The organism is Mycobacterium lepromatosis, from assembly GCF_000975265.2.
GTDB classification, from domain to species: Bacteria; Actinomycetota; Actinomycetes; order Mycobacteriales; family Mycobacteriaceae; genus Mycobacterium; species Mycobacterium lepromatosis.
Window position 1 is genome coordinate 518,716 of sequence record NZ_CP083405.1, and the last position, 115,343, is coordinate 634,058.

87 protein-coding genes, 2 tRNA genes and 40 pseudogenes (2 of these 129 only partly in view) are annotated in these 115,343 nt (G+C 57.9%); 69 read left to right on the plus strand and 60 right to left on the minus strand.

All coding sequences use genetic code 11. The features are described from left to right. A protein-coding gene (locus MLPF_RS02345; protein ID WP_175266318.1) for a metal ABC transporter ATP-binding protein crosses the window boundary here: on the minus strand, nucleotides 1-140 show its 5' portion. It extends 682 nt beyond the left edge of the window; only the first 140 of its 822 coding nucleotides appear in the window; its start codon is at nucleotides 138-140; its stop codon lies off the left edge, out of view. A gap of 14 nt (nucleotides 141-154) precedes the next feature. Next, nucleotides 155-1,063: a metal ABC transporter solute-binding protein gene (locus tag MLPF_RS02350; protein ID WP_045842416.1), complete on the minus strand. Its 909-nt coding sequence runs from the start codon at nucleotides 1,061-1,063 to the stop codon at nucleotides 155-157. A gap of 892 nt (nucleotides 1,064-1,955) precedes the next feature. On the opposite strand from MLPF_RS02350, the gene MLPF_RS16860 reads away from it, so the two are divergent. Next, on the plus strand, nucleotides 1,956-2,234 hold the full coding sequence (locus tag MLPF_RS16860; protein ID WP_156146937.1) for a type 1 periplasmic-binding domain-containing protein: 279 nt from the start codon (nucleotides 1,956-1,958) through the stop codon (nucleotides 2,232-2,234). Between the two features lie 70 nt (nucleotides 2,235-2,304). Here MLPF_RS16860 and MLPF_RS02360 read toward each other — a convergent pair. Next, nucleotides 2,305-2,825 (minus strand): annotated as a pseudogene (locus MLPF_RS02360) (TetR/AcrR family transcriptional regulator); the annotation flags it as partial. Between the two features lie 430 nt (nucleotides 2,826-3,255). Between MLPF_RS02360 and MLPF_RS02365 the strand changes: the two are divergent. Continuing rightward, nucleotides 3,256-4,410, plus strand: a pseudogene (locus MLPF_RS02365) (acyl-CoA dehydrogenase family protein); the annotation flags it as partial. 1,476 nt (nucleotides 4,411-5,886) lie between these two features. Here the strand turns inward: MLPF_RS02365 and MLPF_RS02370 are convergent. Next, the gene (locus tag MLPF_RS02370) at nucleotides 5,887-6,060 is read right to left on the minus strand and encodes a hypothetical protein (protein WP_156146938.1); all 174 of its coding nucleotides are present in this window, start codon (nucleotides 6,058-6,060) and stop codon (nucleotides 5,887-5,889) included. A 190-nt stretch (nucleotides 6,061-6,250) separates the two neighbouring features. Between MLPF_RS02370 and MLPF_RS16865 the strand changes: the two are divergent. Beyond that, a pseudogene (locus MLPF_RS16865) lies at nucleotides 6,251-7,360 on the plus strand (acyl-CoA dehydrogenase family protein). Next, nucleotides 7,347-7,881, plus strand: a pseudogene (locus tag MLPF_RS02380) (alpha/beta fold hydrolase); the annotation flags it as partial. The pseudogenes MLPF_RS16865 and MLPF_RS02380, both read left to right, overlap by 14 nt. 149 nt (nucleotides 7,882-8,030) lie before the next feature. On the opposite strand, the pseudogene MLPF_RS02385 reads toward MLPF_RS02380, so the two are convergent. Beyond that, nucleotides 8,031-9,293 (minus strand): annotated as a pseudogene (locus MLPF_RS02385) (thiolase domain-containing protein). Between the two features lie 3 nt (nucleotides 9,294-9,296). Next, a pseudogene (locus MLPF_RS02390) lies at nucleotides 9,297-9,502 on the minus strand (lipid-transfer protein); the annotation flags it as partial. A 1,073-nt stretch (nucleotides 9,503-10,575) separates the two neighbouring features. Between MLPF_RS02390 and MLPF_RS02395 the strand changes: the two are divergent. Next, nucleotides 10,576-11,607 (plus strand): LLM class F420-dependent oxidoreductase, encoded by a 1,032-nt coding sequence (locus MLPF_RS02395; RefSeq protein WP_045842419.1) that lies wholly within the window; start codon nucleotides 10,576-10,578, stop codon nucleotides 11,605-11,607. 896 nt (nucleotides 11,608-12,503) lie between these two features. Beyond that, nucleotides 12,504-12,680, plus strand: a complete 177-nt coding sequence (locus MLPF_RS16870) for a MerR family DNA-binding transcriptional regulator (protein ID WP_082082293.1) — start codon at nucleotides 12,504-12,506, stop codon at nucleotides 12,678-12,680. 2,358 nt (nucleotides 12,681-15,038) lie between these two features. Here the strand turns inward: MLPF_RS16870 and MLPF_RS02400 are convergent. The 3 genes and pseudogenes from MLPF_RS02400 to MLPF_RS02410 all read right to left on the minus strand — a co-directional run bounded on the left by MLPF_RS02400 (nucleotide 15,039) and on the right by MLPF_RS02410 (nucleotide 16,941). Further along, on the minus strand, nucleotides 15,039-15,485 hold the full coding sequence (locus MLPF_RS02400) for a hypothetical protein (protein WP_052696417.1): 447 nt from the start codon (nucleotides 15,483-15,485) through the stop codon (nucleotides 15,039-15,041). A gap of 148 nt (nucleotides 15,486-15,633) precedes the next feature. Further along, a complete protein-coding gene (locus MLPF_RS02405) occupies nucleotides 15,634-15,864 on the minus strand; it encodes a hypothetical protein (protein WP_045842420.1) in 231 nt (76 codons plus the stop codon). A gap of 405 nt (nucleotides 15,865-16,269) precedes the next feature. Continuing rightward, a pseudogene (locus tag MLPF_RS02410) lies at nucleotides 16,270-16,941 on the minus strand (enoyl-CoA hydratase-related protein). Between the two features lie 91 nt (nucleotides 16,942-17,032). On the opposite strand from MLPF_RS02410, the pseudogene MLPF_RS02415 reads away from it, so the two are divergent. From MLPF_RS02415 to MLPF_RS02430, 4 pseudogenes are all read left to right on the plus strand, one after another. Beyond that, nucleotides 17,033-17,419: pseudogene (locus MLPF_RS02415) on the plus strand (AMP-binding protein); the annotation flags it as partial. 18 nt (nucleotides 17,420-17,437) lie between these two features. After that, nucleotides 17,438-18,171: pseudogene (locus MLPF_RS02420) on the plus strand (fructosamine kinase family protein). Between the two features lie 22 nt (nucleotides 18,172-18,193). Continuing rightward, a pseudogene (locus tag MLPF_RS02425) lies at nucleotides 18,194-18,999 on the plus strand (amidohydrolase family protein). Beyond that, nucleotides 18,996-20,544 (plus strand): annotated as a pseudogene (locus tag MLPF_RS02430) (acetolactate synthase large subunit). Before MLPF_RS02425 ends, MLPF_RS02430 begins: the two co-directional pseudogenes overlap by 4 nt. A gap of 14 nt (nucleotides 20,545-20,558) precedes the next feature. Here MLPF_RS02430 and MLPF_RS02435 read toward each other — a convergent pair. From MLPF_RS02435 to MLPF_RS02450, 3 pseudogenes are all read right to left on the minus strand, one after another. Beyond that, nucleotides 20,559-21,476: pseudogene (locus MLPF_RS02435) on the minus strand (AMP-binding protein); the annotation flags it as partial. A 43-nt stretch (nucleotides 21,477-21,519) separates the two neighbouring features. Continuing rightward, nucleotides 21,520-22,617, minus strand: a pseudogene (locus MLPF_RS16875) (acyl-CoA dehydrogenase family protein); the annotation flags it as partial. A 22-nt stretch (nucleotides 22,618-22,639) separates the two neighbouring features. Further along, nucleotides 22,640-23,723, minus strand: a pseudogene (locus tag MLPF_RS02450) (acyl-CoA dehydrogenase family protein). Between the two features lie 246 nt (nucleotides 23,724-23,969). On the opposite strand from MLPF_RS02450, the pseudogene MLPF_RS02455 reads away from it, so the two are divergent. The 5 genes and pseudogenes from MLPF_RS02455 to MLPF_RS02470 form a co-directional block, all read left to right on the plus strand. Beyond that, nucleotides 23,970-24,161: pseudogene (locus MLPF_RS02455) on the plus strand (ferredoxin); the annotation flags it as partial. 110 nt (nucleotides 24,162-24,271) lie between these two features. Next, nucleotides 24,272-25,004: pseudogene (locus tag MLPF_RS16880) on the plus strand (SDR family oxidoreductase); the annotation flags it as partial. Between the two features lie 502 nt (nucleotides 25,005-25,506). Beyond that, the gene (locus MLPF_RS16885) at nucleotides 25,507-25,728 is read left to right on the plus strand and encodes an ABC transporter permease (protein WP_052696418.1); all 222 of its coding nucleotides are present in this window, start codon (nucleotides 25,507-25,509) and stop codon (nucleotides 25,726-25,728) included. A gap of 202 nt (nucleotides 25,729-25,930) precedes the next feature. Beyond that, nucleotides 25,931-26,640 (plus strand): annotated as a pseudogene (locus tag MLPF_RS02465) (ABC transporter permease); the annotation flags it as partial. A gap of 56 nt (nucleotides 26,641-26,696) precedes the next feature. Continuing rightward, nucleotides 26,697-27,826 (plus strand): annotated as a pseudogene (locus tag MLPF_RS02470) (MCE family protein). 168 nt (nucleotides 27,827-27,994) lie between these two features. Here the strand turns inward: MLPF_RS02470 and MLPF_RS02475 are convergent. Further along, nucleotides 27,995-28,453, minus strand: coding sequence for a hypothetical protein (locus MLPF_RS02475; protein ID WP_045842423.1), 459 nt, complete (start codon nucleotides 28,451-28,453; stop codon nucleotides 27,995-27,997). Between the two features lie 254 nt (nucleotides 28,454-28,707). On the opposite strand from MLPF_RS02475, the pseudogene MLPF_RS02480 reads away from it, so the two are divergent. The 6 genes and pseudogenes from MLPF_RS02480 to MLPF_RS02505 all read left to right on the plus strand — a co-directional run bounded on the left by MLPF_RS02480 (nucleotide 28,708) and on the right by MLPF_RS02505 (nucleotide 33,392). Beyond that, nucleotides 28,708-28,988: pseudogene (locus MLPF_RS02480) on the plus strand (hypothetical protein). Nucleotides 28,989-29,004: 16 nt separating this feature from the next. Beyond that, nucleotides 29,005-29,291: pseudogene (locus tag MLPF_RS02485) on the plus strand (WXG100 family type VII secretion target). A 255-nt stretch (nucleotides 29,292-29,546) separates the two neighbouring features. Continuing rightward, the gene (gene rplM / locus MLPF_RS02490) at nucleotides 29,547-29,990 is read left to right on the plus strand and encodes a 50S ribosomal protein L13 (protein WP_045842425.1); all 444 of its coding nucleotides are present in this window, start codon (nucleotides 29,547-29,549) and stop codon (nucleotides 29,988-29,990) included. Then, entirely contained in the window at nucleotides 29,987-30,436 is a 450-nt protein-coding gene (gene rpsI / locus MLPF_RS02495; RefSeq protein WP_050038881.1) for a 30S ribosomal protein S9, read from the plus strand. The genes rplM and rpsI overlap by 4 nt, the downstream gene beginning before the upstream one ends. A gap of 104 nt (nucleotides 30,437-30,540) precedes the next feature. Then, nucleotides 30,541-31,893, plus strand: a complete 1,353-nt coding sequence (gene glmM, locus MLPF_RS02500; protein ID WP_045842426.1) for a phosphoglucosamine mutase — start codon at nucleotides 30,541-30,543, stop codon at nucleotides 31,891-31,893. A gap of 1,259 nt (nucleotides 31,894-33,152) precedes the next feature. Beyond that, entirely contained in the window at nucleotides 33,153-33,392 is a 240-nt protein-coding gene (locus tag MLPF_RS02505; RefSeq protein ID WP_237817237.1) for a hypothetical protein, read from the plus strand. Between the two features lie 41 nt (nucleotides 33,393-33,433). On the opposite strand, the pseudogene MLPF_RS02510 reads toward MLPF_RS02505, so the two are convergent. Next, nucleotides 33,434-34,460, minus strand: a pseudogene (locus MLPF_RS02510) (LLM class flavin-dependent oxidoreductase). Between the two features lie 47 nt (nucleotides 34,461-34,507). After that, nucleotides 34,508-35,359 (minus strand): dienelactone hydrolase family protein, encoded by an 852-nt coding sequence (locus MLPF_RS02515; protein ID WP_045842462.1) that lies wholly within the window; start codon nucleotides 35,357-35,359, stop codon nucleotides 34,508-34,510. A gap of 171 nt (nucleotides 35,360-35,530) precedes the next feature. Between MLPF_RS02515 and glmS the strand changes: the two genes are divergently transcribed. Beyond that, nucleotides 35,531-37,408, plus strand: coding sequence for a glutamine--fructose-6-phosphate transaminase (isomerizing) (glmS, locus tag MLPF_RS02520; protein ID WP_045842428.1), 1,878 nt, complete (start codon nucleotides 35,531-35,533; stop codon nucleotides 37,406-37,408). Between the two features lie 73 nt (nucleotides 37,409-37,481). Here glmS and MLPF_RS02525 read toward each other — a convergent pair. Then, nucleotides 37,482-37,589, minus strand: a pseudogene (locus MLPF_RS02525) (SAM-dependent methyltransferase); the annotation flags it as partial. Between the two features lie 161 nt (nucleotides 37,590-37,750). Between MLPF_RS02525 and MLPF_RS02530 the strand changes: the two are divergent. From MLPF_RS02530 to MLPF_RS02580, 11 genes and pseudogenes are all read left to right on the plus strand, one after another. Continuing rightward, nucleotides 37,751-39,172 (plus strand): bifunctional ADP-dependent NAD(P)H-hydrate dehydratase/NAD(P)H-hydrate epimerase, encoded by a 1,422-nt coding sequence (locus MLPF_RS02530; RefSeq protein WP_045842463.1) that lies wholly within the window; start codon nucleotides 37,751-37,753, stop codon nucleotides 39,170-39,172. A 28-nt stretch (nucleotides 39,173-39,200) separates the two neighbouring features. Next, nucleotides 39,201-40,494 (plus strand): annotated as a pseudogene (gene gad / locus MLPF_RS16890) (glutamate decarboxylase); the annotation flags it as partial. A 170-nt stretch (nucleotides 40,495-40,664) separates the two neighbouring features. Further along, nucleotides 40,665-41,831 carry an alanine racemase gene (gene alr, locus MLPF_RS02540; RefSeq protein WP_045842429.1) on the plus strand — a complete coding sequence of 389 codons (1,167 nt, stop codon included), beginning with the start codon at nucleotides 40,665-40,667 and terminating at the stop codon, nucleotides 41,829-41,831. Beyond that, the gene (locus MLPF_RS02545) at nucleotides 41,828-42,808 is read left to right on the plus strand and encodes an alpha/beta fold hydrolase (protein WP_050038885.1); all 981 of its coding nucleotides are present in this window, start codon (nucleotides 41,828-41,830) and stop codon (nucleotides 42,806-42,808) included. Before alr ends, MLPF_RS02545 begins: the two co-directional genes overlap by 4 nt. After that, nucleotides 42,801-43,286, plus strand: a complete 486-nt coding sequence (gene tsaE / locus MLPF_RS02550; protein ID WP_045842431.1) for a tRNA (adenosine(37)-N6)-threonylcarbamoyltransferase complex ATPase subunit type 1 TsaE — start codon at nucleotides 42,801-42,803, stop codon at nucleotides 43,284-43,286. The genes MLPF_RS02545 and tsaE overlap by 8 nt, the downstream gene beginning before the upstream one ends. Next, nucleotides 43,283-43,900, plus strand: a pseudogene (gene tsaB, locus MLPF_RS02555) (tRNA (adenosine(37)-N6)-threonylcarbamoyltransferase complex dimerization subunit type 1 TsaB); the annotation flags it as partial. The gene tsaE and the pseudogene tsaB, both read left to right, overlap by 4 nt. Further along, nucleotides 43,895-44,362 carry a ribosomal protein S18-alanine N-acetyltransferase gene (gene rimI / locus MLPF_RS02560; protein WP_236684844.1) on the plus strand — a complete coding sequence of 156 codons (468 nt, stop codon included), beginning with the start codon at nucleotides 43,895-43,897 and terminating at the stop codon, nucleotides 44,360-44,362. The pseudogene tsaB and the gene rimI, both read left to right, overlap by 6 nt. Then, on the plus strand, nucleotides 44,359-45,414 hold the full coding sequence (gene tsaD / locus MLPF_RS02565) for a tRNA (adenosine(37)-N6)-threonylcarbamoyltransferase complex transferase subunit TsaD (RefSeq protein WP_045842433.1): 1,056 nt from the start codon (nucleotides 44,359-44,361) through the stop codon (nucleotides 45,412-45,414). Before rimI ends, tsaD begins: the two co-directional genes overlap by 4 nt. Nucleotides 45,415-45,693: 279 nt before the next feature. Then, nucleotides 45,694-45,996 (plus strand): co-chaperone GroES, encoded by a 303-nt coding sequence (gene groES, locus MLPF_RS02570; RefSeq protein WP_045842434.1) that lies wholly within the window; start codon nucleotides 45,694-45,696, stop codon nucleotides 45,994-45,996. 78 nt (nucleotides 45,997-46,074) lie between these two features. Continuing rightward, complete coding sequence (gene groL, locus MLPF_RS02575) at nucleotides 46,075-47,688, plus strand: chaperonin GroEL (protein WP_045842435.1); 1,614 nt, start codon at nucleotides 46,075-46,077, stop codon at nucleotides 47,686-47,688. A gap of 279 nt (nucleotides 47,689-47,967) precedes the next feature. Next, nucleotides 47,968-48,213 (plus strand): ABATE domain-containing protein, encoded by a 246-nt coding sequence (locus MLPF_RS02580; protein ID WP_045842436.1) that lies wholly within the window; start codon nucleotides 47,968-47,970, stop codon nucleotides 48,211-48,213. 302 nt (nucleotides 48,214-48,515) lie between these two features. Here the strand turns inward: MLPF_RS02580 and MLPF_RS02585 are convergent. After that, nucleotides 48,516-48,863: pseudogene (locus MLPF_RS02585) on the minus strand (WhiB family transcriptional regulator). A gap of 377 nt (nucleotides 48,864-49,240) precedes the next feature. Between MLPF_RS02585 and MLPF_RS02590 the strand changes: the two are divergent. Continuing rightward, the gene (locus MLPF_RS02590; protein WP_420329570.1) at nucleotides 49,241-50,068 is read left to right on the plus strand and encodes a hypothetical protein; all 828 of its coding nucleotides are present in this window, start codon (nucleotides 49,241-49,243) and stop codon (nucleotides 50,066-50,068) included. Between the two features lie 80 nt (nucleotides 50,069-50,148). After that, nucleotides 50,149-50,611, plus strand: a pseudogene (locus MLPF_RS02595) (sigma factor). A 472-nt stretch (nucleotides 50,612-51,083) separates the two neighbouring features. Here MLPF_RS02595 and MLPF_RS02600 read toward each other — a convergent pair. Beyond that, a complete protein-coding gene (locus tag MLPF_RS02600) occupies nucleotides 51,084-51,284 on the minus strand; it encodes a hypothetical protein (protein ID WP_045842440.1) in 201 nt (66 codons plus the stop codon). Nucleotides 51,285-51,990: 706 nt separating this feature from the next. Between MLPF_RS02600 and MLPF_RS16895 the strand changes: the two genes are divergently transcribed. After that, entirely contained in the window at nucleotides 51,991-52,200 is a 210-nt protein-coding gene (locus MLPF_RS16895) for a pentapeptide repeat-containing protein (protein WP_420329571.1), read from the plus strand. A 647-nt stretch (nucleotides 52,201-52,847) separates the two neighbouring features. Here MLPF_RS16895 and MLPF_RS02605 read toward each other — a convergent pair. After that, nucleotides 52,848-53,261 (minus strand): DUF5319 domain-containing protein, encoded by a 414-nt coding sequence (locus MLPF_RS02605; RefSeq protein ID WP_045842441.1) that lies wholly within the window; start codon nucleotides 53,259-53,261, stop codon nucleotides 52,848-52,850. A gap of 155 nt (nucleotides 53,262-53,416) precedes the next feature. Between MLPF_RS02605 and guaB the strand changes: the two genes are divergently transcribed. The 3 genes from guaB to MLPF_RS02620 all read left to right on the plus strand — a co-directional run bounded on the left by guaB (nucleotide 53,417) and on the right by MLPF_RS02620 (nucleotide 57,930). Continuing rightward, entirely contained in the window at nucleotides 53,417-55,000 is a 1,584-nt protein-coding gene (guaB, locus tag MLPF_RS02610) for an IMP dehydrogenase (RefSeq protein WP_045842464.1), read from the plus strand. An 8-nt stretch (nucleotides 55,001-55,008) separates the two neighbouring features. After that, complete coding sequence (locus MLPF_RS02615; protein WP_045842442.1) at nucleotides 55,009-56,136, plus strand: GuaB3 family IMP dehydrogenase-related protein; 1,128 nt, start codon at nucleotides 55,009-55,011, stop codon at nucleotides 56,134-56,136. A gap of 66 nt (nucleotides 56,137-56,202) precedes the next feature. Then, nucleotides 56,203-57,930, plus strand: a complete 1,728-nt coding sequence (locus MLPF_RS02620) for a GMC family oxidoreductase (RefSeq protein ID WP_045842443.1) — start codon at nucleotides 56,203-56,205, stop codon at nucleotides 57,928-57,930. A 20-nt stretch (nucleotides 57,931-57,950) separates the two neighbouring features. Here MLPF_RS02620 and MLPF_RS02625 read toward each other — a convergent pair. Next, nucleotides 57,951-58,317, minus strand: a pseudogene (locus tag MLPF_RS02625) (TauD/TfdA dioxygenase family protein); the annotation flags it as partial. Nucleotides 58,318-58,487: 170 nt separating this feature from the next. Here MLPF_RS02625 and MLPF_RS02630 point away from each other — a divergent pair. Beyond that, nucleotides 58,488-58,999, plus strand: a pseudogene (locus MLPF_RS02630) (TetR/AcrR family transcriptional regulator); the annotation flags it as partial. 34 nt (nucleotides 59,000-59,033) lie between these two features. Here the strand turns inward: MLPF_RS02630 and MLPF_RS02635 are convergent. Together MLPF_RS02635 and MLPF_RS02640 are read right to left on the minus strand one after the other, a co-directional pair. Further along, on the minus strand, nucleotides 59,034-61,394 hold the full coding sequence (locus MLPF_RS02635; protein WP_045842445.1) for a glycoside hydrolase family 65 protein: 2,361 nt from the start codon (nucleotides 61,392-61,394) through the stop codon (nucleotides 59,034-59,036). A gap of 13 nt (nucleotides 61,395-61,407) precedes the next feature. Further along, a pseudogene (locus tag MLPF_RS02640) lies at nucleotides 61,408-62,198 on the minus strand (beta-phosphoglucomutase family hydrolase). Between MLPF_RS02640 and MLPF_RS15485 the strand changes: the two are divergent. Further along, nucleotides 62,197-62,331 carry a hypothetical protein gene (locus MLPF_RS15485; protein WP_272946063.1) on the plus strand — a complete coding sequence of 45 codons (135 nt, stop codon included), beginning with the start codon at nucleotides 62,197-62,199 and terminating at the stop codon, nucleotides 62,329-62,331. The pseudogene MLPF_RS02640 and the gene MLPF_RS15485 sit on opposite strands and share 2 nt — an antisense overlap. 484 nt (nucleotides 62,332-62,815) lie before the next feature. Here MLPF_RS15485 and MLPF_RS02645 read toward each other — a convergent pair whose 3' ends face one another. After that, the gene (locus MLPF_RS02645; protein ID WP_236684836.1) at nucleotides 62,816-63,178 is read right to left on the minus strand and encodes a class I SAM-dependent methyltransferase; all 363 of its coding nucleotides are present in this window, start codon (nucleotides 63,176-63,178) and stop codon (nucleotides 62,816-62,818) included. A gap of 425 nt (nucleotides 63,179-63,603) precedes the next feature. Here MLPF_RS02645 and MLPF_RS02650 point away from each other — a divergent pair, with 425 nt between their 5' ends. Both MLPF_RS02650 and guaA read left to right on the plus strand, forming a co-directional pair. Then, on the plus strand, nucleotides 63,604-63,747 hold the full coding sequence (locus MLPF_RS02650) for a hypothetical protein (protein WP_193386712.1): 144 nt from the start codon (nucleotides 63,604-63,606) through the stop codon (nucleotides 63,745-63,747). A 110-nt stretch (nucleotides 63,748-63,857) separates the two neighbouring features. Next, complete coding sequence (gene guaA, locus MLPF_RS02655) at nucleotides 63,858-65,447, plus strand: glutamine-hydrolyzing GMP synthase (RefSeq protein WP_045842447.1); 1,590 nt, start codon at nucleotides 63,858-63,860, stop codon at nucleotides 65,445-65,447. 79 nt (nucleotides 65,448-65,526) lie between these two features. On the opposite strand, the gene MLPF_RS02660 is transcribed toward guaA, so the two are convergent. From MLPF_RS02660 to MLPF_RS02675, 4 genes are all read right to left on the minus strand, one after another. Next, the gene (locus tag MLPF_RS02660; RefSeq protein WP_050038888.1) at nucleotides 65,527-66,636 is read right to left on the minus strand and encodes an inositol-3-phosphate synthase; all 1,110 of its coding nucleotides are present in this window, start codon (nucleotides 66,634-66,636) and stop codon (nucleotides 65,527-65,529) included. Nucleotides 66,637-66,718: 82 nt separating this feature from the next. Further along, on the minus strand, nucleotides 66,719-68,536 hold the full coding sequence (locus MLPF_RS02665) for a diguanylate cyclase domain-containing protein (RefSeq protein ID WP_045842465.1): 1,818 nt from the start codon (nucleotides 68,534-68,536) through the stop codon (nucleotides 66,719-66,721). 255 nt (nucleotides 68,537-68,791) lie between these two features. Beyond that, a complete protein-coding gene (locus MLPF_RS02670; RefSeq protein WP_236684838.1) occupies nucleotides 68,792-68,995 on the minus strand; it encodes a hypothetical protein in 204 nt (67 codons plus the stop codon). A gap of 617 nt (nucleotides 68,996-69,612) precedes the next feature. After that, nucleotides 69,613-69,867 carry a hypothetical protein gene (locus MLPF_RS02675; RefSeq protein ID WP_236684839.1) on the minus strand — a complete coding sequence of 85 codons (255 nt, stop codon included), beginning with the start codon at nucleotides 69,865-69,867 and terminating at the stop codon, nucleotides 69,613-69,615. Between the two features lie 294 nt (nucleotides 69,868-70,161). On the opposite strand from MLPF_RS02675, the pseudogene MLPF_RS02680 reads away from it, so the two are divergent. Further along, nucleotides 70,162-71,470: pseudogene (locus MLPF_RS02680) on the plus strand (Y-family DNA polymerase). A 293-nt stretch (nucleotides 71,471-71,763) separates the two neighbouring features. Here the strand turns inward: MLPF_RS02680 and MLPF_RS02685 are convergent. Both MLPF_RS02685 and MLPF_RS16900 read right to left on the minus strand, forming a co-directional pair. Further along, nucleotides 71,764-71,964, minus strand: coding sequence for a hypothetical protein (locus MLPF_RS02685; RefSeq protein ID WP_045842449.1), 201 nt, complete (start codon nucleotides 71,962-71,964; stop codon nucleotides 71,764-71,766). 206 nt (nucleotides 71,965-72,170) lie between these two features. Continuing rightward, a pseudogene (locus MLPF_RS16900) lies at nucleotides 72,171-72,754 on the minus strand (cutinase family protein); the annotation flags it as partial. A 1,397-nt stretch (nucleotides 72,755-74,151) separates the two neighbouring features. On the opposite strand from MLPF_RS16900, the pseudogene MLPF_RS16905 reads away from it, so the two are divergent. The 5 genes and pseudogenes from MLPF_RS16905 to MLPF_RS16910 form a co-directional block, all read left to right on the plus strand. Next, a pseudogene (locus MLPF_RS16905) lies at nucleotides 74,152-74,510 on the plus strand (class I SAM-dependent methyltransferase); the annotation flags it as partial. Nucleotides 74,511-75,449: 939 nt separating this feature from the next. Beyond that, on the plus strand, nucleotides 75,450-76,643 hold the full coding sequence (locus MLPF_RS02705) for an EspA/EspE family type VII secretion system effector (RefSeq protein ID WP_045842452.1): 1,194 nt from the start codon (nucleotides 75,450-75,452) through the stop codon (nucleotides 76,641-76,643). Nucleotides 76,644-76,700: 57 nt separating this feature from the next. Next, the gene (locus tag MLPF_RS02710) at nucleotides 76,701-77,021 is read left to right on the plus strand and encodes an ESX-1 secretion-associated protein (protein ID WP_045842453.1); all 321 of its coding nucleotides are present in this window, start codon (nucleotides 76,701-76,703) and stop codon (nucleotides 77,019-77,021) included. Between the two features lie 99 nt (nucleotides 77,022-77,120). Continuing rightward, complete coding sequence (locus MLPF_RS02715) at nucleotides 77,121-77,684, plus strand: hypothetical protein (RefSeq protein WP_045842454.1); 564 nt, start codon at nucleotides 77,121-77,123, stop codon at nucleotides 77,682-77,684. 215 nt (nucleotides 77,685-77,899) lie between these two features. Further along, a pseudogene (locus MLPF_RS16910) lies at nucleotides 77,900-78,462 on the plus strand (transposase); the annotation flags it as partial. A gap of 294 nt (nucleotides 78,463-78,756) precedes the next feature. Here the strand turns inward: MLPF_RS16910 and MLPF_RS02725 are convergent. Then, nucleotides 78,757-78,969: a hypothetical protein gene (locus MLPF_RS02725; RefSeq protein ID WP_156146945.1), complete on the minus strand. Its 213-nt coding sequence runs from the start codon at nucleotides 78,967-78,969 to the stop codon at nucleotides 78,757-78,759. Between the two features lie 418 nt (nucleotides 78,970-79,387). Beyond that, nucleotides 79,388-79,519 carry a hypothetical protein gene (locus MLPF_RS15490; RefSeq protein WP_272946064.1) on the minus strand — a complete coding sequence of 44 codons (132 nt, stop codon included), beginning with the start codon at nucleotides 79,517-79,519 and terminating at the stop codon, nucleotides 79,388-79,390. Nucleotides 79,520-80,096: 577 nt separating this feature from the next. Between MLPF_RS15490 and MLPF_RS02730 the strand changes: the two genes are divergently transcribed. The 3 genes from MLPF_RS02730 (at nucleotide 80,097) to MLPF_RS15495 (ending at nucleotide 83,335) form a co-directional block, all read left to right on the plus strand. Next, entirely contained in the window at nucleotides 80,097-80,384 is a 288-nt protein-coding gene (locus tag MLPF_RS02730; protein ID WP_045842456.1) for a PE family protein, read from the plus strand. A gap of 146 nt (nucleotides 80,385-80,530) precedes the next feature. Further along, nucleotides 80,531-81,889 carry a PPE family protein gene (locus MLPF_RS02735; RefSeq protein ID WP_237817238.1) on the plus strand — a complete coding sequence of 453 codons (1,359 nt, stop codon included), beginning with the start codon at nucleotides 80,531-80,533 and terminating at the stop codon, nucleotides 81,887-81,889. Between the two features lie 1,311 nt (nucleotides 81,890-83,200). Then, complete coding sequence (locus MLPF_RS15495; RefSeq protein ID WP_272946065.1) at nucleotides 83,201-83,335, plus strand: hypothetical protein; 135 nt, start codon at nucleotides 83,201-83,203, stop codon at nucleotides 83,333-83,335. Between the two features lie 164 nt (nucleotides 83,336-83,499). Here MLPF_RS15495 and otsB read toward each other — a convergent pair whose 3' ends face one another. From otsB to MLPF_RS15500, 3 genes are all read right to left on the minus strand, one after another. Beyond that, nucleotides 83,500-84,789, minus strand: a complete 1,290-nt coding sequence (otsB, locus tag MLPF_RS02740; protein WP_045842458.1) for a trehalose-phosphatase — start codon at nucleotides 84,787-84,789, stop codon at nucleotides 83,500-83,502. Between the two features lie 128 nt (nucleotides 84,790-84,917). Then, the gene (locus tag MLPF_RS02745; protein ID WP_162196862.1) at nucleotides 84,918-85,082 is read right to left on the minus strand and encodes a WS/DGAT domain-containing protein; all 165 of its coding nucleotides are present in this window, start codon (nucleotides 85,080-85,082) and stop codon (nucleotides 84,918-84,920) included. A 312-nt stretch (nucleotides 85,083-85,394) separates the two neighbouring features. Continuing rightward, on the minus strand, nucleotides 85,395-85,520 hold the full coding sequence (locus tag MLPF_RS15500) for a hypothetical protein (protein WP_272946066.1): 126 nt from the start codon (nucleotides 85,518-85,520) through the stop codon (nucleotides 85,395-85,397). Between the two features lie 1,444 nt (nucleotides 85,521-86,964). Between MLPF_RS15500 and MLPF_RS02750 the strand changes: the two are divergent. Further along, nucleotides 86,965-87,156: pseudogene (locus tag MLPF_RS02750) on the plus strand (hypothetical protein); the annotation flags it as partial. 59 nt (nucleotides 87,157-87,215) lie between these two features. On the opposite strand, the gene MLPF_RS02755 reads toward MLPF_RS02750, so the two are convergent. Next, nucleotides 87,216-87,395 (minus strand): hypothetical protein, encoded by a 180-nt coding sequence (locus MLPF_RS02755; RefSeq protein WP_236684851.1) that lies wholly within the window; start codon nucleotides 87,393-87,395, stop codon nucleotides 87,216-87,218. Between the two features lie 177 nt (nucleotides 87,396-87,572). Here MLPF_RS02755 and MLPF_RS02760 point away from each other — a divergent pair. Beyond that, nucleotides 87,573-88,221 (plus strand): annotated as a pseudogene (locus MLPF_RS02760) (nitroreductase family protein). A 139-nt stretch (nucleotides 88,222-88,360) separates the two neighbouring features. On the opposite strand, the gene MLPF_RS02765 reads toward MLPF_RS02760, so the two are convergent. Together MLPF_RS02765 and MLPF_RS02770 are read right to left on the minus strand one after the other, a co-directional pair. After that, a complete protein-coding gene (locus MLPF_RS02765; RefSeq protein ID WP_045842466.1) occupies nucleotides 88,361-88,825 on the minus strand; it encodes a tRNA (cytidine(34)-2'-O)-methyltransferase in 465 nt (154 codons plus the stop codon). A 666-nt stretch (nucleotides 88,826-89,491) separates the two neighbouring features. After that, entirely contained in the window at nucleotides 89,492-89,710 is a 219-nt protein-coding gene (locus MLPF_RS02770) for a hypothetical protein (protein WP_237755936.1), read from the minus strand. A gap of 50 nt (nucleotides 89,711-89,760) precedes the next feature. Between MLPF_RS02770 and MLPF_RS15505 the strand changes: the two genes are divergently transcribed. The 3 genes from MLPF_RS15505 (at nucleotide 89,761) to MLPF_RS02780 (ending at nucleotide 90,824) form a co-directional block, all read left to right on the plus strand. Next, the gene (locus MLPF_RS15505) at nucleotides 89,761-89,892 is read left to right on the plus strand and encodes a hypothetical protein (RefSeq protein WP_282435825.1); all 132 of its coding nucleotides are present in this window, start codon (nucleotides 89,761-89,763) and stop codon (nucleotides 89,890-89,892) included. A gap of 315 nt (nucleotides 89,893-90,207) precedes the next feature. Beyond that, the gene (locus MLPF_RS02775) at nucleotides 90,208-90,387 is read left to right on the plus strand and encodes a hypothetical protein (protein ID WP_236684847.1); all 180 of its coding nucleotides are present in this window, start codon (nucleotides 90,208-90,210) and stop codon (nucleotides 90,385-90,387) included. Nucleotides 90,388-90,620: 233 nt separating this feature from the next. Further along, complete coding sequence (locus tag MLPF_RS02780) at nucleotides 90,621-90,824, plus strand: hypothetical protein (protein ID WP_237755937.1); 204 nt, start codon at nucleotides 90,621-90,623, stop codon at nucleotides 90,822-90,824. A gap of 85 nt (nucleotides 90,825-90,909) precedes the next feature. Here MLPF_RS02780 and MLPF_RS02785 read toward each other — a convergent pair whose 3' ends face one another. After that, nucleotides 90,910-91,152 (minus strand): hypothetical protein, encoded by a 243-nt coding sequence (locus MLPF_RS02785; protein ID WP_237755938.1) that lies wholly within the window; start codon nucleotides 91,150-91,152, stop codon nucleotides 90,910-90,912. Between the two features lie 523 nt (nucleotides 91,153-91,675). On the opposite strand from MLPF_RS02785, the pseudogene MLPF_RS02790 reads away from it, so the two are divergent. From MLPF_RS02790 to MLPF_RS02805, 4 genes and pseudogenes are all read left to right on the plus strand, one after another. Beyond that, nucleotides 91,676-92,096: pseudogene (locus tag MLPF_RS02790) on the plus strand (roadblock/LC7 domain-containing protein). Between the two features lie 78 nt (nucleotides 92,097-92,174). Beyond that, nucleotides 92,175-92,771, plus strand: a pseudogene (locus MLPF_RS02795) (GTP-binding protein). Between the two features lie 5 nt (nucleotides 92,772-92,776). Continuing rightward, nucleotides 92,777-93,168: pseudogene (locus MLPF_RS02800) on the plus strand (pentapeptide repeat-containing protein); the annotation flags it as partial. Between the two features lie 136 nt (nucleotides 93,169-93,304). Continuing rightward, nucleotides 93,305-93,475: a hypothetical protein gene (locus MLPF_RS02805; RefSeq protein WP_237817104.1), complete on the plus strand. Its 171-nt coding sequence runs from the start codon at nucleotides 93,305-93,307 to the stop codon at nucleotides 93,473-93,475. Here the strand turns inward: MLPF_RS02805 and MLPF_RS02810 are convergent. Continuing rightward, a complete protein-coding gene (locus MLPF_RS02810; RefSeq protein WP_237817102.1) occupies nucleotides 93,472-93,702 on the minus strand; it encodes a hypothetical protein in 231 nt (76 codons plus the stop codon). The two genes, MLPF_RS02805 and MLPF_RS02810, sit on opposite strands and share 4 nt — an antisense overlap. An 89-nt stretch (nucleotides 93,703-93,791) precedes the next feature. Beyond that, complete coding sequence (bcp, locus tag MLPF_RS02815) at nucleotides 93,792-94,277, minus strand: thioredoxin-dependent thiol peroxidase (protein WP_045842467.1); 486 nt, start codon at nucleotides 94,275-94,277, stop codon at nucleotides 93,792-93,794. A 129-nt stretch (nucleotides 94,278-94,406) separates the two neighbouring features. On the opposite strand from bcp, the gene MLPF_RS02820 reads away from it, so the two are divergent. Then, a complete protein-coding gene (locus MLPF_RS02820; RefSeq protein ID WP_045842470.1) occupies nucleotides 94,407-94,634 on the plus strand; it encodes a DUF3618 domain-containing protein in 228 nt (75 codons plus the stop codon). Nucleotides 94,635-94,682: 48 nt separating this feature from the next. Here MLPF_RS02820 and MLPF_RS02825 read toward each other — a convergent pair. Beyond that, a tRNA-Lys gene (locus MLPF_RS02825) sits at nucleotides 94,683-94,755 on the minus strand. Between the two features lie 170 nt (nucleotides 94,756-94,925). On the opposite strand from MLPF_RS02825, the gene MLPF_RS02830 reads away from it, so the two are divergent. Beyond that, complete coding sequence (locus MLPF_RS02830; protein WP_156146947.1) at nucleotides 94,926-96,149, plus strand: L,D-transpeptidase; 1,224 nt, start codon at nucleotides 94,926-94,928, stop codon at nucleotides 96,147-96,149. A 24-nt stretch (nucleotides 96,150-96,173) separates the two neighbouring features. Here MLPF_RS02830 and MLPF_RS02835 read toward each other — a convergent pair. Both MLPF_RS02835 and orn read right to left on the minus strand, forming a co-directional pair. Continuing rightward, nucleotides 96,174-96,249: transfer RNA gene (locus MLPF_RS02835), tRNA-His, on the minus strand. A gap of 53 nt (nucleotides 96,250-96,302) precedes the next feature. Continuing rightward, a complete protein-coding gene (gene orn / locus MLPF_RS02840) occupies nucleotides 96,303-96,950 on the minus strand; it encodes an oligoribonuclease (protein ID WP_045842468.1) in 648 nt (215 codons plus the stop codon). A gap of 453 nt (nucleotides 96,951-97,403) precedes the next feature. On the opposite strand from orn, the gene MLPF_RS16915 reads away from it, so the two are divergent. The 3 genes from MLPF_RS16915 (at nucleotide 97,404) to MLPF_RS16925 (ending at nucleotide 98,260) form a co-directional block, all read left to right on the plus strand. After that, nucleotides 97,404-97,541, plus strand: coding sequence for a helicase HerA-like domain-containing protein (locus MLPF_RS16915; RefSeq protein ID WP_427901953.1), 138 nt, complete (start codon nucleotides 97,404-97,406; stop codon nucleotides 97,539-97,541). A 115-nt stretch (nucleotides 97,542-97,656) separates the two neighbouring features. Continuing rightward, nucleotides 97,657-97,836 (plus strand): helicase HerA-like domain-containing protein, encoded by a 180-nt coding sequence (locus MLPF_RS16920; protein WP_052696419.1) that lies wholly within the window; start codon nucleotides 97,657-97,659, stop codon nucleotides 97,834-97,836. 16 nt (nucleotides 97,837-97,852) lie between these two features. Beyond that, nucleotides 97,853-98,260, plus strand: coding sequence for a helicase HerA-like domain-containing protein (locus MLPF_RS16925; protein WP_427901947.1), 408 nt, complete (start codon nucleotides 97,853-97,855; stop codon nucleotides 98,258-98,260). A gap of 330 nt (nucleotides 98,261-98,590) precedes the next feature. Here MLPF_RS16925 and cmrA read toward each other — a convergent pair whose 3' ends face one another. Further along, nucleotides 98,591-99,397 (minus strand): mycolate reductase, encoded by an 807-nt coding sequence (gene cmrA, locus MLPF_RS02850; protein ID WP_045842469.1) that lies wholly within the window; start codon nucleotides 99,395-99,397, stop codon nucleotides 98,591-98,593. Between the two features lie 91 nt (nucleotides 99,398-99,488). Here cmrA and MLPF_RS02855 point away from each other — a divergent pair, with 91 nt between their 5' ends. Continuing rightward, complete coding sequence (locus MLPF_RS02855) at nucleotides 99,489-100,877, plus strand: MFS transporter (protein WP_156146948.1); 1,389 nt, start codon at nucleotides 99,489-99,491, stop codon at nucleotides 100,875-100,877. Between the two features lie 6 nt (nucleotides 100,878-100,883). Here MLPF_RS02855 and MLPF_RS02860 read toward each other — a convergent pair whose 3' ends face one another. Further along, nucleotides 100,884-101,660 carry an MmpS family transport accessory protein gene (locus MLPF_RS02860; RefSeq protein ID WP_045842472.1) on the minus strand — a complete coding sequence of 259 codons (777 nt, stop codon included), beginning with the start codon at nucleotides 101,658-101,660 and terminating at the stop codon, nucleotides 100,884-100,886. Nucleotides 101,661-101,674: 14 nt separating this feature from the next. Here MLPF_RS02860 and MLPF_RS16930 point away from each other — a divergent pair, with 14 nt between their 5' ends. Then, nucleotides 101,675-102,046, plus strand: a complete 372-nt coding sequence (locus MLPF_RS16930; protein ID WP_162196863.1) for a hypothetical protein — start codon at nucleotides 101,675-101,677, stop codon at nucleotides 102,044-102,046. A 346-nt stretch (nucleotides 102,047-102,392) separates the two neighbouring features. On the opposite strand, the pseudogene MLPF_RS02870 reads toward MLPF_RS16930, so the two are convergent. From MLPF_RS02870 to MLPF_RS02895, 7 genes and pseudogenes are all read right to left on the minus strand, one after another. Further along, nucleotides 102,393-102,837: pseudogene (locus MLPF_RS02870) on the minus strand (reverse transcriptase domain-containing protein); the annotation flags it as partial. 729 nt (nucleotides 102,838-103,566) lie between these two features. Beyond that, nucleotides 103,567-103,752 carry a hypothetical protein gene (locus MLPF_RS02875; RefSeq protein ID WP_045843303.1) on the minus strand — a complete coding sequence of 62 codons (186 nt, stop codon included), beginning with the start codon at nucleotides 103,750-103,752 and terminating at the stop codon, nucleotides 103,567-103,569. Nucleotides 103,753-103,904: 152 nt separating this feature from the next. Beyond that, the gene (locus MLPF_RS02880; RefSeq protein WP_237817239.1) at nucleotides 103,905-104,132 is read right to left on the minus strand and encodes a hypothetical protein; all 228 of its coding nucleotides are present in this window, start codon (nucleotides 104,130-104,132) and stop codon (nucleotides 103,905-103,907) included. Between the two features lie 182 nt (nucleotides 104,133-104,314). Beyond that, nucleotides 104,315-104,872 carry a Clp protease/crotonase-like domain-containing protein gene (locus MLPF_RS02885; protein ID WP_156146950.1) on the minus strand — a complete coding sequence of 186 codons (558 nt, stop codon included), beginning with the start codon at nucleotides 104,870-104,872 and terminating at the stop codon, nucleotides 104,315-104,317. A gap of 442 nt (nucleotides 104,873-105,314) precedes the next feature. Beyond that, complete coding sequence (locus MLPF_RS16935) at nucleotides 105,315-105,518, minus strand: cutinase family protein (RefSeq protein WP_420329572.1); 204 nt, start codon at nucleotides 105,516-105,518, stop codon at nucleotides 105,315-105,317. Nucleotides 105,519-106,327: 809 nt separating this feature from the next. Then, a complete protein-coding gene (locus tag MLPF_RS02890) occupies nucleotides 106,328-106,528 on the minus strand; it encodes a PIN domain-containing protein (RefSeq protein ID WP_045842474.1) in 201 nt (66 codons plus the stop codon). Nucleotides 106,529-107,032: 504 nt separating this feature from the next. Then, complete coding sequence (locus tag MLPF_RS02895) at nucleotides 107,033-107,188, minus strand: hypothetical protein (RefSeq protein WP_156146951.1); 156 nt, start codon at nucleotides 107,186-107,188, stop codon at nucleotides 107,033-107,035. A gap of 628 nt (nucleotides 107,189-107,816) precedes the next feature. Between MLPF_RS02895 and MLPF_RS02900 the strand changes: the two genes are divergently transcribed. After that, nucleotides 107,817-108,044, plus strand: coding sequence for a cytochrome P450 (locus MLPF_RS02900; RefSeq protein ID WP_237756023.1), 228 nt, complete (start codon nucleotides 107,817-107,819; stop codon nucleotides 108,042-108,044). A gap of 10 nt (nucleotides 108,045-108,054) precedes the next feature. On the opposite strand, the gene MLPF_RS02905 is transcribed toward MLPF_RS02900, so the two are convergent. The 8 genes and pseudogenes from MLPF_RS02905 to pgsA form a co-directional block, all read right to left on the minus strand. Next, nucleotides 108,055-108,192: a hypothetical protein gene (locus MLPF_RS02905; RefSeq protein WP_237756022.1), complete on the minus strand. Its 138-nt coding sequence runs from the start codon at nucleotides 108,190-108,192 to the stop codon at nucleotides 108,055-108,057. A 1,612-nt stretch (nucleotides 108,193-109,804) separates the two neighbouring features. Next, nucleotides 109,805-109,999: a hypothetical protein gene (locus MLPF_RS15510; RefSeq protein WP_337588809.1), complete on the minus strand. Its 195-nt coding sequence runs from the start codon at nucleotides 109,997-109,999 to the stop codon at nucleotides 109,805-109,807. Between the two features lie 61 nt (nucleotides 110,000-110,060). Continuing rightward, nucleotides 110,061-110,111 (minus strand): annotated as a pseudogene (locus MLPF_RS16080) (hypothetical protein); the annotation flags it as partial. A gap of 566 nt (nucleotides 110,112-110,677) precedes the next feature. Beyond that, nucleotides 110,678-111,601 carry a pyridoxal 5'-phosphate synthase lyase subunit PdxS gene (gene pdxS, locus MLPF_RS02920; protein ID WP_045842475.1) on the minus strand — a complete coding sequence of 308 codons (924 nt, stop codon included), beginning with the start codon at nucleotides 111,599-111,601 and terminating at the stop codon, nucleotides 110,678-110,680. A gap of 69 nt (nucleotides 111,602-111,670) precedes the next feature. Then, a complete protein-coding gene (locus MLPF_RS02925) occupies nucleotides 111,671-112,732 on the minus strand; it encodes an NUDIX hydrolase (protein ID WP_045842476.1) in 1,062 nt (353 codons plus the stop codon). After that, on the minus strand, nucleotides 112,732-113,856 hold the full coding sequence (locus MLPF_RS02930) for a glycosyltransferase family 4 protein (protein ID WP_045842477.1): 1,125 nt from the start codon (nucleotides 113,854-113,856) through the stop codon (nucleotides 112,732-112,734). The genes MLPF_RS02925 and MLPF_RS02930 overlap by 1 nt, the downstream gene beginning before the upstream one ends. A 10-nt stretch (nucleotides 113,857-113,866) precedes the next feature. Then, nucleotides 113,867-114,802: a phosphatidylinositol mannoside acyltransferase gene (locus tag MLPF_RS02935; RefSeq protein ID WP_420329573.1), complete on the minus strand. Its 936-nt coding sequence runs from the start codon at nucleotides 114,800-114,802 to the stop codon at nucleotides 113,867-113,869. Between the two features lie 23 nt (nucleotides 114,803-114,825). Next, nucleotides 114,826-115,343, minus strand: partial view of a phosphatidylinositol phosphate synthase gene (gene pgsA, locus MLPF_RS02940; RefSeq protein WP_045842479.1) — the 3' portion only. 196 nt of this gene lie beyond the right edge of the window; 518 of the gene's 714 nt are visible here — the last part of the coding sequence; its start codon lies off the right edge, out of view; the stop codon is at nucleotides 114,826-114,828.

Consider the following 115,343-nt stretch of genomic DNA (forward strand, 5'->3'; position numbering starts at 1 on the left):
TCGCCCATCGAAACCGATAGGTCGAGTTGATCCCACAACGTTCGATCGCCGAACGCCAGCCGTGCGCCGCTAAGTGAGATCGTGTAGGCATCGTTGTCCGCGTACCGTGGTCTTCGCGAGACTGCGTTGAGATTGTCAATTGCCACGGCAAAGATTATCCGGGTGATCGGTTCGATCTCAGCGCAGCGCGCAGCTGATCGATCGTGTTACGTTGCCAGGTAAGGTAATCGGTGCCGCTCGGCAACGCCTCGGTCACTTCGGTCACTGGCACACCTGACCTTCGGGCCGCAGCCTGCAGGCCGGTGGTAGCGGCGCTCGACTTCTGCGGGTTTACCAGCAGCGCTGAGACTTGACGGTGGTTGATCAGGTTGAGGGCGGCCGCCATGTCGGCTGGCGACGGATCGCTCTCGTTCTCATGGGTTGCGGTAAAGGCCGGCGGCGTGCGATCGACCAGGCCGGATGCCTGCAGCAGGTAGTGCACCACAGGTTCGGTCACGATTACCTCGGAGGCTGGGTAGTCGCTGGCAATGGTGTGTTCAGATATGGCGATCGCGTCGGCGCCACGGCAGAACTCGGTGACGTTGGCCTGGTAGTCCGCGGCATTGTCCGGATCGATGGTCACCAGCCGGTCGGCGATCAGGGCGGCGACCGACTTGGCGATGCTCAGGTCGTAGAAGACGTGTTCGTCGGGCGGCCTTTCGGTGGTGGTAGCCCTGCTAGCGAGAAGCGAGTAAGCATCCACCGATTTGATGGCCGGACGGTCGGCCAGCATCTTGTCGACCCATGGATCGTAACCGCCACCGTTGTAGACCACTAGTGCGGCGTCGATTATCGCGGCAGTGTCGGCGGGACTGGCGTGATACGCGTGCGGATCGGTGTGGGCACCGGTTACAATGGAAGTGACGGTGACATGTCCGCCTGCAACAGTGCGCGCCACACTGCCCCACACGTCAGTGGATGCCACCACGGCTGCCGCTCGCGGGTGCCCGGAACTAATTTTGCCGCAGCCGGTTGCCACGGTCGAACTGATCAAGCAAAGGATGACAGCCATCAACCAACGCATCGGATTAACTAATGCCATTTGGTGTCCCATTGGGGCTATATCGCACGCTCGCCTTTCCTCTCGCCGGCCGGTCAGCCGCCAAATAATACTAAATGAAAATTGTTTCCAACAACTTTTAGTGATTGATTAGACACGCGTAGGCACTGGTGCTAAATCTATGCTCGCGTCACCAACCGCTAGCATCACACCACTTCCAAGTTGGTGTGCTGCTTTTGTGAAATTTGGTGGCGGAATTCAAGGTTTCGACGTACTCGTGGTTTCGAGTGCGTTCAACCACACCACAACCGTACCAATCGGTTCTTGGCTCACCTGTGCGAGTCGGTGTTAGCTACGGCTGGGCAGCTCGGTTACGCAGAGTGCGATCCGGTCGCCCCACCGTTGGGGATTCGTAAGGACAGCGCGGTTGACTTGGTACATGGCCGAACCAGATCTTAATTTCTATTCAATGACCCGGCAGCACGCGATTTCGTTGCTTTAATAATGCAATACTGCGAAGAGTCGGAGCAGGGGGCTATTGCTGATGGTAGTCGGACCCGGCCGCAGTTTGCAGGACGGAACAGCCGGTGTGCTTGCCCCCGGGGCGGATGGCTTCGTGATGTATTCGGTTTGCGATGGTGATTCCTACGTGCAGGTCTTTCTTCATCGGCGTTTGTCCGTTGTTGTGGTTGACTAGCTCAAAGGCCTGTCGGTTGTGTTCTTGGGTGGGTATTGATGACCGTGCCGCGATGCGCGAACTCGCTGACCATGTGCTCGGGTTGGGGCATCGTGAGATCGGGTTGCTGACTATGAGGCTGGACCGAGACCGCCGATAAGACCCTAGTGGACGCTGACCGGCTACCGTCACCAAATTTTTGATGTGCAACCCGAGCGTATGATCGGTGTCTGGGAAGCAATGACAGCCACAGATGTCGCGCCGAATTCTCTGACTGTTGTGGAGAGATACGAACACCGGCCGATGTCGGGTGGCACCGCCGCCAAGGTGGGCCTACAGGTCAATCTGCGGATTACCGCGCTGATGTGCATAGCGGACATGTTGGTCCTGTCACCCGCGGATTACTTTCGGATACAAGACATTTACAAGCCCGGTCGGATGAGCGTGATCGATTTCGACGGTGTGCCCAAGGCGATCAGTCATGGCCTGGTCTATGGTATCCCAGTCGAGCCTGCATAAGGGCCGCCGGGGAGGCGAACTTCTGCTGAAGCCACCGCGGTCGGGCCTTCCGGTCGTCGAGCTACTGGCCAGCGAGCTGATATCGGGGGCGCACCGCCGGCTCGCCGTCGGCCATCGCGCTTGGGAACATGCTGTCGATGAGTTTCTCGGTGTGGTCTACCTTGCTGGCTGCGGAGGCGTCGGCGAAGACATAGGTGCGCATCATCGCCTAGGTTAGCAGCGGATTGCGCTGCATCGCATGGTTGAGTTTGCTAACCATGAAGCTTAGCCCCTGATAGGGGCTGTTGCCGGATGCCAAGGATCGGTCGGTCTTGGCGTCGATTCGGTTAAATTCTCGGCCCAACTTCGACACCAACAGGTACACTTTCGATGGGAAGTAGCGATACAGCGTCCCAACGGCCACATCGACTCGGTTCGCCACGACGCGCATTCAATCGCCTCGTAGCCACCTTTCGACGCTATCGCTATGGTGGTGTCCAAGCTAAGCTTGTGTCGTTCCCGCCGCGCCTCCGCACCAAGTTCGGACTCCGCCACACCGCCCACGTTCGTGCCCTCGCGCGGTTGTGAATCAACAACGTGGGCCGGGCTCATGTTCGTTGGCGACATTTGATCGGCTGCTCCCCTTCCAGATGGTTCGTGTGCAAACTATACGCATGCCCAGCAGGAAGTTCCCACCTCGGTACCGCCGGACTGCGATCTTTTGGGGACGTGTCCTGCTGTAATGGAAGTCGACCTGACGATCGATCACTGGCATTGTTAGAACCCATTCTAGTTAACGAAAGCACTCCATATTTTTTATTGTTTAATTGTTTACTTTGAATCAAAATCAAAGGACGCGCGCGTGATAGCGACCATCATCAACGATTTCGTGATTAGTCCGCTCCATGTAAGTTGATACATGGCTGGACCAGTAAAATGTTACTTTTGGTCAGAAAGAGAACCCGGTGGTCCTCGACATAGAAGCAAACGTCCATCGATGGACAGCATTTCGGCTACCCGTAGTAGTACTGCTAGTCGCTGCAAAGGCCAATGTCAAGACTGCATCCAGGTGTTCGGCGGGATAGGATGCACCTGGTGGAACCACGTGCATTTCTACCTGCTTAGGGACCATGGTATTTTGTAGTTCGTGGGCGACGCTGAGAGTTGATTGCGTAGTAATTTTGTTTTAGACGCCGGCGTCCTTCTTTGCGTGGGGTTGGACGTTCGCTGGCTTGAAAGCGGTGCGGGCATGTGAGCCGGCACCGCTTTCAAGCCAGGCCGCTACGCCGCCTGGGCGGCAGCCTATGTAATAAGTGGGGTATCGCCGGCCGAGCAGCTGCTGATCGATCGGGAGATGTTGGCGGCCGGCGTCGTGTGGCCGGACTTGGTGATCGGTTGGTGGATGGCTCCTACCATTCTTGCGCACGGCACGCCCGAACAGGACCAGCGGTTTGTGCCGGCCACTATGCTCGGTGAATTCCTTTAGTGCCAGCTGTTTTCCCGATTCTGAGGCCGGCTCTGACTTGGTGTTGTTGCGCACTAAGGCGGTATTATGTACCGATGCCGGCTGGCTACTGACCGACCCGAAGGAGTGGACGTCCAAGGTGTACCTGGCGAAGTGGGGTATGTGCCTAGCACGCCCTAATCCAGCTTCCCCGAAGCACAAGGGCGTCATACTGACTTTCTTGTCGACATGGCCTCCGTCAGAATTGCGATCAAAACGCTGCGCGATATCGCCGGCGATGCGTTGTTAAATGAAATTTTCTTGGACAACGTGTTTGTCTCCGACAATATGATCGTTGGTGCAGTGAACGATGGCTGGCGGTTGGCTCGCGCCACGTTGCCGAACGAACGGGTCGCAATGGTCACCGGTATCGCGCTGGGCAATCCGATAGAAGAGCTATTTGAGGTGCTGTCGGAACCGATACGATGTAGCCCAGCAAGATCGGTTGGGGAGGTTGATAGTCGGTGTTGCGACCGGAACGCTGCTGGACCAGCGGATCGCCCAGCTAGCTGGCGGCGGGCAGGACAGGGGGCGAAATCTAGCGTACGCAAACTCATCGAGGTCCATTACCAGCAGGCGCTGGCTGAATACATGATGGACATTTCCGAGGGTGGTTTTCTCATGGAAAATCGCGTTGTGTACTACTTTTTCCTGGATACTCAGTGTTTGACCATTGTCAGAGGTACTGAGTAGATTTTGCTCACGGTGGCGGTCGAGCCGACTGTTTGGCATGCCCCGGTAGTCTGTGGTGGTGAGATTACCGTCGTAGCTGTGGATTTGCGAATAGCGTGATCGTAGGTGCAATCTCGGCGACAATCTAAGGGCGAGTAGTTGTCCTTCAGCTGCAGGAACAAAATTTGCCTGCGAGCTATAATCCTGAACTATTGGAATAATTACCAGTTAGCATTGGCACCCATTGCCGAAGGAATGTTGTAGCCGACATCAGCTAGCCGAGAATACTGCTAAGAAAAAGTCGTCTGGGTATAGGTTCAGGGGTAAGGCTAGATTGGTCCTAGAGGGGATTACTCCGATGTGGGCGTAGACGATGATGTATGAGTTTGTCTTCGGTTGGCCGGTCGATTAATAGATCGAGTCGATTATGTTGGTGATCTGGTACTTAACCCGGCGAACCTCCAACCAAAATAGACGATGATAATCATATTAGACCCACCTGTGTTCATGATTCTATCGAACTGTTTAATGGTATGGATGTCCAAATAAACCAACCGGTTTCATGACCGGATCTCGGTGGTTTGGTGGGCCCACAGGACCGGAGGAAATCCGATTGCACCGTCGAGTGTATGCAGCTTTGTTTTTGTAATGAAGTCGCACTTTTCAGTTGCTTTGTGGCAAGTAAGCACAGCGTGCGTTTCCAGTTGAATCACGTCGTCAACTGGGAGCACCGTGGTGACGGTGTTGTTGGTCGCCGCGGAGACTCTGGTGTGTGCGCCAACATCAGCATCGGTTCGACGACCGCGCCGCTCCTGAGCAGATGGTGCATGCCGTTTCTCTTTGGTTCTCGTCGCACTAGCTCCTCGGGAGAATACAGCGGGTGGTCTCTCCGGTGGTGTCTCGATTTTCACCGCTGCGAACGGGTCTGAATCCAGAGACTTGACTACATTTTTTTGACGTACACTCGCTGGGAAGGTACTTTTCAACATTGCCAAGGTGTCTCGGGCTGCCTGCATGTATGGACCGAGCCCACAAATGAGTGCTGGTCGGTGTTAGGAAGCGGCTAGTTGTTTCGTCAGCGTTCGGTAGTCCTTGCAGTGACTCCAGCCAATGCATGACCGTCAGCCGATCGGGGTAATTGTCGACTAAAATCGCGCAACGCATCATCAAAGATCACCGAGCGCTCCATAACGGTTGGCGTAAAGTAAAGCCATTTGCTCGCTGTCCTCGACAAGCGCCGACTGACAGATTGACATGACCGGGATGATCTCACTGTCGGTGGCCATCAAGAGTAAAGTCGTTGTCTAGTGCTTTGGACACAAAATTGCTTGACGGAGCCGGCACGTGAGTAGGCATACCCTAGTGGGGGTGGTCGTACAACCAGTTGGACGCGTATCCGTTCGTGGTATGTTCTACCGTGTCAGTGAGCGCGTCGTCGGTGACCGGTGAGCTACTCAACGAGTAACCAGCCGGTGGTGCTGTTGAGCATTTGTAGCATCAGAGGCTGGCTGACGTGTAACGCAGCCGGCTCGGCGAGATGACTTGGCTGTCTTCCTCCTCCGGCACCGTGAACACCAGCGACTGTCCGTCGTCGGCCTCGGTGACGACCTCGGCGATCCGTAGTTCAAGTACATGGCTGCCGAGCGGTTCATCCGGAATGGTCTCGATCAATACCCGCTTCCCTTTACTAATTATAACTAAAGCATGTTAGAGAAAACAGGATTCATGTCGCTACTGGTCGCAGAAAAACTTTGCTCGATACGAATCGGGACGTTTTCCTAGCCTTTCTCTAGGTTTTCATCAGGTTTCATTTGATGATCTGCTTCCGCAGATTCATGAGTGTGCCTAGGCGACCGAGGAGCTGCAGAGGCTGCTGGACGACACCGTCAAAGCCCGTGACACTGTCGGCTTTTCACCTTCTTGTAGCCCGAGCAGCGGGGAGATCCGCAGTGCGATCCGACACTATAATAATCTACTAGGCGACGCGCCGGTTTGCTAGCGCATGTTGGTTCTACCGGCTGGGTGAGCTCGATACTAGGCATGCAAACCGGCATCTGGCGCCGTTTGACCAGCGGGCTCGGGAGGAGGTCTGGGTCGAGGACCCGAAACATGGATCTCGTCATCTTACGCACCATGGGTTCCGGTGTCGTGGTCGAGAGCGGTTATCTGGTTAGCAGCTTGTGGAATTGGTCGTCGGGCTGTGATTATGTCAGTTATATACTTATGGGTGGACCGGTCACTAAGGATGGCCGGTCGGTGGATTTCGGAAGCTTTTTGATCCCGCACACCGAATACGAAATTGACGACACATAGTATGCGGTCGGTTGTTGCGGCACCAATAGTAATACACTGGTGGTCAAAGACGTTTTCGTGTCCTGGTACCGGTTCTTGTACTACAAAGTGATCAACGACCACACCGGCGGAAGGTTGCAGACTAACACCGCTATTTTGTACTAAATCCCTTGGGGTACAGTACAATATCCATAATATTAGCGCTTATCGTGGGCATGGCTTATGGTGCGTATGTCGCGCATGTGGAGTATCAGGGCAGTCGGGTGTTTGCGGCTTTCGTGGGAGAGAAGTCCAAAGATGCCTCGTTTGCCAAGGTCCGTATTGCCGAGGCGACTAGCGATATCGATGCCGCGGTGGCGTCAGCTGACCGGCAATTTCTGTTACGAGTTAAGTGTTATTGCTCGTCGGCAAGGAGATTGCCTTCGAGTTGTGTGCCCGTATACACGTTACCAGGTACATGGTACTGGCCTGGCGACCGTCTCGATCGACAGGCCGTTCGAGGACTCCGGGGCTTCCCTACTGTTCAATAATGCCTAAAATCAACGGTTCTGACCGCGATGCGCACGCCGGCTAGGTGCATGTTACCACCGATCCGAACGTTCCTACGTGATTTTCTGGACCAACGAGTTCTAAGTGGCCACCCGGCGATACGGTGGTCATACGCTATGACCGCCACTGAGGAATTGACCTTCGAATCCACCTCATACTTTGCAAGGGACAGGGTCCGAGTAGAAGGAAGACTGCTAAAGCAGCATGACCACGAAGCCGGCGTCGGCCACAACCAGACAGTGGTGTTGCTGCGCGGCGGTGGTTTCAGCGCATTAAGCTGGACGAACTTCTCGCGCAACATTGTTGTGCTGGCTGTCGACCAGCTCGACTATGGCTACTCTAGCAGGCATGTGGAGCATGGACAGTTCAACCGCTTTGCCGCGACCGCACTCAACGGTCTTTTTGACCAGCTGAGTCTGGGGGTGTTCCGCTGGTGGGCAATTCGCTGGGTGGGGAGACCGCGGTGTGGTTAGTGCTGAGCTACCCCGACCGGGTTAGGCGACTGGTGCTGATGGGTTCCGGTGGGCCAAACATTAACCTGTTTGCTCCCGACCCGACAGAGGGTGTCAAACGCTCGCGAAGTTCTTTGCTAAGCCTACCCGAGAGAATTTCGAGGCGTTTCTGCGTGTCATGGTGTACGACAAGAACCTGACCGCTGTTCCGGCGCCCGCCGCTGCATACGGTCACTTCAACGCCTCGCGGGCTCCGGAACGACGACGAACTGATGGGAGTTCCGACGACGGCGTCGTCGGCGAACATCGCCAGCCAGACTTTTTATCTTTGGCTTGTAACGTTTTGTGTTATCGGCGGCCGGCATCGTGCGTGGAGTGCTCATGTGCTGTCACGTGTCTGTTCTCTCGAGAATTCTTTTCCTGCTTGTTGGCGTTGACCACCCACATAGAGTAATACTGTGAACGGCTATCGTCGCTATGCGCTAAATCTTTTCTTCCTCAGGAAATTTAGTGATATCTAACCTTGCCCATCATTGGGTAGCCGATTCGGTGAAACGGATCAAGCCAGAGGTACCTATTGGGTTCGACTACAGCACACTGCTAAACGTTTTCACTGGAATCCATCTGCCTATCGCAGTCTCTCTGGCTTTAGTTAGTTTTCCAGCCTTCGCTCTAGCTAGCAAAGCCGATTTTTCCAAGAACATCGGTTCAAACCATGAGAAGGGTACTTAGATTCCAGCGACGTCGATCTAGTCGATGAGATTGGTAATGCCAGCGGCACTTACGTAATGTGGTGGCAACGGTAGCGTCCAGCTCGCGAGATGACTTGATCGAGCCCGGAGAATGCCAGCAGGTCGGTGCGCAACGCGGTGTCATGGATCCAGACAACCTTATGTCCTTGCGCCAAGGTTGCATCAGCGATCTGTTCATAGCCGATAATTACAGCGCCTGCGCTATCAGACGATGGGCAAGGTCTTGTCGTAGTGGATCTGATCCCAAAGCATCAGGGGAATGACATCACCTTCTCGGCAGTGATGTCGGGTTGCTGCAGGGTCGCCAGTGGGTTGCGGTTGCCGTTGAGTCGGTCCTTGATTGCTACCACCGGCCCGGTGCTTGTTGGTCGCCCAAGCGTTGGATGTAGGTTCGCACGTGCGGAGCGAAGTATCTGCTCTCGTCGGTGCCCACAGGTTTGATGAATTGAATAGGAATCGACAACATCCACATGGCATTTGATTCCGATTGCTTCTTTTAGGCCATCGCCAGCACATGCGGAAATTGTCTGGACTTCATGCTACTCGTAGCCACCGCCCTTGTTGAGCCGCCGACTCAACCTGCGTTATGCGCCCCGTATCAACAGCTTGCTGTTTACCCCCCCCCATGGTGTTGGCCATACACAACTCCGGCATCATGACGCCCTCTAAGAAGTTGGGCGTCTTGCTGACGATGACAGTGTCGATGTAGTTGAAGGTGGAACCGGAGTTGGTAAATACCAGGTTGATGGCTTCGTAGACCAGACCGTTCATTGGAATGTAAGTGTATTTGGTGCTTCATGACGTACATGGTCTGTCCGGTGCTAAGTACTTCTGCCAGGTTTGCACCTGCTCCGGCCATTGACACCGAGTCGATTGCACATATAAACAAAAATTTTTTCGGCAAGGTAATCCGACGAACCAGGGCACCAGAAGCCAATACCGATCTTGGTGATGACCAGCTCATCGTAAAGCCGGGTGAAGCACGACCTTAACATCTCGGCGTCGTTGGTGCGGGCCATCATGCGGGGTGTGGGCGGAGCCGACCACCGCAACGTTGCGAGCAGTCATTACAAGTTAAGCCCTTAACATGATGATACTTATAGCTGTCCTTAGTCGGCATCGGATTTCCTGGTAAGCTGAAAGTACTAAATGTTATTGATGTTAAACGCTGTGCGGGGTTTCCATATCGCCTTGACACGCATAACCATCCGCACCTCGTGTGCATCGATGCCAGAGGCCAGGTGTAGGAACAGGATGTAGGCGTCGTCAGCACATAGGCGGCTGTGTAAGGTTGTTCGATGCGCTGGGCTATTAACCTATTAACGGGATGTTGACGATCGCAAACGTCTTCACCGTACCCTTACCAGTAGTTCGACGAATTCGGTGGCCTGCAGGCTAGTGTCCGGGTCCGAGGCCTGAGCACTGCGTTCGGGCACCGAGCAAATTTCCCTCAGCGCTGGCTTGTAGGTATGCGCTTTCTTCGTGCGAGGAGGTGTACTGAATTGTAAGCTCCACGGTGTGATCGGTAATGGTGACCAGGTTCTACTCGCTGGTATCTCGCTCTGTTAATCGGCTCGAACTCTCCGCCCAGCGCGAAGTGCGCGATGTTATGGTGATGGTCCGTTGGCTTCTTGGCCCAATGCACATGTACTCCGGGCTCCGGTGAGGATCGTCGAAGGGGCGGTAGTTTTCAAACTTCTGTGGCGTGCACCATCGTGGTGTTGGCTCCGTCGATCTTGGTCAGCGCCCATGTGAACGCGGTCGGTCCAGTGGCTGGTTTTCCAGCGGTTCAGCCTGCTAAGTCCAGCATGCGACCGTGCCGACAGCTAACACTGGATTATTATCTTGCCCAGTGGTTCATGAGGTAACTGGGCTCCTATTCTGCTAGCAGCACCTGCACTCGGCTATCCGATCCGCGGGCCCCAGGATGTCACACTTAACATTTAGTGTGGTGAAAAGCGTTCTCAGCTTATGACCTACCGAATGGGTGTAGTCGAAAGGCGACGTTAGTGGCTCGGGAATTGGTTCGGAGTGGTTGATCAAATCAAGGGTGGACGCCTTGAACTTCCTGTCAAGCCTTTCTTAGAATTAGGATCTAAGAAAAGTTTCAATATTGAATTGAGAGGACAGTGGGGAACGTCATGAAGTTCGGGTTGCAGCTGGGATATTGGGGAGCTCAACCGCCAGGAAACGCTGACGAACTCGTGGTCGCTGCGGAGGGCGCCGGATTTGACGCAGTGTTCACTGCGGAGGCGTGGGGATCCGATGCTTACACGCCGCTGGCGTGGTGGGGCTCGTCCACGCAGCGGATGCGGCTGGGCACATCGGTGGTCCAACTGTCGGCGCGAACCCCGACGGCATGCGCGATGGCTGCGCTGACACTGGACCATCTGTCCGGTGGTCGCCATATTCTGGGGCTTGGCGTATCCGGCCCGCAGGTGGTCGAGGGTTGGTATGGTCAGCCGTTTCCGAAACCGTTGGCCCGCACCCGTGAATACATTGACATTGTTCGCCAAGTGTGGGCCAGGGAAGCGCCAGTTGCCAGCGACGGCCCGCACTACCCGTTGCCGCTGACCGGTGTTGGTGCGACGGGTTTGGGCAAAGCGTTGAAACCTATCACCCATCCGCTGCGTGCTGACATCCCTATTATGCTAGGTGCCGAGGGGCCGAAGAACGTGGCGCTGGCCGCCGAGATCTGTGATGGCTGGCTGCCGATTTTCTTTTCGCCCCGGATGGCCGGCGTGTACAACGAATGGCTTGACGAAGGGTTCGCCCGGGCGGGTGCGCGGCGCAGCCGTGAGGACTTCGAGATCTGTGCGGCCGTGGAGATTGTCGTTACTGAAGACCGTGCTGCTGTGTTTGCCGGAATTAAGCCGATCGTGGCACTGTACATAGGCGGTATGGGTGCTGAGGACACCAACTTTCACGCCGATGTCTATCGTCGGATGGGCTATGTTGAGGTGGTCGACGAGGTGACCACGCTGTTCCGGTCCAACCAAAAGGACAAGGCAGCCGAGATCATCCCCGATGAGCTCGTCGACGAAACCATGATCATCGGTGACTTGGACTACGTGCGTAAGCAGATAGCGGCCTGGTCAGCCGCAGGCGTTACCATGATTGTGGTCTCTGCCCGTAGCGTAGAGCAGGTTCGAGACTTGGCTGAGCTGTTCTGACTGCATTCTTGCTAGGCGATAGAACGCTTTCACAAATTTATTGGACGGCGTTTGCTTCAGAGTACGTGAGCGTCGCTGAAGACCATCTCCACGTCGACCACCGACTACGATATCAGCGTTCCTGGGCAGTCCCCGCGAGACAAGTTCCCTGGCATGCGGATGGCCGCTCAGCCGCACACTTGCCTCGCCGAATCAGTTTTTGTAGATCCGATACCTTCTGCCCCCCAAGGGATTTCCCGGGTGACGTCGTCTAGGTGGGAGTACGTCTTCAACATCTGCGGCACTTTTATCGCCCATCCAGTCGGCACGGGTAGACCGGGCTTTAATTCGATCCGGCGATCAGCTGGCAGTCGGCGCTGACTTCGAAGTCGGATGTGTTTCCCTCTCGGACGTTGAAGTCCGCCATGATCTTTATCTTTGGGAAATCCCAGATAGTGCGTTCGTCGCTCCGGCAGAGGGCATCGCGGCGGACGAGATCGACCTGGCTGCTAAGACAGTGACCAGCCAACACGACGAGCCCGCTATGGTGGGGCGGCTGATAGAGTCGATCGAAGAGCAGGGCTATGCTGTTGCCGCCTGCTGATAGTGGTGGTGACACGAAGGTAAGAAATGTTGACCAAGGTGAACGTGGTACGCAACCCTGGGTTCACGAGTGCTTCTGGACTTTGTCGGTGAGCTTGCAGGCACGTCAACCCCAAGGGGTGGTAAGTCGTGTTCGCCACGGCGGTGTCAGTCTAGTCTCGTGGCCGGATGGCCGCTTCTCAACGCAGCCGCCCGGAGGGCACGGGTGGCCTTGAGCGAGGCATGAACACGCTGGGCACCTTAACAGTCTAAATGAGCAGGGGACGCGCCTCTCGAGGAGAACGTTCTAGCCCAATGGAATTTTGGAGGTATATATGCGCATTAGTGAGTTTGCTAACCAGCTGGGAATCAGCGCCATGACGATAAGGCGCTGTGTGTTAATAGGGCTGATGTCCACACCGCAGCGCACATACTCTGGTTACCGCTACTACAGTAGCGCCGAAGTTGACCAGGCCACCATATCATCAAAACAACTCAGCGACTCGGACTGATTTTAGACGAGATGCTTGCGTTACGTGATTGTGACCAACCCTTTGCAGCTACCTGGTCCTCGATCACAAGTTCGCCGAGATCGGCCAACGGTCGCCGAAATGATCCGGCCGCGTGAACACCTGGTCATCGTGCAATCATTAATCGAGTAGCGGTCCACCGAAGAAACCAGTTGCTATTGCAAAATTATCGAGCACACCCCGTTTCCTAAGCAACAAACTGCCTTACAGCCGAAGTGGCAATCTGTCTCAGTTGGGCAGGCCGACCCGGAGTCCCCGCTAGAGCCGTTGTCCTATGCCCGCAACTGCGAGTTTGTCGGTCCGGCGCACGGCCCTGGCAGCATGCGGCGAGGGTGCTGCTCACGACCATCGTGGTCACTGACGCAATCCCGGACCGTGTCACCGCGTTGGTACCAACCTCTCACAGAATGTGTACGATTACCTCGCAGTCCCGACGGCCTAGTTCTTGCATCAAGCAAACAGTTGGTTCGCACACCGGGTATCCTGCCACGAACACTTCAACGTGGCGTTTCGCTATCATTATCACCCCGAAGCACGACTCTATGGCTTCCACCCAAATGGAAAGTCCAATCCGCCCCAGGTCAAGCGTGACGTTTTGCGTCACCGAATCCCTCGCGCCGTAAATCTGGCACGCTAGCCGTATTGCGGCGTTCGTCCCAAATTCGGAAATATAGTAAATATAGTCGAGGTGAGCAGGTGAGCAACGGCTTTCAACCGCCGCTGGTACGTCGAACTGCTATGTATCGGTTGACACGGTCGGGTGTCCAATATTACTTATTGCTATTATCACCTGGTAGACACAATATTCTGTGTGGGTGAAGAGCAAAGGACAGGTAACGATTCCACTGCGGGTGCGGCACACGCTCGGATCGAGCTGGTTTCCGAGGTCGAGTTCGAAATCGACGGGCGAGGCTTCTTGAAGGTGTGTGCGAAAACCATACGAGGCAAGGCTATTACACGTTAGATGTGCAGCCGCGTACCAGGCACAATGAGCATTGACGAAATCATTATGACGCTGACTCGCGACGCCGAATAGCTTGACAGTGGCAGGTAAGTTCGTCGATTCAAATGTGCTGTTGGACTTTTCATCGACGACCCCCGGTGGTGCGACTAGTCTGAGACCGAGCTTGCCGATGCCTTCGACCTTGGGGCAAAGCTAATCAACCCGATCATATATGCTAAGAATATCAATGAGTTTTTGAACCGATTGAGAACCAAGAGCATTCATTGCCGAGGAATTTGAGTGTGAGGCTTTGTCATAGGGAGCCGTCTTCCTTTTTATCCGGAAAATGTTTCATCGACTACCGGCGACGGGGAGACTAGAAGCATTCTTTGTTGCCGGATTTGTACATCGGCATCCGCACTGCAGTGACTGGCTTTACATTGTTGGCATGCGGTCCTCGGCGTTATCGCTAGTATTTCCAGCGGTTTGAGCCGATCTGTCCATGAAAGTCGGGCATCTTCGGTAGTTGGCTGGGTTTTTCATGTTGGATTAGCTTTAATGTATTACAATTTAAGGAATTTTGATTTCATCGCAACGATGATCAGTGGAGGAGTGCAACGCAAGGACAGTGAGCACTTCCGTACTCGATTCGGTATGAGATTGCTGATCTAACCTACTAGGCTCCAAGTTAGCGGATCGGTCACCCCGAATAAAGTCATCGACCCGATGTTACCGATCAGCGTGAAAAGGGTGGCGGTCAGTGTGGCGACGAATGGCCCAGATCGCCAGCCGAGATTGTATGCTAGCACGAGAATTTAGTCTTATACTGATGCCGGCGATGTATCCGGTGAGCGCGCCGCGACCAATCAACGGCGCCCATGACGTCACGAACTTTAGTCAGTGGGGAGCTGCGCTCGGGATGGTTACTTGCGCAATCGGGGGTTGGCTAAACGTATCCAGGTAGGCGATAACCCTGAGGGTCCTGGGGTTCTCAGCGCCGATTAGCAATCCCGTCCAGAACCAGGGACATTTATCTTGTTTCTTATCGACAATGCGTCTTTAAGTGTCATGTTTTCTTAGCGATGATGAGGGTATTCTGATGCGTCCGGTTTTGCCCACTCCAGTCACTAGCCGCTGTATGTTGACACGGCTGCGCGTGCCAGGCTGTTGTCGGTAAGGATCTTTGGCGCTACAACGCGCAGCGGTTATCCAGGCATCGACACGGTCGATCATTTCCAACAAGCTCCTGTCAAGGTATTCGTTGTGTTGTAACTGAAGTCCTGATTGGGTGAGAATGCCGGTGTAGTTGGTTATCGTCCTGGGGTAACCAATGCAGGCAACACAGTCGGTAAGTGAGGTCAGTTCGACCGGTAGGTCGTCCTCTGTTATGGTGAGAACTATTGGGTTGTCGGGACGACGGATCCGGGTGCACTTCCGTGAGATGATGTTTTGTGCTGAGTAAGGTGCACAGCGCGCATTCGCGCACTAGTGCGTCGACTGTGTTGTCGAGCAACAGAAATTCTTTGGCAATAGCCGTGGTGGAAGCACAACCGCACATCCTGTCTGGCCTCCACAGTGGTGGCTTGTGCGTTGTTGACGTTGACCTTGACGAGATCGACGCCGTCGACAGTTACATCGTATTCGCGAGTGAGTAGCCAGGTCGTTGCGCCAATACCGGAGACGATACAGGTTAACCCTAGCGCTCGCAGTCCAAGATGATTGACCAGCCTGCGCGTCAGCGCCGTACCGCCGGGATGATTTGAGTCACTCAACAGCAAGGCACTGCCGTCTCGGGAGTAAGCTTCGGTGCAACCGGTCTTGATCCACTGTGACGGCATGATCATCGGTGCATCGCCGGGCATCCGGTATAGGTGGTGTTACGCGAAATGCATTGTCTATCATTGCTGGCGTAGATAGGATCTTGTCGTCGCGGATGTTGCCACCGCGGCTCATCGCCGAAGCCGTGTTGGTTTGGAAGGTGTTCGGCGCACCCTAGATGTGGGCCACAACGACGCCGCGGCTAACCAACTTGCAATACGTCAGGGAGCGTATACGGAGCCGAACGAGATGTCCGTGTGCGGCATAGGGGCTGTCATTGTCGAGCATTTCGGTGATATGCGCGATAGCGTTTTCGTTGAGTTGTCTAACGGTTAGCATTGTTTCGGCGATCACGGTAAGTATCGGCAGTATCCGCCCTATCGGCAGGTTGTCGGCTTGTGTCATCCCAGTGGCCTCGATATTATTTTATAGACGCTATCGTTGCATAGCCAGGCATCAAGCAGTCGAAAGGGCTATGTCTGTTGGTGGCAATAGCGCCGAAGATAGGGTAAGCAGATGGGTTTCGGGATCCTCGGTGATCCGGTCATCGGTGTCCCAGCGTGGACCGTTCCATCGCTGTCTTAGTTGCTGTGCCCGACTTAAACGTCGGCCTGCGCGTTTTGACCAGTAAAGCGATGAAGCTGTAGCCTGAAACTCGCTATTATGCAACCATAGTGGCGAATTGATCGAAGTCGAGTCACTCAGATCGATGTCTCGTGAGTTCCTACTTCGGGGAAGCATTGGAACTTTCGGGGTGATATGGGCTTCTACTATGAGACCACAGTAGAGTTCACTTTCGGCTAATAGGGTTTAGCGGTTTTGGAACGTGGCCTTGTGCTTCTCGTTGAACACCTTCGTGTTTTCCTTAGCGTTTTCGGATAGGAACACCTTGATATTGATTTGAACGTCAATCTTGAGTACCTGGTTTTCGCTCATTCCTTTTGGTCTTGCGGATCGACTGTAGGATTTTCTCCACAGTCAGCGGTCCGTTATTCGAGATTATCTCCGCGATTTCAAGTGCCTTGGATAGTGCTTGCCCCTCGGGGACGACGTAGCCGATCAGTTCTATTTCCTTGGCCTCTGTGGCGGCGATGCGCTGCCCGGTCAGCGACAGTTCACAGGCCACGGTGTAGCGGATCTGCCGGAACAAACGTATGGCTGAGCCGTCCATGGGATAGGGGCTTCCACTTGGCTTCGGAGATGACGAACTTGGCGCTTTCGCCGGCGATCCGGATATCGGTGCCGTGCGAATCACTGCCGAGATCAGCGGTTTGGTTTAGTCGGCCGCGGGCCCCGGTCAAGAGTTGGCACTGGACGTCGGGGATAGTGGTCGACGTATTCCCTGACTCGACCCTAATTGTCATTATTTTGCTGTTCAACGGGTTGCGTGCGGCCGGTCTGTTCATTGTCACGATAAGGGGTGTGCCTGTGCCGTTCCACCAGCGCTTCCTGTACGAATTCGTTTGCTGGAGCCTCAGCCATGGTTACCGCCTCTCGCTTGCCATTGGGCATTCGCTTGTCAATAAATGTATAAGTTTTAGTTCAGGGATTCGCGGCAGCCTGTCGACCCCCGATGCTCACGCCATCGACGCTATGCACATACCGTGCTGTCTTCCTCTGTGGCGACGAGCAGCTGACCTATGCCCAACTAGAAGAGGAGGCTAACCGCTTCGTGCACTACCTGATTGAGTCAGGTAGTGAATAAGGACGACAAGACAAGGTGGTCCTCTACTGCCGCAGTCGCATCGAGATTGCAATCGCGATGTTCGGCATCGTGGAGGTGGGTACAATGATAGTCAACGTTGATGTCCGCTACGTCGAGGGTGAACTTCGATATCTTTTCGACCACTCTGACATGGTTGCACTGGTGCACGAGCGCTAGTACTCCGGCTGGATTGCCAAGATGCTGCCGGACACCCCAAACATCGAGACCGTTGTCCTCGACGAGGACGGCAACGAGTTCAAGCACGACTCGGGCGTGCCCACCGGCTTCTTCGCCTGGGAAGCCGGTCGGTTGCGTTGGCTTTCCAGCGTTGACGGCAGCATGCCCTGTGGTGTACCAAGCATCTTTAGATAACGTCAGTCTGACCCGGCTGAGGCTTGATTTGGTGAATCCGAGCTCCGAAGCAGCATACACTTTTCGGTAGTCGATTGGCTGCCACACACGATGCGGGTGCTGCGGTGTTTGACGTTGGACCCGACGGATGAAACGGGTTCGAGTTCTTAGGGTAGCTGTTACAGCCATTGCCGATGTCGTTGTGGCGGCACTCGCGGTGGGGCAAATTTTTATGCTTACGAGCGGATGGCCCCGATGGCCGAGCTTGCTACGCCACGCCTGGAGATTACGGTCCGTGCCATCATTGACTCCGTCGTGGCATGTTGCTGGTGAAGGTGACTTAGACGACTATGATTAGCCTCCGGCTACACGGCGATTTGTTGAGCAGCAACGTGATGTGGATACCGCACGGTAGTGCTGATCGACCTGGCTGTGCACGCTGGTCACCGCGGTCACGACCTGGCGATGCTTGCGCTGATTGGCTGACCGCATGATGTGTTATCTTCGCCAGCTACCAGCGGGCGCAGGCGCTGAAACCCGGCTAGCGTAACCGCACCGGGGTAAATTTTTTCCGCTGTTAGCACATGTCGTGTTGTTCGGTGGCTGGTACGCATGGGCAGATACATGCCGCTGTCCGTGCCACGCTGGCCGGATAATCGTGTCTAGATTTGAAGCTCTATGACGATCGACGTGTGTATGCGGCACTTGACTGCGCGATTCCTGCTAAGCGACATGCTAGCCTCGCTGCCGGCGCTGGACTGGGAGAAGTCCAGCAACCGACGTCGCGATCGAAGTGACCATCATGTCCGTGTACGTCATCGACCTCGACCTGCTGAACGCGTGGCGCGGCCCGGAAGGTTAGGATCTGATCTGCAATGATTGGGGTTGCCGGGTTGCACTCGAACCGGTTTTCCGGCCTGGACATGGTTGATCTGGACTGCCCGAGGACGTGGTCCGTGAGCTGCGGCGGCGAGTGCATGATGGCGTATTGATGGGGCTGTGGGTGTTGCCCTGGTTGTGGAATGCGCCGCCCACCGACCGCCGCTATTATCCGTTGTGTACCGAATGCCTCCAGGCCGCGGTGCCGTTTTGTACCCTGGTTGGTCACACCGGGCCGCCTGTGGTGCAGTGGACGCCCGATTCCCTACATCGACCAGGTGGCCCTCGACTTTCCGGAGTTGATGATCGTGTGCAGTTACGTTGGGTATCCGTGGACTGAGGAAATGTTCGCTGTCGCCCGCACGTACGAGAACGTCTACATCGACGCCTCGGCCCACGTCATCAACCGGCTTCCGCAAGAACTCATCCGCTTTATGAAGACCGTTACCGGACAACGCAAAGTCTTGTTCGGTGCCAATTATCCAATGAGGACTCACACGCAAGCTCTGGCAGGGTTGGACGAACTCTTGCTTAGCGATGAGGCTCACCGGGACTTCCTGCACGGCAGTGCAGAAAATGTTTTTGGATTGGAGGAAAACAGGTGAACGGCGCTCAGGCCATGATCAATACCCTGGTCGACGGCGGTGTCGATGTGTGCTTCGCCAACCCTGGCACCTCGGAGATGCACTTCGTGGCCGCACTGGACACCGTTGCCCGCATGCGTGGCGTGCTAGCCCTTTTCGAAGGCGTGGCCACTGGTGCAGCCGACGGCTACGCTCGCATCGCCGGTCGCCCGGCAGCGGTGCTACTACACTTGGGTCCCGGATTAGGTAACGGCCTGGCTAAACCTGCATAACGCGCGCCGCGCCCGGGTACCCATGGTGGTGGTCGTCGGCGACCATGCCACTTCTCACAAGAAGTATGATGCTCCACTGGAATCCGACATCGAAGCTCTGGCCGGAACCGTTTCAGGATGGCTGCACCGGACAGTGGACCCCGCCGACGTTGGGATCGACACGGCGGAGGCGATCTCTGCCAGCCTAATGGGCTCGCAGATCTCGACGCTGATCCTGCCCGCGGACGTGTCTTGGTCTGACGGCGCCATTCCCGCCGCGTCGGTGTCAGACCAGCCAGCCAGTGCCGGTGTCGACGTGGGGTCGGTTCGCAAGGTCCTGGAATCGGGAGAACCCACGGTGATTTTGATCGGGGCAGACGCCACCGGCTGGTCGGGGTTGGCGGCGGTCGCGCGGATCGGTGCGGCGACCGGCGCCCGCTGGTTTTGCGAGACGTTCCCAGCCCGATTGGAGCGGGGCGCTGGCGTACCCGCTGTCGAACGACTCGCCTACTTCGCCGAGGTCGCCGCGGCTCAGCTGGACGGCGCCAAGCATCTGGTATTGGCCGGCGCCAAGTCGCCGGTGTCGTTCTTTGCCTACCCGGGCAGGCCTAGTGACCTGGTGCCAGCCGGCTGTGAGGTGCACGTGCTTGCCGAGCACGGCGGCGCTGCCTACGCGCTAACCGCGTTGGCTGACGAGGTGGCACCCGGGATTGCTGCTCCTGTGGTGGCTGCATCGCGCCCGCAGCTGCCGTTTGGTCCGCTGAACTCAGCGTTGGCAGCTGAGGTGATTGGCGCGCTGCTGCCCGAACGGGCGATTGTCGTCGACGAGTCGAATACCTCAGGGTTGCTGCTGGCCCCGGCTACCGCTGGAGCACCGGCCCATGATTGGCTGACCCTGACTGGCGGGGCGATCGGTCACGGCATCCCGGCTTCGGTGGGTGCCGCGGTAGCCGCCCCCGAACGTCCTGTGCTGTGCCTGGAATCCGACGGGTCGGCGATGTACACGATTTCGGGGTTGTGGACCCAAGCGCGGGAGAATCTCAACGTGACTACCATAATTTATAACAACGGTGCTTACAACATTTTGCGGATTGAGCTGCAACGGGTGGGTGCCGGTTCGGCACCTGGTCCCAAAGCGTTAAGTCTGCTCGATTTATCAAGCCCAACAATGGATTTCGTTAAGATCGCGGAGGGTATGGGAGTTTCTGCTCGTCGTGTAAGTACCACAGAGGGGTTGGCCGATGCCCTGCGCCTGGCCTTCACCGAACCCGGACCGCACCTGATAGACGCGGTAGTGCCGTCAATCGTGGGGTGAAGAAACCCAACTCGGTTGACCGGTGAAATCGGCCACACCGAATCAGCGCAGTCAAATGCCATCGGCCGACAATTGTCGTTTGAGCATATTGAAGGTAACGGTGGGTGGTGGCGAGGCGCCGACTCGGCCATACGCTGGCCACTGCTTAGGCCCCAGGTCCGGCTGTTTGGCCAGAAAGGTTCGGAATTTTCGGTATTGAATGTCGCGCCCGGCGCCATCACTAACGTAGCCATCATTTGGTTGCCGACCACCGGATCAGGCACTGGATAACCGCCACTTCTTTGCATCGGGGTATCGCAACCATATCCGCTAGATCGGGGAGGCGCCCAGGTTTTCATTGTCGAAACGCATCCAACCAGCACCAAGTTGGAGTTAAACAACGGCCATAGATGCCTAGTAGACACTGTCATGGCACAGATCGCAGTGCTGCGTAATCTCCGCGCCGGTAATTACGACCTTGCTGTGGCTGCACTTCACCGCCTTTGGTTTGCCACCGGTTCCCGACGTGAAGATCATTAGAAAGAGTCATCGACTGGAAGCGCGCTGCGTTATTCTGTTGTGCAACAACCGCGTAGGCTTATTCAGTGGAGTCGATGTTCAGATGTTCGATATCATTCAGTTTCGCAGCTGATTTCGATTCACTCACCACGAGCTGGAAGTCGGTCTGGATTATTTAACTGGCCAGATCTTCGCCGCGGCGCACCGGGCTGCGGCCTACTGGAACAATCCTCTACAGTTACGCCGCCATCAGCACCGCCGAGAAGAACGGCGTATTTTCCAGCAGCACGCCGACATGTGGCGGCTGCTACGGATCACAGGCGTTTACGCAGCTTCATCGCGATCGCCGCACTCTGCCGGACGTGGTCACTCCAACTAGTGAATGAATCCTCGAAGTAGACACTCCGGTCGTCGCGCTCGGTCAGCGGCACCATCAGTTCGGTGACCGTGGGTACATGGAAACACCGGTCCGGGATAGGCAGGGGTTTCCGCCATTTCAGAGCCGATCCGGCGTAACCTGCTGGGTGGCACCGCCTAGCGCTCCACTCCGTCTCCTTGGCAGCCAGGGAAGTCACAGTGCACGGAGTGATCTGTGTCGATGCCGACGTCGCCGTGTACGATGGTGTGTGCCACCCGGTGCCCAGCTTCGGTAGTCCAGAATGAGCGTATTAGCTGACCTTGATGTCAGCTTGGGCGTCCTCCTATACTCCGCTATGTCGCCTGGCTCAGCGTCAGCCGCAACCCCTTGCCGTCGATGTAGCCGTAGGCTGGTTTCTGTGCCGTCTCCTGGAAGCTGCCGATCGTACAGTCGAACTGCTCGCGGGCGCGCGTAAATTCGACAGTCAGTTGCAGGCCTTGCTTCGAGGGACGTCGAGTTGAAACGTGCTACGGACCAAGGTGGTCTGGGTGTTGATCCAGATTACGGCCTCGCGCTCGCCAACTACTCTGGCAGAGTCGACCGCTACACCGTACCGTCTAGTTCTACGTGTTCGACGCGGCCCAAGCCGGTGGTCTGCAGCTTGGTCACCGAGCCCCTACGGTCATTGTCGTCGGAGAAGATGCGGCCGTAATAGTGTTGCGGCGTGAACCAGGATGCGTCGGCCATCGGAGCGTAGCCGACCTGGGTTCGGGTACCGGTGAGGCGGTAGCCGTCGGAGGAACGGGTGGAATGCACTGACCCTGAGCCTATCTTACTATCGAGGGGCGATGGTGAAAATCTTTGCGTTGCTGACCCGCCGTCGCGCCCTAACTCCTGCTGAAGGCCCGCGAAGCTAAAACCGGCCAGTAAGCGGCTCCAAGCGCCATCGGCTCCAGGTACGGTACGGTGGCTAGTCGCTGGCCTTGCGCAACCAAAACGGCTGCCTGGTCGAGAACTCCGAAGCCATCGCCACCCAGCCATTTCGCTACCGCGGAGGGCATGGTATCGGAATTGATGAGCTTAAGCCACAGCTTTTTATCGAACCGTTGGTCGAGCCTGTCTAGCTCACATTGATGTTCCGGTGTGCATACCGTGTCCACGATGGTGCCAACGAAGTCAGTGAGGTCACCCGCCACTTTGGTTGTGCTTAAATTAATAAATTGTCTTTCTTTTAGAAGGTCAACGGTTTGCTCGGAGTAGCCCCAGCGCGACTACCTCAATGATGTCGCGTTGGACTTCGTTGGTGCTGCAGCCGCAGGTTAGTGTCAGGCATGCTCGGTGCATCCGCTCGGCCTGACCGTGTAGCAACGCAACCGGTGAGTTCTGTCGCGGGGTAGCCTGATACCCAGAATTTCCGTCCGCAACTGCTAAACTTCACTAGCCAGCTCAATCCCAGTTGGTCAGCTTGAGGGCTTCGACTTTGGCGTGTACCCAAGCCAGATTGAGTTGCGCCAACTAGGAGTCCAGGAGCCGTATGTCGTTGCCATCCTTGGTGCTCTGCGCCCATGCGCGAACCTTCCGCAAGTACATCATGATCGATGCCAGCGACATCAGCGCTACTTGCTCACAGTTGAGCTGGTTGGTTACCAATCTCCAGCCATCAGTCTCCTCACCGAACCGGCTAGTCTCCGGCACCCGCACGCCGGAGTAATAGATGGCGCTGGTGTCCGGATCGGCTGTAATATACGAAAATCTCTTCGGTGGTGGTCAACAGAATCAACATCAAGATGCCGCGGTGCTTTTTGGCTCTAGAAGACTCCGGGTTGGTTGAGCACCTCCAATCAGATATCGTCGGCGTACTGGATCAAGCTGGTCTGCATTTTCTGGCCTTTGATTACGTAGTCGTCGCCGTCGCGCACCCCAGTGGTGCATAGGTCGGCCAGGTCGGTGTTGGCGCTGGGCTCGGCATGGCCGACTGGTGAAGTTGTAGATTCTCGGCAGCAATGTGTTGCAGGAAGAACTTCTTCTGCTCGTCGGTTCCGCAGGCCATGATCGTCGACGGCACGCTGTTGATCGCCAGGAACCGAACTAGGGCACCTGCTATGATCGCGTAGTCGGTGAAGCTTAGCGGAGTCCATCGGCGGGCGGTCTTGCCGCCGTACTCCTTTGGCCAGTTCAGGGTAAGCTACCCCTCTCTGCCTATCTGTGCCATGATCTCCCGATACACCTTGCCGGTGACGTATTCTCCCTGGACCGAGCTCGGCGTCTCGCGACGCTCCGGCGTCATGAGAGTGGTGAAGTACGAACGCCGTTCGCGACACAGCTCTTCTTGTTAAGGGGTGTACCTGATGCGCATTCCAGCCGCTCTTTGAGTTAAGTGATCGTATCCATATCACTAGCCAACGCTGGGTGCCGTACGTCAGTCAACGATTATCCACCCGTCTTCCTGGTGGTAACACGTTCTAGTGTGGATTCTAACGACCGCTTTGTCAGGTCTATTGGGGCCTTATGGTGGGTTGTTAGATACTGATGACTTCTTGACAGGGCAGGTTGCTAGGCGTGAGGGAGCGTGTGGGTAATCGTGGACCGGGACCGGTGCGAGGGTAATGCAGTGTGCTTGGGACGCGCGTCGGATGTGTTTGATCTAGATTACGAAGACTATGCCCGCAGTGAGGATGGATCCAGTTTCACCCCTTACCAGAAAGTTTGGGTCGAACAGGCAATTGTCGAGTGCCTACGTACGGTGCTGCTGCGGCAAGACTTAAATCTTCATAAGTTGACTAGGGCTAATCGCATGGCTTCTCCTCTAGAACCAAAACTCGGTCTGCCTTATAGCCGGGTTGCATCACGAAAGCGACCTATTTGTTCGGAAAGGTCGCCGCGGTGACCGGTGACATTAGTCAACGTGCCACCGCCGACAAGCTGGTCAGTTGTGCCTATGGGCTAGGCGGACTGTATATCGTGGTGCAAACACCGGCATCAATTGCGACCGAATGCTGTTCAACATGCCCGGCGAAGAATGGTACCTGGTAATTGTTGTGCACCTGCGCGGCCATTTCCTGCTCATCTGCACCGTGGCAACGTGGCGATGTACTGGCGCACCAGGGCTAATCTCGTCGGAGGCGGTTTTGTCGATCTTGTGGGCCAGGCTAACTAAGGTGCCATCAAGGCGGGCATCACCCCGCGCTCATCCTGTCAGCTGTGCGGGCACTGGGCCGGTACGGGGGTGTGCGTCAACGCGATCTGGTCTTCCACGAGTCCGTACCGCGATGACGTCCGACGTTGTCGGCCCGGTCGCCCGATGTGTCTGATTTAGTGGCAGTCCAGACTCTGTTCGATACTTCCCTGGTGACATTGGGTGTCGTCGTTTTTGGTGTTGCCAGCGACAGCAGCAGTCAATGGGCAGGCGTTCATCGTGTACGGTCCCTGGGGTGACGCTGGCGTCGGCGCCCGCCGTGGAATGTCATTTCAGCGCGGACGTTTTGGCCTGGGACCTTGATACAACTCAGTGCCACATTGCAGGACTGTTTTTGCTGGCCACGATCCGGAGCGGCAATTCTCCGCCGTCGGTCTGATGAATGGGCAAAGACCACCACCGGAGTGACTCTTTCTCGCGTTCCCGGTAGCAACTAGGACAGTATCAGATTGTTCGCATTGCCTGGGCGTTGCACTGGACTAACTAACGACGCTAACAGCGAAACTCTTTTCATTTACATGGTGTGTTAATGGGGACGGGCCGCATATGTATTTAAAGGCCGCGCGAAGTGGTAACGCAAAGCTTTGCACGCGAGTCGGAGACAGGGCGACCCAATTGGATCCAGCAACTTGTGGCCTCTTCCCGGGCTGTTGGCGGTTTTTCGAAATGTCATTGGGTACGCTTTGTGAGATTTTCCTTCAGGTGTTCCAAATTCCGCGAATTTTTGGATCAGACCTGGAAGATAGCTTGCGTTTCACTGACCCCGACGTTGCTGATCTCCATATCTTTTACGGTCCTGGTCGTGTTTCATTCTAATAGTATGCTTTAAATATCTTGCTGCGTGAGATCGGGGCTGCCGATTGGCCTGGATTCGGAACGGCATCGGGACCATCACCCAGCCGGTTCTGGTGTGGCCGGCTCCGGTGCCACCGCGATCTGGGCTGATCTAGGCGCTTGCACCATCCGCGAGGAAATCGATGCGACGTGGGTTCTGGGCATCGACCCGATCCAACAGCTCGTCGTGCCCGGGTTTTGGCGTTTACGCTGGTTGCGTTGTTGCTTAACGGATTTGGTGTGTACTATCGGCTTGTTGGGTAAGTTATGTTTTCTCCGTCTTGCTTTAGGGGCGTGAACCTGGGTGTGTTCATCAACGGGTTGGACTGTGCCCACCGGACCGTGTGAGTTGGTTCTCGTCGAAATCAAAAGCGCTTCTGTTCGGAGTTATGGACGGCTTGGTCGGCTGTTACCGTGGCCTGATTGTCAGGGGTGGGCCCAAGGGCGTCGGTAATGCGGTTAATGAAACCGTTGTTACGCATTTATCTGCCTGTTCACCAACCCGATACCGCGAGGAGACGATACGACTCGTTGCCGAAATAACGCTGCGGCTCGTGCGCGTTTGTGATGATCGGCGATACCGTTGGGGGTGCGACATTCCTTATGTTGGCGTCTGGTGGCGTAATCGCTGTGCAAGTTTCCTCGTCTTTGGTTAGCGTCGGTATCTACGCGTTGACTGACTTTTCTTGTTGGCGTTCTTAACTGTCCGGGTTGTCGAACCGATTATCGTGGATATATCGTTGCTAGCCACCACCGGTTCCGGTGGCACTGCACAATTGGACGCTATGCGGGTGTCCGAGAAATCCACGCTGTGGAATATATTGCGATGCAAGCGGTGTCGTATCTGGTGTCCACTCGGCCGATCGCCGGCTTCCTGGCGTCAGCCCGCTGTATTCGCTATCGAAGCTAGCCGCGTTCTTCGCGGCTAGCTTCACCACGGTGTACGTCATCGGGCAATCCAAAAGCCTATACGACCACTACGTTGTTCTTATACTCTCCGACTTGCTGTGGTTGTTTCTGCAGGCCATCGTGGTTTGGATAGTGGTGATGCTGGTGCATACTTATTACGGTTACAATGTCGACGGCGGCTCGGTCGATATCGCAGTCGGTCAAGTGGTGTGGACCTCCCTAATCGTGGTGGTTGTCATTGTTGTGGTGATCTTGTTTGGCGGTGTACGGCGCGTCCGGTAACTTCAGCCTCCCCAGGTAAGGAGACACTCCCACAAAACAATGGAAAACGCCGGATCGTGACGCAGAACTATCCGGCTGGCAGTGGCGCTGCTGGCCGGGTTGATAATTGCGTCGGTCGCCCTCACTGAAATTTTTCGTACACGGCGGCTTTCACATCGCCAGACACCGTCACGGTATCCTCGCCAAGGGCCGGTCTGGTTATGGAGAGGGGCGTCAAAATTAAGTATCGCTGAATCCAAATCAGCAAGTCACCGATATCGGCTATCGCGACGACCAGGCCTAGCTAGCGCTATCCGTCGACAGAGTTGAGGCGGGTTTCATTTCTGCCAATGTGATGGTTCATATTGTGGGCAACACTATCATTCGGCGCTAAATCGGAGGATTTCGTTCCGCCCGAGAAGATTCCGGAGCGGCAGTTGCATCCTAATGCGCATATGAGGGCCCCAGCTGTGCGCCTGGAAGGTGAAACACTTTGTTCCAGTCGCTCATCTACCTACTACGCAAGATCAATCCTGTCGATCTGAACGCGACACCGAGCGCACTGTCTGAATGCCTGCGTGGTCATGGCGATGACCTGGTCACGCGGCTGTCGGTCCGCAATAAGTTGATGCAGCAGGCGAATCCACAATTCGCTACGCTGCAAGGGGATTTCCTTAATGCCGCGGTTGTCACCAACATCTACGCTGACGACGCGCCCGATCTGAATACCGTCATCAACAATGTGTCGATGCTTGACGGGACGGTCATCAATCAACGGGACAACCTGAATGACACACTGCTGGCTACCATTGGGCTTTCCAACAATGCCTATGAGACGTTGGCGCCGACGGAGCAGAACCTCATCGACTTCGTCATCAGGCTGCTGGCCCCGCTCAAGGTGGTTGTTGACTACTCGTCGGAAATGGGTTGTTTGTTCCGCGGAATTAGCTTGGGAGTTCAGGAGTTCGCATCGTTGATCAGTTTTCGCAAAGCAGGCTTGTTCACGTTGTCGAGCTTCATCTTGGGTTCACCCGCCTACACCTATCTTGGAGAGCATGCCGATCGTCAACACCTCCAGAGGCCCTAACTGCCTCGGATTGCTGGACATTCCGACCAAGCAGACCAGCGGATCGTTCTGCCGGTCCCCGTTCCTGGTCACTGCCAACGCCCGTATCTCCTACGAGCTGTTTACTGCATGGTAGTTTGACGCGCTCTCAACGCTTTAGTTCTTGTGGAACGGTGTTTTCCCGGAACGGGACACATTCTGATAGCTAGCCTATCAGTTGTATTATTTATAATACTATCGTGTGACACGAACGATTTCGCTGACAGTGAGCTACCGGAAATGATTGCGGCGGCGCTGGATTCAATCGACGATAAGGTTGCCCTGGTGATCAGGCGTCCAGTCGCTGCCGATGGGTTATGACGCACGGTGCTGCGATTATTGGACTGTAGACCCCGCGCAGCATGGTCGTGGCGGTGCCAGCGGTGGTTGTTCTGGGCCGTATCAGCCATGCTACCAGAAGCGACTGCACCGTAAACATTTCTGCTGGAAGGTCGGGTAGTGTTGACTGCTTCCGCGACATGACTCTATGCAGCGGGTGGTCGGCAGCCCTGGGTCGGTGCGGGTACAGGTAACGTCGCCGGTAGATCTCGAGGTGGCATTGCATGTAACCCAATTGCTGGTTGCCGGTGAGATGTTCCGCAGCATCGCTGAGCGACTGAAACGCGCTATCGAGATCGAGCAGATTGGGATGTTTGTTGACTTCAGCCCGTCCGGAATTAGTGTCGGCCGTCCCACGGTGATCTATTATGAAATGCGCGCCGCACAGATAACGTGCAGTGGACAGCATTGCTTGATGGGGCAGTGTATATCAGCATCGTATGCTAGATCCGGCTCGGCCGACAGGACGTTCTGCGCTATGTGTGTGACCAGGCGGTGCGGTCCGCTCACGTGGTGGGATGAGCCAAGCCTCGAAATTAGATGAAATTGAATGGAGTCGAACGAGTATCGACGTGGTCGTACTGGGCATCAACACAGCGACCGGAAGTCAAGCAGGTGAACACACCGGTGAATGCAAACACGTTAAGCACCGACTTTGATTTGATGCGCTCAGTCGCACCCACGAAAGACAGCTGAAATGAAAAAATTCGGGTAATACTGGCATACATCCATCGGCCTGATGAGCAGTGCGTCGCCTTCAGTGTTGGGTGGGCTTGTTACTGTGGGCTTCAAGGACGTGGTGGATCGCTGAAAATCCGAGTCGATACGGCTCTATCACGTCCTGCAAACCATCGTCAAAAACCATTCGGCACAACGAGGCCGGGCTCCACGAAGCTGCCCAGAACTATGCATACCACATTGCCGCAGCTGGCGGAAACCTGTAATTGGGAGGGATCGCTCGTGGATCCGGTGTTGTCCTAACAGCTTCGGCGAAATCGAATACTCCATTCGCCAGGAAATCGACGGCACGTACGTTCGCTTCAATACTGCGTTCGAGGAACTGAGATCACAAATCGTGTTGCTGCAGCAGCTTTGGATTCGTGCAGTGGCGGTCGTCTATCCGGTTGAACAGCTCAAATGGCACCAGGCGGCTACTGTGCTCTGGTTACTTGGGTAACGTGGTACGCGGCGGCGCGGAGGAGGTGGCCAACACCGACCGTCGATCGGGCGGCGTTTGGGCAAGATAACCACGTCCAAACAGATCTGTGTAGTCCCGACAGTGGTAAAGTTTTCCAGAGTACGACTACTATAGTCATTTTGACCTGCGGGGATGCGCGTAGGTAAACTTCTTCGGTGGTGTGCGGGTACGCCGGGAGCTTCGGGTCAATGCCGGTCGTCGAAACCAACCCCGCCTTGAATCAACCAGGGCCGTCTGACCGGCACCCGGGTCATACCGGGATGCAGGAACTGGGTAGAAACCGAAACGAAAGAGGTCAAGTGTTGTGCCTACATACGCGCCCCAGGAGGGTGACATCACGCGGTCGTGGTACGTTATCGACGCCACGGACGTGGTGCTTGGCCGCCTTGCCGTTGCAGCGGCCACCTTGTTGCGCGGCAAGCACAAACCCACGTTCGCTCCTAATGTCGATGGTGGTGACTTCGTCATAGTCATCAACGCCGACAAGGTCGCCATCAGCGATAGCAAATTACAACATAAGACGGTTTACCGCCACTCGGGGTATCCTGGCGGCTTGCGCAAACGCACCGTCGGCGAGCTGATGCAAAAGCACCCCGATCACGTCGTAGAGAAAGCCATCGTTGGCATGCTGCCCAAAAACAAGCTTAGCCGCCAGATCCAGCGCAAGCTTCGTGTATACGCTGGGCCAGAGCATCCGCATACCGCTCAGCAACCGGTTCCATTCGAAATCAAGCAGGTAGCGCAGTGACTGAGACTAGCGAAGCGGTGGAGACTCCAGTAGCCAAGCACAGCGAATCGTTTGTGTTCGAGCGGTCAATCCAGACTGTCGGCCGCCGCAAAGAGGCCGTCGTGCGGGTGCGGCTGGTGCCCGGCACCGGCAAGTTCGATCTCAACGGTCGCAGCCTGGAGGACTACTTCCCGAACAAGGTGCATCAGCAGCTCATCAAGGCACCACTGGTCACTGTTGATCGGACAAGGAACTTCGACATACTCGCTCTCCTGCACGGCGGTGGCCCATCGGGTCAGGCCGGAGCGCTTCGTCTGGGCATCGCCCGAGCGTTGATCCTGGCGTCACCGGAGGACCGGTCCCCTTTGAAGAAGGCAGGTTTCCTCACCCGTGATCCACGCGCGACGGAGCGCAAGAAGTACGGCTTGAAGAAGGCCCGCAAGGCGCCGCAGTACAGCAAGCGCTGATCGGCGATCACTGGTGTGTCGACGGCTAAACTTGCACCGTTTCGGCTAGAAAGAAAATGGGCACGTATAGGTGCAGAGCCATTAACTGCGAGAGGTTTGTCCGCATGGGTCGACTATTCGGCACTGACGGTGTTCGCGGAGTGGCCAATCGTGAGTTGACTCCTGAACTGGTGCTGGCTCTGGGTGCGGCGGCGGCACGACGCTTGGCCAACTCGGGTGAACCGGGGCGGCGGGTCGCCGTGATTGGTCGCGATCCGCGGGCCAGCGGTGAGATGCTTGAGGCTGCTGTCATCGCCGGCTTGACCAGTGCGGGTGTTGACGCACTGCGGGTTGGGGTGCTCCCGACACCTGCGGTGGCGTATCTGACTGGTGCCTACGACGCCGACTTCGGGGTGATGATCTCGGCGTCCCACAACCCGATGCTCGACAACGGCATTAAGATCTTCGGGCCAGGCGGCCACAAATTGGACGACGACACCGAAGACCAGATCGAAGACCTGGTTGCCGGCGGGCCCAGGTTACGCCCGGCCGGCGTGGCGATTGGTCGCGTCATCGACGCCGAGGATGCTACGGAACGTTACTTGCGCCACGTGGGCAAAGCCAGCACCCTACGGCTCGACGGCTTAACGGTGGTCGTCGACTGTGCCCATGGTGCGGCCTCGTCGGCGGCACCGCGCGCGTATCGCGCCGCCGGTGCCCGGGTCATCGCGATCAACGCCGATCCCAACGGCATCAACATCAACGATCGCTGTGGATCGACGGACCTCGGTTCGTTGCGTTCGGCGGTGCTTGCCCACCGTGCTGACCTAGGCCTGGCGCACGACGGAGATGCCGACCGGTGTCTTGCCGTTGATGCCCATGGTGATCTCGTCGACGGTGACGCCATCATGGTCGTGCTCGCGCTGGCGATGCAAGAAGCCGGCGAACTGTCTTCCAACACATTGGTTACTACCGTGATGAGCAACCTGGGGCTGCACCTGGCCATGCGTTCGGTCGGCGTCATCGTGCGTACAACCGGCGTCGGCGACCGTTATGTCTTGGAGGAATTGCGCGCCGGTGACTTCAGTCTCGGTGGTGAGCAGTCTGGCCATATCGTGATGCCCGCATTGGGCTCCACCGGAGACGGCATCATCACGGGGTTGCGATTGATGACCCGCATGGTGCAGACTAGCTCTTCGCTGGCCGCCCTCGCGTCGGCGATGCGGGCGTTGCCGCAGGTGTTAATCAATGTCGAGGTTGCAGACAAGACCACTGCTGCCGCTGCGCCCTCAGTGCAGACGGCAGTCGAGGCGGCCGAGGCAGAATTGGGGAATACAGGTCGAATCCTGTTGCGTCCTTCAGGAACCGAGCCGATGATCCGGGTCATGGTGGAGGCGGTCGAAGAAGATGTTGCGCACCGAGTGGCGACGCGAGTCGCTGCAGCGGTGAGCGCTCAGGGCGCACCTCTCCGATGCTAGCACCCCGACGCGATGTCGGGCGTCGGATTAGAATATTAGACCTATTGCTGATACCAACCAGTATCGACCTTGCGATGGTGCATGCGGGCGGACACGATGGTGTTGAGTGCTTCGATCACATTTATCGACGATGTATCACCGACCACTTGGTCGGGTTGGCTTTTGGTGGCTTTAGTGCAGGCTGAGCGCACACCACCCGTGGTGAGACATTGCGCTCTGCACTGGAACGACTGGTGGCTGAGTTATAGCAGTGGCCGCGTGCGCGGCCGTCGTAGATCGGCTTCGCTTTGTGGGGCGGCGTGGGCCGCTATGCCGCTGCTGACAGATATGCTGCGGGGCGCGGATCGCTTGATCGTGTCCGGGGTCGGTTAGACTTCGTTAAGGGCCGATTCGCCAAAAGTACGTGCGGGCCCGCCAATTGTTTGGCTACATTCAGCCCGATCTGACGTTGCTTCCCTTTCAGATCCGCGATTGGTAAGACAGTGAAGACGGTCTTGACCTTCGAACGCTCGATCGTGAGCGTGGCAGAGTTGTGCGCTACGGATGTAGCGTGGCCCTGGTTGCGGAGCTGGCAGTGGCGTGGATGGGGCCTGGGAAGCGGACTCCGCGGTCCGGTTTCTACAGGCCCGTTGCGACGCCGGAAATACGGTGTCCACCGAGGTCCGCACAGTTGCCTAGCGGTGTGAGTCGCTGCGCGACAACCTGTGGTATCTGCTTGGTTCGAAGGCCGCTGTGGTCATTGCCGGCGACGATCGCTCGCTCGCGCAGCGGGGCCAGTATGGTTGGCCGCGGCCGGTGTTGTCACGATCGGGGTAGGGGGTCAGTCGACGGCTGATAAGCTGGTTAACCAACAGATAAAGTCCTATGTGGACAACGATATTTGCAACCACTGGCTGGACTGTGATGCGTTCGACGCTGGCTGGTTTGGCAGCGTTTTACGACATGGTGACTGACAGGCTGGCTGACCCGCCGCGTTTCCGACCTTACTGCCGGCTGCCGTGCCGAACTGAGTTGACTGCCTACCACTCTCGGGCGTGGAAACCTGACTGGGTGAGGTTTCGTGCCTACCCACTGTGTAGACACTCCAGCAAGCTCCGGAACTCTCGGTGGCCTGAGCAACCATGGCGGATTGGCCAGTCGGATCGTCGAATCGATGGGTGGTTTGCTGTGTTTAGCGGTTGAACAGCTATCTTATCTGTCGGCACTTGACGATCGGTTGGTCGAGTCTCCATTCGACGAGGAAACCACCTACGCCACCGGTGACCCCCGGTGCCAGGGCCGAAGAAGGCGAAGAAACAGCCGAGGTGGACAAGGTCGAAGCACCTTCCCCTCGAGGAAGAATTCCTGTCGGTTGGTGTGCCACCACCGGGGTCAACATATCCCCCGAGGGTACCGTCGGTCGACGCACCGCCGCCGGCCGCCACGCCAGGGCCAGCTGCCGCTCCGCCTTCGAAACGGCTAGGCGCTTCCGCAGTCAGGCGGATCAACTCCACACGTGAGATTGTTGCGGGCGAGCTCCGGAGGCGGGGCAATGACGAAGTTAGGCAGGCTGTAGCTTCAGGAGTTGCTCGACGTAGCGCACGGACCTCGACTGGGTCTGTCACCATAGGTCTCACCAATGGCGTGGTGAGATCGGCCTCGTCGAAGGCGGCCAAGCGTTTGGCGATGAATCCACGTGGGCCGATCAGCGAGATTCCGTGCACCAACTCGTCGAGAACCGAGTCGATGGCCACATGCTACGGCCGCTCAGGGTATGGCTTCTGGATCCGGTCCGCTACTGCGCCGAACCAGTAGCGTGTCGTCAGGTTGTGGTAGACGGTGCGACTCTTGGCAGCCATCCTTCTGGTGTAGAGGGCCAGTTGCGGTTTAGTCCAGGCCAGCTGATCAGTGATCGCCGTAGTCTATGGCCAACGACGCATGCCACCATGACATCTGGTGGCCCTAGTGCGGGATCCCGCTTGGCAGCGCCGGCCGTCAGTTCCTCACCCCAGACCGATTCAGCCTTCGTCGGGTAGAAAAAAACCGGCCGCCGGTCCTTGACTATCTCGGCAGTAAGCTCAAAAATTTTTGGTTTCAGTGCCATGATCCTGGTCGGCATACGCTCGTGCACAGTATGCTTGATGAGATACAGCGCTTTGCCAACCCTGTTCCGCGGTTCACGGGTAAGTGGGATCTGATAATGTTTACCGGCGTATTGCAGTCGGTCTCAGCGCCACATCTGCCGACAGATTTCGACGACTTCGCGTGTGCTTCCCGGCGCGGTGCATCGAACTCGACGCCGTGAAACCCCTCTAGCATCCCGATCACGCCTCGACCGAATACCGGTTAGCCGGCGACGGTCATTGCCAGCCACGACGGCGTGCTGGTGTCTATGGGGAACACCCTGGACTCCATCCAATTTTTGCGGTACCTGTTTCAGCTGTCAAGTAGCCCAGCTGGCTGGCGGCGTCGAAAGAATACGCCTAGGCCACCGCCGCTACATCAATGCCGGCCTTTTCGAGTTCGATGATGCAGTCGACGGCTTGGTGAAACCCGCCCGAGTAATCCAGAGCAATGTCTGTTCGCATCAACGACACATACCACCAGGACAGCGGTCCGCCGCTGTCGGGCCGTGTTACTTAAGCAGTGTGACGATCTTCTGTTCGGGGGTGACCGGCGGCGCCTCGGGGTCCACCGGGACCGTCTGGGGTAGGTGCATGTCTGGGTCGGCGAAGTCGCGATAGTTTTTGTCGCCGCCAAGCGCATAGAGTAAGTAACCGGTGAGCAGCGACCGAACCGCTTTTTGCGTCGCGCGATGTGAGCCGGCCAACCCGACGACCTTCGTCAGTTGCCACCCCTCCACCAGGCCGCCGGCTTTGGCTTTGCTGACGATGCGCAGGGTGGCCTGATCCCAAGCGCGGGACAGCGATAGAGCGTTTGAATTCAACGTTTTCAGATCTCCCGGGGTGGTCAAAATCAAACCCGGGATCTTGCACGTCGCGGCCGGCTGTTCGGGCGCTGGACTTGTGACCGTCGGGAAGATTGCCACTGCGGATTTGGCCGGCAAGCCGGCCAAACCTGGCAGCTCGGCCGCGGCGAATACGGCGGCCGATCCGCCAAAGCCGTGTCCCACCAGGCCGAGCTTGGCGGGGTGCACGCTGATATTGCCGGGCCCCAGCCGCACACCTGCCACGATGTCGAGTGCCGAACCGAGATCGGAGGCCAGACTGAGCACCGAGGGCGTGAGACCTCGTTGGGTGTCGGGAGCGCCGGTCACGATGCCCCACGACGCCAGATGGTCCAACAGGCCCGCGTAACGGACGGTACCGGTGAGCCAGTCGTGACCAAACGCAACGCCAGGCAGATTCAGACCTCTATCCGGGGTGTACACCACCCCTGGCAAACCGGCGAAGGACAAGTCACCCCGCAAAACCCGGTACGGGCCACGGCGGCTGAGGGCTGCTACGAGTTTGCGGGTGTGGGCCACCTGCCGACGGTAGCGCACCGGCTCGCAACAGTTGATTGGTGACAGGCCGGTGCGGTCCGACTACTGGCCTGTTAAGGCGAATTGGGGCCAGTACGTTAAGGTGAATTGTACTCCTGTACAATCAGCCCTGTGCACCCGTCTACTGCACCGGCTGCACTACCCTGATTAGGTATGTGTGGACTTGTCGGCTACGTCGGACAGCGCTCTGCCTGCGAGGTCGTCATGGACGCGCTGCGCAGGATGGAGTACCGGGGTTACGACTCGTCGGGAATTGCGTTGATCAATGGCAGTGCCAAATCAGGCAATCTGACCGTTCGTCGTCGTGCCGGTCGGCTTTCTAATTTGGAGTCGGCGTTGGCGGAGATGGTCCCGGCGTCGTTGGCCGGCAACGTCGGTCTCGGCCATACCCGGTGGGCCACCCACGGTCGCCCCACCGACCGCAACGCCCATCCGCACCGTGACGCCACCGGCAAGATCGCCGTCGTCCACAACGGCATCATCGAGAACTTCGCCTCCCTTCGCCATGAGTTGGAAATCGCTGGTGTAGAGTTTGTCAGCGACACCGACACCGAGGTAGCTGTGCATCTGGTGGCGCAGGCGTATTGCGATGGCGGGACGGCCGGTGATTTCGTTGGCTCCGTGCTGACGGTGTTGCGCCGGCTGCAGGGCCATTTCACTCTGGTGTTCGTCAACGCCGACGAGCCCGGCACCATTGTGGCCGCGCGCCGCTCCACCCCGCTAGTGCTCGGGATCGGCGACGGGGAGATGTTCGTCGGCTCCGACGTGGCCGCGTTCATCGAACACACTCGGCAGGCGGTCGAACTTAGCCAGGACCAGGCCGTGGTGATCACCGCAGACGGCTACCGAATCAGCGACTTCGATGGTAACGATGACGCCGTAAACGCTCGTACATTTCATATTGACTGGGACCTGGCCGCTGCCGAAAAGGGCGGCTACGAGTACTTCATGCTTAAGGAGATCGCCGAGCAGCCCGACGCGGTAGTCGACACGCTGCTTGGGCATTTCACTGGTGGCCGGATTGTGCTCGACGAACAACGATTGAGCGACCAGGAACTCCGCGAGATCGACAAGGTGTTTGTGGTCGCCTGCGGTACTGCTTATCATTCCGGCCTGTTGGCGAAATATACGATCGAGCACTGGACGCGGCTGCCTGTTGAGGTGGAGCTAGCCAGTGAATTTCGCTACCGGGATCCTGTACTGGACCGTAGCACGCTGGTGGTAGCTATTTCGCAGTCCGGTGAAACCGCCGATACTTTAGAAGCTGTCCGGCACGCTAAAGAGCAGAAGGCCAAGGTGTTGGCGATTTGCAACACCAACGGCTCTCAAATTCCACGTGAGTGCGACGCGGTGCTTTACACCCGCGCCGGCCCGGAGATCGGCGTTGCCTCAACGAAAACCTTCCTGGCCCAGGTCGCCGCCAACTACCTCCTTGGGCTGGCGTTGGCGCAGGCCCGCGGCACTAAGTACCCCGACGAGGTACAGCGCGAGTACCGTGAGCTGGAAGCGATGCCCGATCTGGTGGCTCAGGTCATAGCGGGAATGGGGCCAGTGGCCGATTTGGCTTACCGGTTCGCCCAGTCGACGACCGTGCTGTTTCTGGGTCGTCATGTCGGGTACCCGGTGGCGTTGGAAGGTGCCCTGAAACTCAAGGAATTGGCCTACATGCACGCCGAGGGGTTCGCCGCCGGCGAGCTCAAGCACGGCCCCATCGCGCTGATCGAAGACAACTTGCCTGTCATCGTCGTCATGCCCTCACCCAAGGGGTCGGCGACGCTGCATGCCAAGCTGCTGAGCAACATTCGGGAAATCCAGACCCGTGGAGCGGTGACCATTGTGATCGCGGAGGAAGGCGACGACACAGTGCGTCCCTACGCTGATCACCTGATCGAACTTCCAGCGGTGTCCACACTTTTGCAGCCACTGCTGTCGACCATTCCGTTGCAGGTGTTCGCCGCGTCGGTGGCGCAGGCTCGCGGCTACGACGTCGACAAGCCGCGAAATCTGGCTAAGTCTGTCACCGTTGAGTAACCGGCGCTGGGTGGTCGCGATGTTGGCACTGCGTGGCTGGCGTCGGTCAGGTTCTCGATCGCCAACCGACCGCACCGACTGCGCGTACCAGCGGTTCCGAGAATGGGTCATTGATCAGCGGTTTCGTTGCTCGGTTGGCCAGTGCGCGTCCTACCGTGGTGCCGGTTGCGATAGCTCCCATGCTGGTTGCCAACTCCCAGGTGTCTTAGTCAGTCTGTGCTACGTTCGCCTCTGTCTCACGCGCTTTGGTGTGATAGCTAGTGCATTTAACTTTAATCCAGCTTGGCTGTACGCTTCGTAACCAAATGCGCAACTTGGCGCGAGCATGGAATCCTAATGTTGATGTGGCATTATTATTCTGTAGCAGCGATCCATGACGCCGAGGCACCGCTGCTGGCTAGCCTGCCTGACGGTGTGTTGATGAAGCGCGCGGCCTACGGGTTAGCCAGCGTGATCATCCGCGAGCTGGCCGCTCGTACGGGTGGGGTTACCGGCCGCCGGGTGTGCGCGGTCGTCGGCTCGGGCGACAATGGTGGCGATGCCCTGTGGGCGGCGACCTTCCTGCGCCGCCGCGGTGCGGCTGCCGATGCTATGCTGCTCAACCCGGACCGCGTCCACCGCAAGGCGCTGGTGGCGTTCCGGAAAGCCGGTGGTCGTATCGTCGACAATGTATCGGCAGCAACCGATCTCGTTATCGACGGGGTGGTGGGCATCTCCGGCTCGGGGCCGTTGCGACCGGCAGCTGCCGAGGTTTTTGCGACTGTCGCAGCCTCGGGGATACCGGTAGCCGCCGTCGACATCCCCAGCGGTATTGACGTGGTGACCGGCGTAACCTGCGGTCCCGCTGTGCACGCAGCGCTGACCGTCACCTTTGGCGGACTCAAGCCCGTGCACGCGCTCGCCGACTGCGGCGACGTCACACTGGTTGATATCGGGCTTGACCTTCCAGACTCCGATATCCTGGGCTTGCAGGCCGCCGACGTGGCCGCGTGCTGGCCGGTGCCCGGTGTCCATGACGACAAATACACCCAAGGCGTTACCGGCGTGTTGGCCGGCTCGTCGACCTATCCGGGCGCGGCTGTGCTGTGCACCGGTGCGGCGGTCGCGGCCACCTCCGGCATGGTCCGCTATGCTGGGAGCGCGGATACCCAGGTGCTCGCGCACTGGCCCGAGGTGGTCGCGTCGCCCACCCCAACTGCGGCCGGGCGGGTGCAGTCCTGGGTTGTCGGGCCAGGGCTGGGTACCGATGCCACCGCGATAGCGGCGCTGTGGTTCGCGCTGGAAACTGACTTGCCGGTGCTCGTCGACGCGGATGGCCTAACCATGCTGGCTGCTCATCCCGACTTGGTGGTCAACCGCAAAGCGCCGACGGTGTTGACTCCACACGCCGGCGAATTCGCCCGACTGGTCGGGACTCCACCAGGCGACGACCGGGTCGGCGCGTGCCGCAAGCTAGCCGACTCCTTCGGTGCCACTGTGCTACTGAAGGGCAATGTCACCGTCATCGCCGATCCCGGCGGCCCGGTATATCTGAATTCGGCCGGACAGTCCTGGGCAGCTACCGCCGGGTCTGGTGACGTGCTGTCCGGCATGATCGGTGCGCTGCTGGCGGCGGGGCTGCCGGCAGCCGAGGCGGCCGCTGCCGCGGCATTCGTGCACGCGCGTGCGGCAGCGCTGTCGGCCGCTGATCCAGGTCCTGGTGACGTGCCCACGTCGGCGTCCCGCATGGTGTCGTACATCCGAGCTGTTCTGGCGGCCCTCTAACGGCAACGATCAAACGAAAGGATCCGTCGTGTCTTGTAGTCACCCGCTCTGTACCCGCGCACTCGATCGCTCTTGACTACATCGGCCACATGTTCACGGCGTCGGTACCCGGCCTGGCGGTTGAGCGAAGAATCGATGGATCCTGGGGCGGCGTACCACTTTATCCACGACTAGCTGATGGTCGACGATAGTTTCCCGGCTCAACCTGGCTACCTTCGTCACCCCTGGGCGGATCTCGAGGCCTCGAGGCAGGGAAGTTGATGGCCGAGACGTTCGACAAAATATGATAGACAAGGACGAGTACCCGGCGATCGCGGCCATCGAACAGCGCTGCGTATGCATGGTGGCTGATCTCTATTCACGCCGAGGGGTTCAGCGATGACAACCTGTCCACTATCTTCGGGGTGTTCACTATCGGCTCCAGCGAGGGTGGTGATGCTGGCTGCTTGGCCATGAAGTTGCGCTGGCGTGCGAAAGCTGGTACCAGCTGGCAGCGTCGCACCTCTAATCTGGTGATGGACGCAGGCGTCCAGGTGGTTTGGGAGAGGTTCTGTCGTTACTTCGATGTCGAGACCCGCTATCTGCCGATGGAGGAAGGATGCCACGTTATCACTGCTCCGAGCAGTTCATCGAGGCCGTCGACGAAGACACTATACCACCTATTAGGTGTCGTGGTCATCCTTGGCCGCTACCTACACCGGCGAACTCGAACCCGTCGCGGAGATCTGCGTCTCGATAGACAAGCTGGCGGCCGACAATAACTTGGTAAGGTTGCAGTGTACAATGGTGCCGCGAGTGGAGGGATTCTGGATGTCGTTCTTGCACCTGGAGCTGAAGTGGGCTTTCTGGCTGCCCTGAGTGATGTCGATCAACGCGAATATGGGCTCAATCTAACCCGATGTGGGATTTAGCGTATGGCGCAGCAACAAAATATTTGTCCGAGGATATGGTCTTTCGGGTCAACTGCCTGGGCGGCGATTGTCGATTTTCATATTGAACTTTTCCCGTCTGGGCAACCAAGTGGTCGTTCAATGCTACAACTTTCTGCGGCTGGCACGTGACGGCTACTGCAAAGTAATGCAGGCCTTGTCGTTAACGGTGCGGTGGCTGGTTAATAGCTACGCGACGGCTACCGTTGTGAGCTGATCTCGGACGGTTCGGCCATCCCGGTGGTATATCCTGTGCTAGCCAGAGGCCATGGGTACACCGAGTTCGATCTCTCCTACGAACTCCGGACCTTTGGTTGGCCAGTACCCGTCTAAACCATGCCCGACAATGCCACTGACGTATCGGTGCTGCGCGCCGTGGTCCGGAAAGGGCTCTAGGATTACCTGGATAAGCTCAAGTCCGGCAGACATTACAGCTCCGAGCACTTCGCGCACTAGAACAGTCGTGCTCCGCTACCTACACGCGTGGATCGGCAGTCCCGATTGGTTCTGGGGAGAATGTCGGCAGCGAGTTGACACACATCTTAAGTGGGGGCACGTTTATTTTGGCTGTTATACCGATATCTTTGAAGCCGGGTGTCTTAGCCGAGGCTGTGGTGGACCTGGGAGCTATTGACTACAACGTGCGAGTGCTGCGTGAGCACGCTGGCAGGGCGCAACTGATGGTTGTTCTCAAAGCCGATGCTTACGGCCACGGGGCCACCCAGGTCGCCCTCGCCGCATTGGCGGCCGGTGCGGCCGAGCTGGGTGTGGCCACCGTCGACGAAGCGCTCGCATTGCGCGCGGACGGTATCAGTGCCCCGGTGCTGGCCTGGCTGCATCCACCCGGGATCGACTTCGGGCCCGCGCTACTGGCCGACGTGCAGATCGCGGTGTCCTCGGTGCGTCAGCTTAACGAGCTATTGGATGCGGTGCGTCGGACCGGCTGTACGGCGACGGTAACTGTCAAAGCCGATACCGGGCTGAACCGCAACGGTGTCGTTACTGATCAATACCCGGCGATGCTGACCGCGTTGCAGCGGGCTGTCGTCGAGAACGCCGTACGACTGCGTGGGTTGATGTCACACCTGGTTTACGCTGACCAGCCCGACAATCCCAGCAATGACGTTCAGGGCAAGCGTTTTGCTGCTCTACTCGCCCAGGCGCGCGCGCAGGGATTGCGGTTCGAGGTGGCGCATCTGTCGAATTCATCAGCTACGATGTGTCGTCCTGACCTAGCTTACGACCTGGTCCGGCCCGGCATCGCGGTGTACGGTCTTAGTCCTGTGCCTTCCCGTGGTGATATGGGACTGATACCTGCAATGACGGTGAAATGCGCTGTTGCGCTGGTGAAGTCGATTCGTGCTGGCGAAGGTGTGTCGTACGGAAACGACTGGATTGCGCAGCATGACACCAATTTGGCGCTGTTGCCGGTTGGATATGCGGATGGCGTGTTCCGATCGCTGGGCGGCCGACTGGATGTGCTGATCAATGGCAAGCGCCGTCCTGGCGTCGGACGGATTTGTATGGACCAGTTTGTCGTCGACCTGGGCCCGGGGCCAATCGATGTAGCCGAAGGCGACGAGGCCATCTTGTTTGGGCCCGGAGCCAGTGGCGAACCCACTGCGCAAGATTGGGCCGATCTACTTGGCACCATCCACTATGAAGTGGTCACCAGTCCACGCGGGCGGATTACCAGAACTTACCGCGAGGCCCAAACCGTTGACAGATGATGAAATCAGAAGGCGTCGGAAATGTCTGGGCTTGGCTTGTGGTAGGCACCGGGCTGGTCGCGGTCGCTACCATCGTCAGCGCCTCGGCGCGCCGATCGATATCTGAACGCGCCAATGCCCGCGGAGATCCTTATGTCGATGGGGATTTCGAGAGGTTCGACGACGACCGTCGCTATTTGGTGACCACTCCCGGTGGAGTGGCTCTGGCGGTGCGCGAAGCCAGACCGGTGGAAGCGTCGGTGGCCATGGTCTTCGTCTATGGATTCTGTTTGCTTATGAGCTCCTTTCACTTTCAGCAGAAGTGGTTCGGCGAGCGATGGGGACTACTGGTGCTCATGGTTTTCTACGACCACTGTGACCACAGCCAGTCCAGCGAAGTTACGCTGGATACCTACACGCTGACCCAACTGGGCCAGGATCTGCGAACAGTGCTGCAGACGGTAACCCTTCATGGGGTGATCGTGTTGGTCGGCCATTCTGTGGGAGGAATACTGACAAGCCCTGCGTTGGAAGCAGTTCGGCTCACCTCCCGGTCGACGCCCAATCTGATGCACCGCGTCAGTATCGTGTCACAATCACCGATTGGTCCGATTTATAGCAATTTGCGGGTTAGTCGAGGCTTAGACGCGTTTTCCCGGCGGATTATGACCGACACGCTGATCGCCATCCTGGCGGGCTTTCTTCGTGTTCGGAAACTCCACGACGTAACCGTTGGTCTGTGGCCATTGCTCAGGGTCTCGTCCCTGATCACGTGCGGTGACTACGACCTGCTTACGTCGGACGAACGCTCTAGGAGAATAGCTGCCTTGTTGCTGCTGTCGGCGCTGGGCATCGTCACCGGGGCCAGTCGTTTAGCACTGCTGGACAATCCCGATGCCATCAACGACGGGTTGGTTCGGCTGGTCGACCGGGCTGTTCCGGGTAAAGCGGCGTTGCGATGTCGGCGATTCCGGGAACGATTTCAGCGTCATGGTTAAGTACAGCTTGAGATCAGGAACGGCCATCTGCGAACGTGTCGAGGACACCGTTGCACTGGGGTCACGGTTGGGGGAACAGTTACGCGCGGGTGACGTGGTGGTGCTCTCTGGTCTGTTGGGTGCTGGAAAGACCTTGTTGGCCAAGGGTATTGCTGCGGCTATGGATGTTGACGGTCAGGTAATCTCGCCGACCTACGTGCTGGCGCGGGTGCACCCTCCGCGACGACCGGGCACCCCGGCGATGATCCACGTCGATGTTTACCGGCTGTTGAACCACCGTGATGCAGATCTGCTGGGTGAGCTTGACTCACTGGATCTCGACACCGATCTCGCCGAAGCGGTGGTGGTGGTGGAGTGGGGTGCGGGTCTAGCTGAACGTCTCGCCGCGCGACACCTCGACATTCGTCTCGAACGAGTCAGACACTCCGACATGCGGATTGCAACCTGGCAGTGGACGTGTTTCCGGGACCGCCCATGAGTGTTGTCCTCGCTATCGACACCGCCACCGCGGCGGTGACGGCCGGCATCGTGGCACTCGATGGTCACGACTGTGTTCTGCTCGCTAACCAGGTCACGGTTGACGCCAAGGCGCACGCTGAACGCCTCACGCCGAATGTATTGGCTGCTCTCGCTGATGCCGAGGTGGCGATGTGCGAGCTCGACGCCGTGGTGGTGGGCTGTGGTCCTGGTCCGTTTACCGGCCTGCGTGTCGGCATGGTCACTGCCGCTGCTTACGGGCATGCGCTGGGCATTCCGGTGCATGGTGTGTGCAGTCTGGACGCTATTGGTGTGCGAACCACCGGCGACACACTAGTGGTTACTGACGCGCGCCGCCGCGAGGTTTATTGGGCTCGTTATCGAGACGGAGTTCGCATCGCAGGTCCTGCTGTCGGCGCTCCCACCGATGTCGACCCCGGCACCGCGCGAGCGGTGGCCGGCTCCCCTGAGTACGCGGCGCTGTTTGACCTGCCACGGTGCGAACCGGTCTACCCGACGCCGGCTGGCTTGGTGGCCGCAGTACCTGATTGGTCGGTGTCCCCGAGCCCTCTGGTACCGTGGTATTTGCGTCGGCCGGATGCCAAGCCGATTGCTGCTGACAACGAGTCCATAACCATCGGTGCATTGACACTTGCCGACGTCGATCGGTGTGTCGAGCTGGAAAACCAGTTCTTCGACGGCGACAACCCATGGCCGGCGGCAGTGTTCGAGCGCGAACTGGCCAATCCATATAACCGTTACGTGGGCGCACGCACTGCTGACACACTCGTCGGTTATGCTGGCATCACCCGCTTGGGCCACACACCTCCATTCGAGTATGAAGTGCACACCATCGCCGTGGACTCGGCATATCGAGGGCGTGGCATCGGCCGCCGGCTGTTGGGTGCGCTGCTGAATTTCGCCGCCGGCGGTGCGATCTACTTGGAGGTCCGCACGGACAACGAGGTCGCCATTGCGTTATACCGCAGTGTCGGATTCGAACGGATGGGTCTACGCCCTCGCTATTACCCAGTCAGCGGTGCCGATGCTTACTTCATGCGACGGGAAGTGCAATGAAAATCTCTGCTGTGCCCGGCACGATCATCTTAGCCATCGAAACCTCTTGCGATGAAACCGGTGTCGGCATTGCCCGCCTCGATGATTATGGCACCGTGACATTGTTGGCTGACGAGGTGGCTTCCAGCGTCGACGAGCACGCCCGGTTCGGTGGTGTGGTACCCGAGATTGCCTCGCGGGCGCATCTAGAGGCGCTTGGTCCGACCGTGCGTTGCGCGCTTGCTGCTGCGGGTCTGACCGGTTCGGCGAAGCCAGACGTTGTCGCTGCCACGATAGGGCCCGGACTAGCCGGTGCTTTGATGGTAGGAGTGGCTGCGGCTAAAGCGTATTCGGCTGCCTGGGGAGTGCCGTTCTACGCTGTGAATCACCTGGGTGGGCACCTGGCTGCCGACATCTACGAACATGGACCGTTGCCCGAGTGTGTGGCGCTACTGGTGTCCGGAGGCCATACTCACCTGCTGCAGGTGCGTTCGCTCGGGGCCCCCATCGTCGAGCTGGGCAGTACCGTCGACGACGCCGCCGGTGAGGCTTACGACAAGGTGGCGCGCCTACTGGGACTGGGTTATCCAGGCGGCAAGGTGCTCGATGACCTAGCTCGTACCGGCGATCGGGATGCCATCGTGTTCCCGCGCGGCATGACTGGGCCGGCCGATGACCCGAACACGTTCAGCTTTTCAGGGCTCAAAACCGCTGTCGCACGGTATGTCGAGAGTCACCCCGACGCGCTGACGGCCGATGTTGCCGCCGGGTTTCAGGAGGCTGTCGCCGATGTGTTGACTATGAAGGCGGTGCGTGCGGCGACCATGCTCGGGGTTTCGACTTTGCTGATCGTCGGGGGAGTGGCCGCGAATTCGCGGCTGCGAGAGCTGGCCGCACAGCGCTGTGCGGCAGCTGGGCTGATGCTGCGGATCCCGAGGCCTCGGTTCTGCACTGACAACGGGGCGATGGTCGCCGCGTTCGCCGCGCATCTGCTGGCTGCGGCCGCACCACCGTCACCGCTGGATGTGCCCAGCGACCCGGGTCTCTCGGTGGTGAAAAGGCAGATTAGTTGAGCTAGACACGCCAACAGCCAGGAAGCAGCGGGCTGGCCTTGAGTGCTAGCACTCGCATGTATAGAGTGCTAGGTGGCAATCGGCCAAGCCCAGTGTCGGCACCCGCGACGACGACGCGAGGGTACGGGCGAGTGCCGAATCACCTGATAATTCGGTCGGTTCGGGGCAAGCCCCGGACCGACCGCCAAATGCCGGTCCGGGCAAGCGTCCCGGACCCGCTACCAACACAGTCCGGGACACAGGTCCCGGGCCCGATCGAAATAGTGGAGGGCTCCAATCGTGGCGAAGGTGAAGATCAAGCCACTCGAGGACAAGATTCTCGTACAGGCCGGCGAGGCCGAGACCACGACCCCGTTCGGTCTGGTCATTCCTGAAAACGCTAAGGAGAAGCCGCAGGAAGGTACCGTTGTCGCAGTCGGCCCTGGCCGGTGGGACGAAGATGGCGCGAAGCGGATCCCGGTGGACGTGTCGGAAGGTGACGTCGTCATCTACAGTAAGTACGGCGGCACTGAGATTAAGTACAATGGCGAAGAATACCTGATCCTGTCGGCACGTGACGTGCTGGCTGTCGTATCCAAGTAACGAACCGTGTTCCGCCCCGGCGATCCCTGTGCTTAACCACGGGTGATTTCCGGGGCGGCATGCGTTTAAAGGAGCCCGATGAGCAAGCTGATTGAATACGACGAAACCGCGCGTCATGCCATGGAGATGGGCATGAACAAACTCGCCGACACGGTGCGGGTAACACTTGGGCCGCGCGGTCGACATGTGTTGTTGACCAAGGCATTCGGCGGGCCCACCGTCACCAATGACGGCGTCACCGTCGCACGTGAGATCGACCTAGAGGACCCGTTCGAGAATCTGGGCGCTCAGCTGGTGAAGGCAGTGGCCACCAAGACCAACGACGCCGCCGGCGATGGCACCACTACCGCGACCGTGTTGGCGCAGGCGCTGGTCAAGGTCGGCCTGCGCATGGTCGCGGCCGGTGCCAACCCGGTCGCCCTGGGTGCTGGAATCAGCAAGGCCGCTGATGTGGTGTCCGAGGCACTGCTGGCGATGGCCACTCCGGTGACCGGCCAGGACGCCATCGCTCAGGTAGCGGCGGTTTCCTCGCGCGACGAGCAGATCGGTGCGCTGGTCGGCGAGGGGATGAACAAGGTCGGCACCGACGGTGTCGTCAGCGTTGAAGAGTCGTCGACGTTGAACACTGAACTGGAGTTCACCGAGGGCGTCGGCTTCGACAAAGGTTTCCTGTCGGCGTATTTCGTGACCGACTGCGACTCGCAGCAGGCTGTGCTCGACAATCCGCTGATCCTGCTGCACCAGGAGAAAATCAGCTCGCTGCCTGAGTTGCTGCCGATGCTCGAGAAGGTCACCGAATTAGGCAAGCCGCTGCTGATCGTCGCCGAAGACATCGAGGGTGAAGCATTAGCGACGCTTGTGGTCAACGCGATCCGCAAGACGCTCAAGGCGGTTGCGGTTAAGTCGCCGTTCTTCGGCGACCGGCGCAAGGCCTTCCTCGAGGATTTGGCAATTGTGACCGGCGGTCAGGTGGTCAACCCCGATGCCGGCCTGGTGCTGCACGGGGTGGGCACTGACGTGCTGGGCTCGGCCCGCCGTGTGGTGGTTAGTAAAGACGACACGATCATCGTCGACGGTGGTGGTTCTAACGACGCGGTGGCCAAGCGGATCAAACAGCTGCGGGCCGAGATAGAGGTCAGCGACTCAGCATGGGATCGCGAAAAGCTGCAGGAGCGCGTGGCCAAGCTGGCTGGTGGCGTGGCCGTCATCAAGGTGGGGGCCGTCACCGAGACGGCGCTGAAGAAGCGCAAGGAAAGCGTCGAGGATGCCGTCGCGGCCGCAAAGGCATCCATCGAGGAGGGCATCATCGCGGGTGGTGGGTCAGCCCTCATCCAGTCCGGCGCGGCGCTCAAGCAATTGCGTACGTCGCTGACAGGGGACGAAGCCCTTGGTGTCGACGTATTTTCCGACGCGCTCAAGGCACCGCTGTACTGGATTGCCACTAACGCCGGGTTGGACGGCGCGGTGGTGGTCGAGAAGGTTAGCGGGCTGCCCGCCGGGCACGGACTGAATGCTAGCACGCTGGGCTATGGTGACTTGGCCGCCGATGGTGTCGTCGACCCGGTCAAGGTCACCAGGTCAGCGGTGCTCAACGCGGCCTCGGTGGCGCGGATGATGCTCACCACCGAGACGGCGGTAGTGGACAAGCCGGCCAAGACAGAAGAGCATGACCACCACGGTCATGCACACTAAACCGGTGTGTACCCCCAGAAAGACCTCCGGTAATCTGGTAGGCTGGAGTCTTTCTGGTTGATGCGTTTGGTTTCATGGCAGAGGGCAATACGCTGCCGGCCTTGCCTCTGGTGCGGCTAGGTAGTTGTTGACTCGTTGGCCCATGGTGAGGGCGAAGTTGCTGTCTAATGGTTTAATGGGTGGTACAGCAACACCTCGTTATACTGTTTGCTGTGACCAACCCCTATTGGTGTCGGTGCCGAGTAGTGAGCCCGCTCCGGTGCGTTTGATGAACCCGGTTTGGGCCGACACACCGACGGCGTCCACGACGATTTGACCACACCAGCTGCGCTGCGCGATTGGCTGGCCACCGTTGACCACCAATACGCTGCTGAAGTTCGCGGAGACCCCTGTGGTGCTGACCTGGCCGAGGTCAAACTCTTACGAGATTCCCTTCGCCGGCTAGCCGCCTGCGCCATAGTCGATCTCCGACCGGCTGCCCAATCCCTCCGGTCGACAGCGTTGACGACGCCGTTGCAGCAGTGAATTGGGCGGCTAAGCAACTAGCCTAGGCCCAACTCGTTATTCGGGGTGGTCGGCTGCACATGACTGTCGGGTGACCACCTCGCGGGCCCGCGTCGCCTTAGCCGAACTCGCGCGTGACTCGATCGACCGGTTCACAGGGTCCAGCGCTACGAAGCTGTGTATCTGCCACGGTCCCAGGGGGCGTGGTATATTTATGAGATCCTCCCCTCGCCGCGAGTAGTGCTCGGAAACCGGCGTTAAGCGCGCCCAGGCCTAGGACGTACGGCTCTGCAGGCGCATTGGCGAACCCGCACGCAATAAGGCTAGCCTAGGTAGGCTTGCAACCGGGGTTGGCCTAAGACAGGTTTAGGCGCTGAGAGGGATACTGCTGGACCGAGACCGCGCTTGAGGAGTAGGTCGCGCTCGGATTCGGACAAACCGCCCCAAACGCCATAGGGTTCGCCGACGTCCAGCGCATGAGAACGACATTCCTCGATAACCGGACAACGCCGGCACATTTCCTTAGCGCGCTGCTCGCGTTGCATACGGGCACGGCCACGCTCCCCGTCGGGATGGAAGAACATTTACGAATCAACATCGCGACACAGGCCTTGCAGCTGCCAGTTCCAGATATCGGCGTTGGGCCCAGGTAACTGCTCAAGCTGTGGCATTACGTACTCCCTCTCTGCACGACACGCCCAAGTGGAGGGGTGGATTCACGAACGTGCGTGAGTATGCACATTGATTTTGGAATAGCATCACCGATGACTACCCGACAACACTAGACGGTAAGTGGGCAGATGAATTGTAGTCAACAGCTGCTTTCCGCGGAGAAATGCGTAAGGGTTGCGATAGAATTAACGCTGCGTTCATCTGTGACGCTTTCGCTGAACGTAAAGCCTGCTAACGGAAGAGCCTATCGATGCCAAGTGTTTCCCAGTTCAGAGTCCTTTGTCTAGGCGTCGGTAATTAGGTTACAGGTGGTCCTAGGGTTATATTCGGTAATGTAGACACTACACAGATTCTACTAATGACCTCGGTTAGCGCTTTGGTTGAAACTGATCACACTGCGGCCGTTGAGCCAATGCTTGTTGCCGCTGCCTTTGGAAATCAGTCGGGCCGTTGGCCGTTGCCGATGGCGACCACACCTCACCAACTGTGGTTGCGAGCCGTCGCGGCCGGTGGGCAGGGTCACTACGGCAGCGCCTACTGCGACCTGGCGGTGCTGCGACGCAGCGCTTCGGCCGGGCGATTGGCTTCGCTGGCGCACAGTACACACGGATCGTTCCTGCGCCAGCTCGGTTGGCACTCGTTGGCGCGGGGCTGGGATGGTCGTGCCTTAGTGCTGGCCGGAGCCGATTCCGAGGCTCGTGCCGATGCATTGATCGGGCTGGCGGCCGACGCGCTCGGCGTCGGCCGTTTGGCCGCCGCGGCGACATTGTTGGCGCGGGTGGACTCGGCGCTAGCTCCGGCCCAATTGCCGGCTCAGGTGGCAGATCGGTTGATGGTGCGCCGATGCTGGGTAGCCGCCGAATTAGCGATGGCCGTCGGTGACGGAGCGACCGCTGTGCGCCACGCCAAGGAAGCGGTTGAACTGGCCCAGGGTGGGAGAGTCGTGTCGGTGCGGCACCAGGTCAAAAGCGATGTCGTGCTGGCCGCCGCCCTATGCAGCGTCGCCACCGAGCGCGCCCGTGCCGTCGCCGAGGCGGCGCTGGCAGCCACTGGCCGATTAGGGTTGATACCACTTAGTTGGGCACTGGCTTGTTTGCTGCTCGATATCGGAAGTGTCACGTTTAGCGGACCGGAGCTGTCCGAGCTTCGCGGTTTCTGCGCAGACCAAGTGCGGCACGCCGGTGGAACCTGGCGTAACACGTAAAATGGTATCTGTCCGTTTTGGTTTAGCTGTGTCTTAGCCTGGGATGTGTCCTGACCGTAGGGTTGGAGAGACCGCCGTCAATGACAGTTAAAGGGGACTGTCTCGACGCTATGGTAGCTGAGGCCGTGGCTGGTGATCGGAATGCACTTCGGGAGGTGCTGGAGACCATTCGCCCGATCGTCGTGCCATATTGCCGCGCTCGAATCGGCACGGTTGAGCAGGGTGGTCTGTCAGCTAACGATTTGGCGCAGGAGGTTTGCCTGGTGGCCGTAACTGCGCTGCTCCGCTACCGGGATCGGGTACGCTCGTTCCTGGTCTTTCTGTATGGCATTGTCGACCACAAGGTCGCTTACGCCCATCGGGCTGCCGGCCGCGATCTTGCCTGCCAAGCAGCGCGAGATCCTCATCTTGCGTGTGGTCGTCGGCCTGTCTGCTGAGGAGATTGTCGCCGTCGGCAGCAACATCGGAGCGGTCCGGGTAGCCCGGAATCGCGCTTTGTCGCGGTTGAAGTCTGAGATCGTCGCGGCGAGTGATTGTGCCTGAATTTGGTTATGCGATTCCGGAGTAGCCAGCTTTGGACGAGGTGGCCTGTATCGTTTTGCATCTTCGATGCGCTCGCCGAACGTCATGCGGTCGACTTCGACGATCCCCGTGATTGACATGCTGGCCATCTTGCTAGCGTACTGGCGCGATGACTTGAGGTGGCCCAACGGCCAGCGCATTGGTGTCCCAAGAGGAGGCCCGTCGAGGCGCTGTACACTGGAATTGCGTGCCGGCGCACTCCTTGCGACCGGGCAGCGGTCGGATCAGTGGCAGCGACGCTTCTAATGCTGAGTGGGCTGGGCACAGTGGTGGTTGATGCTCGTCCCGGATAGACGTTGCACGGCTTGTATACGATGTTCTTCAACGCAGCGCAGGTCAATACTAATCAGTCAGATTGTGTTGTCCGCCAAGTCCGAATTAGCCAAGGTTCACAACAAATGATCGCTGAAGGCCAATGGGATCAGGCTGAGAATCAGCTGGCTGAGGTCAGCAGCAGCGTGTAATTGATAGGCGACGATAACCGCAGCGATGACCTGATGAATGAAGTGAGTCTGTTGAACATGAAGGTGGAGAACCACGACCCGAATGCAACGTTTCCGGTGCCGGAAACGAGGCCGACTGTGCAGGCCGCCTCAACCACCTTGACCACTACGCCTCCAGCGGAGGTGGGCATACCGTTCCTGCGCCGCCTGGCTAGTCCTCGATCTGGTTGTCGCTTTCCACCGGCGGGCCGGCACCACCATCACCGGCTGTCGGCAAGGTTCTTTTTCAGAGCCGCCCGGCGTCACGCTCTAAGCTAAAGCGTTGCCGTGACGTTACCGAGGCAAGTGCTGCGGCTGCGGCCAGCAGCGACTACCATCGCCTCCTAAGATTATTCGCCTGCTGCGTGGCCAGTTGCATGGCTGTGACTTTGGTGCTCGATGGCCCAACAAACATCGTTTGTTTGCCTGATAACTTTATACCTCCATTCTGAATGCAAATATTGTATTTTACTGTGCATTTGCTAGGTGATTCATGCATCGGGGGTGGTTCGCGGATCTGACCAGCACACCGTCCGGGTTCGGTTCATTTGGAGCTGGCCGCGGGGATTAGGCACCCTCATCTCGAAGACATGCTCGTGCGAGCGTGCTGTCGACCGGGTTCTGCTGGATTTAGTTCGGGGAGGTGCCCGATGTCGACTGCCTATGAGTGATCCTAGCGCTGCTGTCGCTGTGGACTGTGCGATGTGAGATCAAATGCGTTTGAAATAGTTTTGAAAAAGGGACAAAAGAAATTTAAAAAGGGACAAAAGAAATTTAATGTGCAGGAGTCACATGAGTGGTGGGCTTGGTAGTCGGCGGGGTTCTGCAGGGTTGAGGACAGGTGTCGTTGTTGCTCTAATGGCCGGTTCTAGTGGCGTGGTCGCCGCATCGGAAGATTTGAGTGGGTGGCACATATTATGCACCCGGGGACGCGGGGCACCCTGCCAGGTGCCTTGGCTGGATAGCCAACCGCAAGAACTTGTCGTGGGTAATTTCACCGGCGTGGACTTGAGGAACGTTAGGTTTGATGTAGCCGATCTGCGCGGCACGGACTTCACCAAATGCTAATCTGAGTGAGGATCAGAGCCGATGCTCCATAGTGATCCCTCACATGTAGTTGAGCGGTGTATATCATACTATACTATGGCATTTCGACGAACTGATGGGAGATCCAGATGTGCTCTCATCGTCTAACACGGGTACCAACTTCCCTACTTATTAATTTATTAATCATTCTCGGTGGCATAAATCCGTGACTTCTCTCTCTCGGGTCCCGCCAGAAGCTATCTACCAAAAGAGATCGAGCGTCGACGAGTGCATTAGTATCGACCCGGTCACGGTTCGCACATCAGCAAACGGCAAGCCAGTTGACTTGTGGGTGCTGCGTCCCAGCCGTACTTTGTATCCAGCTGGATTATGATTTATATACCGCTGATCACCCGAATAGCAGGGGCTAAACAACGGTTCATACAGATGTCAATAACAGTCGACGTTAGCCAACTAGGAGCATCTGTGTGTCGTTGCTGTATTCCTGGGGGCCGTTTGGGCGGAGTGCACGACACACAATCTCCACGCGTTGAGGGCGATTGCCCGATGTGGTTGCTAGATGCTCTGCTTCAGCATTAACCGTGTGGCCGGCCAACTAGTAGCCAGTGCTACCTGTTCAGTTTTCCGGGCCGATTGATGCCGATTGATTGAGCGCAAATGCTGTGTCATCAGTGACGGCGGTGATAGCCATCCGCGTCTGATGTCGCTTGGTTCAGTGAGGCATCTGCGTATCCCCGGCAGTAATCCCACGTGACGTAGGAATCCGGTTCGGGGTCGTAGGCCGGCTCGTGCGGGCGGACGGTGCCGTCGATCAGTAGTTGCAGCAGGTTGGCACGCAGCATGTCCCAGTCGTGATAGTGGTCTTGTTGACACTCGTCACAGCACACCACAAGTCCACGAATTCCCTTATGCGCCAACAGTGCCTCGTAAACGGCCAGGTCAGCCAAGTCGGCTTCGACCGCAATCCGCTCCTGCTGGTCTAGCGGTTGACCCGGCTCTACGGCATCGAGCGCCGCCGACGGGTCGCAGGGGTCGTCAGCAAACGGATCGGGTGGCAGACCCGGTGGGAGGTGGTCACGCACGCTTCTAGCCTACGCAGGCGGGCAGCAATAACGCCAGCAGCCAAGACCGATGTTGTTTCATTACCGGCGCAACACCCGGCCAAGCGAGCCCAGAGGATTGGTAAGCCGATAAGATGGGTTTTCTTACTCCGCATGCATATGGAGGGCCGCACCCGATGACCCGTGGCATGTCCAACCTAAAAGAAAGTTCCGATCTCGTTGCCAGTTCGTACGTGCGTGTCGGTGGCCTGATGGACGACCCAGCCGCGACCGGGGGTGACAACCCACACAAGGTGACCATGCTGGGGTTGACTTTCGACGATGTCCTGTTGTTGCCTGCGGCTTCCGACGTGATACCTGCTACGGCAGACATCTCTAGTCAGCTGACCAAGAAGATCAGGCTCAAGGTGCCGTTAGTCAGCTCAGCGATGGATACCGTCACCGAGGCGCGGATGGCCATCGCCATGGCTCGGGCGGGTGGCATTGGCGTGCTGCACCGCAACCTGCCTGTTGGCGAACAGGCTGGACAAGTCGAGACGGTAAAGCGGTCCGAGGCTGGCATGGTTACTGACCCGGTCACCTGCCGGCCGGACAACACCTTGGCCCATGTTGATGGGTTGTGTGCCCGGTTTCGGATCTCCGGGCTACCGGTGGTCGACGATTCCGGTGCACTGGCTGGCATCATCACCAACCGCGACATGCGGTTCGAAGTCGACCAGTCCAAACGGGTCGCCGAAGTGATGACCAAGGCACCGCTGATCACAGCTGCCGAGGGGGTCAGCGCCGACGCGGCATTGGGTCTGTTGCGGCGAAATAAGATCGAAAAGCTGCCTGTTGTCGACGGCCATGGTCGTCTGACCGGGCTAATCACTGTCAAAGACTTCGTTAAAACTGAGCAGCACCCGCTGGCGACCAAGGACAACGATGGCCGGTTGCTTGTGGGCGCGGCCGTCGGTGTCGGCGGAGATGCTTGGGTCCGCGCGATGATGCTGGTTGACGCTGGTGTCGACGTACTGATTGTCGACACTGCGCACGCGCACAATCGGTTGGTGCTCGACATGGTCGGCAAACTCAAGGTCGAAGTTGGCGACCGGGTCCAGGTGATTGGCGGCAATGTCGCCACAAGGTCGGCGGCGGCAGCCCTGGTGGAGGTCGGCGCCGACGCGGTGAAGGTCGGCGTAGGGCCCGGGTCGATTTGCACAACCCGTGTGGTGGCCGGTGTCGGCGCGCCGCAGATTACTGCGATCCTGGAGGCCGTTGCGGCGTGTGGACCGGCGGGCGTGCCTGTCATCGCCGACGGCGGGTTACAGTACTCCGGCGATATCGCCAAGGCGCTGGCCGCCGGCGCGTCGACGGCCATGCTGGGCTCCTTGTTGGCTGGCACTGCCGAGGCACCAGGTGAGCTGATCTTCGTCAATGGCAAGCAGTTCAAGAGCTATCGTGGCATGGGGTCGTTGGGTGCCATGCAAGGTAGGGGTAATTCGTATTCCAAGGACCGTTATTTCGCTGACGACGTCTTGTCCGAGGACAAGTTGGTCCCTGAGGGGATCGAGGGCAGGGTGCCGTTCCGTGGTCCGCTGTCATCAGTGATCCACCAGCTGATGGGTGGTCTGCGCGCCGCAATGGGTTACACCGGCTCGCCCACCATCGAGGTGTTGCAGCAGGCACAGTTCGTCCGGATAACACCCGCCGGACTCAAAGAGAGTCACCCGCACGACGTTGCGATGATTGTCGAAGCCCCCAACTACTACGTGCGTTGACGCCCGATATGGTCGAGATAGGGATGGGCCGGGTGGCCCGTCGAACATATGAGCTTCGTGAGATCAGCATCGTGCCGTCGCGTCGTACTCGCTCGTCGAAAGACGTGTCGACGGCTTGGCAACTTGACGCCTACCGGTTTGAGATCCCCGTGGTGGCACACCCGACCGATGCGTTGGTGTCGCCGGAGTTCGCCATCGAGCTGGGCCGGCTCGGTGGGCTGGGTGTACTCAACGGTGAGGGGCTGATCGGCCGCCATGCTGATGTCGGTGCCAAAGTCGCGCAGTTGATTGAGGCCGCCGAGAAAGAGCCCGAACCGGCGACTACGGTCTGGCTGCTGCAGGAACTGCATGCTGCGCCGCTGAATCCGGACCTTTTGGGTTCGGCGGTAGCTCGGATCCGGGAGGCGGGAGTGACCACCGCGGTGCGGGTCAGCCCGCAAAATGCCCAAATGTTGACGCCCGTGTTACTCGCGGCCGGAATTGACCTGCTGGTCGTCCAGGGTTCCATCGTCTCGGCCGAGCGTGTGGCCAGCGATGGTGAACCACTCAACCTGAAAACGTTCATCTCTGAGCTCGACGTTCCGGTGGTCGCCGGCGGTGTGCTCGACCACCGCACGGCGCTGCATCTGATGCGCACTGGCGCTGCTGGCGTGATCGTCGGCTACGGCTCCACTAGCGGGGCCACCACCTCCGATGAAGTGTTAGGCATCAGCGTGCCGATGGCTACTGCGATCGCCGACGCAGCTGCCGCGCGACGCGAATACCTCGATGAGACCGGCGGTCGCTACGTGCACGTGCTGGCCGACGGCGATATCCACACATCTGGCGAGTTGGCCAAAGCTATTGCCTGTGGTGCCGACGCGGTGGTGCTGGGTACACCGTTGGCCCAAAGTGCCGAGGCGCTCGGCTGCGGGTGGTTCTGGCCGGCCGCGGCGGCGCACCCGTCGCTGCCACGTGGGGCGTTGCTACAGACCGCAGTCGGTGAGCGACCGCCGTTGCAGCAGGTGCTGAATGGGCCTTCCGACGACCCATTCGGCACCCTGAATCTGGTCGGTGGTCTGCGCCGATCCATGGCCAAGGCCGGCTATTGCGACCTTAAGGAATTCCAGAAGGTTGGTCTGACCGTCAGCATCTGAGGTTCGGCCCCGAACGTATGGCCGGGGGGGCTAACGCTGGTGCCAAAGGCGGGCCATACTGGGGCGATGAAGCCGGATTATGACGTCCTAATCATTGGTTCAGGGTTTGGCGGCAGCGTCAGTGCGCTGCGGCTCACGGAAAAGGGTTACCGTGTCGGCGTGTTGGAGGCGGGCCGTCGCTTCGCCGATGAGGATTTCGCCAAGACGTCCTGGGATCTGCGTAAATTTCTCTGGGCGCCGAAGCTGGGCTGCTACGGCATCCAACGCATCCACCTGCTGCGCAACGTGATGGTATTGGCCGGCGCCGGAGTGGGAGGCGGTTCGCTGAACTACGCGAATACGTTGTATGTGCCGCCGGAGCCGTTCTTTGCCAACCAGCAGTGGGCGCACATCACTGACTGGCACAGCGAGCTAGCGCCGCATTACGACCAGGCGCAGCGGATGTTGGGTGTGGTGTATAACCCGACTTTCACCGATGCCGACCGGATCGTCAAAGAGGTCGTTGACGAGATGGGGTTTGGCGACACCTTCGTGCCGACCCCGGTGGGGGTGTTTTTCGGCCCTGATGGCACTCAAGCGCCGGGTCGGACCGTGGCCGACCCGTATTTCGGTGGCGTGGGGCCAGTGCGCACCGGCTGCTTGGAATGCGGTTGCTGTATGACGGGTTGTCGCTACGGCGCCAAGAACACACTGGTGAAAAATTATCTCGTCCTAGCGGAATCAGCAGGTGCACAAGTGATTCCGATGACGACGGTGAAAGGATTCGAGCTGCGGTCCGATGGGTTGTGGCAAGTCCACACGGTCCGCACCGGCAGTTGGCTGCGCAGGGGCAGACGCACGTTTACCGCTGCGCACCTGCTGCTGGCCGCTGGCACATGGGGGACGCAACATTTACTGTTCAGGATGCGTGACCAAGGTAAGTTGCCTCGTCTGTCGCAGTGCTTGGGTGTGTTGACTCGGACAAACTCGGAGTCGATTGTCGGTGCCGCGACTTTGAACGTCATGCCCGACCGAGACCTGACGCACGGCGTGGCGATCACGTCGTCGGTTCACCCGACGTCGGACACACACATCGAACCCATACGCTACGGCAAGGGGTCCAACGCGATGGGATTGTTGCAGACCTTGATGACTGACGGGCCCGGTCCCGAAGGCACCGATGTGCCGCGCTGGAGGCAGTTATTGCATCAGGCCAGCGAAGATCCGCGCCGCATGCTGTGGCTGATTAATCCCCGTCGGTGGAGCGAACGCACGGTGATCGCGTTGGTGATGCAGCACTTGGACAACTCGATCACCACGTTCACTAAGCGCGGGAAACTGGGGATCCGCTGGTACTCCAGCAAACAGGGAAATGGAAAACCGAACCCGTCGTGGATCCCGATCGGCAACGAGATTACCCGACGTATAGCGGCCAAGATCGACGGCGTGGCCGGCGGTACTTGGGGTGAGCTCTTCAACATTCCACTAACCGCGCACTTTCTTGGCGGTGCGGTGATTGGCGACAACGCTGAGCACGGGGTCATCGACCCCTACCACCGAGTCTACGGTTACCCGACACTGTATGTGGTGGATGGCGCCGCGATTTCGGCGAACCTGGGCGTCAACCCGTCGTTGTCTATCGCTGCGCAAGCCGAGCGTGCAGCCTCCCTGTGGCCCAATAAGGGTCAACACGATCAGCGACCTCGGCAGGGTGAGTCGTATCGTCGGCTGGCCCCGATAGCCCCGGAGCACCCGGTAGTGCCTGTTGAGGCGCCGGGAGCGCTGCGGTGGCTACCCATCGATCCAGGTGGGTAGCGCTGGATGACGCCACTGCGTTAGCTGAGACTCAGCGGCGCACCGCTAACTACCCGACTGTGTTCGCCGTGCACGTTGACCGGAGCATCGCCCATCAAGGTAAACTCTATGCATGAGGCGTGGCTGCTTGTTGTAGTCGTCGATTGCTCGGTGCTGTGTGATTGGTTCTCCTAAACGGTGACGTCGCCCGGCTCCCGATTCCAGCTGATGGTGTTCTCGGTCCTGGTGATTCATCGTTGGAACAACTCCAGCAGCACACTCGGTTCGTCGGTGTCCAGACCGACGAAGCGGTGCACAAAATTTCCCAACAGTAATGGGCTCAACGATCTTCGGGTGCATCCGCGCCACCGGATGTTCGTTCCGGAAATCCGGGTTCTCGAATGCCTGCTATCATTTCCACTGCGTGTTGGTCATCGATTCGAACGATTCGAGCTCCGATCCGACTGCCCAGCTTGGTGACGTTTATCGCGTGTGTACTCTATTCCATCCTTTCGGGACTAGCCGACGTAGTCAGTTCGATTACATCGGCTAGTGCAGTCATATGACTACAAGCTTCGGCAACCCGCTCACGCAAGGCTTTTACCGGACGAGAAGAGGTTACGGCGGCATGCCACCGACTTGTTTGCCGAGTGCGGTCCGGACGCGACATCGATCCGCGACATCGCCGCCTGATCGAAGGTCAACCATGGACTAGTGTTTAGACCCTTCGGAACCAAAGAACAATTGTTCGGTGCTGTGCTCGATCACTTGGGTATGACCCTGACCGGTCTGCTGCACTCCGCGGCGTAGGGGGACGTTGTCGAGCGTGTGCTCGATCAGCATATGGGGTCTTGACCTGGACACTACTCGACAGTTATCCGGTGGGGTAGATGCAGAAGTGATTTCCCAAAGTTGCAGAGCTGTTCTATAATTATGCGGCCATGTAATAGCAGCGAACTCAGAACACGGTTGACAATAGCTAATTCCCTTGTATCGCAATTTGGTTAGCAAATTATTCGCGCCTATGCTGCGTTGGGCGATCGGTATCGACGAACCTGACCGATGCGCAGTTTCAGTGGGTCGTCCATGACCAGGTGGCCTAGCTTATCGAGCAGCATTGATTATTAGCGATTTATGGTTCGCCGGCGTACTGGTTCGCGGCCCAGCGGCTGTCCCGGAGGCGGCAGGAGTGACTTTCGGGCCCGCACCGCGATGGTCGACGGTGAATCCGATTTCAGTGTGAGGTGTTCACCGGCATGCCGTATGGTTAGCTCGCCGCCGGGGCCGTCGCGCAGGGTGTAGGTGACGTCGGCATGCCTGGCGTCCACGGTTAGCCGGAACCCGCGCCACCGTAGTCGGAATCGTAGACGCGAGATGCCATAGGGCAGTTGGGGATCGATGGACAGGATGCCTTCGTCGTCGCGCAGGCCGCCGAAGCCCCCGACCAGAGCTGTCCACGCACCGGCAAGTGAGGCCATGTGCAACCCGTCACGGGTATTGCGGTGCAGGTCACGCAAGTCGATCAGCGCGGCCTCGTAGGCGTAGTCGTGGGCTAACTCTAGATGCCCGACCTCGGCGCACATCACCGCCTGCGTGCAGGCTGACAGCGACGAGTCACGCACCATGCGTCGTTCGTAGTAGTCGACGTTGCGCGCTTTCTGTTCGGGGGTGAACGCATGACTTTGCCACTGCATCGCTAGCACCAGGTCGGCTTGCTTGATTACTTGTGCGGGGTAGAGCCGCACGTAAGCCTCGTGCAAGAGTAATGGGTAGGTGGTGTTGGCTTCGAAATCCCACTCCGCAAGGGTGGTGAACCCTTCACACTGCTGATGGACACCGAGCTCGTCGTCGTACGGAATGTTGGCGGCGTCGGCCGCATCGCGCCAGGCGGCCATCTCTTCGGTTGTGACACCCATCGCTTTTGCCGCTTCGGGATGGCGTAGGCAGGCATCAGCGGCGGTGATCAGATTGCTCGCGGCCATTAGATTCGTGAACACGTTGTCACGGACCACCGCCGTATACTCGTCGGGACCGGTGACTCCATCGAGGTGCCAGACGCCGTGCCGGTCGTGGTGTCCGAGTGAGAGCCACAGCCGGGCCGTCTCGATCAGAACCGCAAGGCCGCACTCTTCCTCCAACGAGTGGTCACCGGTAACAATGCGGTATCGTTCGAAGGCCATCGCTATGTCGGCGTTGATGTGCCAAGCCGCCGTGCCCGCCGGCCAGTACGCGGAGCATTCCTGCCCACGAATGGTTCGCCAGCAAAAGCTGGCACCGTCGAGACCGAGTTCTGCTGCCCGTTCCTTGGCGAGCTGCAATGTCGACGCACGCCACCGCAGCGCATCGGCGACCGCATGCGGCGCGGTGTAGGTCAGCACTGGCAACACGAAACCCTCGGTATCCCAAAAAGCGTGGCCGTCGTAGCCGGTCCCGGTGAGTCCCTTGCTGGGGATAGCGCGCCGTTCGGCGCGCGCGCTGGCTTGCAGCAGGTGAAATAACCCGAACCGCACCGCTTGCTGAGATTCCGGGTCGCCCTCGACCTCGACGTCGGCGCTGTCCCAGAATTCGTCGAGGTAAGCACGCTGCGCGTCCAGCAAACCTTGCCATCCACGGTAGCGGGCGGTGTGCAGTGCGGCGGTGGCCTGGTCACGCAGTGCCGGGCGAGAGCGTAGGCTTGACCAGCCGTACGCCAGGTATTTGACGATGCGCAGCTTCTGTCCTGGTCGCAGGCCGCAGATCACGGTGGTCCGAGCCAAGTCTGGACGCGCGTCGGTGGTGATCTCGACTCGTCCGGGAACCTCAACCTCGTGATCCATCCCGGCGGCCATCATTAAGGAGCTGGCCCGGGTCCGGTGCATGAGAAGTCCGCCGCGCTCAGTGGCTTCGTGTTCGACGGCCTCTAGCGGGTTCTCCAAAATAGCCGACACTCGCGGGTCGCCCGAGGTTTCGGGTTGGTCCTCGTTGGAGACGAGCTCGGACTGTACGGTCACGCGCACGAATTTGTCCAGCGCTTCGACGACGTACTCGATCGCTGCGACACTGCGGTGCGCCAGCGACACCAAACGGGTGGACATCACCTTAATTTGCTTGTCCGCGGGCGAGCGCCAGTTTGCGCGGCGGGTCAGCGTTCCGGCGCACAGGTCGAGGACCCGCTCGTGGAAGATTACTTCGCCGTAGCGGACGTCGAACGGCTCGTCCTCGACGAACAGACGCAAGATCTTGCCATTGGTGACGTCTACGACGGTCTGACCGGCTTCCGGATACCCGTATCCGGCCTCGGCATATGGCAGCGGTCGAATTTCGTAGAAGGAGTTCAAATAGGTGCCCGGCAAGCCGTACGGCTCGCCCTCGTCGAGGTTGCCACGCAGCCCGATGTGTCCGTTGGACAAGGCGAATAGGGACTCCGATTGAGCTAGCAAGTTCAGGTCGAGCCGGGTCTCGCGAATCTGCCAAGGTTCTACGGGGAAGGCTTCTTCGGTGATCATCGGGGATCATGCCCTACAGCAGTTCGGCAAGATCGGTCACTACTACATCGGCGCCATTACGGCGCAGTTCTTCGGTCTGACCTACCCGACCCGTGCGGTTGATACCCACCACAAAGCCGAAGTTACCGGACCGGCCGGCCTGCACGCCGGACAAGGCGTCCTCGAACACGGCTGCCGCGTCGGGAGTGACGTCGAGCAACTGCGCCCCGCGCAGGTACGAGTCGGGGGCCGGCTTGCCGGCGATGTGCTCTTCGCGCAGGGTGATGCCGTCCACCTGTTGCTGGACAAACCGGTCTAGACCGGTGATCTCGAGTACGTCGCGAGTATTGGCGCTCGACGACACGACGGCGACGCCGAGACCCGCATACGTGACTGCCTCCAGATAGCGTCGCGACCCGTCGAAGACCTCAATGCCATGCTCCTTGAGTACCTGCCGGAACATGTCGTTTTTGCGGTTGCACAGGCCACATATCGTCTCGACGTCGCCGGAGTTGTCGGCATTGCCTTCAGGCAGTGTGATTCCCCGACTGCTCAGAAATGACCGGACCCCGTCTTCGCGCTTTTTGCCGTCCACGTATTGTCGGTAATCCGTGACAGGGTCGAAGGGCACAAAATTTTCTCCGGTGTGTTTGGCCCGTTGGGATAGATAGATGTCAAACATGTTCTGCCACGCCTTGGTGTGCAAGCTCACGGTATCGGTGAGAACACCGTCGAGATCGAATAGGCAGGCACGCACTTTCTCCGGCAGACCCAGCACGGTGGACCTCACTTTAACTAGTTGGGTTGGTGATCCCAGTTCGCCATGCCCACTGCTGTGCTCGCTGCACAGTCCGGGTTCACCAGGATGCAGCGTACCTATGCGTCGGTGCTGATCGCATTGCTGAGCCGGCCCTGCGTCAACGGGTCCAACCGCCGAGCCGCGGCTGTGTTGGGATAGTGGTGTAGGATTCTATCTGGTGTTTTGTTAGTTCAACAGTTACTTCTGTTGAGACGATAACCATTCTCAGGCGTCGAAACTGCAAGTGGTGCGGATCTTTTTGGCGTGTAGTTACAATTATTCAGCGTCACGGTAGTGAAGCCCGTGTTCGTGTTTCTATATTCTCTATTACGCGCTCTCGCTTTGCTGTTCTGGTGACAGCTCGTGACACATCCTGGATGACTTGTAGCCGCCGGTCGCCGAGGGCACGAATGAAGTTTCTCGGCGTTGTGCTCTAAGTTGGTGACGAACGTGTGTATTCCATTCCTAGCGGGTTAGGTGGCAGGTGCAGTAGGGCTTGTATTTAGTGTAGGTAGCCTGCTCCGTGCGGTCGATCCAGTGCTTGATCGCGAAGCTGCAGGACTCGATGACGACTCGTAACTGGTTGGAGGTAACGAGATGGCTGTGGCTGGGCTCGTTGGCCCCATGGCCGCGGATAGTGGAGTTAGCCGCTTTTTAAATGGTGTTGCTCCACATGGCAAGTTGACTCTCGTAGATCAATACCCGGTGTGATTCGGAATACAGCTGGGCTTTGTTGGCCACATTCAGGATGAACGTGTTGGCTGAAAACGACCTGAAAGGTGGCGTCGACGAATGGCAGTTTGGTTAAGTCAACTTGCTGAATGAAGATCCGCTTGACCAAGCTGACAAATTGATTGAGCCAACGTGCCGTGTCGCAGTACTCTCCGGTCAGATCGACGGCGGTAACTCGACAACGTCTTTGGTCTGCGGCAAAGCGGGTGGTGCTGCCGATACCGCTGCCCGCGTCAAATGCCTTGTTTTCACTTGTGATCTCGATAAGGTCCAATTAGTTGTCTGGTAGCAATGCGACCCATTGTGTGGCGGTCCTTGCACAACCCACGAGCAGCGGACGCAAGGTGTTCGAGGTCTTTGCCAACATTGATCAGAGCATGCTCGCTTGTTGCGTCGCGGTAGGTTGGCAAAGGACTGGGCACAGATCTTGTCATTCATATGTACACCGGGCGGTGTGCTAACTGCGTTACGTGGCAGACCGACCCGAAAGTTGGGGGTGCACGGGCCGTGGCTGCTGCAGCCCATCGAATTTGTCCAGACAGTGCGCTAGGAATCTGTAAAGTGGACAGCAGGAACACGTATGTTCGCGCTGTCGCTGGTGTTGAACCCGAAGACTTCTTGACGATTGCACACCGTTACGTCACTGTCTCAGAATCGCGCCGTACTGCTGGCAATCTTATACGTTAGGTCTGGGACTTCGTGTTGACCGAGCTCGTTCTTATGCCCTTGTCACCGTCCTCCTCGGGGGCCGAAGCCAAGCGCAAGGCCGCCATGCGGAGCACCCATGTCACCGGCGATCGGGATGCCATCGACGCGTTGCGTGCCGCTTTTCGCGTTAGGTAGGCCGATGCTGGGAAAGCAACAGGCGGACTTCGGCGTGAGTTGAGCGCGAGGCAACTCCGTGTTTTGTTGCTTGCCTCGGGAGCTGTTGCCAGCCTCTAGACTGACTGCCTGTGGTTGATTCTGCTGACCTCGATCAGGCCGAACCTTCGCCCCGTTCTGTGTTAGTGGTCGACTTCGGTGCGCAGTATGCGCAGCTTATCGCCCGCCGGGTTCGAGAAGCACGGGTTTTTTCCGAGGTAATTCCGCACACCACCTCGATCGAGGAGATCACCGCCCGTGATCCGTTGGCGATTGTGCTTTCTGGTGGACCGGCCAGTGTCTACACTGAAGGTGCTCCCCGGCTCGATCCAGCGCTGTTTGACCTCGGTTTGCCGGTGTTCGGGATTTGTTATGGTTTTCAGGCTATGGCGCAAGCGCTCGGCGGGACTGTCGCCCAAACCGAGACCAGCGAATACGGCCGGACAGAGCTGACAGTCCTTGGCGGTGAACTGCATTCAGGCCTGCCCGACGTCCAGCCGGTCTGGATGAGTCACGGTGACGCAGTCACCGTCGCGCCGGATGGATTCGACGTTGCTGCCAGCAGTGCGGGTGCCCCAGTGGCCGCCTTCGAAAACCGGGATCGGCGTCTGGCCGGGGTGCAGTATCACCCGGAGGTGATGCACACCCCGCATGGGCAACAAGTACTCAGTCGGTTTCTGCACGATTTCGCTGAGCTCGACGCGGATTGGACGGCTGCCAACATCGTTGGTGTGCTGGTAGAGCAGGTGCGTGCCCAGATCGGCAACGGCCATGCGATCTGCGGACTGTCCGGAGGTGTGGATTCCGCGGTAGCCGCTGCACTGGTGCAACGCGCCATCGGAGACCGCTTGACTTGTGTCTTTGTCGATCATGGTCTGCTGCGTGACGGTGAGCGCGGACAGGTGCAGCGTGATTTTGTCACCGCTACCGGCGTTAAGCTGGTTACCGTCGACGCGGCCGGGACCTTCCTTCAGGCGCTGTCGGGTGTGACCAATCCCGAGGGCAAGCGCAAGATTATTGGGCGCCAATTCATTCGGGCATTCGAGGGTGCGGTACGGGATTTGATGGGTGACAGCACTTTTGATTCCGGGATCGAGTTCCTGGTTCAGGGCACACTGTATCCGGATGTGGTGGAGTCCGGTGGGGGCGGCGCCACTGCGAACATAAAGAGCCACCACAATGTCGGTGGTCTTCCCGACGACCTAAGATTCAAGCTCGTCGAGCCGCTGCGGCTGCTATTCAAAGACGAGGTGCGTGCGGTCGGTCGACAGTTGGACCTGCCGAAGGAAATTGTTGCACGCCAACCCTTTCCGGGTCCTGGCCTGGGCATCCGAATTGTCGGCGAGGTGACTGCTGAACGGTTGGACACGCTGCGGCGAGCTGACTCGATCGCACGTGAGGAGTTGACCGCGGCGGGTCTGGACCACCGGATCTGGCAGTGCCCGGTAGTGCTGCTGGCCGACGTCCATTCGGTCGGTGTGCAGGGGGATAACCGCAGCTACGGACACCCGATCGTGCTGCGGCCAGTATCTAGCGAGGATGCCATGACAGCTGATTGGACCTGGGTGCCTTATGAGGTGTTGGAGTGCATCTCGACGCGCATCACCAACGAAGTGGCTGAGGTTAACCGTGTGGTGTTGGACATTACCAACAAACCGCCCGGCACCATCGAGTGGGAATAGCACTCGCCGAAAACTTTGCGAAAAGATACCACGTCGATGATGATTCCCAGTCGCCAACTACCCACTCGATGAGCGCCATTTACTTGGCGTCGATGATGAACTCTTCGAGCCGGGCACGCGCGATCTCGTCGGGCAGCTGTTGCGGCGGGCTTTTCATCAGGTAGGCCGAAGCCGGGATCACTGGTCCGCCGATCCCGCGGTCTTTGGCGATCTTTGCTGCCCGCACCGCGTCGATGATGACGCCCGCTGAGTTCGGTGAGTCCCATACCTCGAGCTTGTATTCTAGGTTCAGCGGCACATCGCCGAAACCACGGCCCTCCAGTCGAACGTAGGCCCATTTGCGGTCATCGAGCCAGCCGACGTGGTCTGACGGACCGATGTGTATGTCTTTGGTATTGAATTCCCGATGCACGTTCGACGTCACGGCCTGGGTCTTGGAGATCTTCTTGGATTGCACCCGTTCGCGCTCGAGCATGTTCAGGAAGTCCATGTTGCCGCCCACGTTGAGCTGCATGGTGCGGTCCAGCTGCACACCGCGGTCCTCAAACAGCTTGGCCATGACCCGGTGGGTGATGGTTGCACCGACCTGGCTCTTAATGTCATCACCCACGATCGGTACCCTGGCGTCGGCGAACTTTTTGGCCCACACTGGATCGGAGGCGATGAACACCGGCAGCGCATTTACGAACGCCACGCGGGCGTTGATGGCACACTGGGCATAGAACTTGTCGGCTTCCTCAGAGCCCACCGGCAGGTAGGATATCAACACGTCGGCTTTGGCTTCTGTTAGTGCCTGGACCACGTCTGCAGGCGGAGCGTCCGACAGCTCAATGGTGTCGGTGTAGTACTTGCCGATGCCGTCCAGTGTCGGTCCGCGCTGCACCACCACATTGGTGGGTGCCACGTCGGCGATCTTGATGGTGTTGTTCTCTGAGGTGAAGATCGCTTCCGACAAGTCCACGCCGACCTTCTTGGCGTCTACGTCGAATGCGGCCACGAACTTGACGTCGCGCACATGGTAGGGCCCGAACCGCACATGCATGAGACCGGGCACCGTCGATGCGTCGTCAGCGTTCTGGTAGTACTCGACCCCTTGAACTAGCGAGGACGCGCAGTTGCCCACGCCGACAATAGCGACTCTTACCTCAGTCGACGTCCCCGGTGCCCCTGCTGGGTTGTGCTCACTCATAGGGCGTTCTCAGAATTTTGTTTCAGGTGTTTGTTGTTTCGTACAGAGAGTCAGCTACGCAGGGTGAACTACCGCGCTGGCTCTAGTGCCGCTGACTCGGATGACATTTGATAATGCCGATCTTGTGGCGTTGTGGGAGGACAAAAACCACAGCGGCGAGCATAATTCCCTTGATGATCTGTGAGGTAGCGCCCCCAACCCCCATGAACACCATGCCGTTGGAGAGCATCGAGATGATTACCGCACCGATCAACGTTCCGCTGATTCGCCCCAGTCCGCCGGTTAGAGGTGTGCCGCCGATGACGACTGCGGCGATGACGTCGATCTCGAAGCCGGTTGCTGCGGTTGGTGTCCCGGCTCCGAGGCGGGAGGCAAGCACGACACCGCCGAGGCCTGCCGTCAGTCCGCAGATCGCGAAAATCGCGACTTTGATCCCGCGGGTAGGCACCCCGGCCAATGTGGCGACACGTTCGTTGCCGCCGATGGCTTTGACCCACCGACCAAACATGGTGAATTGGAATAAGATCCCCGCCAGGATCGTGACGAAAAGACAGACGATGAGGATCCACGGCATGGCTCCCACTGCGCCCAATATTCCGTGAAACGGCATTGGCTTGGCAGAACTGTCGCTGACCATCAGGGTGATACCACGGCAGACTTGAAGCATGCCGAGGGTGCCCACGAACGACGGAATCTTCCCGTAGGCAAAAACGATGCCGTTTACGATCCCAGTAGCCAACCCCACAAGCAGGGCGATGAAGATCGCGGCGAATTGGTTCTGTGCCGCCATGAGTGCCGCGGTGACTCCGGTCAATGCGACGATCGACCCCACCGATAGGTCAACAGAGCCCGCCACGATCACGAAAGTCATGCCGTATCCGACGATCGCCAGCACCACAGTTTGCTGGAGAATGACCAACAGATTTGATGGTGAGTAGAAATCAGCGCCGATCGCAGCTGTGAAAAACACTAACAGTGCGGTCAGTGCGACGAACGGTACTAGCTGCTGCGGCCTGACGGCGCATTGTTTCTTGTTCTTGGCTGCGTACATCGCAGAGTCGACATCACGCAAAATGTCGGCGACCCGCCGTCTATCGTCGGGTTTCATTTCAAGGATACCAACACTCGCTCCGATAGGTACCGTGAGCTGGTCGATCACGAGTGATTCAGACAGTGTTGTGTGCAGTCTGTTTGCGATGTCGTTAGTATTCATGTCCGACAGGGGACCCCGGAGTAGTACGATGAACTCGTCTCCGCCTAGCCGTGCGACGACATCGTCAGGCCGAACAGCCGCGCGTAGTCGCTGTGCTACGGTCTGCAACACCGTATCACCTACGTCGTGGCCTAGTGAGTCGTTGATGACTTTGAAATCGTCTAGGTCAAGAAGCAGTACGGCAGCTAATCGCGAGCGTTCGTCATGCTGCAGTGATTTGGTGATCTGGTCTTCCGCGAACCGGCGGTTGGCAAGACCGGTGAGACAGTCGTGGGTCGCCTCGTAGGCGAGCCGTTCGATCCAGAGGTGGTGGGTGGAAATGTCGGAAAACGAGACTACGAGTGCAGAGTGTGGGGGATCCTTGTACGCAAGCAGGCTCACGTGTAGCGATAGCCACAACCGCTGGCCACTGGGTCGGTCAATGCCGACGACTTTGCTCACCGTTGTCACTTCGCGTCGTACGATCTGCCTTACATCATGCTCAAAGTCAACCCGCTGATTGTCTGTATCGTAGAAGCAGAATGGATGGCCACGCTTTATATCCACGACATCGTGGGTTTGTAAGCCAAGTATCCGAGTAGCGGCGGGATTAATGGACTCAATTCGTCCGTCGATGTCTACCACAATGACCCCGTCGGCCATGGATGTGACAACCGCTTGGAAATATTGTTCGGCGTCGCACTTCATCGTGTGATCGACGCCTCCTGATGTAATGTCGGCCACAGTATTAGAGAGTACAACTGTGCTCGATTACGACGGCGATTCGGCTGGCGTCGTGGTGCCTGTCCAGGTCATGTGCAACAGTTTGGGTGACTTGCGTGGTTGCCCCGGCCAGCGTCTTGACTATCGTGCCAGTCCTAGCTGGGCCGGCTGGTGCCGTTCTCGTTGGCCCAAGTCCAGAGTTGTTGTGGGTTCGACTGCAAGACGGTGTTCTCAGTCCAGTTAAGCGGCTTGCACAGCACCATAGGAGTTGCCTAGTTTGGGTATCTGGAACAGATCGGACATTTTTCGATCAGTTTTTAAGGTGATAGTCATATCGAGCGGGGTTGTCGACTTCCAGTCGTAGTGCGGTATGTTGTCGATGTAGCGGGTCTTGAGCTTGGCGATGTTGGACTTGTCAACCGTGAGCAGGTCGAGATTCACCATCCGCTCAGCAGGATCTTGGCCGTGGATTTTGCGATAGAGGATTGTCAGCTCCGAACTCGCCTTCTAGCCAATGGGAGCCCAGGCTGACTGTGTCAGAATCCGTTTCGATCGCTGTCATTGCTTGCGGTGTCAAATCAGCTCCCCCCACCGACGACGAATTCCTTTTCACGATTGGGGTTGTATGCGGCTTTGATTGTGTTCTGGCAGAGTTTATCGTGTGGAGCATTAAATGGTTGTTGGCGTCGCCGACGGGGCGTGCTTGCAGCGTGTTCTCGGCGGCGGCAAAGCTTCTGTCTTTACTATCGCCGGCGTATTGAAACTGCACAAGTCGGTCACCGACTGCCGCGAGCGCTGATTCCAGGGCAGCTTTGCGGCCCTGGACCATTGAGTTGCCGGGCATGCCACCGAAGGCAAGGAATTTCGACCCCCGTCAGCGATGAGTGCTTCAGCAATGTCGCTACTGGTTTTCTCATCATTGGACCCCAGGAAGGCCACATAATCAGCGTTTTTGTTCTGCTCCGAGGCGTATCCTGGGCGGCGTTCCGCAGCAGCGTGAGGGCGATCGATGCTGCCTGGGGGTGATGATCAGCCCGTCGATATCCTGGCGGATGAAGGTCTCAACGTCGGCCAGTTGCTCTATGTTTGTCTTCTTCAGCCGACACGGCGTTGATATCGACACCGAGTTGGCGGCTTCCTTCGTCGATAAAGCGTGTGTAGGCATTCCAGAGCGGATTGCTTGCGGTCGAGTAGGACACGCCGATGGTCGGCTTGTGATGTGACTCTGAGAAATCGCACGCCGGCAGGGTTGCTGGTAGCAGTCCCAGGATCAGCATGATGCGGGCCGCACGCAAGTGGTAACCCGCGCCGAACATATGAGGTTGTTATCATCTTGTTGATCACCGGCGACGACTCGCAAGGTGTGTTGACACAGTTTTTTGTAGGGCCGAGTCTATGGCTATCAGATCACGTCGAGCAACCAAGGCACATCCCACTCCCGGATTCGGACGCATCGGTGGATTGCGGTTGGGGGTCCGTGGTGTGTGTGTGCCGTAAGACGGGTGAGCATACAGGAGCGATCTGGGTGATTTCGGGTGACTTCATCCCGGATTTTGGCGATTTGGTGCATGGACTGGCCGGCGGTCGCGACGGTCCCGGTTGCGGTCACTTTGGCTAATTGGGTGGATCTCCTGCTTGTCAGTTGTCCGCGCAGCGGGAGTACGGCAAGGGCTGCGACTTCGGGAGGCGGCGGTCCGATGCCCGCAACTGTACGTCATAACCGTTGCCACTGACCTCGGCGCCCATTTTTTGAGGGAGTGATCGCGGCGGTGAATGATCTGGTGTCCCGCGCTGAGGTGCTGCGGCCCGGGCTTTTGGTGTTGTCGGTGCGCGGAGCGGCCCACTATTTCGGGTCCGAACAGCAGGTCGCCGAGCGGTTGATTGACACGCGGTGGCCGTGACCTGCCCCGAGTGTTAGGTTGGGATCGCTGACCAGGTAGCCACTGCGATCTTCATTGCGTGTGCGGTCCTTGTCATTGGGCCTGGATGGGACGTGCGGTTCTGGTCGCTGTTGTCGATCCGACAATTTGCCACCGAGCCGAGCCTGTTCTGTCCGGGACGATGGAAACTGGCGGATTTGTTGTGGTGGATGGAGATTCGCACCATCGGGCCGTTCGCCGCGCTGTCGGTTACTGATGTGGCTTTCAGGTTCGGCGCTTACGGGGTAGCCGCGCACCGGTTCGCTTGCGGCGAACTCGAACGTCCGCTTTCTGGGCGGAAACCCTCCCCGGAACTCGAAGCCGTGTTGGCCTACGATCCGTCGATCGACCGGGTTTGATGCCGCGGCATTCGCTGGGTCGCTCACTGGCCGGCGCACTGCATTAGGCGTTCATGGCCGCAGGAGTGGTGTGTACCCGACTGGCCATTCACGCTGTCATCGCTCATGTGCTGAAGCGGTGACCCGGGTATGGTGGTGTGCCAAGCCGTTGACCGAGGATGGCACCGTCGATCAGGTGTGTTGGTAACTGAATGGCTGGTCGAGCAATCGAACTGCCTGAGACCGGTTCACGGCTGAGCTGAAATGCTGTCGCTGCAGACGGTGGAGGTAGTGTCCGCTGGAGAACTGCAATTGTCAATATTGCATAGCGTCGAGGAGCGGGACGAACTTCGGGGCTCGGCTTGTGTGGGTGTCCTTATGGTCCGGTGGTCGCGTTCTGGCCGAACACATCACGTTGACCCCACTGTGCGGCGAGCTGGCACCGTAGGCCGACCCGGGTCAACTGTGGGCGGCCAACTTCTCGAGCCGTCGCCGGCGGTGCTGCTCAACGATCCAGTGGCATTACCTGATGCACAGGGAAATCCGATACGGGTGCTCCGCTGGTCAAGGGGATCTCACACCACCCGTGCCCAGGTACTGCTGACAGCGAGCGTGCGCTGCTACGGTGCTACCGGCAGCGGCGGCATAGGCCTTCTTCTTAAAGGCAGAGTTGCTTTGCCGAAATGACTTGGCCCTGCCACACTACTTTCGCCGATTTCCGGCGGTGTTCTGTTGTCGCTGTAGACCCACAGGCGCGTGTTGTCGGTAACCAACCGGACCGGCTTGCACCGTGGGATCGTTGCGCTGCTAGCCGTGGCTCGCGTGATAACAGCACTTCCTGCGAAGGATGGGCTGATGGGGCGGCCAGTGCACCCACTTCGGCCACGTATCCGCGAACTTCTGCAGGTATCGCATGGTGAGGGTTATGGCCGGGCGGTATTAGTGACGCGCTCCGCTAGGTTGGCCATGTGTTCTGTGTTCGCAACTTCCGGGTGACATTGACGATCGCGAGCAGATCCGCGGCTACCGGCTGGTGGTACCGGCGAGCAACAATAATGCGGTTTTTTTCGGCGGTTTTGAGCTCGTCGCGGCGATGTGCTTCCATAGCCTCGGCTACCTCGATATCGGCCAACAACGCGTGCGTGACGTGATCCATTGTCGAACCGGCTGTAGCACCTCTTTACGAGCTGGAACTTTAGCGCCGCGCACTCGTCTTCACATGCGCTGTTCATGCTTGCGGATCATCCTGCGCCACCGGAACCAAAACTGCTAACCGCCGTTTGTTATTGAATCGGAACGAGCTGCTCGCATCAGGTGGATTCGACGGTGACGTCGTGTCCTATTTACTGAACATCTCGCGCTCTAAGGTCTCCGCTCGGAGACCCCACCACGGATACCTGGTCCGCCGAGATCTACGACAAGGTGATTGGTCGCAAAAGTTGCTCTCTGGTGGGTCATGCAAACGTCGTCTGTGTAACTGTTTGTCCGGCGAAATTCAGTTCGTCAGAGCACACCGGGGCTTCGGTAACGCATACCTTGATGGCCTTGGCCTGATAGGCCGAGCCGATGGCGGCCGGTAGCCGCCGAGGAAGTTCATGGCTCGGACGTTAGAGAACGACCGTAACGACGTGGTCAGCGCCCTCAGGTTGCAGCGGTTTGGGCACGGTCGCCGGATCTACCCTGTCCGGCACCGCAGTCGAGGTTACGAAGCCCGTCTACAGCTGCGCCTTGGTAATAGCACCATCTTGGTCTGCGGTCAGTTGCTCGCCATCTAAACGACGTGCGCGCCTGGGTCCCTAATGTTGTCGATGCCTGTGGACCAAATCATTAGTGTCGGGGTATTTGACTGGATATATGCCCACCGACCTGCCGCCAATGTGCGGGCGCAGGGAATCAATGAATGCCTGTCTGGTTGGTGGTTCGACGCCGGGCGAGTCGTCGGTACCGCAGGAACGATCACCACTCTCCACGTGGGTGGCATGGCTAGGCGTCCGCAGATGGTCAAGCGAAGGTAGCAGGGGCCGAAGCGCTTAGGCTTGATACCGATACTACTGCAGGACCAGGAAACGGTACGATGTGATGTATGACCATCACGCAATAGGTGTCCGTTCAAGTAGCACCTGAACTAACTATAAATCTATTTCTGGCATCCTTGGACGGATCTGGGCGTCGGCACTGCATGTACCGTGCCGTTGGTGAGCAGAGCCCGGCTGGGCTGGTCGCATCCGCGGTGAGCAATCACTCTATACACCGCGCGTCCCGCGGTGACGTTACGCTCGATGTATCCGACCTGCGAAAGACCCAACCCCCCCAATTTAGCCGGTCGAAAAACGCCGCAGGGTCTACGCGCCAATGCCGACCAGCTCGTTGGGCTTGCGATCCGAAGACCAGTCGGCGACCGTAAGCCACGCGGATATGTCAGTCCGACATCCACTGTCGTGGTCTGGGTTTTCACCAAGTCTGGGGTCAGCGCGACTGCAGCGTTCAGCGGATCATGCGTATACGCTACGCAACCTAGGTTGTGAGACTCGAATATTATAAACGCAGAACATCTTTGATCACCTGGATCAACGGAGACAGACCTACGGTAGACATCGGCTTGGCGAGGATGTCCAGCGTTATTGTCATTTGTCGGGTCAGATCCAAGCCGCATACGATCGAAAGTTGTTGTTGCCCAGCCCAGCAGCAAATACCCCGTTTGCCACCTCTGGGTCCATCCTGATGGTTGGCACCCGGCCGCGACGTTGCCCCTGGCCAGAGCTGTCGAACGCGCCGCCCATGATCACACTAGCCGGCGCTGAAGCGTCGGAAGTGCCGGCTCGGCTTACAGTGCTACAGACAACTTGGTCAGTGGCCCGGTGACGAGGCCGATCAAGTTCTCCGCGTGGGCGCGAGCTGCATCTATCCAGGTTGTCGTGGCATTGTAACTGGCAATCCGGCAATCAGTGAAGGGCAGCTCGACATAGTCTCAACCTTTGAGGCCGTGGAATTTTGCGTTCTAAGGTTACTGGCCGTTCAGTGGCTCGTCGGTGCCTGTGTACACGGGTATGGTCATGGCCCGACACAGTTCGGGCAAGCCAGGGTTGTTTGCGCCCACCTGCTCGACTTCAATATTTCGCCCGTCGAAGCGATGCTGACGAGATCAACGTCAGCGTTGGCTAGCAGATATTCCAGCGCCACGGCCTCATTAATGCTGTGTAGTCGACATCGATGAAAACAGGGTGCGTTGTGGTAACGATGTCGGGCGCCTGGTGATTAGGCTGTTACGGTGTCCGAAAATGCCTAAATCCCCCAACAAGACGACTTGACTCCACATTTCGATTATATGTAGGCGCATTACGATCTGGATGACGATTTCTTTCGGCTGTTTCTTGACACGACCTAGACGTGTAGCTGCGCATATTTTGAACGTGACGACATGACGCTAAAGGCCCGGATCGCCAAGATAGATCTCGCGTTCGACAAGCTCGGATTACCACCGTGCATGACGCTGCTTGACGTTGTCTGCGGTTTGGGTGCCTCTGTTTATAAGGCGCAAGTCTATGATGTCGGCATCATAGGCTTCACGCTGAGCAACAGCCAGACCAATTATGCATGTCGCCAGTCATGTCAGATTACTGATCGCGCAGTCCGAAAGTGCCCGCTCCAAGTCCAAAGTGAGTTCTGTTACAAGGTTGGGAGCAGTCCGATGAGCACGTCGACTAGATCGCCAGCATCGTTATCTTCGGGTCTTTTGAGTATTGAGCGCTGCGACGTGTTTTCACCATGGCGTACCGCGTGCTTCCTGTCGACGGGTTCATGCTGCTGTACACCATCGTCGGGCTGCATCCCAAAGGACAAAAGAACGCCCAAAGGACAAAAGAACAAACAGTAGTCGAACGAAGTCTAAACACACGGGAACATATGGGCCTGTGACTTTCTGGTGATCGCTCAGCCTACAACCCACACAGACAAATAATCACGGGTATAGATTCTGCCCTGTTCCCGACCGGTGGTACTGTTTCCATTGCCTCGATTTACGAAGTGTGAGTCAAAGTTAAAACGCACCAGTTTGATAAATTTATGTTATGATCCGGTAGCGAACGTCTATTGGACGGCAAGCGTCACGTTCAGGCATCGTTTCGCTGATGTGCAAGACTCCACGCTATGGGAGGGAAAATCGTTAGTTATGATCGAAACAGATCCATGGCAAAGGTTATTGCAGTGAGTCCATTTTGTAGATGCACTGTTCAACATGTAGCGAGTAGTTCGATCGTACTTGGCAACCAAAGTGCTGATTCAAGTATAAATCTCAGTAAGATCCAGTTCGGATCATTCAAGGTCTTGCTGTCCACATTGACGCCCGAAAAATGCAACCCCCAGTATTCAATGCAAGAATTTAAGGATCGACAAGCATCGAGTGTTAAAGGACAAGTGAGTCTATGTTGTCCATTGTGAACTTAAAACCGCTATGTCATAAATATTGTCATAGTGAGAACTATACGGTAGACTTTATGGTCATGAGATACTATTGATGGCTGTTACAGCTCGGCAGTCTCTGTGTAGTAATTCTATACAATTATAGAATATGCTTAGGACAACGAATATGGTCCGGTATTTAGTTGTGAACCGACAACTATTAGTAGGATGTAGGCGGCAGGTATGAGCGGCGCATTCATCATCGATCCGACGGTACAAGCCATTGAAGGTTGGTATGCCCTTCTAGGTATAGGAGTACCCAATGAAGGGGGGGTGCTCTACTCCTCACTATCATTCTTTGAAAAAGCTCTTGAGCACCTGGCGGCGGCTTTTCCTGGTGAAGATTGGTTAGGTGCTGCCGCGGATAAATACACCGGCCAAAACCGCAAGCGGGTGGAACTTTTTAAAGAGCTGGCGGAGCTAGATCGTGAGCTTATCGAGCTAATCCGTAACCAGGCCAGCTCGGTCCAGACGACACGCAACATTCTGGAAGGCGCCAAGAAGACGCTCCTGTTCGTGCGTCCGGTGGCTGTGGACCTGAACTACATCCCGATTGTCGGGTCTGTCATGTCGGCTTCCTTTCAGGCGCAAGCCTGCGCAGCCGCCATGGCTGCAGTGGGCGGCGGGCTTGCTTACCTGCTCGTCCAGACTGCGCTCCATACGGCTAAATTCGTTTCTTTGTTGGCTCGATTGGCGCACTTGTTGGCGTCCGCTGTCGCGGACCTAGTTTCGGACGGAGTAGCGGTCATAAAGGGCATCGTGGAACACCTGTGGAATTTCATACACGGTGCGCTAGCGGGCTTGAAGGATTTGGTAGACAAGATCATAGGGTGGTTTTCTGGACTGTTCTTGCGTTGGTGGTCCAAGCTGCACTCCTTGTTTGGAGGCATCCCTGGCTTGAGTGGGGCGACCAGTGGCTTGTCTCATGTGGCCGGCTTGTTCAGTGTTCCCGGTTTAGCTGGTTCGTCTGGGCTGGTAAGCGGGGAAAGCTTAGTGAGCCCAGCCAGCTTACCCAGCCTGGCCGGCTTTGGGGTCGGGTTCAGCGCAGGGAGCTTGGCTCAGCTGCATGCCGCCTCAACTCGGCAGGGGCGGCATTCCCAAGACGATGATTCGGCCGAAGCCTTTGCGGAGCAGTTCGACGGACCGCAGGAGCCGGTCCCCGTTCAGGGTTCTCAAGGCATGGGTGGTCCCCAAGGCATGGGTGGCCTGCAGCCCGCTTCGACGAAGTCGAAAGGTGAACGGAAGAAGAAGAAGAAGTACTTGGAAGGCGCAGCGGCGGGCTCAGACGATGCGGAGCGTGCGCCAATCGAAGCTCAATCGCTAATCGAAGCTCGAGCACGCCATGTTAAACAGGCGGTGGCGCAACACGTCGTTTAATATTTAGTTGGCGAGTTAATCTATTGTGGACCAGCGCCGTAGCAATAGACGGAAGGGATGCGATCAATGACAGACAACTTGACAGTTAAGATCGAACAACTGGACTTATTGGCGTCGCAACACGAAAACGAGGCGGCTTGTGCTTCCTCCGGGGTCAATGCTGCCGCTGGACTAGCCAACGCAGTCGCGACCAGTCATGGTTCGTACTGTTCGCAGTTCAACGACACGTTAAAAATGTATGAGGCTACCCGCCAAACTCTTGGTGAATCCTTGCATACGGGCGGTATTGACCTCGCTAAGGCTCTGCGAGCCGCGGCGAGCATGTATAGTGAAACTGATGAATTATGTGGTCAAGATATTAGTTCTGTGTTTGGCTGACCAGGTTCGTTGCATGGAGAGGAGGCGTCGGATTGACCGGCGCCTCCTCTCCATGTCGACTTTATCCTGTGCGGTAGGAATTCAGGAGGGATGCCGTAGGTGGTATTGCCCGGAAACGGCTTCGACAGCGATGATTTCGACACCTTGGATTCCTGGGGCGCCGACGGTGCAGCGCGCTGGACTGTAGACCCGATTGTTGGCTCTGCGTCGGCGGAGCCCCAGGACCGCGGAACTGACGTAGACAACACGCGCGTTCAGGCCAAGGAGGACGAAACACAAGAGGAGCCAGAAGTCGCAATTTTCACGGTGACGAACCCCCCACGTACCGTGTCGGTATCGGTTCTGATGGACGGCCGGATCGACCATGTCGAGCTTTCGAAGCGGGTGACGTGGATGAGTGAATCGCAGGTCGCCTCCGAGATCCTGGTGCTTTCTGACTTGGCGCGGCAGAAGGCGCAGTCGGCCCAGTACACCTTCATCTTAGACAAAATGAGTCAGCTGGCCGATGGAGATGAGCATCGCGTCGCACTGTTACGTGAATCTGTGGGCAACACCTGGAGTTTGCCATCGCCGGAACAAGCCGCAGAGGCAGAAGCTGAAGTGTTCGCAACGCGTTACAGCGATGATTTTCCTGCACAAGAGACAGAGAGTGATCAATGGTGAACCTGATCCACCACAGTGAGTCCGGATACTCTGATCCGCGCTGCGTTGCGCCGAGTTGTGGTTCTGGGCTTTCATGCCGCTGGGACGGGCTTCTCGAACTCGATCGTCAGCGTACTTAGGAATAAGATTAAGTACCAGGATAAGGTAAATTTCGGCGCTTGAGTTAGCCCATTGCAGATGAGAGATTGTGTCCAGCAGGGTCGATGTATAATAGTCGGATAGATAAATTCGTTGAAGCCTTCGGGACTAGCGGGCCTGTCGGGGTCTCAGTTCGGCGTGATCGCTAAAAAAACTCGACACCGTTGTGGACGCCTTCCGCACATGTCTGATCGATGCTAGCCGCCCTACACCTTCATCGTTTGCTGACGTTGGTCTTCGAGGTCCATGAGGCCGGCTGTGTGGTCAATGTGTACGCCCTGATGTCAATGCCGAGTGCTACCGCGCAATTCCTGGGTGTGGATGTGACCATCGCCGAAGATGGGGCCGGCTGGTTGACGTTTTTGCGGTCACTGGTCGCCCGCTGGCTTTGCGGCGTGCGGCTGGTCACCAGCGACGCCCACACCAGGACTGCTCGTCCGCGATCCGGGCCAGCCTGCCTGGCGTCTCTTGGCAACGCTATCGGCATCTATTTAGGATGCCACCCCCATCCCTCACACCCTCCCAAGGCTTCCTGGCCGTGGGTGCGCACCTGCTACACTTGGTGTTTGATCAACCTGATACGGAATCGGTTGCCGTGCAATATGATCGGGTTATCGATGTGTTGTTCGATAAGTTGTCCTAGGTTGCTGATAACCGCGAAGCCGCTCACGCGGGCCTGCTTATATTCATTGCGTGAACCATTCTGGGCCTGTTGGAGACTCCCAGATCTACACCACCTCGGTCGAGGTGACCACTTGTATGATGTGGTTACTCGTACTCCCCCCGAAGGTCGGTACTCGATCGGTAAATGGGCCTTGGGCGTGTTGTGCTAGCGTACTCACTCGGCGGTCTTGCATTCCAGTTCGGCTCGGCTAGTGAAGGTGGGCTTCTGATCGATGAGGTCTGTTTTATACAGTCCCACGGCAGATTTCATCTACACGTTATCGAATGCGTTACCGGCACGGCGGATCGAGTCGACGATCCCGGCCTCGCGCAGTGTTTCGGTGAACGCGATGGCCGTGTACTGATCACCTGTATCCGAGTGATGCGCGAAATCCATTGCAATGAAACGTAACCTGTAGTAGCTCCGGGTGAACAGCGCTTGCTCAAACATTGATGCTAACAACACCGTGGTTCTGCTACTCATCACTGGCTACCTCAGGATGTGGCGGGAGAACATATCCAGGAGAACGCTGTGTAGCCAGACCTTTGCAGTATTCAAACTATTACGTGAAATCGGTGACTCAACCACTGACCGAGCACCTTGGCGGCGACCGGGCCCGGTTGATCAGGTATCTGATGTCGCGGTGGCGCCTGCTCGCCACGTTCGGTCGTGGCGGGTGATGCGCTTGTAGCGCACAGTGTCGTCGAGGCCGGCCAGGCGCATCGACCGCGCCACTACGATCATTGGCCCTAGTCGTGGCCTGTGTGTTTGGCGGTGTTCTGAGCTTGCGCACGCCGTAGACGTGCCGGTTGGCTAACCACAGGTCGAACCTGGTGTTCGCACCATAGGGGTCGTCGACCTCAGCTGTCGACACCAGTCCTTACTGCTTGACGGCATAATATTAGGTGGACGGGGCGGTCTGCTCGGGCAGTGCTGCGCAAATCGAGACGACCCCGAACTTGTCGCGGTGGGTATCAATGTTCTCAACGATCACCGCAGTTGGCGGTTGACCTTCGTCGCTGCGAAAAAGCACTTGCAGCTCATAGTATCCCTATTGGGCACACTTGAGTTCTAGGATTTAGCGCTCGAGTTCTGCGATCCAGCTGACATCATCAGTTTTCGTGCCAGGTCGCGCGCCACTACACAAATCTCGACTAATCTCGGCATGCTTGACCCATGTCTGCAACGTCTCAGGATACACACCGAACTGCTCGGCGATTCGCTTGACAGTACCCTTTGCGGTTGTCGTGGAGCGCGGGGAGCCGTCACCGTCATCCCCGTCGCTTGTTCTACTCTCAGCTCCTCCGAGTACTTCCGCTGCGCTGCCATACACTACATCTTCTCTGGGTGATGAGCGTCACCAGCGAAGCCGGGATAGTTCGGTTGATTTCAGCCGACTGGCAAGTCTACAATACAATTCGTGTATCGGCGAGACCTCTTTATTCCAATGCATCTATGATGCGGGTAGTGTTGTAAAGTTAATCATTACTGCATTGCGTAACACTAAGGTAGTAGGCAGGAAAGCTCGGGCGATTTGTGCTGCCTGAGATTTCTCCTTACGGTTGTTCGGGTTTATCTGAAAAATATTTCAAGGAGGATTAGTCGTAGTTATGCCCCTTTTTCTGAAAGTAGAAGTAGGTGGGTTGATTATGGCAGCCGGCAGGCTGGACCGCATTAGTAGCCAGGTTAAGGAACAAAATATCAAGCTGGCCACTGCGATCACCAATGTTCCCGCACCGGCCCTCGACCCCGTATCGCAGCTAGCATCGCGGTTCTTTACTACCCGCGGGGTGGAGTACCAGGCGCATGCCGAGGCGGGTGCGGAAAGTAGTCGTGCGTTCGTTCAGAGTTTGACAAAGGCCGCAGGTGACTATATGACCAGCGATGTTCTCTCTTAAGGTATAGCGTAGAGAGTTTATAACAATTTTAGAGAACATCTAGTAGAGTTAAGCCTCCCAGGAGGCATTGTAGTGGACGTTTCTGGCGGTATCGGAGTGGCTACCAGCGAGATAATGAAGAAGAATTTATTAGGGGTAGCAAAATTATGTTCGACTTCATGGCTCTGCCACCCGAGATCAACGCTTATCGGCTGCAGCACGGCCCGGGTTCGGCCCCGTTATTAGCCGCCGCTGAGGCATGGGAGAGTCTGCAGGAGGAGCTAACGCTAGCAGCGCAGGAAGTGTCTGATACAATAGTTGTCGCGGTGCCGGAGTCATTTGCGGGCCCTACGTCGGATGTGGTGGTACGCCGTGTCCAAAGATATAGCGATTGGCTGCGTGATAGTGCTGCGAATGCCTCGGTGACTGTGGATCAACTCGCGTCAGTGGCAGCTGCCTATGAGACGGCTTGTGCGTCGGTGGTGCCGACGCTGGTGGTGATCTCGAATATCGTGCAGACCAAAGTATTGCAGGTTTGCAACTGGTTTGGGCAATTTTCCCCCCAAATCGCGCGCAAGGAAAGCGAGTACGATAAAATGTGGGTTAACAACGCGAGGGCGATGCTAACATATCGGGATGTCGTGCTCCAGCAAACTTTTAGGACGAGAAACTTTACCCTGCCACCGCACTTGATCTCTGACGGTTGCAGGATGCGGAGGAGTTCGATCGATTCGTTTGATTCGACCAGTTCGTTTGATTTGTCCAGTTCGTTTGATTCGTTTGATTCGACCAGTTCGACCGATTCGTTTGATTCGACCAGTTCGACCGATTCGTTTGATTCGACCAGTTCGACCGATTCGTGTGATGGGTACGAATCGATTGGTCCATCCGCAGATAGGTACGAATCGCTCTCCCTGTATGATCCCGTCGCTTCGCGTGCGGAGAGCAATTTGCTCGCTATGTCGTCCGCGTCGTACGATTCGGTCTACGATCATGGGTATGGGTATGATTCGGTTGGTGAGTCTGACGTGTGCAGTTCGTTGGGAACCTTTCCGCCAGATCCGGATCAGTTGTCTGCAGGTTTTGCAGATTTCCTTGGGTCCGAAAGTGACGTCGTATCGATGGCCAGCTCGGGTCTATCGATGGCCAACGGCCTGGAATCGACGCTAGATAGCCTCCTGATGTCCGCAACGGCGGCTCAAGCTGCAGAGGTGCTAGCCCACAGTGAGGCGGCGATAGAGGGTCTTGTAGGGTCAGTGGGTAGCGGAATCCTGATGCAGGATGCGGCTGCTGAAGGTTCTCAGGTGGTTGCTAGCGTAGGTCAGGCTGCGTCGGTTGGTCCGTTGCGAGTACCGGAAAGTTGGGTCTCGGCCAGTCAGGCGGCCACAACGTCGATACGCACATTGCCGGTAGTCGGCAGTGCGGTTACCACGGCAGTAAGCGGCTCGCTGGAAGGGATGATGGACCAGTCGGACGAGGCGATCACGGATTCCACCGAGGGAGAGACGGTGGGACTGCGGGCCTGAGTGAGATGCCTGGCCTCCAACGAAATGACCTGAACGTTGGGGAGGAGGTTGGTTGGAGACAATTGTCGAATTTGATAGTTGTTCATCGTGTAGCTTTCCTTGAGGCGTGTATATGCTATCCCGTTACACACCTCGTGTAGCAGTTTATGATGTTGTGAACTGTTTGATTCCTCTGTATAGGGTATATATCTTTATCTTAAGGGATGGTTGGGTAATAGATCGTCCTTATCGTTCTTTACATTCATCGGCATCCAGACAACGATCGCCGCGTCTTATGGGAAACAGACCAGGAGGAAAGCATTGGCTTGTGGTGGTTGCCTGTTTTGGTAAATCATCCAGGTGCCAGCACGGAACGCAGAATTGAAATTCGTGTCGCTAGATCAATACCGGGATGATGTTCTGGACGTCAATGTTGATCTGTTGATCCAGTCTGCCGGCGTTAGCAGATATGTTCAGTTGGTTATTATCTTGGGTTTGTCGTTGTACCAGTCGGCGTCGATCGACTGTAGGCCACTTAGGACTTCGACCGGCTTACCGAGCTAGCTGGCCCAACGGTGCGGCAGTCTGCAAAGCTTGCTCTTTGCACTCCGGGGTTCGGCTGGGGACTGGGTATGTCAGTGGCGATGACCCTGTGTCCGCGTTATCTTAGGATTAAGCGTTTAGGATTAAGGTCAACGTGATGCTGCATGCATGAGTTGTTCCGCCGCAGGCTTCGATGATTACCGTTGTGTACAGCACGGTCAGGATGCTTTCCAGATCATGGTGCGGTTGAGTATGGGGATAGCCCCTGCTTGCCGACCGTGTCAATGTGTTTTGCGATGGCTAGGTGCAGAAAAGGGAGGCTTGAATATTTCAATTGAAGGGAGACTCGTATGGAAAGGGACCCCACTGCCATCAGCGTGGTGGTGGAGCTAGTGTCAACCAACGGCTGACCGGGACACCATACTGTATGCTTCCGCTTTCGGTGTTGGAATCGAGGATTTGTCCTTAATCATAGACAACAGTCACGACATCACATCAGCAGGTATTGCCCGCCTAATGTTGTGATTTGCTGTTCGGCGTTCGGGGCGGCGGCAAAGATCGGAAAGTGTAACTGGGCCTTTCGTTTTACACGGGTCGCAGGCCATCCGGCTGCATGCACCGTTGCCGGCCGCCGGAAAGCTGTCGGTGGTCACCGTAGGTTATCGAACGGCAGGACAAGGGCAGGAACCCGATCGTTGTGTTGCGTGGCCGCGGCACGGACCTGGAATCTAGGACGTTGATCGCTGAGACGCGGACCACGCTGTTCATCTGGGGTGCTGATGGGTTCGGGTGCATGTCAGGGCAGCGGCCGGTGGCAAACGGATTTTCTATATCGGCGAGCGCGACGCTCGAATCGTGTTGTCCACTCGCGAAGATGAGGCGTTGATTTATCTCCTTTTTGATGATCGCAATCCGTTTGTATAGCGATTTGTGGTTCGCCTGAGAGATGGCCGGGTTTTGAGCCGATGCTGAATGTTATTGTGCAGTTACGGTATATTGGGCCGAGGGTTGGTCGCTGAACTGCGCAAAGTCGCGGCGGCAAGCTGCGTGAGGTGCTGGCCGACGGGGCGGTTGGAGTACCTGTCGGCCTAGCGTCGAGTGTCACTGAGCTGACGTGCCAGCCGTTCGGTGAATTCACTTACGTGCGCAGGACTGTCCAGCGCGAACAGTGCGGCGGTTGCGCGGTTACCGTTTTCAGTGTGTCGAACCACGATCGGAATGCCCCGAACGTCGGCATGGCGCACCGCGTCGAACGCGTCCTCGTCGGTGATGTCGTCGCCGAGACAGATCGGCATGAGCGAAGCTGAGCTGACTTGAGTGCCGGCATGGTGCAGGTGATCGATCACCCAATGGAGTGTTTTTCCCTTGTCCCAGTCAATGTCGGGACGTAACTCGATGACCTCACGGCCTGTCGTCACCCGAAGCGCGTTGCGCTGGCCTGCTATGCGCACCGCCACGGTGACCTCGTCGATGCGGTCACGCGCGGCGTTACGGTAGTGCACTGCGACGCCAAAATGCTTGTTTTCCAAAATGACTCCTGGAATTGGTCCGAGTTGGTCGCGTAGCTGGGCCGCCGCCTGATCCAGTAGGGGTTTCGTCGCTGCCGCCGCGTCGTTTTGATGATGTGTGCCGTCGGGTGCAGTTGACTCAAAACCATGACTGCCGGCATACCAGATTCCGGGCACGCCGATGCGCTTGATCACATCGGCGAGGTCGCGGCCGGACAGGATGGCGACTGGACAATGTGTGGCTAACTTCTGCAGTGCTTCAGTCGCGCCGGGAACGGGTCTGGCCGAGTCGGGATCATCGACGATGTCTGATAGTGTGCCGTCGAAGTCGAAGAACACCGCCGGCTGCCGGGCGGTGAAGTTGTCAGTTAAGCCGATGGTCTGCAGCGCGTCAGGAAGCTCCGACACCCGACGGTCCCCGGTTCGCACGATGATCTCACGTAGGTCGGCGACTACCGTATCGGCGCCGGAGCGACGCAGTGTGTCGCGGTGGCTTGTCCGGTCTTCCCCTATTACTAGGCCGAGCACCAGCGCGAAGCCGCCATAGTGTGCTGCCGTGACGCCAGCCGCGTCGACTGCGACGACGACGCACCGGCCCGGTTGTGCCATTAAGCGGTTGGCAGCGGCGACTAGGATGGTGATTTCTCTGCCGTCTAGGCCTTCAACGTGCACGGGGAACAGATCACCTAGGCCGGTTGCAGTCAGCACGCTCTGGCTGTTGCGGTTGGTCGAAAAAACGGCGGTGCTCACACCGATCTCCTGAAGTTGTCGGACCAGCGTCACTGTGGAGTCGAGCGGGGTGTCGGTCACTACGGCGTCGAGGTCGAACAGTGCTGCGTCGTGGCGCCGCGGGTCTATGGTGACCGGCATTAACTAACCATCTCACGGGTGGACATGGTGGTCAGCGGGAGGGCTCTATGTCTGGTTAGCGACGCTCTCGTGCGTACGACGTGGAGGCCTCGTCTGGGCCGGTGCGCTTCGTTGGGAAACACGCCGGGTTATCGCGCGTAGCGGTCTTTGGTTAACAACAGGATGGAGTCATGGCTGAGTGCTGCCAGCTGCGTGATCTCCAGCTCAATACCGGCGGTAAGTTGCTTGCTATCGGGTGCAGTGTCGTAGTCGGTTGTGATGCCGAATACCAGTTCGTCGCCGTAGCTCAGCACCGTGACCCCCAGTGTGCAGCTTTAGTACGGTCGGCGGGATCGGACGTACGCGCTCCATCCGCTGACCCATCAGTTGTAACCGATCGCGTGCCCCAGGCACGTTTATTGCCAGCATTACGATCCCACGCTCCTACTGTAGCCGATTCAGCAGTTGAATCGCATGGTAGCGCAATGCAATTGGGAGGTGATGGATTGCTGACTCCAAAATGTTGCTGCGTGGATCGCTCTGTGTAGCCGCCAACCTGTTGTGCACGGTTTGCAGTCGCTGAACCAGGTCCTCATGGTTGACGGGGGATAGGGCAGTTTCCCGACCTAGGCGCACGAACGCTCCGACATCGATGCCAGTGTGCGTAGCGCGAGTTCGTGCGCAGCTGTTCGCCGCGGGTGCAGCAGAGCTGTCCAGAAGCCTTCGGTGATCGCGGCAAGTGCAACTGTCATTGTTGGTAACGCCGAACTTGCAGTATGCTGTCGTAAACACCGGTTATTGGAACGCGCATTGTGCTGTACCGCGGCACGGTGCTGACCAAGCCAGCCGGATGCATCCTGAACCCGGGCCAGATTCTCTCGTTCGGTTTTCTGCTTGCTTGGCCATGATCCCGATGTAAGCTCGTTTACAGGGTGTCGACCCAGTTCCGCGCATCGCGGTTTGATAGCTAAATCTGTTTTATGCCAATTTTTTGGAAAAAATATGGCTGTCGGAGTCGTCGCAAAGTCTGGTCAGGGTATGGGCTGCGGAGATGTCTTCGGCCATGCAGTGGTGGATCTTCATCAAGATCGCCCACTAGTTGTCCTTTACACACCGGATGACCCAAGTATTTCCACCGTGGCCAGTCCAGGTTGAGGGGTCATTCCAGGGCATGGGTGATTGTCGTGAACAGTTTTGGTGTCGTTTCTTGGAGGGCAGAGGAGCAACCTGTCGCGGGTGATCTGTGGCGTCGAAGCCCGGATAGTTGTTCCCTTGTTGTCCAGTGACGTCGAACGTATGCGTTCGCAACGTTTGTGTGCATCACGGTATCGACTGAATCCGTTCTGCTCGGAGGGTTTCGAGTGCGTCGAAGTCAGGAGCAGCGTCGTCGACGATGGCGATAGCTCCGATTCGCTAGGTTTGTCTGTCGATCTGGATCGTGAGCTTTGAGGAAACTTGCATAACTTTCTTCAGCGAAACAGTAGATTCTCTTCTTGAGCCAGTATTCGTTGCGCACCCCTGTTTGCGTTATGGCCCGTAGCGTTAAAAACGTTTTTAAGTTTAAGGGTTGAAGACGCGGTTTAACAATCGTTTTTCGGGTGGTCGAGTGCGGCTATTGCGTCGAATATTTTCTCGATAAACTGTGTGGCGTAGGTTGGAGCAGCGGTCCGCCTAAGTTGGGTGTAAATGAAACCGGGTGCTTGACGGTAAGTCACGCTATGCTGAAGTACCGTTGGTCGTAGTGCCCCGACCATGTGTCTTGCTTGTGCAAACGCGGAACGCATAAGCCGCTGGATGACGGCAAGATGGCCTGCTCGTCCGTCACGTAATGTTTGAGCTGCATGCGCATTCGGCGGTGTATAGTTGTCCTCTATGGGGCTAGTACGCCAGAAGAATCTGGTCTAGGAGGCCGCCGAGCGCGGCGTCCTTACCGTGTTTGGCTCCGAACGGTCGTTTTGTGTTCCCGGGCCTGCACCAAAACAGCCCGGGCCGCACTTGCTGGTGTTAGCCCGTTGCGCGGAAGGTTACTAGAGGTTGCTGCGGTCCGTATCGATCATTCGACTCCGCGATGACCAACCGCAGAAGTCAGTCTCAACTGCATCCCGCCCAGCGACTGTAGTTGCCATCTTCAGGCCGCTGGGCGAATAGTAGAATAGTGATAGTCTAGCTCCCTTCTCGCCGAACCGCAGCAAGCATACGGCTAATTTGAGCATGAGTTGCAAGCTTATTATGCAACTGAGATTTTCAGTTTACTTCCTGTTAGTGCAGAATACCATACAGTTTTGCCAGGAAAACAACATCTTGTGTCAGGGCAGGGGATCGGCGGCCAAGTCCGAGGTTCACTATGCTTTGGGCGTCATCGCTGTCGACCTGGTGGATAATGAGCTATCGTCGGCCAGGTGCTGTCTTCTGCCATCACCTTGGTCAAGCCGAACTTCGCGGCGTCCTCACGGTACTTCGTTGTTCAATAGGAGTTGTTCAATAGGACTCGTCGTATGGCCGTCGACGTAGGTGGTCACCACTGCGGTGGTACCGTCGATAGCGACGATGCTGCTGCCATCGCCGTTAGAGTCTAGGTTCAGTTTCATCTGGGGATGCGCCTTGATTTTATGGGCGGTGTCTTGCACGCACGCTCTATGTGGTACACCGCCAGATCGGCTCCGTCGAAGTAGGACTACATCAGCCGCGGTACGGGTTGCCTTGATTTGGAAACGGTGTTCAGCCACTCGTAGTGATCCGACATAAGCCGGCTGGAAACCTCTTGTTTCAGTTCGCTGGTTGTGGCGCAACGGTAGTCATTCCTGATGACCCTAAACCTTTCTGTCGACGAAGTTCTTACCACTACCCGGCTCGGTGCGCAAACGGCTCGATTTCGACAAACCGGTGCCTCGCGACGTGTTGATGGAATGCCTAGAGCTGACGTTGCAGGCACCTACCGGTTCCAATGCGCAGAGCTGGCATTGGATGTTCGTCGAGGAGGCCGAAAAGCGCAAGACGATCGGTGACATCTACCTGGTCAATGCCTAGTGCTACTTCAACCAGCCCACACCCGAATACCTTGAAGGGCGACACGCGCGGTGAACGGATGGGGTTGGTGCGCGATTCTGGGACCTATCTCGTCGAGCATATGTACGAGGTGCCGGTCCTGTTGAGCCCGTGCCTATTGGGTCGAGCGGAAGAGTCACCGTTGGGCGCCGTGTCGTACTGGGCATCGCTGTTCCCAGCGGTCTGGAGCTTTTGCCTAGCGCTTTGTTCCGGAGGACTGGGCACGTGCTGGACTAGCCTGCACTTGCTCGGCGACAGTGAGCAGCGGGTGGCCCGAGGTACTAGGCATTCCCTCCGACAAGTACAGCCAGGGCGGGCTGTTGCCCATCGCCTACACCAAAGGAACCGACTTCCGGCCGGCCAACCGGCTGCCCGCCGAGAACGGTCACGCACTGGGACATTTGGTAACCCGGGCCCGATTAACCGTGGATGCCGGGGCGGTCTGTTTGAGCTGTCAGGGTTACCGGTGCTGGTTCCTCCTGCTTTGCCGCTGCTTGGGATGTCATGGTCGCCGCCGGTGCTACACTCCCGCGAGGTGAGGCAGGCTTTAGACTGACCCGGCAAACCCGTGCTGTCGCCACGCTTCGTACACTGCCACCGCGGCGGCGTTGGACAGGTTCAGTGAACGCCGGCCCGACAGCATGGGAATGCGCACCTGCTGGGTGATGTGGTCGTCGGCCAGGGTTGCCGCGTCTAATCCGGTCGGTTCGGGGCCGAACATTAACACGTCACCAGCCTGGTAGCTGACGTCACTGAACAAGGTGCTCGCGAGGGTGCTGAACGCGAAAGCTCGCACCGGCGATAGCGCGTTCCATGCCTCGGACAGCGAGGCATGGACGGTGACCGAAGCCAGGTCGTGATAGTCCACTCCGGCCCGTCGGAGCTTGGCGTCGGACAGGTCGAAGCCAATCGGCTCGACCAGATGCAGTGCGCAGCCGGTGGCCGCCGCAGTCCGGATGGCGTTACCCGTGTTTGACGGAATGCGCGGGGTATAAAACATCAACCGGAACATCTGCTGATCATTACGCATGGTTGTTTGTCAAGTTTATTTGTAAGTGTACTGGAAACTAGTGATATCGGCCGCGAGCTGTCATACTTGTTGAATTGTTAGGCGTTTTCCGCTCGCGCTTATTCGCCTGGCGCGAGTCAAGTATAACAGGAAGTTTAGCGCGTCTCTCGTTTCTCCGAGTGCCAGTAATAGCTGTCGCGGCCGGTGGCTTGGCGGCAAGCCAGATGACTATGTTTTCCCGCCTGACCACCGCGGTTACGATGGGCAAATTCGGCATCTCAGATGTCTCAGCCGGTCCCGTGGAAAGGTGTGGCGACTGTGCTGGTGCCGTTGCTGTCGGCGACTGCCTTCGGCGGATTACGTCTGGGTAGAGTGTGACGGCCGACTCGAATGGTCTACAGCTGGCCGTTACTCACGCTGACATGATACCGGCGATCAGGGAAAATACTTGATGTCGCGCTACTGGCGAGTTCCACTGGACATGGTGTGGAGGGAATGAATAAGAACTGTGTGCCCCGCAAGTATGAGCTACAGACACGGCGAGCCGGCACCTACCTTATACCCGCTGTTCGATCGGGGGCGAGTACCTTGTCGAATGGCGGTCAGGAGCTATTGGACAAGGTGCTGGCCAACAGCGTCGGTTTACGGGACTGGGTGACAACGTACGTGCTACTCTTGTGATGGCCGAGCACGAATAAACGCGTTGGTGTGCATCGACAGTGAGCAGATAAGGTGCCGGATGTAAACCGAGCAGTCGGTGCCCGCGAGCAGATGACGGCGCGGGATATCCTGATTACCCGCTGCGCAAAGATTCCCGAGCCGGAATTGCGCACCTTGATAGATCACCTGGTCCGGCACCGAACCGTCGACACTGTTCGGAATGAGCAAGGTGTTCTGGCGTCAGTCAGCCCGAAGCCAAGACGCCGCAACAGCAATTGGTGACTCGGATGGCGATCCTGTCCAATCCGGCCAGCGTGCTTGTCGACAACCCAGAGTTACTGCGCTCGATAGAGATCGTCAGAGGGATCTCTGAGCAAATCGTTAAGGACGCCCCTCATCTCAATGACTAAGTTGGTGGAGGGTCAGGCTGCTGCCTCGGTGCGATGTCCCGATCCGTGACGCCGGTACTGTAGTGTCGACCGCCATCGTGATCACGCTGGGCATCGTGTTGCTGGTGGCACGTTTCGTTTATCCGACCACTGTGCGTGCTGCGTGACTGGGTGCTGCAAGTCGTTTACATTGACCTTGAGAACGAGATCGCTCAGGGGTCCTATACGGCACCTAGTCGATCCCGGAGCCGCTGGTAGTGCACACCACCGAAGAATTATCCAGCTAGCGCGCACGCAGTCGATGTACCGCACACCCAGGCTTACTGTTCGCAACTGATGAGGAACGGGTTACGGTTGTTGGTCAACGACATGTTAGAGACTATGTTGCGGCGCAGCCGTTCACTGGTCGACCAGCAGCTGTCGCTCACTGATCAGTTGGAACGCAACGAACAGGATCCCATCGGCTCAAAAACTTTTTCCGGCTGGATCACTTGGCCTGTTCGGCCGCCGCTGTAACAACGACACCTGGTTGGTCCTAGTCTGTGCACAGCTTGCGCGTGACCTACGCGAGCCGGTGCAGCTTTCGGCGGTGGTCGACCGCCATCTTCGAGGTTGCGGATTGTCGTCGCGCCAAAACCGCGGCAATGCCCGACTGAATACTGATCGGCGCGGGCCGTTGGCAGCGTTATCCACCTGCTTGCCGAATTGATCAACAACGCGCTGCGTTACTCGCCGCCAACGACATAGTTTTGGTCTCAGAGGCCCGCGATGGCGACGGCGCTGTTCTGTTACGGGTAGCCACCCCGGCTTTGGGGATAAAATACATTGATTGGTGCATCGCCAACATGTGCTTGCAAGCCGGCAGTGAGGTCAGTTTCGACAACGCACGCCATGCGGGCTTTTTCTTGGTTGAGCACCTGGCTGCTTGGCACGGTGTCCAGGTCGGGTTGTGAGGTCATCACGGATGATGAGGAGAATTCGGGTACGACTGCGGAAGTCTATCTACCTATCTACCTATCTACCTATCTACCTATCTACCTATCTACCGCTAGCCGTACTAGTCACGAAGGCGAGGCCGGCTGCAGCGAGCGGGGGTGTTAGGCACCCGGGCGTGTTGCCTGGTTTTGAAGAACCTTTGGCTGCTGGACAGCCTGCCGAACACCACAGCGGACCCGCAGCGTCCACACCGCCGGTGATGTTGTTGCCGCGCTGCAATCCGGGTTTCAGCGGCATCACCGACCTCCCTGCCCAGCCGGCCGGTGGCCACGTCTCGACGTGCATTAGCCACTCCCTGATGGGAAGCAGCGCCCCGCAATAGCTAAAGCCCGCGCCGCAAACAGACGCCTACACAACCCCCCCAGGTCGGAGCGGCATCAGAAGCCTAAGTATTCTTTGCGTCGTGGTCACCCCGGCTCGGTTGCTGAGATCATCAGTCTCAGCCTATGATGACATATTCTATCAGCGGATGCTGTCAGAGATGTCGAGTGATCCGCACTAGCTGGCCTAGTACCCCGACCTGGTTTGGTAGTCTGTATCGGACCGCGGCTGGCCGTTAGCCGCCGAGGCCAAGCCGGTCGAGGAACGCACCCGCCATAGTCTACCGGTGCGCCAACCCGGGGCTCGACTGCTGCCTAGTGCTGATTTAGGATACTCTGTGAGGCACCGGCCCATCCAGCAGGGTCCCCGGGTTGCGAGTGGCCGCGACCCGGAGGGCGGTACGTGTGTCCATCAACAGCCGCTTCGGTGGTGTGAGTAGCGAACGGTCGTACGCCCTCGAAACCGGTTAAGTACCCGATCAACAACGATGTCTCGTTCGAACAACTCGCTGGACTGGTCGGTATCGAAGTTTGTCCGCAAAGTTCTCGGGGTGGCGCATGCGTTGCTGGTGTTCATCGATAGGCTGCCGGTCGTCGTCAGTGCGCACTTACCGCGTGCACGAACCGATCGGTTGACCGCTCGCGTCTAGGCTGGCCAGCCTTGCGGCCGGTGCGGCGCAGCTGTTTGAAGGTGGAACAGGTGCTGCAGTTCGTGGTCGAGATACAAAAATTCTATCTGCTATTGATGCGTGTTAGTGATGGCTCTCATCTGGCGATGCTGGCTATGACGTTGTGCGATTACTGATCAGATCGGCCATGAGTATGGCCGATCTGATCGAACGGGTGGGTGATGTCGTGCAGTCCTCCCGTCGTTCAGAGTTCGATCACCCACCTCGGACCGCAATGTGACCTGCATTATCGTCGGACATGGCACACCCTTGAACCGTGATGGACACTAACCAGCCGAGTTCATAGGGAGGACACTGCGTGGTCTTAAAGCATTTTGACAGCCGGCCCACGGCCTCGAAGAAGATCGTCATCGTGGGCAGGTTCGGTTGTTGGTAAGACCAACATTCATCGGTGCGGTTTCAGAGATCATGCCGTTGCGCACCTAAGCGATGGTTGCCGACGTTTCGGCTGGTGTCGACATGCTTAATTAACGGTCAACCTGCACAAGCGGGCCACGACGGTGGCGGTGGACTTCGGCCGCATCACCCTGGATCGGGATCTGGTGCTCTATCTGTTCGGTGCCCCAGATTAGCGTCTGTTCTGGTTTATGTGGGACGATTTGATACGCTTGATGGTACTGGCTAGACTTTACTCCTCCTACAAAACCGCTTTGTGCTGGTTGACTTCTTCGAGCGCCGCAATCTGCCGTTTTTGATAGCCGTAAACGAATTCGGCAGCACGCTAAGGTATTCTGCTAGCGAGGTGCTACAAGCGCTAACTCTGCTTGCACACACATTCCAGTGATCCATGTCGATGCCCGGGGTCGCTTTGGGCGAACGACGCGTTGATAGATACATAGTAGTGAGCGAATACTCAATGCAGAGCCTGGCAGCGACGTTTCCCGTGAGCAGCTGACCGCATTGCAGCAGTGGACCGATTGTGAAATGGCTGGACGTGATTTCATCGATGATGATTTGAGTCGGTTTCGCACCGAACGACTTGTGTTCACCGAGTGAAATTTCAACTGCGCTAACCTCGCCGAATCGCAACATTGCGTATCAGGCTTTCGTAATTCCACTTTCAGCGGCCACTATTCTGGCACAGTTTATTTTTTAGTATTGCAGCCTGGTGGGTTTGGTGTTTGTGCAGTGCCGGATGCCACCGTCGACATTCGACTTGGTGAACTTCACGTTCGTGATGCTGCGCGGCGCCGACCTCAGGGGTGCGCGGACTACTCGGTAACCGGTTAGATGACGCCGGTCTGCGTGGCGCAACCGTTGAGCCTTCGTTGTGGAGACCCGAGCCGTTGTTGTTGTGTGGTGGCCGGGGGTGTTGGTGTTTGTGGCAGGAATTGTTGGTCGGTTTCATAGGTGGCAGGTGAAGTAGTGTTCTGGTGTGCCATCGCTGGCCGATACGGTCGGGAGTTTGGTGGGCTAGCCTAGATCTTGTTGGCGCTGGGTGTTGGGGGCGCTTTCGGGTGCATGCTATGGCTGTGGGGTGTCTGTTTGTTCACCGGCCCTCGGCCAGCCGGTGTGCCCCCGGCTGTGTTGGTGCCGTGTTGGTTTCACAGTTCGTCGATGACCTCGCAGCCGGTGATGACGCGTACGGCGGTGCTCTAGCCTAGGGCAGTACTTGACTTTTTGTGGGGATCGACCGCGGAAGGAAGATAAAAGCCATCCACGGCGTGATCTGGTGACTTGTGCGCGTGGCGGGCTAACACATCACCAGAAAAGCGCAACTGATCCCCGGCCACCCGCCACACCAGACGCACCCCCAGCATCGCCAGCTTCGATGTCGCGGCCGGTGACCAACACCAACTACTCGGCGGCCCTTGCAAGCAGCCCACCTACGCCGCGACCAACCCTAAACCACCAACACAACCCACACCACCGATCCCCACCACATAACCCACCACACCCCTCAACCACACAAAAATCAACAACACCCTAGGGCCGACAAGTCGCGCCGAAGTTTGGCGACATGGCCTGTGGCCTTGACGTTGTACTGCGCGAGCACAATCTTGCCCTTTTCATCGACCACAAATGTGGAACGTATAACACCCGGGACGGTCTTGCCGTATATCTGCTTCTTGCCGTAGGCACCCCAAGCGGACAGCACCTTACAGTCGTGATCGGACAGTAGCGGAAACGTCAACGCCTCTGCGTCACGGAATTGGGCTAGCTTGGTTAGTGGGTCGGGGGAGACCCCGACGACATCGAGTCCGGCATTGTTGAGGTCATGCAAATTGTCTCGGAAATCACATGCTTGTTTAGTGCATCCTGGTGTAAAGGCCGCCGGGTAGAAATATACGGTGACACGCCGTCCCCGATAGTCGCCCAACGAAACTATCTTGCCATCGGCATCAGGCAAGCTGAAGGTGGGCGCTTGGTCGCCTGGTGCCAGCCTTGTGGTCTCGGTCAACGGTCATCCCTTTCGGTTCACGGCGATCGTCGGAATTAGTGCCACCTGATCTAGGGTAGTGCGGGCAGGTGCACCAACTGGATGGTGGGTGACTTGCGGGTTGACAGAGCAGACTTGGAGGACAGAGACGTGGCGGACCGGCATCCAGACATCATAAAGCAGGAGATCGACGTCGCCCGCGAACAGTTCGCGGCGACCGTCGACTCACTTGCTAAGCGTGCCAATCCCATCCGCCTCGCCGATGAGCTCAAGGCCCGGGTGATAGAGTTTGTAAAAAGGCCGGCCGTGATCGCTGCACTGGTAAGTTGTGGCGCTTTGATCGTGATCGTTGTGGTGCTCAGGGGCAAGAATCGCTGACGCGCCAGACCACATGGGTTGCAACCGTGAAATATAAGAATTGTAGGGTGCGCCGTCAGGGTTTCGAACCCCGGACCCGCTGATTAAGAGTCAGCTGCTCTACCAACTGAGCTAACGGCGCCTAGATCGTCCTAGCCAAGGCACATTAACAGGCCTTGCGCTGCGGGGTGAAATTTCGACGCTGAACTCGATACGTGCTTTCCAGCGCGGCCGTCTATCTGGTCCTAAACTACTGGCCAAGTCTACAGGTTCAGCTTTGTTGTGAATTGAGTTCGGGGAGGTGAGAGAAGGATGCCGCATGTGGGCAGTGCGACCCGCCGGGTTTGGCCCAAAGCTTGGCGAGCGCTACTAGCGCTACTGGTGATTTCGGTTGTTATGCCCGGCGTTGCCTGCAACAGGGGCGGCGGTACCGAACCGATTCACCTTATCGGTGATAAGGGTACGCCATTTGCCGACCTGATGGTCCCGAAGCTCACTGCTTCGGTGACTGACGGTGCCGTTGGTGTCACTGTGGACATGCCGGTCACGGTGACCGTTGCTGACGGTGTGCTGGCGGCGGTCACCATGGTAAACGACAACGGCAGGACGATTAATGGTCAACTTAGCCCCGACGGGCTGCGCTGGTCGACCACCGAGCCGTTGGGCTTCAACAGGTGCTACACCCTGAGCGCGAAGGCGCTCGGGCTAGGTGGAGCGGTGAACCGCCAGATGACCTTCCAGACCAGTTCTCCCGCGCACTTGACTATGCCTTACGTCAATCCGGGCAACGGTGAGGTTGTAGGCATTGGGGAGTCGGTGGCGATCCGATTCGACGAGAACATCGCAAACCGACTCGCGGCTCAGAAGGCCATCACCATCACCGCCAACCCGCCCGTTGAGGGCGCGTTCTACTGGCTGAATAACCGCGAAGTACGTTGGCGTCCTGAGCATTTCTGGAAGTCGGGAACGGCTGTTGATGTGGCGGTCAATACTTACGGTGTCGACTTGGGCGAAGGGATGTTCGGCGAAGACAACGTGAAGACACATTTCACCATCGGCGATGAGGTCGTCGCGACCGCTGACGATGCCACTAAGATGCTGACCGTGCGCGTCAACGGGGAAGTAGTCAAGATCATGCCAACATCGATGGGCAAGGATAGCACTCCGACGGCTAACGGTATCTATATTGTCGGCGCGCGGTTCAGGCACATCATCATGGACTCGTCGACCTACGGAGTTCCTGTCAACTCGCCCAACGGGTATCGCGCCGATGTTGACTGGGCTACGCAGCTGTCCTATAGCGGGGTTTTTGTGCACTCCGCGCCGTGGTCTGTGGGTGCCCAGGGCCATACTAACACCAGCCACGGTTGTTTAAACGTGAGCCCGAGCAATGCGCAGTGGTTCTACGACCATGTCAAGCGCGGTGACATCGTCGAGGTTGTCAACACGGTGGGAGACACTCTACCCGGGGACGAAGGTCTCGGGGACTGGAATATTCCCTGGGCGCAGTGGAAGGCAGGAAACGCCAACACCTAATGTTCCGCGTCGTGATCTGACCTGTGGGGTGAGTGACGGGACTCGAACCCGCGACACCCAGGATCACAACCTGGTGCTCTACCAACTGAACTACACTCACCATGGCCGCCGGCTGGCCTTAATTATTTGGGTCAACCAGTGGCGCTGTTGATATTAACCGCTCGGACACTCGTCGGCCGAATCGCTATCTCTTGTCGTGGCGGGTGTGCCGGAAAGATCGGCGACTACCTCCGCGATTTCGCTGGTAGACGGCCCGGGTGGGGGAACAAACGCGGTTCGGCGGTAGAATATTAGCTCCCGGATGGATTCGTGAATGTCGGCTAGTGCCCGATGAGTGAGCCCCTTGGCCGGCTGGCCGAAGTAAATACGTGGGTACCAGCGTCGGCAGAGTTCTTTAATCGAGCTGACGTCTATCATCCGATAGTGCAGGAACGAGTCGAGAGTGGGCATGTCGCGGGCGATGAATGAACGATCGGTGGCGATCGAATTGCCTGCCAACGGGGCTGTCTTCGGTTGCTTGACGTGGTTGTTGATGTAATCGAGCACTATCGTCTCGGCGGTCGCAAGGTCGATGATGGATGACTCTACCTCGCTAAGTAGTCCCGAACGCAAGTGCATCTCAGCGACCACGTCAATCATTGACGAGAGCGCGGTGCTATCGGTGTGGATTACGACATCAACTCCATCACCGAGGATATTAAGATCGGCATCGGTGACTAGGGCGGCGATTTCGATCAACTGGTCCGAACCCAGATCCAGTCCAGTCATCTCGCAGTCAATCCACACTAATTCGTCGTGCACAGCGCTCTACATTAGGTGCATGTAAGACGACTTGTCTCGGACTTCCCCCCTGGCTTAAGTATTTTGATAGTTTATCGTACTGCACGGGGAGTTACTGGAGACAGGAGGGCTTGATGAGCACTGAACCAGTGGCTGGCGAGCCCCGGACAAGCGGATGGCGGACGGTTATACTATTCTGGGCTAGTGCCTAGAATAGGGAACTGCCATCGTCACCGATGAGGTCAGGTGTAACCGCACAGATCCGCATTCCGCTCGCTACGATCAGTGGGCACGGTCTATATATTATGGCCGGTGTGACTGGAACGTGGCAAGATCCAAGATGTTGCAGTTGATCGCCGAGCAGCTCGGTGCCGTGAGTCTGGCTGTGCTGATGGATGACGTCAAGGGGGGATCTGTCCGGTCTGGCTCGGGCGGGGAGAAGCCGGCGATAAGACCGCTGTACATGCCAAAGACATCGGAGACAAATGGGCACCGAGCGGATTCCCGGTGGAGTTTTTGTCGCTGGGCGGCGACAGAATTGGCGTTCCAGTGCGTGCGGCCATTGCTAGTTGCGGCTCAATTTTGTTACTAAAAGTTTTAGTGGCTCAATAGTACTTGATAGTACTTGAGAATCAACGCTAGGTCCGATCTTCCATTAGGCTAATATTAAAGTATTGTAAGTTGGTCATCTTTGATGATCTGTGCAGGGCCACCAGCCACCTGACCAGTGACGAGGTTTGAAATCCTTAGTAGGTGGTGTTCTAAGACCACGGCGGACGTCATCCTGCGGGCGTTGGTGAATCTGAATGCCGAGGACAGCGACACGTTCTTCGACGAGCCGAAGCTGGACCCGCAGGATCTGCTGCGTATCGATGACAGGGGTGCGGCATCATCTCGCTGTTTTTGAGTGCAGCGGTCAATCGTTGCGTCCGATCATCTTCCCCACTTTCCTGATGTGGATGCTAGCCGACCTGTTCACTGTCTTGCCTGAGGTCGGCGACGTGGACAAGCTCAAGCTGGTGTTCTTTTTCGACGAGGTGAACCTGCTGTTCATCGACGTCTCGCAGGCGTTCCTCGAGCAGGTCGAACTGACTGTAAATTTGACTTGCTCCACAAGGGTATCAGGGTATTCTTCTACACCCAATTGCCCACGGATCTGCCCAATGACGTGTTGTCCCAATTGGGCGCCCATGTCTAACACGCTTTGCGGGTGTTCACTCCGGATGACCAGAAGGTGTTGTCCAAGACGGTGTGTACTTATCCGAAAACCGATGTCCTACGACTTGGAGTCGGTGCTAACGTCGTTGGGCATCGGTGAGGACACGTTGTAACGGTGCTGTCTGAGAAGGGCGCCACCGGCACCGACGAGATTGCTACCGCTGTCAAAATCCAGCTCGCTGCGGACCAGATACGGTCAGACGATCCAGCAGCGATCGGAATCTTCTAGTGCCCTAATCGCAAGAACCGCCGCAACGCGAGAAGTAGGATCTCTGGCTTGGTCGGACAAGATCGACCACCACCCATGCCCGCTAAGTCGCAAGGCCTGGCCATTTTGGAACAGGTGCTGAAGTACTCGACCGGGATAGAGTGCCCTCATGACCGACCATACGCGAATTCATCCCTACCCGGCTCACACTACCGAACGCCGCCGCAAGTAACGCCTAGCCGCCGCCGAGTTTCTTATAGAAGTTACCCACGATCGGCGCTACGACGGCGCGTGGGGCGTAGCTACTAGCCACCGACATGGCTTTCGATGTAAATCCGGGGACAACGCGCATCTTGTTGCGCTCTAAGGCATTCAGCGATAGCTGCGCGGTGTGCTTCGTCGAGATCCAGAGGAAATCGGGTACCAATTTTTCCACGAGCGATACTTCGTCTTGATAGGATGGTTCAGTGCGCACCGGTCCTGGCGCCAGTAGCGTGACGTGCACACCGGAGCCGTGCAGTTCACCACGCAGCGATTCGCTGAAGGTGTTAGCGAACGCTTTGGTAGCAGCATAAGTGGCGTTGTAGGGGATCGGTGAATTGCCGGCAGCCGAGCCGGAAATCAATATCCCACCGGCCTTGCGCTCGATCATGCCCGGCAATACCGCCAACGTAAGGTCGTGCACTGCGACGGCATTCAGCTGGACCTGAGCTTTTTCACCTGCCGGGTCGAGTGCAGAGATCGGACCGAAAGTTGCAGTACCTGCGTTGGCGCACAGGATCGAAATGGGCCGCGCGGTCAATTCATCGGCCAATTTCACTCGTTCAGACGGGTCGGTGAGGTCGGCCGGTCGTACTTCGACTGCGACACGATATTTATCGGTCAAACGGGCGGCCAGGTCGATGAGTACGTCTTCGCGTCGCGCGGTGACGATTAGGCTGTGTCCATGCGCGGCTAGTTCGGTGGCTAGCGCTTCGCCGATGTTCTGTGAAGCCCCGGTCACAACGGCACGCGCGTCGGGGCTGGGGGCTGGTATCGGCATGCGTCAATGGTAGACATGCAGCGATCGCAAGTGCGGCGGAGTCGGAGTGCAACGGGTCGCCATGGGATGCATTCCCCGTAAAGTGCCGGTCATGAATCAGCCGGAGTCGGGCGCGGGTACCGTGGTGCGATCTTGGGTTGTGGCGTGGGCGATGTGGGACTGCGGTTCGACCGGTCTTAACGCCATCGTGGCGACCTTCGTCTTCTCCGTCTACCTAACCAGCAGTGTGGGTGTAGGCATGCCCGACGGCATATCATCGGCGAGTTGGCTGGGTCGCGCGGGGGCTGTTGCCGGGTTAACCGTTGCGGTGCTGGCGCCGGCCATCGGTGTATGGGTGGAGTCACCGCATCGTCGGCAGATGACGTTGGGTGTGCTGACCGCTATCATGGTAACATTTACCTGCGCGATGAGCTTTATCCGCGACCAACCTGACTACCTTTGGCTCGGATTGATGCTGCTGGCCGGAACAGCCGCATGCGGTGACCTGGCCGGCGTTCCGTACAATGTGATGCTGCGTCAGCTATCGACGCCGGCGACAGCCGGCCGGATTTCCGGCCTGGGTTGGGCGTCGGGATATGTTGGCAGCGTCGTTTTGTTGCTGCTGATCTACCTGGGTTTCATTTCCGGCACCGGTGAGCAGCGTGGGCTGCTCCAGCTACCCACCCGTGACGGAATCTACGTACGCGCGGCGATGCTGTTGGCCGCGGCATGGCTAGCATTGTTGGCTCTGCCGCTGCTGTTAACGGCACACCGACTGCCCTCGTTGGGCGAGGTGTCTCATCCGACGAGTATGCTAGGTGGCTACCGCAAGTTATGGTCCCAGGTCTCTGCGGAATGGCGACGTGACCGCAACCTGGTCTACTTCCTGGTAGCCAGCGCACTCTTCCGGGACGGTTTGGCGGCGACTTTAGGTTTCGGCGCTGTGCTCGGTGTTAATGCCTATGGGATTTCACAAGCTAATGTGTTGATATTTGGTGTGGCTGCCAGCGTGGTGGCCGCATTGGGGGCGGTGCTCGGCGGGTTTATCGACCACCGGATCGGATCCAAACGAGTCATCGTGGGGTCACTGGTTGCGATCATCGTCACGGCGCTGACCTTGATGACGCTCTCCGGCCCGCTCGCCTTCTGGGTGTGTGGATTGGTGCTGTGCCTGTTTATCGGACCTTCGCAGTCGTCGTCGCGTGCTCTGTTACTGCACATGGCGAAGCACGGCAGGGAAGGCATGGCGTTCGGCCTTTACACGATGGCGGGACGGGCGGCGTCGTTCGTGGCGCCGTGGTTTTTCTCTGTATTTGTCGACGGCTTCGGCGTCATCCGGGCCGGTCTGGGCGGGGTCTCAGTGGTGCTGCTGGCAGGGTTGCTGGGAATGCTGATGGTTCGCGTTCCGACGCGGCGCGAACGGCCGCGGTCGGGCTGTCTTGGTGGCGATCGCAAGCGCGGCGGAGCCAAGTGTAGTGGGTCGCTACCTCGTCAAACCTAGTGCGTCTTAGCGGGGGGCATCGCAGATCGTCAGGCCTACCCCGGTGTGCTGGCGTACTTGCACTCCGGCCACCGTGACCGAGCAGGTGACATCGTGGCCGATGTTGACGATCGTGACGCTTGCCGGATGGACGGCTGACTTTGACAGACTGACCTGTTTGCTCCATGGCAGCACCACGTTGAACTCGGTCTGTATGACGTCGCCGGTATCCATGTACGTGACGCTAATGGCCCGGCCTTGGCCGGTGACGCTATAGACAATGTCCATCATCGCGGACGGTTCGATGGTCTGGGTGAGCGTACCAGAGCCGGTAGTCGACGGTGCCGGCCCGGCGGTGGGTGTGGGTGACGTCTTGGTGGTTGGTGTTGGGGTGGCCGAACTTGATTCGGGTATGGTGGGCAATGGCGGGACGGCCGTCTGTGTTTTGATCGCGCCGTTTGCGATTATTAGCGCCATGACTAGCCCGACTAACAGCACAACGGATGCGCCCGCCGCGATCCACAAAAACCAGTGTGGTGATTTCGGCTCTTGCGGTAGGGGGGGCGTCAGCCTCGCTGGGGGTACGTTGGTTAATGAGGGTTGGTCTTGTTGCCAGTATCGCGGCAACTGTTGAGGCGGGTGCGGCGTCCAGGGTGGAAGCGAAGCGTCGTACGCAGGCGCGTAGGCTGCTTGTTCGGCATAGGCCGGGTCAGTGGGTGGCGGATATTGGTGACCCTGCGGCTCGATCGGTCCAGACCTGGCTAGACTAGGACCTAGCCGCTCAGATCGGCGTGGATTGTTCATGTCCACCTCATGGGATGCCAGGGTACCCGGGTCTGGCGTTTCGACGTATGGCAGCTGTTACTGACGTTGTCGCCGATATCGAGGTTGTACACGTCCCGATTCAGTCGATTTACGTATTGGCCTTGATCTACGGTGTAAACTCGATAACGGTCGCCGCCCGCATGATGGCGCAGAGCCGTTCCGCGCTGGCTGGACTTAACGGCGTCGAATTATCCAGGGACTTCGTGCTGCGTTGCGTTCAGCAGGCCGAATACCGTGTATGCCGCCAACCGGGCGTTGGCTTCGGCACGCTCGGGGGTTCAGCTGGCATAAGTACAGCCCTCCTATACCGCCAGGTATTATTGTTGCGCTTTACGAACCTGCGTTCGACGGTAGCGGGTAGCTAGGAACGATCTCGGTCTTGAATATAGATCAGGTCGGGTTCGCCCGGTGCGAAGTCGAGGTGAAAATCGGTGAGGCCGTTCAGCGCCACGTTCGCATATCCCGCTGCGGGTCGTCACGTTACGAGCCCTGGCGAGCAGTCGGGGGCCGATACCCACCGGCAGCGATTCCTTGGTGTGCTGGTCAACATTGGGTCGCCTGGTTTCTGTGGCATATGCAGGTGCTCATCGAGTACCGACGACGTTATGTTGGCCAGCAGTGGGAACAGATGATGCCTCCTTGCGGTGTGCCGGTATGGGTGTCCTCGTGGTCGCCGAGTTCGGTGAGGATCCTGGCCTTGAGGAACGACTTGACCAGCTGCAGCACCCGCTTGTCTTTGATCCGCTGGAGCACCCGGTTCATCAGGGCCGGGTGGTCGACTGTGTCAAGGCATGTCTCAATATCTGTGGTCTAACACCCATCGGTATTTCTGGGTGGTGAGCAGATGGATCTCGGCGATGGCGTCGTGTGTGTGATGTGCGGGCCGAAACCCGCACGATACCGGCTCGAAGTCGGTCTCGAAGATGCTTTCCAGCACCAATTTTAGCGTCACCTGGAGGACGACATGGTCGGCCACCGTGGGAATCCCCAGCAACAGCATCTTGCCCGCCCTGCTCAGTTTGGGGATTTGTGTATCCTGCACTGGTTGAAGTTGGCACTGCCCACTTTTGAGCGGTGTGCGTAGCCCGCCTAGGAACACCGGGACTTTGACCTCGGAGTCGATACGGCCCACAGTCAGCCCGTCCGATCCCGCTGTACGGGCCACTCTGGTTGGTTGCACCCCGATCAAATGCCACCACCATGGTGACTGGGGAGGAGACGAAATTGAACAGATCATCGCACCAGCGGTCGGGATCGGCTGCCGCCCACCGGTAAAGCTTGGCCTGCATCTCCGATCCTTGCCGCTAGGGTCCCATCAGGGTCTGTTCGTATGGAGCACCACCATTCAGCGGCGCAATCTTCCAGCATGACAGTCTCTTATACCTTTGCGGATTCCGCTGTTCTCCTTGACCAGTAGCCGCCTTTCCCGACCTCGGACTACTACTGCGGTGGCTCCGTCTCACTCCGAACCGATCGGCCGACGGCGCGCCTAGTCCCAGCACCGCGCTGGAACGTGGCATCAAGGCGGGAACCGGGTGGTTCTCGTGTTCACGTGTTGATCGCTTGACGAAGGAGGCACCCGATTCTGCCCATACAACATCGCCGTGGCTACAACCCGCAACACGTCAACACGGTCTTTTCATCAGCGAGAACAAATCTACAAAGAATTCCCTACGACCCTAAGGGAAGTAAGTGCGCAGAGTCTCCGACCCCTATTCGCTCAGATTTGAGGCGATACACCATCGGAGGGGCATAGTTAACGCCGGCTTCTTCCGTATACCTTTCCGTCTCGCTCGCCGGACCCGCCCCATCCGGGGGTACTAGAACGTCCAGCTTGTTAGGGCCGCTTGCCACTTTCCCTCATACCTACCGCACCAGGCTGCCCTCAGCTTCGCAGTCCTGCTGCGACAGAACGACCGTGCAGCTCTTTTACCCCCAGTCGATCAACAAACACCTCAAGACACACATCCGCATCGGTATAGCTACCCATCTGGGTTAAGGCAGTCAGCAGCGAGTGATTGGCCAGCCCGGCCAGCTGGTCGGGACGAAACTTGGTGTTCAGAGCCGCCAATGCGCCTTGAACTGTTAGTGAGTTTCGATGTCAACAAAACTGGGTAGCCGGCGAAAGAAGTTTCGGGTCACCTGTACGTGGGGCTGGTACCGATGACTCGTCACTTTGGGTCGTGGCGGTAGCGGTCAACAGCGGTGGCAACGGTTGACCGGTCAATGCGTGCTGTTCACCGAGATCGGCAGCCTCGGCCACCTGCCGGTTGGCCCAGGCGCCAGTGATGTGCAGTCGCTCGCCAACGCTGGGGGCAGTGTGCCGCTCAGCTCTTCGGAGTCGGACTGCTCTGCGATCTGATTGATCAACCTCACGTTCGACCGGTAGTTAACTGGCGGCGTGCCGTTGAATACAAGCTGCAACAGGGTCAACCGTTCCCGCGTGGTCAATGCGTTGAACGAGAGCCCTGTCAGCCGCGACATCGTACATCGAGCACGACAAAAGCCACTGTCATTGCCTCCCGATCAACAACGCCGCAAACTATATTAGTCAAACTAGTTCAGCCCACCGACAGAAAAACTCGCCTGAAAACTACTGAAACCTTTTTGACGAAAGTGATTAAAGTTTGGTGCTATCTGCGTTGTGTCGCGGCCAATCGGGCGACGAACTTCGTCGATTGGACCGATTTCGTTTGCGGCCCAAATTCTAAGCGCTCGGCAGTTCGTGTTGTTCGTTGTCGAGCGACCTTGGGTTGTGGCCGGTGGTGCACATAGTGGCCTTGGTTCGTCAGCGCAGCCCTGCGCGGCGTGGCTGCGGGCTTTGGGGCCAGTTCAAACGGCCGCACCGACGGTATCGCGTCGGCCACGCTTAGCGTCAAACCGTAGCGCACGGTGGATTTGTGGTCGAAATGCATGCCGCACAAGAAGGCCGCCCGAGCGACCTGGGGTCCCCCATACGGTATACGGTGAGGCGTCCAGCTTACACCTCCGCCGAGATGCAGTTCCCGTTTCTGTAATGGGATGTTGAACAGCGCGGTTGGCCCCGCGATGCGCACGCCGGCGGCCGGTGCCAGGTTCAGGCTGGCGCCGACGGCCCCGCCTTTGACAGCGACGATGGTGGGCAGACTGCAGTTGCCGACCGCCATGAAGCTGTCGTAGAGCCACAGCCGTCCAGGTGCTGTAATCGCCATCAATCCAGTGCCTAGGGCGCTGGGTTTGCACTCACCGACGCTACCCCCATCACCTTGGCCGGGCACTGCCTTGTATCACCGCCGACGAATACTGCTCTTCGTACTATTGCGCACGTTATAGCCCCCGAACACGTTTGCCTGAGCCATGCTCATCTGCCGACGTGTAAGAATGCGGAATCGACTGTCAATGACCATTCTGCGTAGCTAAGCTGGTCTGGGTGTACACAGATAAGTCGTTCCCGACAGGTACCTTAGAGATAGCTGGCTCTCCACGAAAATCGCGGCTTGACTAGAGCATTACGGACTGTTGATACGACAAGTACAGTGTCGAGAACGTCTCGCTATGCGAAGCTAGTGTCAGAACCTAGCCCGGAATGCAAGTCGGCGCGTAGAGCGTAAACAAATCAATGACTTTAGCCCCAATACCATCAGCTGATCGAGCTTAGCTTATAAGTCTTCCCAGATATCTGGCTCTTCGGTTCTCGAAGACGGCGACGGCAACAACGTGCTTAATCGTGTTCGCCGATAGCGTCACGGCGTTAAAGCCCGCAACCGATGTTAGCGAGATGGTGATCAAATCTATCACCATCGCGCCTTGCGAATACCCGCAGAGCACCAGTTTGGTGTCGGGACAGTTCGCAACCATGGATTGAACATGAGCGCTCGTATCACTGGTGCCCGCGAATGAAGACGGAGCCAATCTTAGGTAGCGGGACAGTTGACGGGTTACGCTTCGACGGACCGGCTTCCAACCTGCGAGTGCAGTGAATCGACGAATGCCCGACTGACCGAACCGACTGTTAGGTGGTTCGTTGTTGGCGTGGGCGAACGCCACCTAGACATCCGTACAGCAAGCAACGGATGCAAGGGCGGTGAGGATCGATGCGCTCAGACGGGTCGCTCGAGTTGTCATCAGCGCGGCACCCAGCAAACGAGCGAATTGGTTTGCGTCCACGTCGCAACGTTGACACATCATGCCCGAAGGCGTGCCAGCTAAGTCGTGCGACCGGCTTGAGCCGCCCGTAAGCAGCGCCCCGCGATCCAGCAATGCCACCAACTTTGGTCGCTGACCGGCTGGATTGCGCCCTTACCAACGCCTGGCCGACTAGTTTCTCCCCGGCATGATTCTAGCGTGCAACTTAGGTATTATAAGCAGCCTGCCAGGCTAATTGGGTGAGGCACCAAAAAGGGCGGACTTAAGCTATATATCCATTGGACATCAAGAAAAATCACGACGTGTCGTAGATTCATCGGCCAAGCATCGATTATAGGCGGGTGTTGGCTTCCTGAGTTAGACACGAGGAAAGCTCTGAAATGGCTGGCAGGCTTTCGACACGCCCGTGCCTGCACATAATCGCAGTTTCCGGATTGCTGATCATTGTTATAGGTTTTTCATATACTGTAGCAGGCTGACCCGGATGAGTAGGTCGAGCTCCGACCACGTGCGGTCGGTGGTCAGTACCTTGGGAACGTGTTGCGCACCGTCAAGGCGAGACAGCAGCGATTGCCCAAAGATAACCCACGTCTTCCGGCCAGGAACTGCATTGCCTCGGGCAATTCTACGTCGGTTTCGGTCAACGGCTCGATCATCTCGATCATGACGTTGACGGCGAGGAATTCACGGGGGCGGTTGACATCGAGATCGATGTTAACCATCTTGCCAATGACTTACGCAAGATTCGTTGCGTTCAGGGACACAGGATAATTTTAGTGCGGTTGCGACCAAGTCGGTTCCGGACTCGTCGTGAACGAGAGCCAGCACCGTCGACGCATCCAGGACCGTCACTCGGCCTCAGCTGCCAGACGCCGGTCAGCAAGCAAATTTTCGACAAGCAAGCGATCCTTCGGCTAGGGCCCGTAAGCTTAGCCACGGCATCCTGCGGCCGTTAGAGTATCAACCGTCGCCCAGTCACATGTAGGTGTTAAGTGATCATCGGGAGTAAGGTTCAACGCGGTCCGGATATCTGCCGGGATCACCAGCCGACCTTGCTGACCCAAACACCAATGTGGCATCCATAGCGATGTCATGTCACGTATCGCATCGATGTGCCACAAAGTGTATTATATGGGTTTCCGGGATTTCCAGGGCGATTCATAACACCGGCTTCAGGAATTGGCGACAGAGGCTGACGCTCGATTTAAGCAATGTTTTCGTGTGAATTACAGCGCCTTGCGGATGCAATTCGTTGGTGAGACGAACTTGTCGGCTAGGCCCACGAGGGTGTCTTCCGCGCCGAACAGGGAAGAATCGACTTCGTCGTAGGCGGACTTGTAGGGCTGCGGTATCGGGGTGGATTGTCGGTGCAAGTTGGACATCACTCGAGGCGCTGAGCTTGAGGCCGATGTGGTCGACGATGGACCTTCGGTTGTCGAAGTCGCGGGTGAAGCAGACGCTGCCGACCTCACTGGGGCAGGGAACTGCTGTAGAGCCTTAGGTGCGGTTCACGGTTGTAGCTGTTGCCATCGAAGTCGAACTTGTGTGTACCCTTCTGTTTGCGAGTTCCGTCCACTGGCGACATGGCTTGGTTCCGATCACCATCTATGCATCTAGCGGCTGTGCCCTCCTCGCGCCTCCCAGATCAAGTCATGTCACCTTGCTTAGACAGCGCACGGTCGCAAGCGGATTTCTCACCGATTTGGACGTCCGTCGTCGTTGACGCAGCGCCTTCTCGATCACCAATCGGTGGCGACGATACTGAATTAGTACGCGATTCTGTTTCTAAAAGATCTGGTCGACATCGCTTCCCGACTTGATGTTGCGTGCGCTTGACTACCACGAGCCACGGTGCGTCACCTGATGCCAGACAATCGCCGACCACAGCAAGTCAGTACTAGTCGATGGGTACCAAAAACATCGTTGACTTACATTAACCGTGAGTCTAGGTTTGCTGTCGTCACCCGACAGCAGGTCAGTACGAAGACATGCTCGACATCATGTTGCATAGTGTCGATCCCAACATCGTCGAGTAACTCGACACTGAATAATATCGTTAACCAGGTCCTCGCGCTGCTCGCCAGCGGCAGTGACACATTGGCCAACGCCATCGCTTTCGCCCTGCACTCTCTCCTCACCATCCATCTTGACATCGCCGCTCAAATCCGCCGCGAAATCGACCAAAACCGGTCAGATCGTGGCATCGCCGACTTACGTATTGTGCGGCGATGTCGTTAGGCTGCGATGCCTACGCCGCGTCGTCAACGAAACTCTGCGGCTGTGGCCGGTGGCGCCCTGCTACGTGCACCAGGTCGGCCATGACAACACCCTCGGAAACAGCACATCCCTTTTCCGCAAGGGCCAGTGGGGTGATCGTCCTGTTCACTGCGCCGATGCCTGGGGCCCCGACGCTAACGTAATTCAAACCCGACCGCGTCCTGCCAGAAAATTTGCACCAAGCTGCCCCCCTGATAGCTATCAACCCTTTGGGGCCGGGAGGCCCAGCGCCTGCATCGGTCGCCGATGCACCCTCACGAAATAGTGTTGGAGTTGGCGATGATCGTGCATCAATACGACCCAGAGCCGACCCGGATACTGTCTCTCGATCTCCGAAGCGTTGACACTTAAAAACGCCGGTCTGCAACTTCGGCTACACGTTCACAGTCGGTGATGTCTGTCATGGTGTCGCGATCCAGGTCTGATACGTATCTAGCGCAGGCTGCTGTTATGTCGGTCTAGAGTTTCACGTAGTGAGGCTAAAGGGGCGGCCGATACCAGCACAGTAAACATCGGTCTCAGCGGCCAGTTGGTACAAGTCGAAAGGAACAATGGAACAAAATGTATTTCTAATCCTGATCTAATCCTGACTGCGAGAGATTCTTTTCGCCAAAATGTGTATGTATAACAGTACGTACGGGTTCGACGCCTGACCCGATGTTTGCCATCGCAGAGCGCGGAGAACACCTAATTATGCGGTGGGTGACATGCCTAGGTCGTTCATGATAACGGTTGCGGTGTTACAAGATTCAGTGGTTAGGTCCTTCGGTGATATGGATGGACGAGGCAGTCGCGCCGTATCGGCGATGGCCTGATTCTCTTTGCTGGTAAACCTATCGGACTGCCGGACAGGCTTATCGCCTTGTGGAAGTGTATGGCAATGTATGTCAGGTGGTGGTGGTGCCCCCGAACGTGATGGCCTGAAATTGCGCTCAGTGTTAAGCGCTAAATCACCGGGGACGCTTTCGGAGAGAACGCTTCGTGATCGCGGTAGGTGAGTACCAAGAGCAGCAAGTTCTGGTCTTGGAACGTCAAGGTGATAGAGGCTTATGCAGTTGTGGTTACGGATAGTTTGTCGGAGATGACCCCGTGGCGGGAGCGACCGAAGATCACTAACTGAAGTTGGGCTGATCCGTTGGCGACCATTTCCGAAGCACGCTCCAATTCCCGCGCCGGGTCTCGTTACCGGCAGCCGTGATCATGCTTCCATTGTTTGACGCTGATGTTTCTAGTGTTTCTTCCCGGTCGAGAATCCGCCGGGTTTGGGCGTTGATGCGCCCGCCGGCCGTTTCGCTAGTTGTTGCTAGGTGACGGTGGGCTGACGCGATGATTGGTTTCTTCCAGCATGATCCGGAGAGATCGAGCACTTCGATCTAGTTCTTTGCATGCTGAAGGATCTCGAACGTCCTTTGCTTGCCGCGCCGAAAAATGGTGCTAGCGCGAGGGGGAGTCTGTCCGTAGTTTTCATGTCTACGAGTTCTTTCGGCATCGCGTAGTTGTGGCCAGTGGAAGATGGGGTCGAGCGTTATAAGTAGCGTTGCGTACCGAGATCGGTGTCCAGACCACAACGCGTTTTAAGGGTGGGCCGGGTGCCCGCGTCAGTTTCCATGATGACCAACCGAGTGTGCGGAGCAGGGCAGTTCTGTAAGCGCTTACGGCCATCTCTGCAGTATCTGCCTGCCGCTTCCTGCCAATCCGACACAGCTTGAGCATGGTCAGCTTCAGCTATCGCGTTCACAGCCAAAGATAAGCCGGTTTCGGTCAAAGATCTTGCCCTGGGTTAGCGCGCGGCCGGCTTGCGCGGGGCGGTGACGTCTGGTTTGTAAAGTAGCCATTTCGTCCGAACGGAACGGCTGCATGAACCATAGTTCGTGAGCCAGCGACATTACCTGAAGACTGAAGAATGTCGCGCTCATCCGGATAGATCGACCACGCTGTGCCCACCAACATCAGATCGCTCATGTAGGCCAGTGCACAGATGTACAGCACCGGGTCGTCGGACAGCGGATCGCGATGGCGGAACCACACCTGCTGCTGGGTGACTTTGTCCCGGTGTAGGCTCGGCGAGCTTACGTCGCTCTTTGTGCAGGTCGCATTCCTGAAACTGCTTAATGGCCTCGTCGTCAGACGCCTTCATAGTGCTGACTTCGGGCATTCATCGGAGTCCGGTGCCGAAGAATCTCGTCCTGGTGGACGATGCCCTGTTTAGGAGTTTGAAACGACGTTGACATGTGCCAAGATAGTCTGGCTGTGCTTGCTACTGCGCTGACGTGGCGGGTGCAATAAAGAAACCACCGTCGCGCAATATACTTTACCAGCAAAACATTGGCGCACTGGGGTCCCCCAGCGCCGGGCCAGGTAAGGGGCCGTGCAACAAGTGCGTATTGTACCCGCCTCATCAATCGTACACATCGTCGACACCAGAGATTGCCCTGTGTTTACTCTGGGCCACCAAAGGCATGGTTCCGGCGTTCTGATGCCGATTTGGTTATGTTAACACAGAAAATGTTGACTTCGAGCCGTTCCAGATCAAAAATTTCTTCTATTGCCACGCTATGGCCCTCTGCTCTTCGTGCAAGCGCTCATCGCCGTTCTTACCAGCCCCGCTGGGCCAGTCGATCGCGCTGCGCGATCTGTTCAACATCGATGCCCGCCATCGCTTCGCCCAGCCCGCGTGACACCTTAACTAGCACATCGGGATCATCGTAGAATGTGGTGGCCTTAACGATCGCGGCGGCACGTTGCGCCGGATCACTCGACTTGAAGATTCCTGAGCCCACAAAGATGCCCTCGGCGCCGAGCTGCATCATCATTGCCGCGTCGGCGGGCGTGGCGATTCCGCCTGCAGTGAACAGTGTGACCGGCAGCTTGTTTGCCCGGGCTACTTCGACGACGAGCTCGTAGGGTGCGTGCAATTCCTTTGCTGCAACATACAACTCGTCCTCAGATAATGAGGTCAGCCGGCGGATGTCGCCGGCGATGGCCCGCATATGCGTGGTTGCGTTGGATACGTCACCGGTACCAGCTTCGCCCTTGGACCGGATCATCGCCGCCCCCTCGTTAATGCGCCGTAGTGCCTCACCGAGATTGGTAGCCCCACACACAAACGGTACGGTGAACTTCCACTTGTCGATGTGGTGGTTGTAGTCAGCGGGAGTCAGCACCTCGGACTCGTCGATGTAGTCGACACCTAGGCTCTGTAGGATCTGCGCCTCGACGAAATGCCCGATCCTTGCTTTGGCCATCACCGGAATTGTGACCGTGGCGATGATGCCCTCGATCATGTCGGGGTCGCTCATCCGTGACACCCCGCCCTGAGCGCGGATATCGGAAGGCACCCTCTCCAGCGCCATCACCGCGACGGCACCGGAGCCCTCGGCGATTCTGGCCTGCTCAGGGGTAACGACGTCCATTATGACGCCGCCCTTGAGCATTTCGGCCATACCACGCTTCACTCGCGCCGTTCCGGTCTGGCCGAAAACCGACTGGTCCTGGTTCGACTGTGCGGCGCTATCCACTATTTTTCTCCCTTAACTGATTTGTCTCAACTCACTCTAGTGGTGGGTGATAAACGAGTTTTGCCCTGCTCAACAAATTGACAGCGGCACATAGGCGTTGTAAGCAACCGCCGTGCTTCCCGCGTTGCCGGTCGAGGTATCCGCTAGTTGGTTGGCCACAGGCAGCAGTTCGCCCAGCTGCCGCGGGTACACCTGCTCGCCGGACGCGACTAGCTCCGCGATGTCGTTGGCGTCGCACCAGCGCGATCCGCGTAGACAGCGCTGTTCCGACTCGGTCCACCCTGCGGTAGACGGCTCGAACCGCCGTGTGCGGTACACTAGGTAGAATTCCTCGCTATCGATCACGGAACCGTTAAACTCGAAAATTGCGTCGCGCCGCCAAATAGGTCCGACCATATGTGTCGGAATAACCTGCAGACCGGTTTCTTCTGCCAGCTCTCGCGCTGCGGCCGCTGCCAACCGCTCGCCTGGTAGCACTTTGCCGCCGACGGTGATCCACCACCTGGGTGCGTGGCCATTGGTAATAGTTGGATCCGAGCCGCACAGTAACAACACTGCCCCGGTTTCGTCGAGGAGCACCACCCGCGCCGAGGTCCTCTGGTTCGGCACACCGTGATCACCGTGCGTCAACGCATGAGGCCGCTCGACGATCTCGAAATAGGTTGGCAGCAAAGCGGTGCCACTGAGCCGCAAGGCGCGTACTAGGCGTCGTTCGCCTAGTGCGAGGGTGTCGCGGACCGCATCGTTGTGAAATCGGCGTGCCAGCAACACGCGGGCTTCGGCGTCGGCCAACTCGGCGATTAGGGCCGTTGGTAACGACGCCGGGTCAACCATCGCCAGGGCGGCCGAGAGTTCGTTTTCCGCGTTTTCTCGCGTATGCCGGTGCGCGCACTCGGCGGCGTCGGCCAGCGCCGCCAACCGCTTGCCAGGCAAAGTACCGCTGTACGCGTCGATGGCCACGGCACGCGCCACTACCGCGCGCCGGGCCAACGCGCCGTCCAGAGCCTGCCACGATAGGTCGTAACGGACGTGCAACCGGTTCAGCCGATTGGCCGTTTGATATCCCCAGCCACACGCCAACGTGGCCAGCACCACTACTACCCCCAGGAGGGCCAGCATCAGCCAAGTCATTAGCTGGCCACCTGAACCTTGGCACCTGGCGTGGCGACCGTCTCGTACACCCGCATGATTTGGCTGGCCACCACCGACCAATCATACCGACGGACCGCTTCGGCGCCGGCGGCCACGTAACGCTCCCGCAGGACGTCGTTGCGCAGCAACGCGACAAGCGCATCGGTCAGCGCGGCGCTATCGCCCGCCGGCACCAAGTGCCCGACTTCGCCGTCGCGCAGTACGCGTCGAAACGCGTCCAGATCACTCGCCACCACCGGAGTGCCGGCGGCCATCGCCTCCACCAGGACAATGCCGAAACTCTCGCCGCCGATGTTGGGCGCGCAATAGACGTCGGCGCTGCGCATCGCCGCGGCTTTTCCGGCGTCATCCACCTGGCCAAGAAAACGGATGTGCTTCACCAATCCGCCTGCCTGGCTGCGCAATTGCTCTTCGTCGCCACGGCCGACGATCATTAACTGTACGTCGCCGAAGCGCTCCATCACCCCCGGTAGGGCATCAAGCAAGACCGACATGCCTTTGCGTGGCTCGTCGTAGCGGCCGAGGAACAGCACCGTCTTGCCGAGCCGTGGGTACCCGGCTAGTTGGGGCGCCGAAGCCAAAGAATCAACGTCCACCCCGTTGGGGATCTCCACCGCATCGGACCCCAGAGCCTCCATTTGCCAGCGCCTTGCCAAGTCGGACACTGCGATCCGGCCGATGATCTTCTCGTGCCATGGTCGCAACACGCCTTGGAATACCGACAGTGTCAGCGACTTGGTGGTGGAGGTATGAAATGTCGCGACGATTGGCCCCTCGGCCACCCGCAGCGCCCACATCGACAGGCTGGGTGCGTTCGGTTCGTGCAGGTGAAGCACGTCAAAATCGCCGTCCACCAACCAACGCCTGACTCTGCTGTGTACCGCCGGACTGAACTGCAGCCGCGCCACGGAACCGTTGTAGGGAATCGGGATAGCCCTGCCAGCGGAAACAACATATTCGGGCAGCGAGATATCCGGCGAAGCCGGCGCCAGCACACGGACCTGCTGCCCCCGCGCGCGCATCACCTCGGCCAGCTGCAAGACGTGCGATTGTACCCCGCCCGGTACATCGAACGAGTATGGACAGACCATCCCGATCCGCATCAGGCTTCCCTCAATTTGGTCTCAGCTGCGCTCTCCTGGCATCGGACAAGTCAGCCAACCATTGTGGCTGAAGCATGTGCCAGTCGGCGGGATGGGCGGCGATGTCCTGGGCGAACTGGTCAGCCAGTGCCTGAGTGACGGCACCGACGTCACCGCTGGTGCAATCCAGCGCTGGGTGTACCGAAAAGCCCCAGCCGCTGCCCTGGAACCAGCAGTGCACCGGCAGCAGTGCGGCCCCGGTCTTGATTGCGAGCTTCGCAGGGCCTGCGGGCATGCGCGTGGGTTCGCCGAAAAAATCGACTTCAATGCCGGTGCGGGCGAGGTCACGCTCGGCCATCAGACATACCGCGCGGTTGGCTCGCAACCGCTCGCACAGCAATTCAAAGAGGGCTTGGACGCCAGTATCTTTTCCCGCAGACAGCGGCAGTACTTCGAAACCGAGGCTCTCGCGGTAGTTGATGAAACGCCGATATAGCGACTCGGGTTTGAGTCGCTCCGCAACGGTGGCGAAGGTACCGTGGCACTCCGCCAGCCACACGCCGGCCATATCCCAATTGCCGCTATGCGGCAATGCCAGCACAACACCGCGCCCAGCGTCCAAGGCCTCTCCGACACGGTGCAAGCCGATGCCATAAGCCTCGACCTGCTTTGCCACCGTGTGGGGATTCATCGTCGGCAGACGAAATGCTTCCCGCCAGTAGCGGGCATAGGACGCCAGCGAGGTGCGCATCAGTGCGTCTGGCACATCGACAGGTTGCACACCGATGATGCGGGCCAGGTTCTTGCGCAATTGATCTGGTCCGCCGTTGCGGGCCGCGTAGCGTGCTCCGGTGTTGAATGCGAAACGCGCAGCAAATTCCGGCATCGCGCGCACAGCCCTCCAGCCAGCCGCATACGCCCAGTCGGTGGCCTGTCCGGTCATTAGCCGACGCGGGGTCCTGATCATTTTCAGCCCCTCTGTGCTGGCTGTCACGGCTCGCCTGTTCCCAGGTTTCCGAGACCGGGTTGGGCCCGATGCGTCGCCTTAGTCCTGTCGCTAGGGTAGCCCGGCCCGGCAATGCGATCGGCTGCCCCTGGCGAGGTGCGCACTGTATGCAACCGTTGCACACAGGTGATGAGGCTGGCGCCCACCAACAGCCACATCGCTACCGACAACGCCCACGGCAACGAATACACCGGAAAGTCCGATAAGCCCGCGCCGACCAGTACGATGATCAAACGTTCCGGCCGTTCGATGAGGCCATCATCGCCGCGTAGCCCGCTGGCTTCGGCCCGGGCCTTGATGTAAGAAATCACCTGCGAGGTGACCAAGCAGATCAAGGTCGCCATCACCAGATGTTTGCTGTGCAGGCCGAACGCCATCCACCACAGCAGCCCACAGAACACCGCGCCGTCGCTGATACGGTCACACGTCGCATCGAGAACCGCGCCGTACCGGGTGCCGCCGCCACGTTCCCTGGCCATCGCCCCGTCGAGCATGTCGAAAA

What these genes read in the sequence shown, in the direction of transcription:
- MLPF_RS02350 (WP_045842416.1), bottom strand. Translation starts at nt 1,063, where the DNA reads ATGCGTTGGTTGATGGCTGTCATCCTTTGCTTGATCAGTTCGACCGTG.
- MLPF_RS16860 (WP_156146937.1), top strand. Translation starts at nt 1,956, where the DNA reads ATGACAGCCACAGATGTCGCGCCGAATTCTCTGACTGTTGTGGAGAGA.
- MLPF_RS02395 (WP_045842419.1), top strand. Translation starts at nt 10,576, where the DNA reads ATGAAGTTCGGGTTGCAGCTGGGATATTGGGGAGCTCAACCGCCAGGA.
- MLPF_RS16870 (WP_082082293.1), top strand. Translation starts at nt 12,504, where the DNA reads ATGCGCATTAGTGAGTTTGCTAACCAGCTGGGAATCAGCGCCATGACG.
- MLPF_RS02400 (WP_052696417.1), bottom strand. Translation starts at nt 15,485, where the DNA reads ATGATCATGCCGTCACAGTGGATCAAGACCGGTTGCACCGAAGCTTAC.
- MLPF_RS02405 (WP_045842420.1), bottom strand. Translation starts at nt 15,864, where the DNA reads ATGACACAAGCCGACAACCTGCCGATAGGGCGGATACTGCCGATACTT.
- MLPF_RS02475 (WP_045842423.1), bottom strand. Translation starts at nt 28,453, where the DNA reads ATGCTGTCCACTGCACGTTATCTGTGCGGCGCGCATTTCATAATAGAT.
- glmM (WP_045842426.1), top strand. Translation starts at nt 30,541, where the DNA reads ATGGGTCGACTATTCGGCACTGACGGTGTTCGCGGAGTGGCCAATCGT.
- glmS (WP_045842428.1), top strand. Translation starts at nt 35,531, where the DNA reads ATGTGTGGACTTGTCGGCTACGTCGGACAGCGCTCTGCCTGCGAGGTC.
- MLPF_RS02530 (WP_045842463.1), top strand. Translation starts at nt 37,751, where the DNA reads ATGTGGCATTATTATTCTGTAGCAGCGATCCATGACGCCGAGGCACCG.
- MLPF_RS02545 (WP_050038885.1), top strand. Translation starts at nt 41,828, where the DNA reads ATGATGAAATCAGAAGGCGTCGGAAATGTCTGGGCTTGGCTTGTGGTA.
- tsaE (WP_045842431.1), top strand. Translation starts at nt 42,801, where the DNA reads ATGGTTAAGTACAGCTTGAGATCAGGAACGGCCATCTGCGAACGTGTC.
- tsaD (WP_045842433.1), top strand. Translation starts at nt 44,359, where the DNA reads ATGAAAATCTCTGCTGTGCCCGGCACGATCATCTTAGCCATCGAAACC.
- groL (WP_045842435.1), top strand. Translation starts at nt 46,075, where the DNA reads ATGAGCAAGCTGATTGAATACGACGAAACCGCGCGTCATGCCATGGAG.
- MLPF_RS02600 (WP_045842440.1), bottom strand. Translation starts at nt 51,284, where the DNA reads ATGCCCACCTCCGCTGGAGGCGTAGTGGTCAAGGTGGTTGAGGCGGCC.
- MLPF_RS16895 (WP_420329571.1), top strand. Translation starts at nt 51,991, where the DNA reads ATGGCCGGTTCTAGTGGCGTGGTCGCCGCATCGGAAGATTTGAGTGGG.
- guaB (WP_045842464.1), top strand. Translation starts at nt 53,417, where the DNA reads ATGACCCGTGGCATGTCCAACCTAAAAGAAAGTTCCGATCTCGTTGCC.
- MLPF_RS02615 (WP_045842442.1), top strand. Translation starts at nt 55,009, where the DNA reads ATGGTCGAGATAGGGATGGGCCGGGTGGCCCGTCGAACATATGAGCTT.
- MLPF_RS02620 (WP_045842443.1), top strand. Translation starts at nt 56,203, where the DNA reads ATGAAGCCGGATTATGACGTCCTAATCATTGGTTCAGGGTTTGGCGGC.
- MLPF_RS02635 (WP_045842445.1), bottom strand. Translation starts at nt 61,394, where the DNA reads ATGATCACCGAAGAAGCCTTCCCCGTAGAACCTTGGCAGATTCGCGAG.
- MLPF_RS15485 (WP_272946063.1), top strand. Translation starts at nt 62,197, where the DNA reads ATGCCCACTGCTGTGCTCGCTGCACAGTCCGGGTTCACCAGGATGCAG.
- MLPF_RS02660 (WP_050038888.1), bottom strand. Translation starts at nt 66,636, where the DNA reads ATGAGTGAGCACAACCCAGCAGGGGCACCGGGGACGTCGACTGAGGTA.
- MLPF_RS02665 (WP_045842465.1), bottom strand. Translation starts at nt 68,536, where the DNA reads ATGAAGTGCGACGCCGAACAATATTTCCAAGCGGTTGTCACATCCATG.
- MLPF_RS02670 (WP_236684838.1), bottom strand. Translation starts at nt 68,995, where the DNA reads ATGGTGAATCTCGACCTGCTCACGGTTGACAAGTCCAACATCGCCAAG.
- MLPF_RS02675 (WP_236684839.1), bottom strand. Translation starts at nt 69,867, where the DNA reads ATGTTCGGCGCGGGTTACCACTTGCGTGCGGCCCGCATCATGCTGATC.
- MLPF_RS02685 (WP_045842449.1), bottom strand. Translation starts at nt 71,964, where the DNA reads ATGGATCACGTCACGCACGCGTTGTTGGCCGATATCGAGGTAGCCGAG.
- MLPF_RS02705 (WP_045842452.1), top strand. Translation starts at nt 75,450, where the DNA reads ATGAGCGGCGCATTCATCATCGATCCGACGGTACAAGCCATTGAAGGT.
- MLPF_RS02710 (WP_045842453.1), top strand. Translation starts at nt 76,701, where the DNA reads ATGCGATCAATGACAGACAACTTGACAGTTAAGATCGAACAACTGGAC.
- MLPF_RS02725 (WP_156146945.1), bottom strand. Translation starts at nt 78,969, where the DNA reads ATGAGTAGCAGAACCACGGTGTTGTTAGCATCAATGTTTGAGCAAGCG.
- MLPF_RS02730 (WP_045842456.1), top strand. Translation starts at nt 80,097, where the DNA reads ATGCCCCTTTTTCTGAAAGTAGAAGTAGGTGGGTTGATTATGGCAGCC.
- MLPF_RS02735 (WP_237817238.1), top strand. Translation starts at nt 80,531, where the DNA reads ATGTTCGACTTCATGGCTCTGCCACCCGAGATCAACGCTTATCGGCTG.
- otsB (WP_045842458.1), bottom strand. Translation starts at nt 84,789, where the DNA reads ATGCCGGTCACCATAGACCCGCGGCGCCACGACGCAGCACTGTTCGAC.
- MLPF_RS15500 (WP_272946066.1), bottom strand. Translation starts at nt 85,520, where the DNA reads ATGACAGTTGCACTTGCCGCGATCACCGAAGGCTTCTGGACAGCTCTG.
- MLPF_RS02765 (WP_045842466.1), bottom strand. Translation starts at nt 88,825, where the DNA reads ATGTTCCGGTTGATGTTTTATACCCCGCGCATTCCGTCAAACACGGGT.
- MLPF_RS02775 (WP_236684847.1), top strand. Translation starts at nt 90,208, where the DNA reads ATGAGGAACGGGTTACGGTTGTTGGTCAACGACATGTTAGAGACTATG.
- MLPF_RS02785 (WP_237755938.1), bottom strand. Translation starts at nt 91,152, where the DNA reads ATGCACGTCGAGACGTGGCCACCGGCCGGCTGGGCAGGGAGGTCGGTG.
- MLPF_RS02830 (WP_156146947.1), top strand. Translation starts at nt 94,926, where the DNA reads ATGCCGCATGTGGGCAGTGCGACCCGCCGGGTTTGGCCCAAAGCTTGG.
- cmrA (WP_045842469.1), bottom strand. Translation starts at nt 99,397, where the DNA reads ATGCCGATACCAGCCCCCAGCCCCGACGCGCGTGCCGTTGTGACCGGG.
- MLPF_RS02855 (WP_156146948.1), top strand. Translation starts at nt 99,489, where the DNA reads ATGAATCAGCCGGAGTCGGGCGCGGGTACCGTGGTGCGATCTTGGGTT.
- MLPF_RS02860 (WP_045842472.1), bottom strand. Translation starts at nt 101,660, where the DNA reads ATGAACAATCCACGCCGATCTGAGCGGCTAGGTCCTAGTCTAGCCAGG.
- MLPF_RS16930 (WP_162196863.1), top strand. Translation starts at nt 101,675, where the DNA reads ATGCCAGGGTACCCGGGTCTGGCGTTTCGACGTATGGCAGCTGTTACT.
- MLPF_RS02885 (WP_156146950.1), bottom strand. Translation starts at nt 104,872, where the DNA reads ATGGCGATTACAGCACCTGGACGGCTGTGGCTCTACGACAGCTTCATG.
- MLPF_RS16935 (WP_420329572.1), bottom strand. Translation starts at nt 105,518, where the DNA reads ATGGTTGCGAACTGTCCCGACACCAAACTGGTGCTCTGCGGGTATTCG.
- MLPF_RS02890 (WP_045842474.1), bottom strand. Translation starts at nt 106,528, where the DNA reads ATGGTTAACATCGATCTCGATGTCAACCGCCCCCGTGAATTCCTCGCC.
- MLPF_RS02895 (WP_156146951.1), bottom strand. Translation starts at nt 107,188, where the DNA reads ATGTCCAACTTGCACCGACAATCCACCCCGATACCGCAGCCCTACAAG.
- MLPF_RS15510 (WP_337588809.1), bottom strand. Translation starts at nt 109,999, where the DNA reads ATGAGCGCGACATTCTTCAGTCTTCAGGTAATGTCGCTGGCTCACGAA.
- MLPF_RS02925 (WP_045842476.1), bottom strand. Translation starts at nt 112,732, where the DNA reads ATGACTTGGCTGATGCTGGCCCTCCTGGGGGTAGTAGTGGTGCTGGCC.
- MLPF_RS02930 (WP_045842477.1), bottom strand. Translation starts at nt 113,856, where the DNA reads ATGCGGATCGGGATGGTCTGTCCATACTCGTTCGATGTACCGGGCGGG.
- MLPF_RS02935 (WP_420329573.1), bottom strand. Translation starts at nt 114,802, where the DNA reads ATGATCAGGACCCCGCGTCGGCTAATGACCGGACAGGCCACCGACTGG.